General features: G+C 45.2%; 101 protein-coding genes, 3 tRNA genes and 1 pseudogene (2 of these 105 cut by a window edge). 41 read left to right on the plus strand and 64 right to left on the minus strand.

The genetic code is table 11. The features are described from left to right. Positions 1-619 carry the 3' portion of a cation:proton antiporter gene (locus AC0VXX_RS08660; protein WP_475516779.1) on the plus strand. It extends 1256 nt beyond the left edge of the window, so only the last 619 of its 1875 coding nucleotides appear in the window; the start codon falls outside the window, past its left edge; it ends in the stop codon at positions 617-619. A 221-nt stretch (positions 620-840) separates the two neighbouring features. Here the strand turns inward: AC0VXX_RS08660 and AC0VXX_RS08665 are convergent, their stop codons facing one another. The 3 genes from AC0VXX_RS08665 to bepA form a co-directional block, all read right to left on the minus strand. Beyond that, positions 841-1215, minus strand: coding sequence for a DUF2069 domain-containing protein (locus AC0VXX_RS08665; protein WP_475516780.1), 375 nt, complete (start codon positions 1213-1215; stop codon positions 841-843). Positions 1216-1229: 14 nt separating this feature from the next. Continuing rightward, positions 1230-1577, minus strand: coding sequence for an arsenate reductase (glutaredoxin) (gene arsC / locus AC0VXX_RS08670; protein WP_475516781.1), 348 nt, complete (start codon positions 1575-1577; stop codon positions 1230-1232). Between the two features lie 83 nt (positions 1578-1660). Beyond that, on the minus strand, positions 1661-3118 hold the full coding sequence (bepA, locus tag AC0VXX_RS08675) for a beta-barrel assembly-enhancing protease (protein WP_475516782.1): 1458 nt from the start codon (positions 3116-3118) through the stop codon (positions 1661-1663). A gap of 183 nt (positions 3119-3301) precedes the next feature. Here bepA and AC0VXX_RS08680 point away from each other — a divergent pair, with 183 nt between their 5' ends. Both AC0VXX_RS08680 and AC0VXX_RS08685 read left to right on the plus strand, forming a co-directional pair. Continuing rightward, entirely contained in the window at positions 3302-3529 is a 228-nt protein-coding gene (locus AC0VXX_RS08680; protein ID WP_475516783.1) for a sulfurtransferase TusA family protein, read from the plus strand. Positions 3530-3559: 30 nt separating this feature from the next. Continuing rightward, positions 3560-4684: an AI-2E family transporter gene (locus AC0VXX_RS08685; RefSeq protein WP_475516784.1), complete on the plus strand. Its 1125-nt coding sequence runs from the start codon at positions 3560-3562 to the stop codon at positions 4682-4684. A 194-nt stretch (positions 4685-4878) separates the two neighbouring features. Here the strand turns inward: AC0VXX_RS08685 and bcp are convergent, their stop codons facing one another. Next, positions 4879-5361, minus strand: coding sequence for a thioredoxin-dependent thiol peroxidase (gene bcp / locus AC0VXX_RS08690; protein ID WP_475516785.1), 483 nt, complete (start codon positions 5359-5361; stop codon positions 4879-4881). Further along, positions 5358-5912: a glycine cleavage system transcriptional repressor gene (locus AC0VXX_RS08695; protein ID WP_475516786.1), complete on the minus strand. Its 555-nt coding sequence runs from the start codon at positions 5910-5912 to the stop codon at positions 5358-5360. The genes bcp and AC0VXX_RS08695 overlap by 4 nt, the downstream gene beginning before the upstream one ends. Before the next feature lie 239 nt (positions 5913-6151). Between AC0VXX_RS08695 and dapA the strand changes: the two genes are divergently transcribed. The 5 genes from dapA (at position 6152) to AC0VXX_RS08720 (ending at position 13041) form a co-directional block, all read left to right on the plus strand. Then, positions 6152-7036, plus strand: coding sequence for a 4-hydroxy-tetrahydrodipicolinate synthase (gene dapA / locus AC0VXX_RS08700; RefSeq protein WP_475516787.1), 885 nt, complete (start codon positions 6152-6154; stop codon positions 7034-7036). A 3-nt stretch (positions 7037-7039) separates the two neighbouring features. Further along, positions 7040-8155, plus strand: a complete 1116-nt coding sequence (bamC, locus tag AC0VXX_RS08705; RefSeq protein ID WP_475516788.1) for an outer membrane protein assembly factor BamC — start codon at positions 7040-7042, stop codon at positions 8153-8155. Between the two features lie 228 nt (positions 8156-8383). Further along, entirely contained in the window at positions 8384-9469 is a 1086-nt protein-coding gene (locus AC0VXX_RS08710) for an efflux RND transporter periplasmic adaptor subunit (protein ID WP_475516789.1), read from the plus strand. Then, positions 9466-12564 carry an efflux RND transporter permease subunit gene (locus AC0VXX_RS08715; protein WP_475516790.1) on the plus strand — a complete coding sequence of 1033 codons (3099 nt, stop codon included), beginning with the start codon at positions 9466-9468 and terminating at the stop codon, positions 12562-12564. Before AC0VXX_RS08710 ends, AC0VXX_RS08715 begins: the two co-directional genes overlap by 4 nt. A gap of 150 nt (positions 12565-12714) precedes the next feature. Next, a complete protein-coding gene (locus AC0VXX_RS08720; RefSeq protein WP_475516791.1) occupies positions 12715-13041 on the plus strand; it encodes a hypothetical protein in 327 nt (108 codons plus the stop codon). A 104-nt stretch (positions 13042-13145) separates the two neighbouring features. On the opposite strand, the gene AC0VXX_RS08725 is transcribed toward AC0VXX_RS08720, so the two are convergent. The 14 genes from AC0VXX_RS08725 to AC0VXX_RS08790 form a co-directional block, all read right to left on the minus strand. Next, on the minus strand, positions 13146-13382 hold the full coding sequence (locus tag AC0VXX_RS08725; RefSeq protein ID WP_475516792.1) for a DUF2897 family protein: 237 nt from the start codon (positions 13380-13382) through the stop codon (positions 13146-13148). A gap of 19 nt (positions 13383-13401) precedes the next feature. Then, positions 13402-14139 (minus strand): 3-deoxy-manno-octulosonate cytidylyltransferase, encoded by a 738-nt coding sequence (gene kdsB / locus AC0VXX_RS08730; protein ID WP_475516793.1) that lies wholly within the window; start codon positions 14137-14139, stop codon positions 13402-13404. Between the two features lie 76 nt (positions 14140-14215). After that, on the minus strand, positions 14216-15286 hold the full coding sequence (kdnB, locus tag AC0VXX_RS08735) for a 3-deoxy-alpha-D-manno-octulosonate 8-oxidase KdnB (RefSeq protein ID WP_475516794.1): 1071 nt from the start codon (positions 15284-15286) through the stop codon (positions 14216-14218). An 87-nt stretch (positions 15287-15373) separates the two neighbouring features. After that, the gene (kdnA, locus tag AC0VXX_RS08740) at positions 15374-16558 is read right to left on the minus strand and encodes an 8-amino-3,8-dideoxy-alpha-D-manno-octulosonate transaminase KdnA (protein WP_475516795.1); all 1185 of its coding nucleotides are present in this window, start codon (positions 16556-16558) and stop codon (positions 15374-15376) included. 210 nt (positions 16559-16768) lie between these two features. Next, a complete protein-coding gene (gene can, locus AC0VXX_RS08745) occupies positions 16769-17380 on the minus strand; it encodes a carbonate dehydratase (protein WP_475516796.1) in 612 nt (203 codons plus the stop codon). Positions 17381-17494: 114 nt separating this feature from the next. After that, complete coding sequence (locus tag AC0VXX_RS08750) at positions 17495-18331, minus strand: alpha/beta fold hydrolase (protein WP_475516797.1); 837 nt, start codon at positions 18329-18331, stop codon at positions 17495-17497. A gap of 25 nt (positions 18332-18356) precedes the next feature. Next, entirely contained in the window at positions 18357-19034 is a 678-nt protein-coding gene (locus AC0VXX_RS08755; protein ID WP_475516798.1) for a M15 family metallopeptidase, read from the minus strand. Further along, positions 19028-20158 carry a succinyl-diaminopimelate desuccinylase gene (gene dapE / locus AC0VXX_RS08760; RefSeq protein ID WP_475516799.1) on the minus strand — a complete coding sequence of 377 codons (1131 nt, stop codon included), beginning with the start codon at positions 20156-20158 and terminating at the stop codon, positions 19028-19030. Before dapE ends, AC0VXX_RS08755 begins: the two co-directional genes overlap by 7 nt. Beyond that, entirely contained in the window at positions 20158-20499 is a 342-nt protein-coding gene (locus AC0VXX_RS08765; protein ID WP_475516800.1) for an ArsC family reductase, read from the minus strand. Before AC0VXX_RS08765 ends, dapE begins: the two co-directional genes overlap by 1 nt. A gap of 280 nt (positions 20500-20779) precedes the next feature. Further along, positions 20780-21289, minus strand: a complete 510-nt coding sequence (gene crr / locus AC0VXX_RS08770; RefSeq protein WP_475516801.1) for a PTS glucose transporter subunit IIA — start codon at positions 21287-21289, stop codon at positions 20780-20782. A 67-nt stretch (positions 21290-21356) separates the two neighbouring features. Next, positions 21357-23063, minus strand: coding sequence for a phosphoenolpyruvate--protein phosphotransferase (gene ptsP, locus AC0VXX_RS08775; protein WP_475516802.1), 1707 nt, complete (start codon positions 23061-23063; stop codon positions 21357-21359). A gap of 13 nt (positions 23064-23076) precedes the next feature. After that, positions 23077-23334 (minus strand): HPr family phosphocarrier protein, encoded by a 258-nt coding sequence (locus AC0VXX_RS08780; RefSeq protein ID WP_475516803.1) that lies wholly within the window; start codon positions 23332-23334, stop codon positions 23077-23079. A 36-nt stretch (positions 23335-23370) separates the two neighbouring features. After that, positions 23371-23760 carry an ACT domain-containing protein gene (locus AC0VXX_RS08785; RefSeq protein ID WP_475516804.1) on the minus strand — a complete coding sequence of 130 codons (390 nt, stop codon included), beginning with the start codon at positions 23758-23760 and terminating at the stop codon, positions 23371-23373. A 110-nt stretch (positions 23761-23870) separates the two neighbouring features. Continuing rightward, complete coding sequence (locus AC0VXX_RS08790) at positions 23871-25499, minus strand: methyl-accepting chemotaxis protein (protein ID WP_475516805.1); 1629 nt, start codon at positions 25497-25499, stop codon at positions 23871-23873. Between the two features lie 338 nt (positions 25500-25837). Here AC0VXX_RS08790 and AC0VXX_RS08795 point away from each other — a divergent pair, with 338 nt between their 5' ends. Then, positions 25838-26527: a DUF3334 family protein gene (locus AC0VXX_RS08795; protein ID WP_475516806.1), complete on the plus strand. Its 690-nt coding sequence runs from the start codon at positions 25838-25840 to the stop codon at positions 26525-26527. Between the two features lie 216 nt (positions 26528-26743). Here the strand turns inward: AC0VXX_RS08795 and AC0VXX_RS08800 are convergent, their stop codons facing one another. Together AC0VXX_RS08800 and fusA are read right to left on the minus strand one after the other, a co-directional pair. Next, positions 26744-27367, minus strand: a complete 624-nt coding sequence (locus AC0VXX_RS08800; protein WP_475516807.1) for a 3'-5' exonuclease — start codon at positions 27365-27367, stop codon at positions 26744-26746. A gap of 89 nt (positions 27368-27456) precedes the next feature. Beyond that, positions 27457-29541: an elongation factor G gene (gene fusA / locus AC0VXX_RS08805; RefSeq protein WP_475516808.1), complete on the minus strand. Its 2085-nt coding sequence runs from the start codon at positions 29539-29541 to the stop codon at positions 27457-27459. A gap of 390 nt (positions 29542-29931) precedes the next feature. Between fusA and AC0VXX_RS08810 the strand changes: the two genes are divergently transcribed. The 5 genes from AC0VXX_RS08810 (at position 29932) to AC0VXX_RS08830 (ending at position 39475) form a co-directional block, all read left to right on the plus strand. Then, the gene (locus AC0VXX_RS08810; RefSeq protein WP_475516809.1) at positions 29932-30300 is read left to right on the plus strand and encodes a hypothetical protein; all 369 of its coding nucleotides are present in this window, start codon (positions 29932-29934) and stop codon (positions 30298-30300) included. A gap of 237 nt (positions 30301-30537) precedes the next feature. Next, a complete protein-coding gene (locus tag AC0VXX_RS08815) occupies positions 30538-31971 on the plus strand; it encodes a DEAD/DEAH box helicase (protein WP_475516810.1) in 1434 nt (477 codons plus the stop codon). Between the two features lie 335 nt (positions 31972-32306). Then, on the plus strand, positions 32307-33521 hold the full coding sequence (locus tag AC0VXX_RS08820; RefSeq protein WP_475516811.1) for an RsmB/NOP family class I SAM-dependent RNA methyltransferase: 1215 nt from the start codon (positions 32307-32309) through the stop codon (positions 33519-33521). Positions 33522-33592: 71 nt separating this feature from the next. Then, positions 33593-35887, plus strand: coding sequence for a bifunctional diguanylate cyclase/phosphodiesterase (locus AC0VXX_RS08825; protein WP_475516812.1), 2295 nt, complete (start codon positions 33593-33595; stop codon positions 35885-35887). Between the two features lie 354 nt (positions 35888-36241). After that, the gene (locus AC0VXX_RS08830; RefSeq protein WP_475516813.1) at positions 36242-39475 is read left to right on the plus strand and encodes a DEAD/DEAH box helicase; all 3234 of its coding nucleotides are present in this window, start codon (positions 36242-36244) and stop codon (positions 39473-39475) included. A 73-nt stretch (positions 39476-39548) separates the two neighbouring features. On the opposite strand, the gene AC0VXX_RS08835 is transcribed toward AC0VXX_RS08830, so the two are convergent. Together AC0VXX_RS08835 and asnS are read right to left on the minus strand one after the other, a co-directional pair. After that, positions 39549-39977, minus strand: a complete 429-nt coding sequence (locus tag AC0VXX_RS08835; protein ID WP_475516814.1) for a secondary thiamine-phosphate synthase enzyme YjbQ — start codon at positions 39975-39977, stop codon at positions 39549-39551. Between the two features lie 274 nt (positions 39978-40251). Beyond that, positions 40252-41652 carry an asparagine--tRNA ligase gene (gene asnS, locus AC0VXX_RS08840; protein WP_475516815.1) on the minus strand — a complete coding sequence of 467 codons (1401 nt, stop codon included), beginning with the start codon at positions 41650-41652 and terminating at the stop codon, positions 40252-40254. Between the two features lie 465 nt (positions 41653-42117). On the opposite strand from asnS, the gene AC0VXX_RS08845 reads away from it, so the two are divergent. Beyond that, complete coding sequence (locus AC0VXX_RS08845; protein WP_475516816.1) at positions 42118-42453, plus strand: hypothetical protein; 336 nt, start codon at positions 42118-42120, stop codon at positions 42451-42453. A gap of 153 nt (positions 42454-42606) precedes the next feature. Here the strand turns inward: AC0VXX_RS08845 and AC0VXX_RS08850 are convergent, their stop codons facing one another. Beyond that, on the minus strand, positions 42607-43191 hold the full coding sequence (locus AC0VXX_RS08850) for a CoA pyrophosphatase (protein ID WP_475516817.1): 585 nt from the start codon (positions 43189-43191) through the stop codon (positions 42607-42609). Then, positions 43172-44614 (minus strand): aminodeoxychorismate synthase component I, encoded by a 1443-nt coding sequence (pabB, locus tag AC0VXX_RS08855; protein WP_475516818.1) that lies wholly within the window; start codon positions 44612-44614, stop codon positions 43172-43174. The genes AC0VXX_RS08850 and pabB overlap by 20 nt, the downstream gene beginning before the upstream one ends. 130 nt (positions 44615-44744) lie before the next feature. Here pabB and AC0VXX_RS08860 point away from each other — a divergent pair, with 130 nt between their 5' ends. The 9 genes from AC0VXX_RS08860 to AC0VXX_RS08900 all read left to right on the plus strand — a co-directional run bounded on the left by AC0VXX_RS08860 (position 44745) and on the right by AC0VXX_RS08900 (position 53888). Beyond that, positions 44745-46262 (plus strand): fumarate hydratase, encoded by a 1518-nt coding sequence (locus AC0VXX_RS08860; RefSeq protein WP_475516819.1) that lies wholly within the window; start codon positions 44745-44747, stop codon positions 46260-46262. Between the two features lie 272 nt (positions 46263-46534). After that, positions 46535-48583, plus strand: coding sequence for a dipeptidyl-peptidase 5 (locus AC0VXX_RS08865; protein WP_475516820.1), 2049 nt, complete (start codon positions 46535-46537; stop codon positions 48581-48583). Between the two features lie 224 nt (positions 48584-48807). Continuing rightward, complete coding sequence (locus AC0VXX_RS08870) at positions 48808-49074, plus strand: DUF2157 domain-containing protein (RefSeq protein WP_475516821.1); 267 nt, start codon at positions 48808-48810, stop codon at positions 49072-49074. Between the two features lie 81 nt (positions 49075-49155). Next, complete coding sequence (locus AC0VXX_RS08875; RefSeq protein ID WP_475516612.1) at positions 49156-50043, plus strand: IS982 family transposase; 888 nt, start codon at positions 49156-49158, stop codon at positions 50041-50043. Next, positions 50016-50435 carry a DUF2157 domain-containing protein gene (locus AC0VXX_RS08880; protein WP_475516979.1) on the plus strand — a complete coding sequence of 140 codons (420 nt, stop codon included), beginning with the start codon at positions 50016-50018 and terminating at the stop codon, positions 50433-50435. The genes AC0VXX_RS08875 and AC0VXX_RS08880 overlap by 28 nt, the downstream gene beginning before the upstream one ends. Before the next feature lie 142 nt (positions 50436-50577). Then, positions 50578-50829, plus strand: a complete 252-nt coding sequence (locus AC0VXX_RS08885; protein WP_475516822.1) for a hypothetical protein — start codon at positions 50578-50580, stop codon at positions 50827-50829. Next, a complete protein-coding gene (locus AC0VXX_RS08890; RefSeq protein ID WP_475516823.1) occupies positions 50826-51923 on the plus strand; it encodes a DUF4401 domain-containing protein in 1098 nt (365 codons plus the stop codon). Before AC0VXX_RS08885 ends, AC0VXX_RS08890 begins: the two co-directional genes overlap by 4 nt. After that, complete coding sequence (locus AC0VXX_RS08895; protein WP_475516824.1) at positions 51920-52432, plus strand: GDYXXLXY domain-containing protein; 513 nt, start codon at positions 51920-51922, stop codon at positions 52430-52432. The genes AC0VXX_RS08890 and AC0VXX_RS08895 overlap by 4 nt, the downstream gene beginning before the upstream one ends. 505 nt (positions 52433-52937) lie before the next feature. After that, entirely contained in the window at positions 52938-53888 is a 951-nt protein-coding gene (locus AC0VXX_RS08900) for an IS30 family transposase (protein ID WP_475516124.1), read from the plus strand. A gap of 144 nt (positions 53889-54032) precedes the next feature. On the opposite strand, the gene AC0VXX_RS08905 is transcribed toward AC0VXX_RS08900, so the two are convergent. From AC0VXX_RS08905 to adhE, 5 genes are all read right to left on the minus strand, one after another. Beyond that, positions 54033-54920 (minus strand): IS982 family transposase, encoded by an 888-nt coding sequence (locus AC0VXX_RS08905; RefSeq protein ID WP_475514308.1) that lies wholly within the window; start codon positions 54918-54920, stop codon positions 54033-54035. A 176-nt stretch (positions 54921-55096) separates the two neighbouring features. Continuing rightward, entirely contained in the window at positions 55097-55615 is a 519-nt protein-coding gene (locus tag AC0VXX_RS08910; RefSeq protein WP_475516825.1) for a hypothetical protein, read from the minus strand. 62 nt (positions 55616-55677) lie between these two features. Beyond that, positions 55678-56151 carry a hypothetical protein gene (locus tag AC0VXX_RS08915; protein WP_475516826.1) on the minus strand — a complete coding sequence of 158 codons (474 nt, stop codon included), beginning with the start codon at positions 56149-56151 and terminating at the stop codon, positions 55678-55680. A 662-nt stretch (positions 56152-56813) separates the two neighbouring features. Further along, complete coding sequence (locus tag AC0VXX_RS08920; protein ID WP_475516827.1) at positions 56814-57467, minus strand: 2OG-Fe(II) oxygenase; 654 nt, start codon at positions 57465-57467, stop codon at positions 56814-56816. A 185-nt stretch (positions 57468-57652) separates the two neighbouring features. Continuing rightward, a complete protein-coding gene (adhE, locus tag AC0VXX_RS08925; protein ID WP_475516828.1) occupies positions 57653-60253 on the minus strand; it encodes a bifunctional acetaldehyde-CoA/alcohol dehydrogenase in 2601 nt (866 codons plus the stop codon). A gap of 565 nt (positions 60254-60818) precedes the next feature. On the opposite strand from adhE, the gene AC0VXX_RS08930 reads away from it, so the two are divergent. After that, a complete protein-coding gene (locus AC0VXX_RS08930) occupies positions 60819-61451 on the plus strand; it encodes a YchE family NAAT transporter (RefSeq protein WP_475516829.1) in 633 nt (210 codons plus the stop codon). 200 nt (positions 61452-61651) lie between these two features. Here AC0VXX_RS08930 and AC0VXX_RS08935 read toward each other — a convergent pair whose 3' ends face one another. From AC0VXX_RS08935 to AC0VXX_RS08975, 9 genes are all read right to left on the minus strand, one after another. Further along, positions 61652-62977 (minus strand): anti-phage deoxyguanosine triphosphatase, encoded by a 1326-nt coding sequence (locus AC0VXX_RS08935; protein ID WP_475516830.1) that lies wholly within the window; start codon positions 62975-62977, stop codon positions 61652-61654. 46 nt (positions 62978-63023) lie between these two features. Next, the gene (yfbR, locus tag AC0VXX_RS08940; protein ID WP_110457910.1) at positions 63024-63611 is read right to left on the minus strand and encodes a 5'-deoxynucleotidase; all 588 of its coding nucleotides are present in this window, start codon (positions 63609-63611) and stop codon (positions 63024-63026) included. A 203-nt stretch (positions 63612-63814) separates the two neighbouring features. Further along, positions 63815-65029 carry a pyridoxal phosphate-dependent aminotransferase gene (locus AC0VXX_RS08945; RefSeq protein ID WP_475516831.1) on the minus strand — a complete coding sequence of 405 codons (1215 nt, stop codon included), beginning with the start codon at positions 65027-65029 and terminating at the stop codon, positions 63815-63817. 273 nt (positions 65030-65302) lie between these two features. After that, a complete protein-coding gene (efp, locus tag AC0VXX_RS08950) occupies positions 65303-65863 on the minus strand; it encodes an elongation factor P (protein ID WP_110457908.1) in 561 nt (186 codons plus the stop codon). Between the two features lie 44 nt (positions 65864-65907). Next, positions 65908-67083 (minus strand): elongation factor P maturation arginine rhamnosyltransferase EarP, encoded by a 1176-nt coding sequence (earP, locus tag AC0VXX_RS08955; RefSeq protein ID WP_475516832.1) that lies wholly within the window; start codon positions 67081-67083, stop codon positions 65908-65910. Between the two features lie 162 nt (positions 67084-67245). Then, positions 67246-67773 (minus strand): flavodoxin FldA, encoded by a 528-nt coding sequence (gene fldA, locus AC0VXX_RS08960; RefSeq protein WP_475516833.1) that lies wholly within the window; start codon positions 67771-67773, stop codon positions 67246-67248. 52 nt (positions 67774-67825) lie between these two features. Further along, positions 67826-68098, minus strand: coding sequence for a LexA regulated protein (gene ybfE / locus AC0VXX_RS08965; protein WP_110457905.1), 273 nt, complete (start codon positions 68096-68098; stop codon positions 67826-67828). A gap of 12 nt (positions 68099-68110) precedes the next feature. Further along, positions 68111-68332 (minus strand): DUF2788 domain-containing protein, encoded by a 222-nt coding sequence (locus AC0VXX_RS08970; protein ID WP_475516834.1) that lies wholly within the window; start codon positions 68330-68332, stop codon positions 68111-68113. A 147-nt stretch (positions 68333-68479) separates the two neighbouring features. Beyond that, the gene (locus tag AC0VXX_RS08975; RefSeq protein WP_475516835.1) at positions 68480-69262 is read right to left on the minus strand and encodes an alpha/beta fold hydrolase; all 783 of its coding nucleotides are present in this window, start codon (positions 69260-69262) and stop codon (positions 68480-68482) included. 277 nt (positions 69263-69539) lie between these two features. On the opposite strand from AC0VXX_RS08975, the gene seqA reads away from it, so the two are divergent. Together seqA and pgm are read left to right on the plus strand one after the other, a co-directional pair. After that, a complete protein-coding gene (gene seqA / locus AC0VXX_RS08980; protein ID WP_475516836.1) occupies positions 69540-70124 on the plus strand; it encodes a replication initiation negative regulator SeqA in 585 nt (194 codons plus the stop codon). Positions 70125-70333: 209 nt separating this feature from the next. Then, the gene (gene pgm / locus AC0VXX_RS08985) at positions 70334-72001 is read left to right on the plus strand and encodes a phosphoglucomutase (alpha-D-glucose-1,6-bisphosphate-dependent) (RefSeq protein WP_475516837.1); all 1668 of its coding nucleotides are present in this window, start codon (positions 70334-70336) and stop codon (positions 71999-72001) included. Positions 72002-72110: 109 nt separating this feature from the next. Here pgm and AC0VXX_RS08990 read toward each other — a convergent pair whose 3' ends face one another. The 3 genes from AC0VXX_RS08990 to AC0VXX_RS09000 all read right to left on the minus strand — a co-directional run bounded on the left by AC0VXX_RS08990 (position 72111) and on the right by AC0VXX_RS09000 (position 77864). Then, on the minus strand, positions 72111-75296 hold the full coding sequence (locus tag AC0VXX_RS08990; protein WP_475516838.1) for an efflux RND transporter permease subunit: 3186 nt from the start codon (positions 75294-75296) through the stop codon (positions 72111-72113). A 5-nt stretch (positions 75297-75301) separates the two neighbouring features. Then, positions 75302-76489, minus strand: a complete 1188-nt coding sequence (locus AC0VXX_RS08995) for an efflux RND transporter periplasmic adaptor subunit (RefSeq protein WP_475516839.1) — start codon at positions 76487-76489, stop codon at positions 75302-75304. Between the two features lie 319 nt (positions 76490-76808). After that, positions 76809-77864 (minus strand): phosphotransferase, encoded by a 1056-nt coding sequence (locus AC0VXX_RS09000; RefSeq protein ID WP_475516840.1) that lies wholly within the window; start codon positions 77862-77864, stop codon positions 76809-76811. A gap of 132 nt (positions 77865-77996) precedes the next feature. Here AC0VXX_RS09000 and AC0VXX_RS09005 point away from each other — a divergent pair, with 132 nt between their 5' ends. Then, positions 77997-78692, plus strand: coding sequence for an SDR family oxidoreductase (locus AC0VXX_RS09005; RefSeq protein ID WP_475516841.1), 696 nt, complete (start codon positions 77997-77999; stop codon positions 78690-78692). A 248-nt stretch (positions 78693-78940) separates the two neighbouring features. Then, on the plus strand, positions 78941-79216 hold the full coding sequence (locus AC0VXX_RS09010) for a hypothetical protein (protein ID WP_110457898.1): 276 nt from the start codon (positions 78941-78943) through the stop codon (positions 79214-79216). Positions 79217-79717: 501 nt separating this feature from the next. Here AC0VXX_RS09010 and gap read toward each other — a convergent pair. After that, positions 79718-80728, minus strand: a complete 1011-nt coding sequence (gap, locus tag AC0VXX_RS09015) for a type I glyceraldehyde-3-phosphate dehydrogenase (protein ID WP_475516842.1) — start codon at positions 80726-80728, stop codon at positions 79718-79720. A gap of 230 nt (positions 80729-80958) precedes the next feature. Continuing rightward, positions 80959-81801, minus strand: coding sequence for a DUF2989 domain-containing protein (locus AC0VXX_RS09020; protein WP_475516843.1), 843 nt, complete (start codon positions 81799-81801; stop codon positions 80959-80961). Between the two features lie 204 nt (positions 81802-82005). Here AC0VXX_RS09020 and AC0VXX_RS09025 point away from each other — a divergent pair, with 204 nt between their 5' ends. From AC0VXX_RS09025 to AC0VXX_RS09045, 5 genes are all read left to right on the plus strand, one after another. After that, positions 82006-83442 carry a glyceraldehyde-3-phosphate dehydrogenase gene (locus tag AC0VXX_RS09025; RefSeq protein ID WP_475516844.1) on the plus strand — a complete coding sequence of 479 codons (1437 nt, stop codon included), beginning with the start codon at positions 82006-82008 and terminating at the stop codon, positions 83440-83442. A gap of 242 nt (positions 83443-83684) precedes the next feature. Then, positions 83685-83760, plus strand: a tRNA-Gly gene (locus AC0VXX_RS09030). Between the two features lie 34 nt (positions 83761-83794). Next, positions 83795-83868, plus strand: a tRNA-Cys gene (locus AC0VXX_RS09035). A 39-nt stretch (positions 83869-83907) separates the two neighbouring features. Beyond that, positions 83908-83993: transfer RNA gene (locus AC0VXX_RS09040), tRNA-Leu, on the plus strand. Between the two features lie 295 nt (positions 83994-84288). Then, the gene (locus AC0VXX_RS09045) at positions 84289-85482 is read left to right on the plus strand and encodes an amino acid aminotransferase (protein WP_475516845.1); all 1194 of its coding nucleotides are present in this window, start codon (positions 84289-84291) and stop codon (positions 85480-85482) included. A gap of 150 nt (positions 85483-85632) precedes the next feature. On the opposite strand, the gene yvcK is transcribed toward AC0VXX_RS09045, so the two are convergent. After that, positions 85633-86538, minus strand: a complete 906-nt coding sequence (yvcK, locus tag AC0VXX_RS09050) for a uridine diphosphate-N-acetylglucosamine-binding protein YvcK (protein WP_475516846.1) — start codon at positions 86536-86538, stop codon at positions 85633-85635. A gap of 133 nt (positions 86539-86671) precedes the next feature. Here yvcK and AC0VXX_RS09055 point away from each other — a divergent pair, with 133 nt between their 5' ends. Beyond that, positions 86672-87499 carry a glucosaminidase domain-containing protein gene (locus AC0VXX_RS09055; protein WP_475516847.1) on the plus strand — a complete coding sequence of 276 codons (828 nt, stop codon included), beginning with the start codon at positions 86672-86674 and terminating at the stop codon, positions 87497-87499. After that, a complete protein-coding gene (locus AC0VXX_RS09060; RefSeq protein ID WP_475516848.1) occupies positions 87477-88106 on the plus strand; it encodes a DUF2987 domain-containing protein in 630 nt (209 codons plus the stop codon). The genes AC0VXX_RS09055 and AC0VXX_RS09060 overlap by 23 nt, the downstream gene beginning before the upstream one ends. Before the next feature lie 114 nt (positions 88107-88220). On the opposite strand, the gene ttcA is transcribed toward AC0VXX_RS09060, so the two are convergent. The 11 genes and pseudogenes from ttcA to ccoN all read right to left on the minus strand — a co-directional run bounded on the left by ttcA (position 88221) and on the right by ccoN (position 98154). Beyond that, complete coding sequence (ttcA, locus tag AC0VXX_RS09065; RefSeq protein WP_475516849.1) at positions 88221-89174, minus strand: tRNA 2-thiocytidine(32) synthetase TtcA; 954 nt, start codon at positions 89172-89174, stop codon at positions 88221-88223. An 84-nt stretch (positions 89175-89258) separates the two neighbouring features. Continuing rightward, the gene (gene uspE, locus AC0VXX_RS09070; RefSeq protein WP_475516850.1) at positions 89259-90191 is read right to left on the minus strand and encodes a universal stress protein UspE; all 933 of its coding nucleotides are present in this window, start codon (positions 90189-90191) and stop codon (positions 89259-89261) included. A gap of 94 nt (positions 90192-90285) precedes the next feature. Beyond that, positions 90286-91035: an electron transport transcriptional regulator EtrA gene (etrA, locus tag AC0VXX_RS09075; RefSeq protein WP_475516851.1), complete on the minus strand. Its 750-nt coding sequence runs from the start codon at positions 91033-91035 to the stop codon at positions 90286-90288. A gap of 55 nt (positions 91036-91090) precedes the next feature. Beyond that, positions 91091-91783, minus strand: a complete 693-nt coding sequence (locus tag AC0VXX_RS09080; protein ID WP_475516852.1) for a sulfite exporter TauE/SafE family protein — start codon at positions 91781-91783, stop codon at positions 91091-91093. Then, the gene (ccoS, locus tag AC0VXX_RS09085) at positions 91780-91962 is read right to left on the minus strand and encodes a cbb3-type cytochrome oxidase assembly protein CcoS (protein WP_110457887.1); all 183 of its coding nucleotides are present in this window, start codon (positions 91960-91962) and stop codon (positions 91780-91782) included. Before ccoS ends, AC0VXX_RS09080 begins: the two co-directional genes overlap by 4 nt. Further along, positions 91959-94358, minus strand: coding sequence for a heavy metal translocating P-type ATPase (locus tag AC0VXX_RS09090; protein ID WP_475516853.1), 2400 nt, complete (start codon positions 94356-94358; stop codon positions 91959-91961). Before AC0VXX_RS09090 ends, ccoS begins: the two co-directional genes overlap by 4 nt. 7 nt (positions 94359-94365) lie before the next feature. Further along, entirely contained in the window at positions 94366-94845 is a 480-nt protein-coding gene (locus AC0VXX_RS09095) for a FixH family protein (protein WP_475516854.1), read from the minus strand. A gap of 109 nt (positions 94846-94954) precedes the next feature. Continuing rightward, complete coding sequence (gene ccoP / locus AC0VXX_RS09100) at positions 94955-95923, minus strand: cytochrome-c oxidase, cbb3-type subunit III (RefSeq protein ID WP_475516980.1); 969 nt, start codon at positions 95921-95923, stop codon at positions 94955-94957. A gap of 2 nt (positions 95924-95925) precedes the next feature. Continuing rightward, positions 95926-96093, minus strand: coding sequence for a cbb3-type cytochrome oxidase subunit 3 (locus tag AC0VXX_RS09105; protein WP_475516855.1), 168 nt, complete (start codon positions 96091-96093; stop codon positions 95926-95928). A gap of 15 nt (positions 96094-96108) precedes the next feature. After that, a complete protein-coding gene (gene ccoO, locus AC0VXX_RS09110; RefSeq protein ID WP_475516856.1) occupies positions 96109-96714 on the minus strand; it encodes a cytochrome-c oxidase, cbb3-type subunit II in 606 nt (201 codons plus the stop codon). Between the two features lie 12 nt (positions 96715-96726). After that, positions 96727-98154: pseudogene (gene ccoN / locus AC0VXX_RS09115) on the minus strand (cytochrome-c oxidase, cbb3-type subunit I). Positions 98155-98420: 266 nt separating this feature from the next. On the opposite strand from ccoN, the gene AC0VXX_RS09120 reads away from it, so the two are divergent. Next, complete coding sequence (locus tag AC0VXX_RS09120; RefSeq protein WP_475516857.1) at positions 98421-98924, plus strand: hypothetical protein; 504 nt, start codon at positions 98421-98423, stop codon at positions 98922-98924. Between the two features lie 296 nt (positions 98925-99220). Further along, positions 99221-100540 (plus strand): tyrosine-type recombinase/integrase, encoded by a 1320-nt coding sequence (locus AC0VXX_RS09125; RefSeq protein ID WP_475516858.1) that lies wholly within the window; start codon positions 99221-99223, stop codon positions 100538-100540. 1818 nt (positions 100541-102358) lie between these two features. Here AC0VXX_RS09125 and AC0VXX_RS09130 read toward each other — a convergent pair. Together AC0VXX_RS09130 and AC0VXX_RS09135 are read right to left on the minus strand one after the other, a co-directional pair. Continuing rightward, positions 102359-103630 (minus strand): Y-family DNA polymerase, encoded by a 1272-nt coding sequence (locus AC0VXX_RS09130; protein ID WP_475516859.1) that lies wholly within the window; start codon positions 103628-103630, stop codon positions 102359-102361. 12 nt (positions 103631-103642) lie between these two features. Beyond that, entirely contained in the window at positions 103643-104050 is a 408-nt protein-coding gene (locus AC0VXX_RS09135) for a LexA family protein (protein WP_475516860.1), read from the minus strand. 380 nt (positions 104051-104430) lie between these two features. Between AC0VXX_RS09135 and AC0VXX_RS09140 the strand changes: the two genes are divergently transcribed. Continuing rightward, complete coding sequence (locus AC0VXX_RS09140; protein ID WP_475516861.1) at positions 104431-106833, plus strand: Lon protease family protein; 2403 nt, start codon at positions 104431-104433, stop codon at positions 106831-106833. A 143-nt stretch (positions 106834-106976) separates the two neighbouring features. Here AC0VXX_RS09140 and AC0VXX_RS09145 read toward each other — a convergent pair whose 3' ends face one another. The 3 genes from AC0VXX_RS09145 to AC0VXX_RS09155 form a co-directional block, all read right to left on the minus strand. Beyond that, positions 106977-107897 carry a manganese-dependent inorganic pyrophosphatase gene (locus AC0VXX_RS09145; RefSeq protein WP_110457849.1) on the minus strand — a complete coding sequence of 307 codons (921 nt, stop codon included), beginning with the start codon at positions 107895-107897 and terminating at the stop codon, positions 106977-106979. Positions 107898-108122: 225 nt separating this feature from the next. Then, complete coding sequence (locus AC0VXX_RS09150) at positions 108123-110702, minus strand: M1 family metallopeptidase (RefSeq protein ID WP_475516862.1); 2580 nt, start codon at positions 110700-110702, stop codon at positions 108123-108125. Between the two features lie 370 nt (positions 110703-111072). Further along, positions 111073-111627 (minus strand): GNAT family N-acetyltransferase, encoded by a 555-nt coding sequence (locus AC0VXX_RS09155; RefSeq protein WP_475516863.1) that lies wholly within the window; start codon positions 111625-111627, stop codon positions 111073-111075. Positions 111628-111814: 187 nt separating this feature from the next. On the opposite strand from AC0VXX_RS09155, the gene AC0VXX_RS09160 reads away from it, so the two are divergent. Continuing rightward, positions 111815-112258 carry an HNH endonuclease gene (locus AC0VXX_RS09160; protein ID WP_475516864.1) on the plus strand — a complete coding sequence of 148 codons (444 nt, stop codon included), beginning with the start codon at positions 111815-111817 and terminating at the stop codon, positions 112256-112258. An 81-nt stretch (positions 112259-112339) separates the two neighbouring features. Here the strand turns inward: AC0VXX_RS09160 and AC0VXX_RS09165 are convergent, their stop codons facing one another. From AC0VXX_RS09165 to AC0VXX_RS09175, 3 genes are read right to left on the minus strand one after another with little or no spacing between them, the layout of a single operon-like run. After that, complete coding sequence (locus AC0VXX_RS09165; RefSeq protein ID WP_475516865.1) at positions 112340-113380, minus strand: porin; 1041 nt, start codon at positions 113378-113380, stop codon at positions 112340-112342. A gap of 31 nt (positions 113381-113411) precedes the next feature. After that, a complete protein-coding gene (locus tag AC0VXX_RS09170) occupies positions 113412-113801 on the minus strand; it encodes a hypothetical protein (protein WP_475516866.1) in 390 nt (129 codons plus the stop codon). A 15-nt stretch (positions 113802-113816) separates the two neighbouring features. After that, a complete protein-coding gene (locus AC0VXX_RS09175; protein WP_475516867.1) occupies positions 113817-114764 on the minus strand; it encodes an FMN-binding protein in 948 nt (315 codons plus the stop codon). 198 nt (positions 114765-114962) lie between these two features. Here AC0VXX_RS09175 and AC0VXX_RS09180 point away from each other — a divergent pair, with 198 nt between their 5' ends. Next, a protein-coding gene (locus tag AC0VXX_RS09180) for an FAD:protein FMN transferase (protein ID WP_475516868.1) crosses the window boundary here: on the plus strand, positions 114963-115343 show its 5' end (the start). Its footprint extends 816 nt past the window's final position; 381 of the gene's 1197 nt are visible here — the first part of the coding sequence; it begins with the start codon at positions 114963-114965; its stop codon lies beyond the right edge, outside the window.

Genomic DNA, 115343 nt, shown 5'->3' on the forward strand with positions numbered 1-115343 from the left:
AAATGTGCCGGTGATCCTTGCCGATAATAACTGGGATAACATTCGATTATCGCGTATGGATAATATTCCGGTGTATTTCGGTAATCCTGCTTCAGAGCATGCTGAAAACGCGATCGATATGAGCGGGGTTGGCCGCTTATTAGTGCTATCACCTTATCGACAGCTAAATCCATTAGTGACCTTTCATTACCAAGATGTATTGGGCAAAGATAAAGTGTTTGGGTTAAATAATAATGAGGGCAACAGCGCCCGCCATAAGCTGTCAGAATCTTATCAGCAACGGTTATGTTTATTTGGTGAGTCGGTTTCCTATACCCGTTTAGCCACAACCATGGCAAAAGGCGGCGTGATAAAGGTAACCAGCATTACCGATAACTTCACGTTTACCGATTTTAAACGTCGTTACGGTGAAATGGCGTTGCCGCTTATTTATCTGCAAGAGGGCAAAGTGAAGCTTATTACCGAGGCGATCACAGACTTACCAGTGGGCATTGAGTTGATAAGCTTGTTATCTGCCGAAGCCCTAAGTGATACTCAGGTGAGCGACGAGTCTAAAGCGAAAAAGGTTAAAGAGGCTAAGTCTAAGCCCGCAGATAGAGAGACTGATAGTCATAGTTAAGTGGAGTAAATCATTTAGTTGTTACTTAACACCTGACATCAGATCTATTCTTGTATCCATAATGAGTACATCAACAAAGAGGGCACCTATTTAACCTGATGGGCTTGTAATGTAATAGGGTAGTTTTAACTAATGCTTTGGCATAAAAATAGCCCTAATGCGTTAATCATAGGGCTATTTTTTGTGAACTTGGGCGCGGATAAGCAAGTAAAGGTATTAGATCACTGCTTGTTTTTCTTCTTTAATCCTAACCCTAACTCACGGCCACGAATTCGCGCATAAAATGGCAATGTGATCAGTAATATCGCCAGTAACAGCACTTCAATCGCGGCAAATACCAAGGCGGTGTCGGTCACATACAGTAAGGTTAATCCATGCAGCATATACAGGCAGATAATAAAACTGCCCCAAGCATAGGTGTAGGGATCGCCGCTTAAAATGCCTTTTAATGGTGCCAGTAAGGGCAATATCCATAACAGACTAAAAATTAGCGAATATTCGCCACTTAGCCCTTGATTACCAAACCATGCTGTCATCAATAACAACAAGGTCAGGTAGCAGGCACGGCTGATTTGAAATAGCTTATTTGAGCTCATTGACCATTGACGCCTTATAAAATGCTTAATACGTTTTCGGGAGGGCGTCCGATCGCCGCACGGTTATTGGCTAACACTATGGGGCGTTCGATAAGTTTAGGGGTGTCTACCATCGCTTGGATAAGCAGTTCATCATCTTCAATATCGGCTAGACCCTGGGCTTTATATTCATCTTCTTTCGTACGCATCAATTGGCGAGGCGTGATCGCTAATTTATCGACAATGCCGCGGATCTCAAGCTGAGTGAGAGGAGTCTTAAGGTATTCTATGATTTGAATATCACAGCCTTTTTCTTCAAGTAACGCCAAGGTTTGACGGCTTTTTGAACAGCGAGGGTTATGAATAATACTTACTTGCGTCATAGGTTGTCTGCTGGTTGTCAAAAGTTGCCGATATTCTACTGTAAAAGGTGAGCGGAGTCACAAAGAGTTCGCTCACCTCGTTGTTACAGCTGTTCGATCGCTTTCTTCGATTGTTTAAATTGGCGAATACGGGCTTCAATACGTGCCAGTTGTAGTGGATCTTGTTCTGATAAGCGATAGGCAAAATTAAGCTGGTCAATCGCACCGTCGTAATCTGCTGCTAAAGCCATTGCTTCGGCTTTAATGTAATGCTCCATCGATTTATTGCCGACCTCTTTATAGGCGTCACTGAGTAAGTACAGTGGTAACTGATTTTGTTTATCGAGGAAAATCATCTCCTCCAAAATAGGAATCGCCTTTAGTGGTTGTTTGTGTTCAATATAAGCATTAGCTAAATTGGTGTTGATCACCTGAGAGGTGGGTTTAAGTTGTCGCTGTTTCTCCAGCATAGCAATTGCTTGATCATGTTGTTTGCGTTCCAGCAGTAAGTCGGTTTTGGTATCTAAATAAAACAAATTATTGGGCGCTTGAGCCAGTAGTTCATCGATAATCTTTTCGGCTTGTTGAGGTTGCTTTGCTCGCAGTAGCGCTAAGGCTAAGCCGTACTCGGCAGCTTGTTTATATTCATATTGGCCTTTTTTCAGCTGATTTTGAAATAGGCTTAATGCGGCCTCTTCACTATAGCTTGAGAAGCGCACTTGAATACGGGCCTTAGCTAACTGAAAATCGAGGTTATCGGCGATATATCGATGCGGATATTGGGCGGCGCGATTACGTGCTTCACTGATCCGTGATTCAGGTAGTGGGTGAGTCAATAACATTTGTGGCGGTGTAGTGGTAAAGCGGTAGCGAGTCGCTAGTTTTGCAAAAAAGTCGGCGGCGCCATTAGGGTCAAAACCGGCATCAACTAATATTTGCATCCCAATTCGGTCGGCTTCCTTCTCATGGAGACGGGTGTAGTTAATTTGTGATTGCGTCGCCAAAGCTTGAGTGGTGGCCATTGCCGCCATTCCCGCCTGCGGCGCCGCAATAGTCAACAAAATGGCCCCAAGTAGACCCACCATGGTGGCCGTTGAGCTCTTATCTCTGGCTTCAATCGAGCGAGCCAAGTGACGTTGGGTCACGTGGGTGATTTCGTGGCCGATAACCGATGCTAGTTGGCTTTCATTATCAGCATTTAGGAACAGGCCTGTATGAACGCCGACATGGCCGCCAAAAAACGCAAATGCGTTGATCTCATCATTGCGCAGCAAAAAAAAGTAAAAGGGGGTTTTGACCCCGCTGGCGTGGGCTACCAGTTTATTGCCTAGCTCTGTCATATATTGATTTAAGACAGGATCGTTAAGAATAGGTGCAGAGGAGCGTATGACGCGCATATAAGCATCGCCATAGGTATTTTCTTTTTCTAAGCTGAAGGTGTTTACCGCGGCCGTGCCGAGATCCGGCAGGTCATTATTAGCAAAACCCAAAGGGGCTACAGCAAACAAGGCCAGTGACATCGCCCCCGCAAGGAGGGACTTGGCTGTGTTAATTTTACTCAAACTTATCCTTAGCGGGCTATCAGCATATCATGTTGATTATTAGAGTGAATAGAACACCATTAGTTCATTTATGTCGAGTGACACCTTGTAATAAAAGCAAAGTATACTGCAACTTAATTGATAACTTGTGGTTTAGTCAGAGACTTAGGATAATAGCCGGAGTTTGTCTTTAGCAAGTTGATTATGACTTTTATTGATTTAACCTCTTATCGATGTCCCTTAGCCTTAGTTAAGCTTAAGCTGGCGCTTAAACAGATGAGCGATGGCGAGCAACTACTGGTGAGTCTTGCTGATAAAGGCACACGTCAAGATGCGCCGCGTTTTTTAACACGACAAGGTTATCTGTACACCGAGCAGCAAAATAATGACCAAGTATTAGTACTCGCCGTTGTTAAAGCAGCGCGGTCGTAATTGTAATGCATTACTGAGTAGGAAGTGTGAATGTTATCCTTATTGAGCAATTGGTATAAAGACCGATTTAGCGATCCCCAAGCGGTAACCCTAGTGTTTATCATTGTGGGTATTGCCCTGGCACTCTATTTTGCGGGTGGGCTGCTAGCGCCACTCTTGGTTGCCTTAGTGTTAGCCTTTTTGCTGGAGTGGCCTGTCGCGCAAATGGGCCGTATTGGGATCAATCGCACCACTGGTGCCTCATTAGTCTTGGTGCTGTTTATCGGTATGATGATATTGCTGATGTTTGGTTTGGTGCCCAGCCTCTGGAAACAAGGACTCGGATTAGTCACAGATTTACCTTCTATGCTTGATAAAGGGCTTATCACCATCAAAGCGTATGTCGAACAATACCCTCAATTTTTAAGTACCGAGCAGTTAGATACCACAGTTGGTGAGCTTAAAAAGCTACTCGATACTCAGCATCTGCTGGATTTAGGTAAACAGCTTATTGGTTACTCAGCATCATTATTGGTATTAATGGTTTACACCATTTTAGTACCTTTGCTGGTGTTCTTTTTCTTGAAAGATAAGGACCAACTTATTCGTGGTAGCAAGCGCTTTATCCCGTCTAATCGTGATTTGGCGCGTAAAGTGTGGTTAGAGATGAATCAGCAAATCTTTAATTATATTCGTGGTAAAGTGATTGAGATTTTTATCATTGGCGTGGTCAGCTATCTGTTTTTTGCCATTATGGATTTACGTTATGCCGCCTTATTGGGCGTGTTAACTGGATTGTCGGTTTTGATCCCCTATGTTGGCGCTACATTGGTGACTCTGCCTATTGCCTTGGTGGCATTCTTTCAATGGGGCGTAAGCCCTGAGTTTGGTTATTTGATGTTAGGTTATGGCATTATCCAAGCACTAGATGGCAATGTGTTAGTGCCAGTGTTGTTTTCAGATGCCGTTGATCTGCACCCAGTATTTATTATTGCTGCAGTATTAGTGTTTGGCGGGCTGTGGGGTGTTTGGGGGGTATTCTTCGCTATCCCGTTGGCGTCTTTGGTGAAAGCGGTGATCAATGCTTGGCCGCAAGTGAATTCGGCTTCGTTAATGGTAGATAAACCTGATGATGAAACTGCAGAGAAGCAAACATCAGCTGCACCATCTGCCTAAGTGTATTCATTCTGCTAAGTTGCAAGGTCATCGCCGGGTTAAGGGGGGGCATTAAGACTGTGTGGATTAAGCTTTTGCTGAATTAAGTGCAGTAGAATAGGGTAGTTGAGCCCAACGTCACGCTAACAACTTATATTGCAACAATCATTTTGATAATAAAAAGCCAGCAATTAAGCTGGCTTTTTTGTTATCTATTAAGTTATTGCTAACTGGCTATCAATAACTTTCATCACAACTTCATGGTGATCTTTGGTTTTAAATTTATCGAACACATGTAGGATTTTTCCGTCTTGGCCGATAAGGAAGCTCAGTCTATGGATGCCATCATACACTTTGCCCATAAACTTCTTCTCGCCCCACACACCAAATGCATCGGCAATGGCATGGTCTTCGTCACTTAATAATGAGAAGTTAAGTTGATGTTTATCGGCAAAACGCGCCAGCTTAGCCACAGGATCTGGGCTGATACCCAATACAGTGATCTGGTTGGCGTCAAGTTGAGGTTTGCTGTCTCTTAAGCCACAAGCCTGCACTGTGCAACCTGGTGTAAGTGCTTTAGGATAAAAATAAACCAATACGGGGCCGTCTTTTAATGCAGCTTCGAGTGAAATGGCTTCATCGTTTTGATTTTTTAAGGTAAAGGTTGGGGCTACATCCCCTTGGGCTAAGGTTTTCATTCGCTTTCCTTTTGATTGCTGTCGATCCCCTGCATACGTTCAATATTGCAGCTAAGGTTCAATTCTTCGGCCAGTTCGATGATATTTTGTTCGAGTTGTTCGATATCCACTTTCTCTGGCACATTAATGGTTAAAAACACATTTTGTATTGGCTCACCGTCAGCGGTTTCTTCAGCGTGCGAGCGTACGGCTGCAAGATCAAGTGAGCGGTCGGCCAAAAATTGTGTTAAGCGTTTCATGGTGCCGCGCTGATCTTGACCATTAAAAGAGACTTGCAGGCGTGACACATAATGGCGTGGCGTGTGCTTCGAGGTGCGTTTCATCACGCTTAATAGCCCCAGTTCGACACTTAATGCTGGCAAATTAGCTTCCATCTTAGTGATGGCAGGCCAGGAACCAGAAATCATCATGATCAAGGTAAACTCATTGCCGAAAATGGCCATTCTACTGTCGACAATATCGCAGTCACATTCACTCGCAAGGCGTGCAAACTTACTGACGATACCGGGACGATCCGCCCCCAGTGCGGTGACGACCAGATGATTAGACATGAAATTCCCCCGTGTTGCTGTGAAAATAGTACAAATAAACGCCGCTAAACGATAACGTTTTTTTGAAGCACGACATGCTAACACATGTTAGTGATTTTGCGATCCCTGTCTTAACAAACGCTCAAACAAATAGTCAGGGTGCCCATAAGGTGAAATTCTAACGCTGTGGCGAGAGTTATGCTTGTTTTTAACGCTTAGCATCAGTACCATAGCCAATCCTGAATCCTTGGGGAAGTCACATGATAAACGGAAGCATTGTAGCCTTAATCACACCAATGAATAGTGATGGCTCAGTCGATTATGCAAGTCTAGAAAAACTGGTCGAATACCATATAGAACAGGGTACTGACGCTATTGTCGCGGTTGGCACCACTGGCGAGTCTGCTACTTTACCCATGGCTGAGCACATTGAAGTGGTCAAACACGTGGTTAAATTTGCTGCCGGACGCTTACCTATCATAGGTGGTAATGGCGCTAATGCAACGGCGGAAGCGATAGAGCTGACCAAGGCACAGGCAAACAGTGGCGTAGTCGCCATGCTTGGTGTCACACCTTATTATAATAAGCCGACACCTAAAGGGCTTATCGCGCATTATCGAGCGGTTGCGGCTTCGACCGACATTCCACAAATTTTATATAACGTACCAGGCCGTACTTCGGTAGATATGTTACCCGAAACGGTGGCTGAACTCGTGTCTGTGCCTAACATTATTGGCGTAAAAGAAGCGACTGGCGATCTCAGCCGCGTCACAAGGTTACGTGAACTATGTGGTGACGACTTTAAACTTTATAGTGGCGATGACCCAACGGCACGTGAGTTTCTCAGTTTAGGTGGCGACGGAGTAATTTCAGTCACCAACAACATCGTACCTAAAGCGTTTAAAGTGATGTGTGCTGCCGCGTTAAATGGTGATATGGCCACCGCGATTGCGATAGAAGAGCAAATTAAACCTCTGTTTAGTGCTCTATTTTGCGAAGCCAACCCTATTCCTGTTAAATGGGCTGCTCATCGTATGGGTTTGATAAGCCACGGTGATATTCGTTTACCTTTGACGGAACTTTCACCCCAGTTTCATGGTCTGTTGCTAGAAGCGATGAAAAATGCCCGAATAGAGGTTCAATAATAGATGCTAAAGCAAGTCACCCCAATTTTACTGATTGCAGCTGTTTCAGCCTGTAGTTCACCCATTGATAGACGTCAGGCTAATGGTAGCGATGAGTATGTGTTATTGGAGTCTCAGCCCAAGTTGGTGATACCCCAAGGGCTTAATCAACCTAAATACAGCAGTGAATATGATATTCCGTCCGTTGGTAACAAGGTCGATACTAGCCTAGTGGGTAAAAAACTGGATATTCGTCCGCCATTACAAGTATTGCCCATGGCCGAAGGTACTCACGTTGAGGAATCGAGCGACAGTATTAAGGTTGTGGTCGAATCGATTGATAATGATATCGACTTAAGAGTCGAGATGCTTGATATTCTTAAAGCTTATCTTAATAGCAAGTCTATTAAGATGGTTAAAGAAGATGATGAAGCCGGGATTATCGAAACCGATTGGATAGAGAACCAAGAGTTAATCGACTCTAATTTATGGGGCGCAGACGACGTTTATTTAGTGCGTCAACGTTATCGCTTTACCGTTAATGTGCGTCCTCATGGCCGCAGTGGTAATTTAGCTATCGAGCTTATCGATCATGAAGAGCGTTTTGATGGCCAAGATCAAGATGTGATCCTAAGTGGTGAAGATAAACGCCGTTATACGGTTGATATGCTTAATAACACTATTGCATTTATGAGCGTTAAACGTGCGCAATTAATTAAGGCTAAGCGACTGAAACAGAGCCTAGGTATCGATGTGAGTCTAGTGAAGGCGGAGCCAACCGCTGACAACGAGTCTGGTGTGAGTTATTGGTTAGCTCAAGCGCCTTACAATCGCACATGGGAGCGCTTACGCATCGTCTTACCGGAAATGGGCTTTGAAGTTGTCGACATGGACAGTAACAAAGGTCTCTATTTTATCAGTGTTAATGACGACTCTGGTTTCTGGAGTTCGTTGTGGAATGATAACAAGCTTCCGTTAGAACAAGGTAGCTATCGTTTACGTATAGAACAAGATAGGGATAATACTAATACGCGTATTTACCTTAACGATATGAATGATGAGCCTTTGAGTAATGAGATGATTGAAACTGTCTACCAGACATTAGCCGATCTCATGCAAGAAGATCGTAAAATGCGCTAAATCCACATCCTGTGATGATGTTAAAAAGAGGCTAGTATAGCCTCTTTTTTTATGCATTATGGTTAAGGTTTCCCTCATCGCCAACCGCAATTGATCGCTTTATCCATTTTGGGCGTACTGCAACAGTGTTTGCTGCGTGTTAAGTTTGTAACCAAAAGTAAAACCCCTTGATGCGCCTTAAATCCTAGGTAAACTACCGTTAACAAATTGATGCCATTCGGAAGATTGATGAAAAAAACTATAATAATCTTAATGATATTAGCGGCAATCGCTGGCGCCTATTATTACTACAACCCATCTACCAGTCAGCAGAGTGTTAAGCCAAGGCCGATACCTAATGTGGTTATTGCCAAGGTGGAAATGCAGCCGATCCGTGATGAAGTTGAAGCCCTAGGTACGGGCAAAGCCAATGAATCGATCACTGTCACACCTAAAGTGACCGACATGATCACCGAGCTGAATTTCGAAGACGGGGACATTGTCGAGAAAGGCCGGCTATTGGTGCGCTTACAAGACAGAGAGCAGATAGCCAGTGTTACGGTCGCTCGGGTTAAGATGAACGATCATAAAAGAGAGCTGGCACGTATTAGCTCACTAGTGACCAGTCAAACAGTAGCCGCACTGGAACGAGATCGACTACAAACCTTAATCGACACTGCCAAGGCGCAGTTAGAGCAAGCTGAATCAGCATTAAAAGATAGGCGCATACTGGCACCGTTCTCAGGCCGCCTTGGTTTACGTCAAGTCAGTGAAGGCAGTTTGGTGACACCAGGTACTGTTATAACCACGCTCGATGATATCTCCACCATTAAATTAGATTTCTCCGTCCCCGAGCGCTTCTTGCAGTCGCTTAAAGTGGGTAAGACGGTAGAAACCAGTGCGGTTGCCTACGATGGCGTGATGTTTAGCGGTAAGGTGGTATCCATCGATAGCCGAGTCAACCCCACCACGCGCGCGGTTGTAGTGCGTGCGGCTTTGCCCAATCAAGATTTACGTTTATTGCCTGGTATGTTGATGAAGGTCAAGCTTATCAAGCAAAACCGTGAAGCCTTAATTATTCCCGAAGCGGCGATTATTCCTATCCAGCGTGAGCAATTTGTTTATCTCGTTAACGATGACAATGTGATAGAGCAACGCCAAGTTAAACTGGGTATTCGTAAACGTGGCTGGGTGGAGATTGTTGAAGGCCTACAGGTGGGCGATCAGGTTGTGACCCGCGGTATTTTAAAGGTTCGCCCTGGTGATGAAGTGAAAGTGCAGATGAGCGAAAACTTTAGTTTTCTTCAGCAGGCTAAGGTGGAGCCTCTAGTATGATCTTGACGGATTTGTCGGTAAAACGACCGGTTTTTGCTTCCGTCATTAGCATCTTGTTGATTGTATTTGGCTTAGTGGCGTTTGATAAGTTGCCACTGCGCGAATACCCCAATATCGACCCTCCGATAGTGTCGGTTCAAACTAATTATCGCGGTGCAAGCGCAGCGGTAGTTGAAAGCCGGATAACTCAGCTGGTTGAAGACCGTATCAGTGGCGTCGAGGGGATCCGTAATATTAATTCATCGAGCCAAGATGGACGTTCGTCGGTGACATTAGAGTTTGATGTTGGCCGAGACATCGAGGCGGCCGCTAACGATGTCAGAGATCGCATCTCGGGGTTACTCAACAATTTACCTGAGGAAGCCGATCCGCCAGAAGTGCAAAAAGCCAATGGCGGCGATGAAGTGATCATGTGGCTTAATCTGGTCTCGGATCAGATGAATACCTTGCAGCTGACTGATTATACCCGTCGTTATTTAGTTGACCGTTTCTCCGTTCTCGATGGTGTGGCCAATATTCGCATCGGTGGCGGTAAAGTCTATGCCATGCGAGTATGGATAGATCGTCAAGCTTTAGCGGCGCGAAAGCTAACCGTTGCCGATATTGAGCGAGTGCTGCGCTCAGAAAACGTCGAGTTACCTGCAGGCTCTGTCGAATCTCAAGATCGTCATTTTACCGTACGCTTAGAGCGTAGCTTTAAAAATGCCAACGATTTTGCCAATTTAGTCTTGGCTGAAGGTGATGATGGATACCTGATTAAGTTAGGTGATGTGGCTAGAGTCGAAGTGGGCTCAGAAGAGGAACGCATCACCTTTAGAGGCAATAAAGAGTCGATGATAGGCCTTGGCGTCTCTAAGCAATCGACCGCTAATACCTTAGATGTGGCGCGCGCAGCCAACGCCTTAGTCGATAAAATCAATCCTACCTTACCCGCAGGGATGGAGATTAAGCGCTCATACGACAGCTCGGTATTTATCGAAGCCTCGGTCAAGGAGGTGTATCAAACTTTATTTATCGCCATGTTTTTGGTGATAGTGGTGATCTACCTATTTTTGGGCAGTGTACGCGCCATGTTAATTCCGGCGTTGACAGTGCCTGTATCGTTAATGGCGACGTTTATTGTACTTTATGCCCTAGGTTACACCATTAACTTGTTAACCCTACTGGCGATGATTTTAGCCATTGGTATGGTAGTTGACGACGCTATTGTAGTACTAGAGAACATCCACCGGCGGATAGAAGAGGGCGATTCGCCATTAAAAGCCGCTTATTTAGGTTCACGGGAGGTGGCGTTTGCGGTCGTCGCGACCACGTTAGTGTTAGTTGCCGTCTTCATGCCCATCACCTTTTTAGAGGGTGATTTAGGTAAGCTGTTTAAAGAGTTTGCCGTAGCCATGAGTTCTGCAGTGGTGTTCTCAAGCATTGTCGCTTTAACCTTAAGTCCGATGATGTGCTCTAAGTTACTCAAACCTGCTGGGCAGGAATCTTGGTTGGTGAAAAAAATCGATGCTGGAATGGACAGCTTGACGCTCTTTTATCGTGCGACGCTCACCAAGGCGATGCAGCATCCATTTGTGGTGTCCTCTCTGGTGATTATTGCGCTGGGAATGAGTGGCTGGTTAATGACTCAAGTGCCACAAGAATTTGCCCCCCGTGAAGATAGAGGCTCAATGTTCTTAATCGTCAATGGACCACAGGGTGCCAGTTTTGAATATATCACTCCCTATATGGACGAGATTGAGTCACGCCTGATGCCTTTGGTTGATAGCGGTGATATTAAACGTCTGCTTATCAGGGCGCCACGCAGTTTTGGTCGTAGTGCCAATTTCTCTAATGGGATGGCGATTATCGTATTAGAGGATTGGTCGCAGCGACGCAGCGCCTTTGAGATCATAGGTGATGTGCGGGCACGACTGGCCGATCTCGCAGGTGTGCGAGCTTTTCCTGTCATGCGACAAGCGTTTGGCCGAGGAGTGGGTAAGCCGGTACAGTTTGTCTTGGGCGGCCCAAGCTATGAAGAGATCGCTAAATGGCGTGACATCATATTGGAAAAAGCCAAAGATAATCCTAACCTTATTGGCCTAGATCACGATTATCAAGAAACCAAGCCACAACTGCGTGTGGTCATAGATAAAGATCGCGCCGCTGCCCTGGGGGTATCAATCTCGCATATAGGTCGAACATTGGAGTCGATGTTAGGCTCAAGACTCGTGACGACCTTTATGCAAGGCGGTGAAGAGTATGATGTGATCATCGAAGGTGAGCGCGATAATCAAAACACCGCCCATGATTTAACCAATATCTATGTTCGCTCCGACCGCACTCAGGCGTTGATCCCGCTAGCTAACTTAGTGTCGGTGGAGGAGTTTGCCGATGCAAGCCAGCTTAATCGCTATAACCGAATGCGGGCAATCACCATTGAGGCTAATTTGGCCGATGGCTACAGTTTAGGCGAGGCGTTAGATTACCTTAACGAGCTTGCCTATACCTATCTGCCAGCTGAGGCGGTGATTAGCTATAAAGGGCAGTCGCTGGATTATCAAGAGTCGGGTAGTTCAATGTACTTTGTATTCCTACTCGCCTTAGGGATTGTCTTTTTGGTTCTGGCTGCGCAATTTGAGAGTTATGTTCATCCTATAGTGATCATGCTGACGGTACCGCTAGCCACATTAGGCGCGCTGGTCGGTTTATGGCTTACAGGTCAAAGCCTTAATATTTACAGTCAGATAGGCATTATTATGTTGGTCGGCTTAGCGGCTAAAAATGGTATTTTGATTGTTGAATTTACCAATCAGCTACGTGATAAAGGCTTGGTATTCAAAGAAGCGATTGTACAAGCGTCAAGCCAGCGTTTACGCCCCATTTTGATGACGGGGATCACGACAGCGGCAGGGGCTATCCCCTTGGTGATGGCGCAAGGGGCTGGGGCAGAAACCCGTTTTGTGATTGGGGTTGTGGTATTGTCAGGCATTGTACTTGCAACTATCTTTACACTGCTTGTGATCCCCGTTGCCTACTCATTACTGGCGCAAAATACCAGTTCACCTGAAGCGATTAGCAGGCAGCTTGACCAAGAACTGCAACAACCTAATTAGTCTAAGCGATGAATAAAAAGCCAACCTTGTTCGGTTGGCTTTTTTTATCTATGACGTTTTGCTAATTAACAACGTCAAAAAAGGTGTTATATCTTTAATGTTATAAGGATTTTTTATCACCAATGCGATGCAATAAGGGAGTTAGTTGCGATGAAAACTGAGATTGTGAACATGACGGCAGGGAGCACGAGATCAGCGCCGGTGACGGCACAAAAAGGAGCGATTCGCTGCGATGGTCGACTCAGCAAAACCCGTTATCACTTACAGTTTGAGCCTTTTGATACGTCCGCCATCATAGGTCCCACTTCATTAGCCTTAGCTGATGTTGTTAAGGTCGATACTTGCTGGGGTAAAGGTGCCGGGATTTTACCTATTACCCCTGACGGTATCGAAGTCACCTTAAAAGATGGTAGCCAGTATCAATTTATTGTTGGTGATCCACAACAATGGACTGCACTATTATTAGGGCATAAGTGATAAAGATATTAGGGGTTAAGTGATATAAAAGAAAGGCTTACCTTAGGTAAGCCTTTCTAGTAAAGATGAGTGGGTATCACGCTTCAGTGTAAAGATGTCGGTGTTTAAGGCTTTGGGTTGGCATCTGTATCGCTGTTATCGCTAGCGCTTGGCGGTTCCGCTTGAGGCGAGTCACTTTCTTCCTGCTGGCCCTTGTCCTTAGACTTAAGTTTAGGCTTTTGGGCGTGCCCCTTGCCAAATTGATGCATCTTAAACTTAGCGCTGTACTTGAGCACAGCAAGATTACTGGCTATCACAGCGATGACTATGATGATAATTAACCAAGTTTCTAGACTCGACATGACTCACCTCTGGTTATTATTAGTCGACGGCTAAACGTGCTTCGCAGATGCGAATGTCTTCAGGAGTGTCAACTTCTGGTGAATCGAATGCACTGATCGCCACTTTGATTTTATAACCGTATTCTAGGGCGCGAAGCTGTTCTAATTTCTCTAAATCTTCCAGACGGCCAAGAGGCAGCTTAGCAAATGTCGATATGAAGGCGCGCGTGTAACCGTAAATGCCTAAATGTTTATAGACAGGATAGTCCTTGGTATCACGACCAAAAGGGATTGCGGCACGGGAGAAATACAAGGCATTATAATCGTTATCAAACACCATTTTAACGTGCATAGGATCGTTTAATTCACTCTCTTTAGTGATCTGAACGCCCAAGGTTGCCATATCAAATTCACCGGGGTGACGCTCAAACAGACTGACGATCTGTTCAATGGTGATAGGGTCGATGAGTGGTTGATCACCTTGCAGGTTAATGACTAAGTCATCGTCTTTTAACCCAAGTTGAGTGATAGCATCTTCAATACGGTCAGTGCCAGATGCCGCATTTTCATCTGTCATGATGACTTGACCGCCAAACGATTCTACCGCAGCTTTGATGCGTTCATCGTCGGTGGCCACATAAATGGCGGTGATTCCTTTTGCCAACGCGGCACGTTCATATACGTGCTGTATCATTGGCTTACCGTTAATCGGAGCTAGAGGTTTGCCGGGGAAACGGCTAGAACCATAGCGCGCAGGGATTAACAGAGTTACATTCATTATAGATACCTATTTTTACAAGTAAGTGGCCTCAAGATAAAAGGCTCATATAGAGCCTTATGCGAGAGGCCGGAGGTTAGATACGACGGAACAGCTTAGTGAGCATCTCGTCGGTGACTTTTTCTTCCCATCCGCTACCGTAAACATTATCCCAGAGTGGGCCCATGCTCTTAGTCACCGCGACCATCTTAGCGATGGTTTCATCAGGAAGATCTTTACAAATATTTTTGGGTAGTACGATATTGTGCTTTTTCATCATATGGCGAAATTCTGCTACGCCTTCAGGATAAAACTCTTCAAGTACATCAAAGGCTAAACAATTACCTATTCCATGGTGGTAGCCTAAGACATAGCCTAGACCATAAGAAACGGCATGGCACGCACCGACTTGGCTATAAGCGATACTCATACCGCCCATGTACGATGCCATCATAAGCTTGTCATCTTTTTCTGGATGATCGCCTAAAAATACTTCACGGCAAAGCTCCATCGATTTTTCGGCAAAGGCTCTAGCAAATTCATTCAGGTAAGTGCCTTGTAGTGACTCGACGCAGTGGATATAGCAATCCATGCCCGTGTAGAACCACTGATCCCTTGGTACGCCATCGATGAGCTCAGAATCCATGATGATTTGATCAAATACGGTATAATCTGAGTTCAAGCCTAGCTTACGTACAGGGCCGCATAATACTGCGGTACGGGAGGCTTCTGCACCAGTCCCTGATATCGTTGGAATCCCCACATGGTGTACCGCTGGGTTTTTAATCAGATCCCAGCCTTGGTAGATGGCCGAACCACCTGGATTAGTTAGCATCAAAGAGACCGCTTTGGCCAAATCCATGGTAGCACCACCGCCTAACCCCACCACACTGACGGGGAGTTTAGAATTAAACGCTTGTACTTGTTCAGTTAATGCATCAACTTGCGCCGTTGTTGGTTCATCATCGACATTAACGTAAATGGTTAAATCATGTGCCTTTGCCGGTACGCGGGTACCAAGGGGTTTATGTTGATGAACATCATCAACCAAAAACACTACAAAGTCAGTGGCTTGCTGGCGCTCCGCGCCAAGCACCTTATCAAGCTCAGCAAATGAGCCTCGACCAAAGATCATCTTAGGAACACACTTAAAATTTTTAAAACTCATTACCACATTCTCCTTCTGGATTAGTACTGTAAGAGCGGGCCTGCGCAGTTAGTTTAAGGTTACTGCGCGGCGGGCATTATAGGTGTTTTAAGCAAAAGCACGCTTAATGTTTTCGATACGCTGCTTAATCTCATCTTCTGTCCAAGAAAGTTTGATTAGCATAGAAATAGTACGGCTCATGATGGCATCAGACTTAGGAACGGCAACCTGAGTGTAATCGGGTTTATCTTTTATGAGAGTAATAGGCAAGGCTGCTGGAGATTTAAGCTCTTGAATGTGCTTCCAGTTACGCAGGTAATGCCAGTTATTAACATACCAGTAGAAGCAACCGTCAACGCCATTTTCTGCCAGTTTTTTACTGATCTCAACGGTACGGGCTTCGGTGGGCATCATAAAGGTTAAGAAGCCAGCAGAGTCGCCTTGTGGATCGGGAATTTCACGAAATGAGACTTCGGTGAGTTCTGCCATGGCCTCTTTTAGCCATTTTTTATGCTTACGCTGGATCTCAATAATCTTGTCGAGTTTACGTAGCTGTGCCAGCCCCATTGCTGAGTTCATTTCTGAGATACGGAAGTTAAGCCCCATTATAGGGTGGCCTTCGGCGCCGCGATCGTTACCTATATGATCGTGACCATGGTCTGAGAACATATGGGCATGATCATAGATGGTGTCGTTATTAGTGATCACCGCGCCGCCTTCACCGCAAGTGATGGTTTTAACCGAGTCAAATGAATAACAACCTACATCACCAATGGTGCCCAGTGCTTGGCCTTTATAACTGCCGCCGATGGCTTGGCAAGCATCTTCTAAAATCACTAAGTTGTGTTTCTCGCAGATGGCTTTAATTTCGTCCATCTTTGCCATAGAGCCACACATATGCACTAAATTAATCGCCTTAGTGCGTGGGGTTATCGCCGCTTCAATACCTTCTGGCGATAGGCAGAGTGTTTCATCAATTTCAGCAAAAACCGGCACGGCGCCGGCCATGAATACGGCTTCCACTGATGCCACAAAGGTAAATGGCGGTACAATCACCTCGTCACCAGCACCAATACCTGCAGCGGCCATGGCCGTTTGCAGTGCGGCGGTGCCACTAGATACTAGGTGGGCATGTTTAACATTCATTTTTTCGCACAGTAACGCTTCCATTTCACGCGTTTTCCAGCGGTCATTACGCATGTGATCGAAGTTATATCGAAAGGTAAATCCGTTTTCCATTACATCTGCAACTTCTTGCTTCTCTTCAGGACCAAATAGTTCAAAACCAGGCATTGAAAGTTTCCTTAGCGTTCGCTGCGCGCCGTGCGCGAAAAAAGATAGTCGATTATAACTGGGATGAGGGGGCAACTGCGATGTTTATTAAGCAATATTTATCTGAAATAGGGATTTTTTGCAGCACGGCTTTGGTTTGAGGCTGAATATAAAAAGCGCACGATAGGATAATCATGCGCTGTTATATTTTGCGTGACTAGAGCCGTGAGCTTAACGGCGATTAATAATATCTTTGTCGACGGTCACATCAAGATCGGTCAGCAAGCCATTTTCTACGCCATAAATCCACCCGTGTACTGCGACATTGTGGCCGCTCTCCCAAGCGTCTTGCACTATGTTGGTACTGACCACATTGCCCACTTGCTCTATCACATTAAGCTCACATAAGCGGTCGAAACGGGCCTTGTCGTCAAGCTGAGCCAGCTCAGTGTCATGCAGGCGATGAATATCTCGAATATGGCCTAACCAGTTGTCAATTAGCCCCAAGCGTTGCTTGCCCATGGAGGCCTTTATGCCACCGCAGCCATAGTGTCCCACCACCATGATGTGTTTCACTTTGAGCACTTCTACTGCGTATTGCAGCACAGATAAGCAGTTTAGATCCGTATGAATGACCATATTGGCGATATTACGATGCACAAATACTTCACCTGGCATCAGATCGATGATCTGATTGGAGGGCACTCGGCTGTCTGAGCAGCCGATCCATAAGTATTCTGGATTCTGCTGCTGTGCTAGTTGTTGAAAAAAATGAGGATTCTCTTCGAGAATTCGGCCCGCCCAGCGGCGATTGTTGTCAAACAGGGGTTTAAGTAGTTTCATTTTATAACATTATGTCTTTTGAAAGATTTTTCGCTGAGAATCTTAGCACTGAATATTACCTTGGCTGGTCTATTCAGTGCTAAATACTGTAAAACGTTTCATCTTAGGTACTTATTAGCCCTTTATGTGCTGAGTATGAAATGCTAACAGGTGTTGATTAACTAGGTCTGCTTGCTCAAGATTGGCCATGTGTCCGGCTTGTGGCAGGTGGATATATTGACTGCCATCAATGGCATCGTGCATCAGATAGCCTTCGAGTATGGGGTGCAATCTATCATCTGCGCCTGTCATGATAAGACAAGGCAAGGTTAATTGCTCAATATCTTCCATGATATCGCGTCTGCCATAGAGGATGCGGCCTAAGCGGTGTAGCGAGTCGATACGCTCAGGTGCAATGACACTCAATTGCTGCTTAAAGGCTTTTATTAGCTGCGGATTATCTTGCTCTGCTGAGGCACTAAAGTAACGCGTTGCAAGCTGGTTTATATTGTCAGCAGAGATTGATTTAGTCCGGTTTATTTCATCGAGCATGGCGTAATAGTTGGCGCGGCTCACTTCGGGTTCAAAACCGAGAAAACTGCCCAGCATGACTAAACTGTTGACCCGAGCTGGCGCGAGCAAGGTTAGCTCCGCGCCCCACATGCCGCCGATGCCTTGGCCAATAATGGCAAAGGTGTCGATATTGAGGCTATCAAGTAAAGCCAAGTATTGCTCAGCTAACTGCTTAAGTGAGCGGCAAGAGGCGGGCAGTTTATCTGACTGACCATGTCCCCACAGATCAGGCACGATACAGCGATAATGTTGACTGAGCACAGCCAGTTGTGGCTGCCAGCTGGTGCTGTTACATAGGTAGCTGTGGCCGAATAACAATACTGGGCCTTCACCTATGTCAAGATAGTGCATTGTATGACCGTCAATAAGCTGGGTGTGTTGTGTTAGTTGTTGGTTCATGGTGACTCAATATAAAGTATAAAGGTTAGCCCGCAGGAGAGGGGGCAACATGGAACACATAGTGGCTGACTAAGTGTTCGAGTCTCGCTAATATCGCGTTTTTTAATGCTATGGGTTGCTGCGACAAGATGGTGGCGAGGCTTTGAGTCTCAAACGCAGCAAGATAATCGTTAGCTTTGGGATAATAACTCAAATGCCATGGCTCAGGGCTGACGCCACTTAAGCCCGCCTGAAACGGAAAATAAAACCCAAAATCGCCACTGTAACGGGTGAGCCAAGAGTGCAGCGCATGGCAGGGGCCATGGACTTGATATTCGCTGGGCACAAGTTGTAACTGCTTACGAGAAATCTGATGCGCATCAAATACGTCAATATCTGTGCCCCAATGATGGCGCGATGTGCCAGGCAGCGCCGACCAACGTAAGATGGCATCGATTAATTGATCCTCGCTAAGGTGTCCGATATCGATAGGCTGTGAGCGTGCATCAAGTACTGCGCGTTGCCCCTTGGCTTTGGCGTTCCATATGGCTAGTTGCCGTGGAAGATCGCGATAAGCGGAGCAAATTTGTAATGAGATGTTGTCTTTGGCAGCTGCGGCTTGCATCAACATCAATTGTTGGGCGGTATCGCTTTGTAATTGATGGCCTTGATAATCAATAAGCTGATTATTTTCAAGGCCATAAAGGTAGCCAGTGTTTAGCACAATAGCTTTTCCAATATACGCTGATATACCAAGGCAAGCTGTTCAATATCGGCGACCTTAACGCATTCATTCACCTTGTGGATGGTGGCGTTCACTGGGCCGACTTCAATGACTTGGGCGCCAGTAGGCGCAATAAAACGGCCATCAGAGGTGCCACCAGAAGTTTGCGGATCGGTATCGAGATTGGTGATCTCTTTAATGGCTTCTTTGGTGGCTTGCAGTAGTGGCCCATCTTCAGTTAAAAATGGCAAGCCGTTATAGATCCAACTAATGTCATAATCTAAGCCGTGGGCATCGAGAATGTTGAGTACGCGCTGGATTAAAATCTCGGCGGTCACCTCGGTCGAGTAACGGAAATTAAACATCACCTCAAGTGCACCCGGAATAACATTCGATGCGCCGGTGCCGCCATTAATATTGGCGATTTGGAAACTGGTTGGCGGGAAAAACTCATTGCCTTTATCCCAAATCATGCGCGCCAATTCATCCAGTGCAGGTGCGGCCTTATGGATCGGGTTATCAGCTAGGTGAGGGTAGGCGACATGGCCTTGAATCCCTTTGACTGTCAAGTTTCCAGTGAGGCTCCCACGGCGGCCATTTTTGACTATGTCACCTAATTTGTGGGTAGATGAGGGTTCACCCACTAACGACCAAGTGATTTTTTCGTTACGAGCTTCGAGTGTATCAATGACACGCGGGGTGCCATTAATAAATGGACCTTCCTCATCACTGGTGATCAAAAAGGCGATTGAGCCTTTATGGTTAGGGTGTTGCTCGACAAAGCGCTCGGTGGCAACCACCATGGCGGCGAGCGACCCTTTCATATCTGCTGCGCCGCGTCCATGCAGATAACCGTCAATCACTACAGGTTCGAAAGGTGGAGTATGCCAGCGATTAAGATCGCCTACCGGTACTACATCGGTATGACCGGCAAAGCAAAACAGCGGGCCATCATTGCCTCGTCTAGCCCACATATTGGTGGTGTCTTCAAACACCATAGATTCAATGGCAAAACCTTTCGCGGCGAGGCGATCCGCCATGACCTGTTGACACCCTTCATCGAGAGGGGTAACCGATGCGCGGCTAATCAGATCTTGCGCCAGCGTTAACACATCGTCGGACATTAGCTGAAGATCTCCTGGTATTGTTCGGCCTTAAAGCCAACCCATACCTTATCTTGAATCACTAATACCGGCCGCTTAATCAAGGTAGGATGAGCAAGCATCAACTCGATAGCTTTGTGCTTGTCTATGGCGGTTTTATCGTCATCACTAAGATTTCTAAAGCTAGTACTGCGTTTGTTAAATAGCGTCTCCCAACCTAAGGTCTCGACCCAGGCTTCTAAATCGGCTCGGTTTAGACCATCGTCACGAAAATCATGAAAAACAACCGTTTTTTGATGTTGTTCTAGCCACTTACGGGCTTTTTTAACGGTATCGCAATTTTTTATGCCATAAAGGGTCAAAATGGGGTCTCCTTGCTACATGAGTTACGCTATCACTTTGCTATGGCCTGCATTGTGTCATCGAGTCTTGCCCGGCTCAAGTGTTACGATAGGCGACGATAATAATAGATCTAAAAAACGTTGATTTGAGGTCACGTTTGATATGACATTATTGCGCCATTTAGGCGCAATAATGTGTTGATTGTATAGTTGTATATAGATCATGAAGTTCAGCATTAAAAAGTAATCATTAATCGCTAAACCCTAAATCAAGACTTAAGCGTTACGCCTTCGGCGATTTCTATAGCTGCACTGAAAAGATAATGTCTTTACCCGCCTCGATAGAGCCTTGATGTTTATCAATACGCTTAATATCCTCCATATTGGCCAACACCACAGGGGTAAGTAAACTTTCCACATGGGTTTTCAGGTATTCGAGATCAAACTCCAATATGGGATCGCCCATCTTCACTTGCTGGCCTTCTTCGGCTAAGCGTTTAAAGCCGTTGCCGCGCAGTTCGACCGTGCCGACACCAAAATGCACAAACAGCTCTAAGCCATGGGGAGATTCAATGCTAAAGGCATGGTTAGTCTCAAATATTTTGCCGATAGTCCCATCGATTGGCGCCAATATTTGGTGACCCTTCGGGGCGATCGCTATGCCGTCACCAACTATCTTTTCGGCAAATACCACATCGGGTACTTTTTCGATGGCAACAATCTCACCCGACACGGGGGCGAACACATCTATACCACCACTGATAGGTGGCTGGCCTGACACTAAGCGCCGAATTCGACTTAAAAATCCCATTAATTAGTCCCTATGCTGATGCACAGCTGAACGGTTAATATATTTTTGATAGCATACTCAATAATTATCAAGAGTGACAGCATGTTAACAACTCATTTAGTGTCTCTATGCGTGAAATCACTTTAGCATGTTGCGCCAGTTCGACACACTCAATGTAGGTCCAGCGGCTGAGCTCTTGTTTTATTTCAAGTAAGGCGGCCACACTAACGCTTAATTCATCAATGCCAAGACCTACTAATAAGGCGGTAGCGCGCGGATTACTGGCCAATTCGCCACATAAAGACACGGTGACCTTGGCAGCATTGGCTTGGCTAATGGTTTGACTGATGAGCTTGATGATCGCCGGCGAGAGTACCGGATAGCGCTTGATGAGCTCAGGAACGCCTCTGTCGGCGGCCATAGTATATTGTGTTAAGTCATTGGTACCTATGCTGATAAAGTCGAGTAATGGCAACATAGACGCTAAATTTAATACCGCCGCGGGTGTCTCGACAACGATACCGATTGACAGTGAACCATAGCCCTTTTCCTGCTCAATGAGTTCAGTTTTACACTGCTCGATAAGCGCCAATATCGCCTCAAGCTCTTCGACCTGATTGACCATAGGAAACATTAATCGAATCGGTCCCTGATTGGCCGCACGCAAAATGGCCTTTAACTGTACACAAAACAGTTGCGGGTGAGCAAGGGTGTATCGTACACCGCGTAGCCCTAATGCTGGGTTTTCTTCTACGGGCATCGATAAAGCTGGTACCTCTTTATCAGCGCCGATATCGATAGTACGAATCGTCAGTGTTCTGCCGTCAAGTAGCTGCAATGCATCACAATAAAGTTGATATTGTTGCTGCTCATCGGGCAGTTGCTGGCGGTTCATCAACATAAATTCGGTGCGAAATAACCCCACACCTTCACCACCAACGGAGCTAAGGTGATTGATTTCGCTGATGCAGCCTACGTTAGCGAGTAGGGCGATGGGGTGACCATCAGAGGTTTGAGTAGGGTGATCTTTAAATTTAAGTAACTCTGTTTTACGCTGTAATGCTTGTTGCTGAGCCAGTGTCAGTTGAGCAATCTGCTCGGCATCGGGGTCGATAAACAGTAAACCATTTAGGGTATCGATGGCGACAGGCGTACCATCGGCGATATCATTAAGATTGCATTCACATCCCACTAGGGTGGGGATATCGAAGCTGCGCGCTAAAATGGCGCTATGGCTGGTGATGCCCCCCGTTTGTAATGCTAAGCCTGCGAGGTTATCTAGCGGTAACAGGGCAAATTCAGCTGGAGTGATATCTTTGGCGATCACTATGCTGTTGCGGGGTAACTCGGTTAATGCACTGCATTTTCCCGTGAGTAGGGCGGTTATGACTCTTTGGCCTAAAGCTAATATATCATCAGAGCGACTGGCTAAATAAGGCGAGTCCATCGCCTGCAGTGCTTGGGCTTGTTTAGCAAAGGTATGTTCTACCGCTAATGCCGCGGAAAACTGTTGTTCAGTTATCGCCGCGCGAAGCTCAGCTTGCAGATCTGCATCTTCTAACAGCAGTAAATCTGCCTCAATTAATTGGTAATGCTCACTATCAGGATCGAGATGCTGCGCACTGTGTTTTATTTGCTGAATTAATGAGGCGAGCGCTTTGTCGAGTCGCGCCTGTTCAATGCCCAGCTGTGCAGGCGGTAAAAGATGGTAATCGAGCTGGCTGTGATAAGGGGTGACCACTTTTGCTTGCCCAAAGGCGATTCCCCCCGCCACGGCTATCCCTTTAATGCGCATCTCGAATTCCTTGTTAACTTAAGGTGATCAGCAGTTCAGAGACATGCTCTACCGCCTGTTGTGCCTGTTCACCGTCAGCTGTGACAGTAACAGATACCCCTTTATATAAACCTAATGTTTGTAGCTTAAACAAACTCTTGGCACTGGCATGTTTGCCTTGGCACTCGACGAGAATATCACAATCGTATTGTTTCGCCGCTTTTACTAATAACGCCGCAGGACGGGTATGAATCCCGTGCTCTGCCAATATTGTGACTGTTCTTTGGTACATAAATAGACTCTTTAACCGAGGAAATAAAGCGATTGATCATTGGTAATGAATGATTTGGTAATTGTTTTTTTTAAGCGCGCCAATGGCCAGTTCAAGCTTCTCCTTTTTGACAAGCACATAATCGGTATCGAAGGTTGAAATGGCGAAAATACTGACTTGGGCTTTAGCAAGGGTGGTCGATACACTTGCCAATATACCTGTCATGGAAAAACCTAGCGGCCCTACAACTTCTAAGCAGCGCCAATCTCTTTCTTGCTCAAGGCTATCTAGGGCTAATGCGGCTGGGACCACTACAGACAATTCATCTTTGGTTTTTCCAATAAAAAACATAGGTTGAAGTAACACGTCGGGATTAAGCATTGTGTCGGGACTAAAGCTGTGGATAGTGTAAAGCTGCGGGTGAACTGCCAACGTCATGCGCGCCATAATCCTAGCTCTCGCTTTAGGGGAAATAACAATAGCGTTAAGCTTATCACAGTTTACTTAAAAAAAAGGAGCGCTAAATAGCGCTCCTTTTACAGGTATAGGCTTTAGCCCTACACTTTAAACTGCCCCAGAATTTGGGTACTCGTCTGGCTAATTTGCTTAAGTGACTCGGCCGCTAGACGGTTACTTTCGTTAGCTTTAACAGAGACCTCTGATAGTTCGGTGATGCTGCAGACGTTGCGATTTATCTCTTCTGTCACCAAAGATTGCTCCTCTGTTGCGCTAGCAAGTTGAGTATTCATATCACTGATATGGGCGATTAACTCCAAAATGGCGTTAAGTGAGTCGCCAACCGCTTGTGCTTGGGTCTGTAGCTGCTCCGATTGCCCTTGATTTTGGTTGTTACTGGCGATCACACTCGCGACACCGGTTTGAATATCGGTAACAATTTTTTGGATCTCATTGGTCGAGTCTTGTGTGCGGTTAGCTAATGCGCGCACTTCATCGGCGACCACGGCAAACCCGCGACCATGGGTACCCGCGCGAGCGGCTTCAATGGCTGCATTAAGTGCAAGTAGGTTGGTTTGATCTGCAATGCCTCTGATCACTTCTAAAATATTGCCAATTTGTTGTGAAGAGACCCCAAGGTGTTCGGTGATCACCTCGGCACTGCGCAGTTCTTCCACCAGCTTATGGGTATTACTCACAGTGCTATCCATTTGAGTTTTACTGTCAAGGGCTTGTCGTTTAACACTGTTTGCGGCATCGGCGGCTTGCTGGGTATTACTGGCCATCTCTTGGGTGGTCGACAACATTTGGTTAATGGCAGTGGCAACATTGCTGGTTTCTTGATGCAGATGATCGACACTGGCATTGGATTCACCCACGGCATTGAGTAAACGATCGGCATCTTGGTTAAGATGATGACCAACGGGCTGCAGCTCTGCGACCATATGGTTAATTTTACCGACAAAAACATTAAATGCTTTAGCCAGTTCTACCACCTCATCGTTGCCCGTTATGGGTAGGCGTTTGGTTAAGTCACCTTCACCTTGGGCGATGTCGTTCATGGCATCAATCGCTTGAGTTAACGGCGCGCTGATAGAGTGATTAAGTACCAAGAAGAAGGCAAAAATGGGCACGGAAATCAGCATCATTATGCCTAAATAGTCATACATCACGCTAATGGTTGTGTCATTGACATCACTCATGTAAGCATTAGTCACTAAGGTCCAGCCCCATGGCGTAAATGCACTGGCTGACACTAATGCCTGCTCTTGCTTACCATTGCTAGGATCATGCATATCGACAAGATGTTGTGCCAATTCTCCTTGCTGGGCTTGGCTTATCAGCTGTTTAAAAGCGGCAGGATCGCCTAGCGCGTTGACAGACTGACCGACTTTTTCTGGATTGGCTCCATGAGCAATAACGGTGTTATTTGCATCAAATAAGATGAAATAGCCATGTTGGCCATATTGGGCATGATTAATCAGCTCGGCGGCTTCACCTTGGGCAGCCACTGTGTTGATCTTACCTTGCTGAATTTGCATGTGATGAGAGTTAATGATGCTAAGCATGGTTGAGAGTTGGGCATCATTTTGTACCCATTTCTCGTTAATCAGGTTGTTACGTTGCTCATTAATCGAAAAACTAGCAAAAACGAAAGTACCAATGGCGGCGAGTATTAACATAAAAATAAGCCGTTGCAGTATCGTAAAGCGTCTAAGAATCGCGAGCATGATGTCCCTTATTATGTTGCGAACTGTTCTTTGTAGCCAATATACCTCGTCATGTATCTGAATAAAATCAATAGCCTATTTATAGGTTTATTATTAGTAAATAATTGATCTAGCTCACGCATTTTTGGCAAGGTTAGTCGCTTTTATACCAAGGTTTACTTTACTTTTTACCTGCAAACTGAATTGGCTGCAAGATAATGAAATGAGGTGATTCAGTTGCTTAAGACTCAAAAGTCTGTGGTACATGCGCTGTGGCGTTAAATTATGATTTAGCTTTGATTTTTAGGACATTAGCGCGCAGAATTAAGCATTGATTTTTTTTTGGAATAAACATAACGATGACATCTCAAGTGATCACCTCCGATGATATTTTATTAAAGCTTTGCCACTCTGTTTCTCATGTGCTGTCCAGTACCACATCCAGCCCTATATCTCATGCAGCTATGGTGCAAAGTATTAATAAGACCTGCTTAAAACCCGACCTGGGTTGTTTCTCTATCTTTGATGGGGGATTCTCTGGCTTAGTGGTGATTAACTTCTCTGCTAAGGCTGCGATTGAAATTTATCAAGCTTATATGAAGCAGATGGGGATGCCAGAATCAGAATTAGCCTTTTCGCACACGTCAGATGAGGTGGCCGATATTATGGGTGAACTGATGAATCAGATTTTAGGTGATTTTATCGTCAAGGTGAATAAAGAGCTACAAACCTCAATTAATCAAAGCCAACCCAAAATGCTCACTATTAATAAAGAGCTGACCATTTCAATTGACACTAATTTGGATGAAGCTGTCGCAAGACGTGTAGCCTTCAAAACCGCAGAAAATCATATTTTTTATCTGGAATTTGCGATGGATAAAACCGAGTTTATTAAACTGGCCGACTTTGAACATGATGAAGAGCATGATCCCGATGCGCTATTAGCACAACATAGTCCTGGTGGTTCTGCATCTTGGGCTAAATCGGTAAATCAAGCTGTGGTAGTCGACGATGATGCCGATGACTTAATGAAAGAGCTAGGTATTTAATTGATACTAGCGATGAGCTATATAAAGTAAAGCAACGGCTATTACCTTTTCGGGTAAAAGCAAAGCGGCATTGCTAAAAAAGGCATCTAGCCATTTAAGGTGAAGAGTAAGTTAGTGTGTATGCTTAAGCGTATTTAGCTTAAGCATTTAATAGAATATTGCGCTTCGTCATTATCCTTGATTTTCACTACCCAAATGCCATCGCCCGCTTTAAATCTACTGATAGTCTGCGTATTTTGCGAAGAAACGCTCAAGGTTAGCTTTGGGCTGTTTTTGCAGCGCTGTCATCATGGCAAAACTTGGTGTTACGCACCGCCAGCGTTGACATAAAGTGTCGAGAATATGCTGCCATAACAACGCGGTCATCTCTGCATCGGCTAATGCGCGGTGAAAGTCACCTTGTTGCTCAATACGATTATGGGCCACTAAGGTTGATAATTGATGATTATTTGCCTCTGGGTAAATACGCCGAGCTACCAACATTGAACAGGCAAAACGCCCTGGATAGTGGCGGTGTATCCGTGCCAATTCAGCATCAAGAAAGCGCTGGTCGAAACTGGCATTGTGTGCAATGAGGTTAGCGTCACCCATGAAGTCGGCAAAATCATGCATCACAACGTTGCTACTAGGGGCCTCGCTTAACATGGCATTGGTAATGCCTGTGTACTGCTCAATAAAATGAGTGATCTTGAATCCCGGATTAATTAACTGCTGAAAACGGTCAACAATCACACCTTGCTGCAATTTCACTGCACCAATTTCGATGGCGCGATCACCCTGAGTAGGGGAGAGACCCGTGGTTTCGAAATCTAATACCACCACGCTGTTTGCACTGTTCATATTATTGTTTATCCATAAAAAAAACAAAACCCTGACGATTCACATCGTCAGGGTTTTCAAGTTTAAGAATTAACCTAAAAAGTCAAAAATTACTTCTTAGCGTTTCTTTCTTTAACTTCAGCGATCACTTTTTCAGCTACGCTGTTTGGACATGGTGAGTAGTGTGAGAACTCCATAGAGAACTGACCACGACCTGATGTCATTGTACGTAGTGAACCGATGTAACCGAACATTTCTGATAGCGGTACGTCAGCTTTAACACGAACACCAGTTACACCAGCAACTTGGTCTTTGATCATGCCACGACGACGGTTAAGGTCACCAATTACGTCACCAACGTTGTCATCTGGGCTGAATACGTCAACTTTCATGATAGGCTCAAGAAGTTGTGCACCGGCTTTAGGCATAGATTGACGGAACGCACCTTTAGCAGCGATTTCGAACGCGATAGCTGACGAGTCAACTGCGTGGAAAGCACCATCGGTTAGTTCTAGTTCAACGTCTAACACAGGGAAACCAGCAACAGTACCGGTATTCATCATGCTAGCGAAACCTTTCTCAACTGCAGGCCAGAATTCTTTAGGTACGTTACCACCAACAACTGATGACTTAAATGTAAAGCCAGAGTTTTGCTCACCAGGACGGATAACATAATCAATTTTACCAAACTGACCAGAACCACCTGATTGCTTCTTGTGCGTGTAGCTATCAGCAACTTCTTTAGTGATAGTTTCACGGTAAGCAACTTGTGGCTCACCCACAATTAGGTCAACACCGTAAGTACGCTTAAGGATATCAACCTTAATGTCCAGGTGAAGTTCACCCATACCTTTAAGGATGGTTTCGCCTGAGTCTTCGTCAGTCTCTACGCGGAATGATGGATCTTCAGCGATCATCTTACCGATAGCGATACCCATTTTCTCACTGCCGCCTTTATCTTTTGGCGCAACAGCGATAGAGATAACTGGCTCTGGGAATACCATTGCTTCAAGAGTACAAGGGTGCTTAACATCACATAGTGTGTGACCTGTTTGTACGTTTTTCATGCCAACGATAGCGATGATGTCACCAGCTTGCGCTGATTCAAGCTCGTTACGCTCGTCTGCTTGCATTTCACACATACGACCAATACGTTCTGTCTTACCCGTTGCGCTGTTAAGGATGGTGTCACCCTTCTTAAGCTTACCAGAGTAAATACGTACGAAGGTTAGGGCACCAAAACGGTCATCCATGATTTTGAATGCAAGCGCTTTTAGTGGCTCATCAACAGAAACTACGGCTACTTCACCAGTTTCATTACCTTCTTCATCAGTCAGTGGCTGAGGATCAACTTCAGTTGGTGAAGGTAGGTAGTCAACAACTGCGTCAAGAACTAGCTGCATACCTTTGTTTTTGAATGCGCTGCCACAGTATGTTGGGAATAGATCAAGATTACGTGTACCTTTACGGATACAACGCTTGATGTCTTCAATAGATGGCTCTTCGCCTTCCATGTAAGCTTCCATCAGGTCATCGTCCTGCTCAACAGCAGTTTCGATTAGCATTTCACGGTATTCTTCAACTAGGTCAACCATGTCAGCTGGTACGTCTTCGATGGAGTAGTTTTCTGCTTCACCTGAATCGTCCCATACCCATGCTTTACGAGTCAGTAGGTCAACAACACCTTTGAACTCATCTTCGATACCGATTGGTAGAACCATAACTAGTGGCGTAGCCGCTAGTACATCTTTAGTTTGCTTAACAACGCGTAGGAAGTCAGCACCCATACGGTCTAACTTGTTTACGAAGATGATACGAGCAACACGTGATTCGTTCGCATAACGCCAGTTGGTTTCTGATTGTGGTTCAACACCACCAGAACCACAGAATACACCGATACCACCATCAAGTACTTTAAGAGAGCGATATACTTCTACTGTAAAGTCAACGTGGCCAGGGGTGTCAATAACGTTAAAACGGTGGTCTTTCCAAAAACAACTTACAGCAGCAGACTGAATGGTAATACCACGCTCAGCTTCCTGTTCCATGAAGTCAGTTGTAGATTCACCGTCATGAGTTTCACCGGATTTATGGATTTTACCAGTTAGCTTAAGGATACGCTCAGTTGTAGTAGTTTTACCCGCATCAACGTGAGCAAAGATACCAATGTTTCTGTACTTTGATAAATCAGTCATTTTTCTACTCTATTGGAGTTACGTTCTAAAATTCGGGGGGAAGTATATCAATACTTTTAGAATTGTTTTATAGATTTTTCTTAAAATCATTCAATTTTGCCCAATTAGGTCAACTTTCCCCTTTCACATAATTGTTTGTCACCAGCTACAAGCCTCGCCATGCCTTGTGTTGTCGCTTTTTTGTTCACTTAGCGCAAGGGTTTTTATCACTTATATCATTTTGTTTAAATGTAAGCCGCTTTCAGCACTGAACATTATGTGAGTGACGGCGATGATACTTAAATGGGGAGTGTCTTGTAGGAGATTGTGCCAAGCGCTGCTAACATAACGGGCAAATCTCATTGCCTAGACAATAAAAGGCAAGGGTGTCACTTATCAGGAGTATTTAGCGTGGCAATTGAACACAGTGAAATAACCGGGCTATTGAGCACGCTTAACTGCAGAACCAACTTTACCGTTAAAAAAGTGACCGAATATATGCTGCCCGAGTTAAAAGAGCCTTTTTATCTCTATGGGGCTGACAAAGATTGTCTATTGGTTATCCGCCCCGCTTACGAGGTGTTTTTAGCCGAGTTATCAGCCCTTGATGGGGTAAAATATAAAGCAGGATTTGTACACCATAGTGAGATGACCCGTTTTCCTAAGCGAGTACAAAAAAGCCTTAATGGTATCCATTATGGTTTAGGTTTTAAATTTACCGATGCAGCCGCATTAACGCGTTTTATTACCCGGTTAATTGCGATTAATCAGGGTCACTAAGTCGATTTTATGATTGGCTCAGTCACATACCGTGGAGTGACAGGCAGTAAAGGGTTTTATACACTCGCTGGAGTTCTGTTATAATCAGCGCCACGATTGTGATGCCGCTTCTTGATAGACTTGTTGATTAATTAGCTGGGCTACAATCTATTTAGCTAATTTTTGTCCCATTTTGCGTTTAATGCTGCCTTGCAAGGCGCCTTGAAGTCAGGTTTAGGACTCACACTGAGATTTTACATGTCATTTTCTACACTTGGGTTTTCTACACTTGGGCTAAACCCAGCCATCGTTACCGCGCTTAGCGAATTAGACTATTCTACCCCAACGCCTATCCAAGCCGAAGCGATTCCACTGGCCTTAAAAGGCAAAAACTTGATTGCCGCAGCCCAGACTGGCAGCGGTAAAACCGCCAGTTTTGTATTGCCTATTCTGACCCGTTTAGCAAACGGTGATACGCAACGTAAAAAACGGGCGCGGGCATTAATCTTGACTCCTACGCGCGAGCTTGCCTTGCAGGTCGATAACAGCATTGCTCAGTATGGTAAGTACCTTAATGTTAAGTCGATGGCGATTTATGGTGGTGTTGAGTTAGCGGCGCAAAAGCAGCAACTCATCGATGGCGTCGATATTGTGGTGGCCACCCCTGGTCGCTTAAGGGATCTTTACACCCAACGCGCCATTCATTTTGACGAAATCGAAGTGCTAGTACTCGATGAAGCCGACAGAATGCTCGACATGGGCTTTATCGAAGATATCACCAAAATCATCGACAGTTTGCCTCAAGATAGGCAAAACCTGTTGTTTTCAGCGACCCTATCTCGCCAAGTACGCGAATTGGCAAAAGAGACGGTTCCTAACGCAATTCACTTGTCGGTGACTAAAGATGAATCCGCTAAGCCTAATATTGAGCAGTGGATCACCACTGTGGATAAAGATAAAAAGTCGGCTTTATTGAGTCATCTTATTCAACAGCATAACTGGCCGCAGGCGTTGATCTTTATCGAGACCAAGCATGGCGCGGCTAAATTAGTTAGCCAACTTGAAAAACGTGGCATAGAAGCCGATTGCATTCACAGTGGCCGTGCTCAGGCGATCCGAGAGCAGATATTAGCGGACTTCAAGGCAGGTAAGATTAAGTATCTTATCTCCACGGGAATATCTGCCCGTGGAATCGATATTGATAACCTTCCGTTGGTGATTAATTATGACTTGCCTTTTCCTGCCGATGAATATGTACATCGAATTGGCCGTACCGGTCGTGCTGGTGCTAAAGGGCAGGCGATATCACTCGTCTCTAAAGATGATTTTAAAAATTTATGCATGATTGAGAGCCGCTTGGGTCATTTACTGGAACGTCGCGAAATTGAAGGGTTCACACCGCGTAAGGCCGTGCCAACCTCAATTTTAAATTACCGACCTAAACAGCGTATTGAAGAGGGAACATCGCCCGTTGAGGGCCAAAAAATGCCACCAAAGGGTAAGGCGCGAGCAACGCGCAGCGCTAAAGGGGATAACAATAATGCTGACTCACGCTCTGCACCTTATCAATCGAGCATCAGCAAAGCTAAGTCTACTCATGAGGCTAAGTCTACTCATAAGGCTAAGTCTACCAATAAGGTGGATAAGCCAACTTCAGTGCCAGGCTTTAACCCGTGGACCGATAAATCTTAATATAATACGCCTACTGAAGGCGTTGCTTTAACGTCACCGGCGTCAACTTGGCTCAAGGTTATGCTTGAGCCAAAGATTGCTGATACAGTTAATTGCTAGCTGCTAGCAGCTAGCACTAATACAAGTCGTGACTAACAGACAGATGCTCAATATACGGTGTGAATGGCAATGCGAAGGGCAAATGATACGGCCGCCAGCGCTAACCCCTACCACGTTAAGACGAAGCTCTGATTAAATATTATTTATCTCTACCTAACTCGAACTATGCGCGTTGTACTTGCGTAATCACGCGCTAACTCCTATGATCCTCCGGATTTTTATTAACAGGCTTTATCATGCTAAACGCGTCACTATCACCAAGTTCAACCGAATTAGTTATTAATGTACTCACTATGGTGCTCAATGAGGGGAAACCCTTAGACAGAGCTTATTCGCATCATTTCTCTGGGCTAAAGTTAGCGCCTTCAGAACAGGCAAGGATCACCACAGTGGCGGGCGATCTATTACGTCGGTTAAACCTATATTGTTATTTAGCAGATATGGCGCCAGCAGATATTGAGCGCTTAGGTTCACGCTTACTCAATGCTTGGCATATGTTCCATGGGCTCGAGCTGCCAAAATTGCCATATACCTTGACGATAGAGCAAGACGATTTTGAGCAGCGTTTAGCGCAGGCCAAGCTTGACTTACCGCTGTTTGATGGCTGTCCTGAGTGGCTTGACGAACTCGGCACAGCACAAATGGGCAGCCTTTGGCCTGCTGAGCGCGCGGCACTAGCTATGGCGCCGCAGCGCTTTTTACGTACCAACTTATTAAAGTGCCAGCCAGAAGAATTACAGCAAAAATTGGCACGCGAAGGGGTGCAAACACTACGGGTTGATGGTGTAGACACAGCGTTACAAGTGACATCCGACTCGGCACTGTTTCGTACCGATAGCTTTAAAGCAGGATTGTTTGAACAACAAGATGCCGGTTCGCAACAGGTTGCGGCAGCTGTGGATGCTAAACCTGGTATGCGCGTCATCGATGCGTGCGCCGGTGCTGGCGGAAAAACCCTGTCGATCGCCGCGCAAATGCAAGGTAAGGGACGCTTGTTAGCGATGGATGTCGAGCAGTGGAAACTTGACAGCCTTAAGCAACGCGCACGCCGCGGTGGCGCGCACAATATCGAAACCCGGCTCATTGCCAGCAGCAAAACCATTAAACGCTTAAAACTGACCGCCGACAGAGTATTACTTGATGTGCCTTGTTCAGGCCTTGGGGTACTTAAACGTAATCCCGATGCCAAATGGCGTGACACTCCAGAGCGTTTACCAGTGCTAGTGCAGCTGCAAAAAGATATTTTGCAAAGTTATAGTCGTATGGTCAAAGTCGATGGCATATTGATTTACGCCACCTGTTCGATAATGCCACAAGAAAATCGCCAGCAAGTCGATACTTTTTTGGCTGCCAATCCACACTTTAGTTTTATTGATGATGAAACCATCAGTGTGGCTGAGTCAGGGTTTGATGGTTTTTATCTTGCCAGAATGAAGCGCGATGCTGAGTAAGTTGACGGGGCAGCGCAATTCAACGATAGGATAATGAGCGTGGTGCGGCGGCACTAAAAATAGGGAAAGCTATGCAGACAGGGAATAACCTGACGGATGTCGTTATTAGCCAAAGTAGTGCTGTTGAAATAAGCATTAAACGTTATAACAAAATTCTTAATATGTTATTAGCTGGCGCCCCGCTAGCTGATATTTTGGCGGCGCTGGTTAACTTGATTGAGCAGCAACAACCCGGAACCCGAAGCTCCGTGTTATTGCTTAGCAGTGATGGACAACACTTACAGTGTTGTATTGCGCCAAGTTTACCTGCCCACTACAACCACGCCATCGAAGGGCTTAAGATTGGCGTCGGGATAGGCTCTTGTGGCGAAGCGGCCTATACGGGCAAACGTGTCATTGCTGATGATATTGCCAACCACCCTAATTGGCAGCATTATCGGCAGATTGCACTCGGTAATGATTTGTTAGCCTGTTGGTCAGAGCCCATCAAAGGCAGTAATGGCAACGTCTTAGGCACGTTTGCTATGTATTATGCACAGGTTAAGTCCCCCAAGCCCGCCGATCTGCTGTTGATCCAAGAAGCGGCGCGCCTGGCGAGCCTTGCCATTGAACGCAGTCGCAGCTTTCAGTTCCAACGTCAAGCCAGTGCTATTTTTACCCACCTTCCTATTGCCTTAGTCACCACTAATGATCAATGGCGCGTGCTTACTGGCAACCCTTGTTTTTATCAGATGATGCAAACAAGTAGTGCGAGTCAGTACTTTGTCCCAGGCGAGCATATCTTAAGCGAAGAAAAGCCAGCGATGACGGCGTTATTCAATCAACTCGAGCATCGCCTACATTGGCAAGGTGAGGTGCAGATCAGGCGCGATAACGGCACCGCATTCTACGCTGATATAACCGTTATGGCAGTTGATGATATTGGCGGTGATGAACGCGTGTATGCGTGGCTTTTTTTCGATATTAGCGCGCGAAAGCAAGATTTAGCGTTAATTGACTTCCAAGCAAATTTTGATGCGTTAACGTCTTTGCCTAATCGCAGCCAACTGTTTCAGCGGATAGAGTCGCAGATTGAGCAAAGCCAGTCGGGTAAGGGTTTTACCCTAATGCTGATGGATTTAGATAATTTTAAGCAGGTTAACGATAACCTCGGGCACCATTATGGCGATCAATTATTAATGCAGGTCGCACAGCGGCTCAACCAGGTCATTGACTCTCAAACCATTAGCCATCAAGGTGTTGTTGCCAGACTGAGTGGGGATGAATTTGCAATACTTTTGCCCAACGTACTCGATAAACAGAAAATCAGCGAATTGGCACAGGCATTAAATCAGGCGTGTGCCCAGCCGTATTTACTCAGTGATGCTCAGCGGGTTTACACTAGTTCAAGTATTGGTATTGCGCTTTATCCTCAAGACGCCGAGAGCTTAGAATCTTTACTTAATTGTGCAGACCAAGCCATGTACGCGGCTAAAGATGCGGGACGAAATCAGTTTACCTTTTTTAATTTAACCATGCGCGACAACGCCCAGCGGCTCGCGTTACTGTACTCTTGGTTGAAAACGGCGTTACTCAATAATGAATTTGAGGTGTATTATCAGCCGGTTATTAACCTAGTTAACGGTAAGATCATCCACGCCGAAGCGTTATTAAGGTGGCGCCATGGTGGGGATTTTATCGGCCCAGATGAATTTATTCCAGTTGCTGAATCCAGTGGTTTAATTATCGATATTGGTCATTGGGTGCGCGAGCAGGCAATGCATTTGATTGTGGAGTATGGCGAGGATTACGATTTTTCGGTCGCGGTCAATGTGTCAAGCCAAGAGCTATTGACCCACTCGCAACAGCAGGGATTATTGGCTTCTATTGAGTCGATTGTTACCACTTTAGATAAACCATTTGATTATAACCGCCTAACCATAGAGATCACCGAGTCGGTGTTAATCGATCAAGCGAGTAGTTTAATTGACCAATTAACCCAGTTACGACAGTTGGGCTGCAGTATTGCGGTGGATGATTTTGGTACAGGTTATTCATCGCTGTCTTATTTATATCACTTTCCAAGCGATCAACTCAAAATCGATAAAAGCTTTATCCATAACTGTGAACATTCGACTAAGCAACAAGCATTAGTGAATGCCATCGCTAAAATGAGCCAAGCATTAGAACTCAACGTTGTGGCAGAAGGTGTTGAAAATAAAGCACAGTTAGATTTAGTGCAGTCGATGGGCATTCAATTAGTGCAGGGATATTATTTTTCGCGCCCTTTACCTAAAGCCGATTTCATCGCGCTATTGGGTGAGGTTAATGGTACAAGCCACACATTAGCAGCATGGCTAACCTGTGAGCTGGATAGTCGCCTCTGATAACCGTGGCTAACCAGTGACCGATGACAAGCAGTTGTTAGTGATGTTGCCCAACTAAACTGTGGGATATGTCTCAATAGCGGTATGGCCCATGTTGCATCAACTTACTTTTGTTTTAATGAATTCTTTTATATTTATGTGCATTAAAACAAAGCACTCGGCATGATGACGCGGCGCTGTATTATTTATCTTCAACCATAGCCGCTATTTATCTGCGCTTAGCGATATTGCGCAATATCTGTTCCTCAGTGGAAAATGGGGTGTTTATCGACTAGGGAAAGCGGGCAAATAATGCTATGATTTGGCCTTTGTCGAAAGATTAATGGCCTGATTATTGGGCTATGGAAGATGTCATTGTTTGCACTAACCCAGGTTTTTGCCCATCAACAAGTTTTCGCGGGATTACAGCTGCTATTAGCGGGACAACTTAACGACGTTAAGCTGTCCGCCACTGAGATAGCAGGGCACTTTACAACCGAGCAAGGACACTACGCCGCTCATCTCTCACTTGTGCCCAGTGATCGCTTTAGCGGCCATTGCAGCTGCCACGCTGCCAACTGTGCACATATCGCCGCTTTGGCCATAGAACACCTTGCACAGCAAAGCAATAATACCAATGAACGCAGCCGGCGCATCGATACGGCAATTCGTTTATTTAAGAGTGAAGCCAATCAACAGTTTGACCCGTTCCCAGCGATGGCTCGCCACAGGGTACTGTATGTGATTTATGGCGATGAAGGTGCGCTGCGTTTAAGTGTTCATAAAGGCTATTTGAATAAAAATGGCACCTATCAGCTAAGGGGCAAGTTAGGTTTTGACATCATTGGTAGTGCGCCATTGCCTAAGTATGTCAGTCAAACTGACCAACAGTTATTGTCACTGTTAACAGCCCAGCTCAGTGGCGATGAGATCCTCACGCAGTTCGAGCAGATAGACTTAGCGTTACCGCCCAGATTGACGAGCGATTTTTATCGCTTACTCTGTGCCAGTGGCCGCAGTTTCTACCAAACGTTAGATAAGACGCCACTGCGTTGTGATGTCCACTACGATGAAGATTATGTCGATACTCACTTTCTTGTCGCTGTCAGTGACCAGGTGTATGTCGAGCCAGTAAGCTGCACAATCGTTATTGATGAGCGCCAAAACAGTGAATTAAACCAGCAACTGCTTGAACACATTGATCGTGACGGAGAATGGCAGCCCTGTATCGAAGTGGTGCGCCACAGTATCGATTTCCCCTGGCAAGTGCAGGCGATGCAGCCGTTAGATGTGGCGGTATTTACTATGGTGCATCGCGGCGTAGCATACTCCTTAGCGCAACTGCTTTATATCGCTTGTGATCATCAACCCTTATTAGGCCAAATCGCTCAGTATCAACTGCAACTTAATGCGTTAGCGCTAGTTAGCCATTGTTTTGAGCCACCCATCGCCATGAGTGTGCCAGCGGGCACGCGGGTGATCCCTGATGATATTAGCGAACATGCTGTCTTCTTTCGCCAGTTATCATTGGCGGGGTGGCATGTCCATTTTGCCGCTAAAAATCGTTTTGTAAAATTAGCGGCCAATACTTGGTACGCCGAAATTAATACCCCAAATGCCGATTGGTTTGAACTGAGCTTAGGCGTTGAGGTAGATGGCGAGCGCGTCAATATTCTTCCCTTACTCATTAATCTTATTCGCCAAGGCAAGTTAACCGATAAAGCGGGGCGCGAGCCAGTATCACTGGAGCTCGAGTCGGGTGAGATTTTGATCTTGCCTGCAACCCGAGTCGCGCGGATCTTAAGCGTACTGGGTGAGTTATTTGACCAGCAACCGCTTAATGAAGCACAACATTTAGCCTTACCGCGTCACCAGTTAGCGCGATTACCTCAGTTAGATGATGCCATGCGCCAAGATTTAACTGACAAGCGCACTAAAGCCCTTAAATGGCTCGGTGCCACTTGGCTGAAGAAACAAGCGCAGGCCTTGACCGCCTATTTACGGGCTAACCCCAAAGCGGCAGCCTTCAGTGCACCGGCAGGGCTCAAGGCTGAACTGCGGCCTTATCAGGCCCAAGGCGTCAGTTGGTTACAGTTTTTAAAACAGCACCATTTTGCCGGGATCTTGGCCGATGATATGGGGCTAGGCAAAACCATTCAGACCTTGTGCAGTTTACTGCTAGATAAACAACAGGGGCTATTAACCGCGCCAGTGCTGGTTATCGCGCCCACCAGCTTACTGAGTAACTGGCAACGTGAAGCGGCGACCTTCGCGCCGTCATTAACGACCTTAGTCTGGAGTGGACGAGCTAGGCATGAGCAGCTATCTCAGCTTAATAAGGTGGATATGGTGATCACCAGTTACGGGATCTTGGCTCAAGATGCACAGCTGTTATTAGCCCAGCAATGGTATCAAGTGATTTTAGATGAAGCGCAAACCATCAAAAATAGCCGCAGCCAAGTGACTAAATTGGTTAATAGGTTAAAGACCCAACACCGGCTGTGCCTCACGGGGACACCGATGGAAAATCACCTGGGTGAGCTGTGGTCTTTATTTAACTTTTTGATGCCGGGCTTTCTGGGCACTGCCGCCCAATATCAACGTCAATTTAAACTGCCGATAGAAAAAGATCAGTGCGATACCGCGCGGCGTAAGTTAGCCCAGCGGATCGCGCCCTTTATGCTACGCCGCACCAAAGCGGAAGTGGCGACCGAACTGCCAAAGAAAACCGTCATAAATACCCTGATTGAACTTAGCGAAACACAGGCCGATCTGTATGAAACGATTCGGTTAACGGTCGCCGAGCAGCTGCAACTGGCCTTACTGCAAACCGGGGCCAAGGCCAACCGGTTGGCAATAAGCAATGCACTGTTAAAGCTGCGGCAAGTGTGTTGTCATCCGGCTATGCTCAAACTCGGCAATGTGTCTGACACAAGCCAAGCAACGGATGCCCAATACCTTGGGCTCGAATATCTTGATAATGGTAAAGGCAATGACAGCGACGCTAGCGAGGCCGCCAAGGGCAAACTTATCGGCGCAGATATTCAGTTAGCTGAGCTGACAGATGACGGGCCACAAGTGTCATCCAAGCTGGCATGGCTTGCCAATAAATTACCTAACATGATTGAAGATGGGCGTAATATCCTTATTTTTTCATCGTTTACCACCATGCTCGATCTCATCGCCGCCCAGCTAAACCAGCAAGGGATCGATTATGAGATGTTAACGGGTAAGAGTCGCCATCGAGATAAAAGCATCGACAGGTTTCGCAGCGGCGAGGTCAATGTGTTTCTTATTAGCCTTAAAGCGGGGGGCTCAGGCCTCAATTTGACCGAGGCGGATGTGGTTATTCATGTCGACCCTTGGTGGAATCCTGCGGCCGAAGAGCAAGCCAGCGATCGCGCATACCGTATTGGTCAGCAAAAGCCGGTGTTTGTGTATAAGTTGATTTGCCAAAATACTGTCGAAGAACGTATTCAACAGCTGCAGCAATCCAAACAAGCATTAGCGCAAAGCATGTATCAGACAGAAAGCCTGTCGGTAGCCGAGATGGACAGTGATGATTGGCTCGCGCTATTGCAACCTATTGATGATGTGCCACCTGGTTAATATTGGCAATAGTGGTTTGTCAGTTGGCTAGTTATTATTGGTTTTAGTCACTTGGCTTGTTACTTTACCTAAGTCACAGTGACTCTTCACCTTGTATGGTGATCAGTAACGTGCGCTCGCTGGCATGGTTTCTCGCCTCACACAGGTATATCCCTTGCCAAGTGCCTAAATTAAACTGGCCGCGGGTGATGGGGACACTCAACTGAGCCCCCAGCAAGGATGACTTAAGGTGCGCAGGCATATCATCGCTTCCTTCATAGGTGTGGGTATAGTAAGGCGCATTTTCTGGGGCGAGGCGATTAAAATATTGCTCAAAATCCTCGCGCACGCTGGGATCGGCATTTTCGTTCAGGGTCAGTCCGGCCGAGGTATGCTGTAATAGCAGGTGGGCCAGACCAATATTAAGTTTGCGCAGTTCTGGCACGGTAGCCATTACCTCATCGGTTATCAGATGAAATCCGCGTGGCTTACGCGTTAAGATTATCTGTTTTTGTATCCACATGGGGCATTATCTCCTCATCGTATTCAGATGTTTGCTTGTAATCACCATTGCAGACTCTAACTCATTGCAATCGTAAATGACGATTCTCAACCACTGTCTCAATAACTGTTTCAATGACTATTTCAACTGTTATCGTAATCACTGTCTGATGGCTATCGTAAATGTTTTCTCAATTGCTATTACAACTTATCGCACAATAAAGACCATAAAAAAACGCCCCTAAAATTAACTCTTAGGGGCGTTTGTCTTGATCAGTAAGCTAATCGCTTGTCGCTTAAAAGTTGGCTGATTTAGGTGCGCGTGGGAAAGGGATCACATCGCGAATGTTAGACACACCCGTCACATAAGATACCAAACGCTCAAAACCTAGGCCAAAACCTGCGTGTGGCACAGTGCCATAACGACGCAGATCACGGTACCACCAGTAATCTTCTTTGCTCAGGTTCATTTCAGCAAGACGCATATCGAGCACATCTAAACGCTCTTCACGCTGGGCACCACCGATGATTTCACCGATGCCTGGCGCCAATACGTCCATCGCGGCAACGGTTTTGCCGTCTTCGTTAAGGCGCATATAGAAGGCTTTAATATCTTTTGGATAGTTCTTCACAACCACTGGGGCTTTGAAGTGTTCTTCAGCCAGATAGCGCTCATGCTCAGATTGCAGATCAATGCCCCATTCAACATTGAAATCAAACTTTTTACCGCAGTTTTTGAGGATCTCAACTGCATCGGTATAGTCGACTTGAGCAAAGTCGCTATTAACGAAGTTTTCTAAGCGTTCAATAACGGTTTTATCGACACGTTGGGCGAAAAAGGCTAAATCATCAGGGCGTTCTTCAAGTACGGCTTTGAAACAGTATTTCAACATGCGCTCGGCTAGACCAGCCACATCATCTAAATCGGCGAAGGCCACTTCAGGCTCGACCATCCAAAATTCAGCAAGGTGACGGCTGGTGTTTGAATTCTCGGCGCGGAAAGTAGGGCCAAAGGTATAGACCTTAGACAAGGCGCTTGCGTAGGTTTCAGCGTTAAGCTGACCCGATACCGTTAAAAATGCCTCTTTACCAAAAAAGTCTTCTTTATAGTCGACTTTACCGTCGTCGGTGCGAGGTAAGTTTTCCATATCCAGGGTCGATACGCGGAACATTTCACCTGCACCTTCACAATCTGATGCGGTGATCAGTGGAGTCGAAACCCAGATGAAGCCTTCTTCGTTATAAAAACGGTGGATAGCTTGTGACAGGCAGTTACGCACGCGCGCTACAGCACCAATAATATTGGTACGTGGACGCAGGTGAGCTAATTCACGAAGGTGTTCGATAGAGTGGCGCTTTGCTGCCATAGGGTAGGTATCAGGATCATCCACCCAACCAGTGACTTCAATATTGGATACTTGCAGCTCAAATGCTTGACCTTGGCCTGGTGATTCAACGACGTCACCAGTCATTACCACAGAACAACCTGTGGTCAGTTTTAGGACCTCTTCGTCATAATTGGCTAAGCTATTTGGCACCACGCCCTGGATTGGGTCAAAACAGGAACCATCATAAACGGCAAGAAAAGAGATGCCGGCTTTGGAATCTCGGCGAGTTCTTACCCAACCGCGCACAGTAACTTGCGAACCAACCGCAAAATCACCTTTAAATACAGAAGCGACAGATGCAATGCTCATTGTTGCTTAGTTCTCCAACGAATCGTTTTATTAAAAATTTTGGAGGTTTATATTACCTTGCTGGCGGCTTTTCTCAAGGGAAAAACCACATATAAACACAGTTGACGCCAAATAATCCGTCCTTTAACGCTTAGCTTGGGTTAAGTCTGTGCAATTATCATCACGCCCCATAACCGGCTAAGCCATCTTAATGGCACTCAATGGTGTAAAAGGGCAAAACTTGTTAGGCTTAAAATATCGCCACCTAAAGAAATGATGTCATAAAGTGCATCGTCATCTTTCATTGGTGATTGAATGAGTTAGACTCAAGATTAGCCGATTGCTCACGTGATGGAATAAATGGATATCCATAAGCATGGTTGATAGCTCTGTTAATGGCTCTGGGCTTATTGTGCACTCTAATGACGGCTTAGCGGAGCTAAGCAACAGTTGATCTACTGTTAATGGAAGATAAAAGGCGACTCAATGACAAAAATTAAGGTTTTCCAAATATTATTAGGTTCACTGTCGATTCTGGGCTGGTCGCTAGCCGTTTATGCGCTGCTGTTGTTTGATGCAGCAAGGCCTGATCGCGCGGTTGGTTACTTTATCAGTAAAGGGGCTAGTGTGCGTTTGAGTTGGGACCCTGAAATCACCTTACGACTCGAATATGTGATTTGGACCTGCGCCGCCATAAGTCTACTTAATTTAGGGTTTAATTTTTATGTGGCGAATCGTAGTCGCCTGGGTTACTGGTTTAATATCCCGCTATTGCTGCTAACTTCAACTGCGGCAGGGCTTTACTTGAGCTTTATGATTTAAGCTAAAGTGAATTTTAAATTGCTGAGGTGGGCACCATAACGCTGCAGATGCGCAGGCTTTATCTTTGATGGTGGCGACTATACTGTTAAGTAAGAGGCTATCAATCAGAGCGGATTTTAGTTCAGCGGTGAGTGAATTCAGTAGTCGGTCAATCTAGCATCCCATTTCATCGTTACTAAGCTGACGACACATTTTGTCAATCATCGCCGCAGTGGCTCCCCAAATCATATGCTGATTAAAGGGAATAAAATACACTGGGTAACTTATCCCTCGGCGAGTAAATCGCTTCATGACGCGGTTATCTGGGTTTAATAAGAATGACAGCGGCACAGTAAAGAGCTCATCCACCTCGCCCGGATCTAAAATAATCTCAAACTCTTGCTTAATAATGCCGACAATGGGGGCGATGGTAAAACCCGTTAAGGTATTAAACATGGGGTATTGCCCCAACACTTGCACATTACCTTGTGGCAGGGCGATCTCCTCAAAGGCTTCGCGCAGCGCCGTCGCAGTATAATCCACATCTTGCGCTTCTACTTTACCGCCGGGGAAACTGATCTGTCCTGGGTGGGCACGAAGGTGAGTCGGGCGCCTAGTTAAGATAAGGTGCAGTTCGTGCTCTTTTTCGATTAGCCCCACCAATACCGCCGCTTCACGCAGCGAGCGAGTGATTTGAGGGGCGTTATCTTCGGGCAACAGCTGCAGGGCGTAGCGCTGCTTAAACTCGTCCAGTGTCATGACTCTTCGCTAAAATAGGGAGGATCTTACTTACCTTATCATAGCTCTCTTGATATTCGGCATCCACTTGCGAGTCAGCCACAATACCGCCACCCGCCCAGCAATATAAACGCTGCTTTTCAGCCACTAAGGTGCGAATGGTGATGCTGGTGTCCATTTGCCCATCTTGACTCAGATAGCCGATGGAGCCGCAGTAGAGGCTGCGTCTTGAGGGTTCAAGCTCTTCAATGATCGCCATTGCCCGAATTTTGGGCGCGCCAGTGATCGAGCCGCCCGGAAATGCGGCGCGCAGCAGATCGCTAGCATGATAACCCACGTCGAGTGTTGCTGTGACTGTGCTGACTAAGTGATGCACCGCCGGAAAGCTTTCGATGGCAAACAGGCTTGGCACGCTAACACTACCAGGTTTGGCCACTTTACCTATGTCATTGCGCAGCAGGTCTACAATCATTAGGTTTTCAGCGCGATCTTTCTCTGAGCTGGCAAGCTGCGCCGCAGCATTACGGTCAGCAACGGGATCGGCTGCTCGGGGTAAGGTGCCCTTAATGGGTTTAGTTTGAATTTGATCTTCGCGTAGTTGAATAAAACGCTCAGGCGATATAGACAATAAGGCATGGTGTTCTAGGCGTATAAACGCTGAAAAGGGCGCACCATTGCTTTGGCGCAGGGTTTGGTAGGCTAGCCACTCATCCCCCTGATAATTGGCCATAAAGCGCTGGGTAAGATTAATTTGATAGCAATCGCCACTGTGCAGATAAGCTTGCACCGCATTAAATTTAGCGTGGTAGTCCGTTACATCGATTTGTGCTTGCCAGTCGCTCGTCAGCGCAAAAGTGGCGTGGCTTGGCATGCTGGCTAATGCTTGCTCAATCTGTGTCAGTTGCCATTGTAACTGCGCCTCACCGTGATAATGCACCATTGACCATTGTTGGGTGTGATAGTCAAAAATCAGCGCCCAAGGATAAATGCCGACATTCATATCAGGTAGGTCTATATCTTTTTCTGCAATGCTGGGCAAGGATTCTAAGCGCCGGCCCAAATCATAACTAAAGGCGCCGACGGCGCCGCCACTGAATGGCAAGTGGCAGGCTTTAGACTCGGGAAAATACCGCTTAATTAGTTGCTTAAGCAAGGTAAAGGGATCGGCATTGCTGTGCTCTACACCATGTTCACTCTTAAACTGTGGCTGCTGCATAGCGCTGGTTTGCGGTAAATGAGTGATAAGCGTGGTGTCGCCTTGGGTGACTAAGGTGGCGATAGGATCGATACAAATGATGTCGTAACGGGCATCGACATGCTCGGCATTGGCCGAGTCGAGGAGTATGGCCCAAGGACGCTGTGAAAAATGGCTAAATACCTCGGCGGTAGAGTATTTCCACGGTAAGGTTTTTACTGCAACACCTTGAGTAGACGAATAAACCATCAATTAACCTTTGTAAAATGTGATGTTCCCCTAAAAGTCGCGAAAGAGTATCATATTGTGACTGGATTCAAAAAAATAGCCGACCCTGTCACAGGGCATGAATAACTAAACTGCAACCAAGGAAACGTCTGTGAGTATAGAACAGCCCATCATTAAGCAAGCGGATCTTATCGAAAGCATCGCCGATGCATTGCAATATATCTCTTATTACCACCCAAAAGACTTTGTCGATGCCATGGCCGAGGCTTATGAGAAAGAAGAGAGCGCGGCGGCTAAAGATGCGATCGCTCAGATTTTGATTAACTCTCGTATGTCGGCCGAAGGCAAGCGTCCACTATGTCAAGATACCGGTATTGTCACCTGTTTTGTTAAAGTGGGCATGGGCGTTCAGTGGGACAAGACCGACATGACGGTGCAGCAGATGGTTGATGAGGGCGTTCGCCGTGCTTACACCAATCCTGACAATCCACTGCGTGCCTCGATAGTGGCCGATCCTGCTGGCAGCCGTAAAAATACCCGTGATAACACACCGTCGGTTGTGCATATCGATATGGTACCTGGCAATCATGTTGAAGTGGCCATTGCCGCTAAAGGCGGTGGATCGGAAAACAAATCTAAGATGGTGATGTTAAACCCATCGGATGATATTGCCGCATGGGTCGAAAAAACCTTACCGACCATGGGCGCTGGCTGGTGTCCACCGGGCATGCTTGGCATAGGCATTGGCGGCACCGCCGAGAAAGCCGCTGTGATGGCCAAAGAATCATTAATGGATCCCGTTGATATTCACGAGTTGCAAGCGCGCGGCGCAGAAACCACTGAAGAAAAGCTGCGTCTGGAGATCTTCGAGCGTGCTAACAAGTTAGGCATCGGCGCGCAGGGGCTCGGCGGGTTAACCACAGTGCTCGACATTAAAATTAAATCGGCGCCAACCCATGCGGCATCAAAACCTGTGGTGATGATCCCAAACTGCGCCGCCACGCGCCACGTGCACTTTCATCTTGATGGTACAGGCCCTGCAGAGCTCACGCCGCCATCACTTGCCGATTGGCCAGAGATCACCCGTGAAGCGGGCGAAGATGTGCGCCGTGTCAACCTTGATACCGTCACCCAAGCCGATATTGAGCAGTGGAAGAGCGGTGATGTGCTATTACTCAACGGTAAAATGCTTACCGGTCGCGATGCGGCACATAAGCGCATTCAAACATTGATAGAAAGTGGCGAAGGCTTGCCAGAAGGCGTCGACTTTACCGGTAAATTTATCTACTACGTTGGCCCAGTCGATCCTGTTGGCAACGAAGTGGTTGGCCCTGCAGGACCCACAACCGCAACCCGTATGGATAAATTCACCGATCTTATGCTCGAAAAAACCGGGCTTATGGGCATGATAGGTAAAGCTGAGCGTGAACCTGCAACCGTTGAGTCGATTAAGAAGCATAAAGCCGTTTATTTAATGGCGGTTGGCGGCGCAGCATATTTAGTATCTAAAGCGATTAAGAAGTCACGGGTCGTGGCATTTGAAGATTTAGGTATGGAAGCTATCTATGAATTTGATGTGCAAGATATGCCTGTCACTGTTGCCGTGGACAGTGACGGTGTGAATGCCCATGAAACAGGTCCAGCAATGTGGAAAGTCAAGTTAAGCTAATAGGAGAGTCGAACGCCAGCTTATGTCACAGCATCAATGTGTCATCGAGCCAGTGTTAGTTTTTCGCGGCACTTATTGATCATCGTTAGGCACAAAAGTACACATTCGCTATAGGCGAGAGTCACTTGTGTTAGCCACTTGTGTTAACCAAGTAAATAAAAATGGGGGGTAGGCAACTTGCCTAATCCCCCATTTTTGTTTAGTGTGCTTGCGCATACACATTCTCGGGTCGGGCTTATTCCGGCGTTCATTTGAAAAAGATGATAATAACAATGAAAAAAACTGCACTCATATTAGCCTTGGCAACTGCCGGCATGACATTTGGCGCTAATGCCGCGTCACCAGAGCCTTTTAAGGTTCAACATCTGGTCAAAATGAATAAACTGCATTCGACTGCCTTGTCTAATGATGGTACTAAAATCGTTTATGCTGTTAAAAAAGTTGATGACAAGGGTGAGGCGCAATCAGATCTCTACATTCAATCGTTAGATGGTTCACAGCCTGTAAAACAGCTGACCTCGGCTCCAGGTACAGAGCACAGCGTTGCTTTTAGTCACGATGATAAAAAAATCTATTTCCTAGCCGCCCGTGATGGCAGTTCACAGTTATATGAGCTTGCGCTTGATGGTGGTGAAGCCAAACAGATTTCTACGTTACCGCTCGATATTGAAGGCTTTAAGCTGTCACAAGATGGCGCGCAAGTGGTACTCAATATGCGCGTATTTCCACAATGTGAACAGCTAAGCTGCACGGCGGATAAGTTGGCCGCCGAGGCTGAACGCAGCTCAACAGGGCGCGAGTATAAACAGTTAATGGTGCGTCATTGGGATACATGGGGCGATCATACACGCAGCCACCTATTTGTAGCCAAACTTGATGGCAAGCCCATTACGGCGCCTATCGATGTGACCCAAGGTTTAGACACAGAAACGCCACCTAAACCTTTTTCAGGTATGGAAGAGGTGACCTTTACCCCAGACGGTAAATATGTGGTTTATAGTGCTAAAGCCCCCAGCTCATCTCAAGCATGGCAAACCAACTACGATTTATGGCAAGTGCCAGTGACTGGCGGCGAGGCGAAAAACCTGACCGAGGCTAATAAAGCTTGGGATGCGCAGCCGACTTTCTCGGCCGATGGCCGTTATATGGCTTACTTAGCCATGAGCAAACCGGGTTTTGAAGCCGACCGCTACCGCATCATGTTACGCGATACGGTGACCAATCAAGAGAAAGAGGTCGCGCCGCTGTGGGATCGAAGCCCCAGCTCATTAATGTTTGCACCAGACAATCGCACCCTGTATGTGACGGCACAGGATGTGGGGCAGGTGAGTATTTTTGAGGTCAACACTCAGTTTGGCGACGTTAAGACTATCTACAACGAAGGCAGCAATAGTGTGGTTGGCGTGACTCCAGAGCGCATCGTCTTTAATCATAAAAGCTTAGTTGAGCCGGGCGATCTTTATACCGTGGCACTAGACGGTCAGCAACTTAACCGACTCACGCAGGTTAACGAGGCTAAGCTCTCGCAAATTAAATTTGGTGAATATGAGCAGTTCAGCTTTAAAGGCTGGAACAATGAAGATGTTTTTGGTTACTGGATAAAACCGGCTAATTACAAAGCGGGAACACAATATCCTATCGCTTTCTTAGTGCATGGCGGTCCACAAGGCTCATTTGGTAACTCTTTTAGTAGCCGTTGGAATGCACAGCTTTGGGCGGGAGCAGGTTATGGCGTGGTGATGATCGATTTCCACGGCTCTACCGGTTATGGGCAAGCCTTTACCGACTCAATCACACAGGATTGGGGCGGCAAACCGTTAGAAGATCTGCAAAAAGGGCTCGCGGCGGTCACCCAGCAGCAACCTTGGTTAGATGCTGATAAGGCTTGTGCACTTGGCGGCTCCTACGGTGGCTACATGATGAACTGGATCCAAGGCAACTGGAATGACGGTTTCAAGTGTCTCGTTAACCACGCAGGCTTATTTGATATGCGCTCTATGTACTATGTGACAGAAGAGTTGTGGTTCCCTGAATATGAATTCGGTGGCCCTTACCAAGATAATAAAGAGCTGTATGAGAAGTTTAATCCGGTGAACTATGTCGATAACTGGCAGACACCTATGTTAGTTATTCATGGTGAAAAAGATTTCCGTGTCCCTTATGGACAGGGCTTAGCAGCATTTAGCTTTATGCAGCGTAAAGGGATCCCGTCAGAGCTACTGATTTACCCAGATGAAAATCACTGGATCTTAAACCCTGATAACTTAGAGCAATGGTACGCTAATGTCCTAGGTTGGATGGATCGCTGGACACAAAAGTAACCTTTTGAGTTCCGATCACAAAAAAGCCAGAACATTTGTTCTGGCTTTTTTATGCTTTATATTCCTATATCAATTGGTTACAGATAGCTTGTGAGCATTGTAGCCTATTGAAAAATGTCGTCTTGATTAACCTCAATTCAAAGGTTTTACTGTTACATCCCGTAGCAATAAGGGGTAATATCGACTCAGTTGACTGGCGAACTCTGCCAGATAAGGAGATATAAATGAGTAATTTGCGCGATCAAGTGTGGATTTGGTACCAGCAAGGAGAGATCGCGGCAGAACAAATGTCTAAAGCAATAACGCTGGCGGGTCGATCTCAAGCGCAAGTGCCATGGCGTGAGGTAATAGGGCAATTATTACTTTGGTTTGGTGTCCTCTTTTTTGCCGCTGGAGTGATCATCTTTTTTGCCTTTAATTGGCAAGAATTAAGCAAATTCGGCAAGTTTGCACTGGTGCAAAGTCTGCTACTTTTATCTACCTTAACCTGAACTCGGGATAAGAAATTGAACTAATAGCCCTCTTTGTGATCAGATCTCTCGACCAAGATTAATCAATCACGCAGAGGGCATATGAATAATTTAGTGGATGTATTTTGTGATGTCGATGATTTTTGTAATGCTTTTATTCCTCAATGGGAACAACAGTGCCTAACCGATGGAACTCGCAAGCGTAAGCGCGCAGGCAGAATGACGATGAGTGAAATTATGACAATTATCATCGCCTTCCATATGTCTAATCATCGTGACTTCAAGAATTTTTACACAGGATATCTGGCTCGTTTCTACAAATCTGATTTTCCAAACTTACTCAGCTACACTCGATTTCTTGAAGTCATGCCGCGTGCAGTCATTCCAATGTGCAGTTATTTTTCCTCTTTAAAAAGCGAACCGACAGGCATCGAGTTCGTTGACTCAACGAGCATTAAGGTTTGTCATAATTTACGAATTCCAAGGCATAAAACGCTAGCAGGTCTCGCCAGCCGAGGAAAAGGCACGATGGGCTGGTTCTATGGTTTTAAACTTCATCTTATTGTGAACCATCGAGGTGGCATCGTTGCAGCCAAAATAACACCTGCGAATGTTCATGACACGAAACCCGTAAAAGATATGGTCGTTGAATCAATGGATAAACTCTATGCTGATAAGGGGTATATCGGCAAAGCGTTAGCAGGCGACCTATTAGAACGTGGGGTAACTATCGTTAATAACGTGCGTAAAAATATGAAAGCAAAGGCTTTATCATTATGGGATAGAGCCATGCTTTCTAGACGATTTATTATCGAAACAATCAATGACCAGCTAAAAAACATCTCACAAATAGAGCATACACGGCACCGCAGCGTACATGGTTTCATGCTTAATGTGATAGGTGGTTTAGTGGCTTATCAACTCAAAGAGAATAAGCCACAACTCAATATTACATCAGCAGAATTCAACGTGATTTCAGTGTTACGTTAAACCGATCTGAGGTTACCTTAGGCTACGCTTGGTTTCGCTGGCAGGAACGCGAGACCAATCCCTATGGCTTAGGGGCGACCAAAGCCAATGCAGCCTTGCTGGCGTTAAGTTTTATGATTGGTGCCTTGCTCGCACTCGTTGGACAAACCTATCAAACTGGCGCAGATCCTTGGCAGTTATTTGCTATTTGGTCACTGTGCTTGTTGCCACTGGCATGGTTGGCGGGCTTTGATTTACTTTGGGTAATGTTTTTGGCCTTGGGTAATCTGAGTTTGGCTTTGTATTTGACGACCTGGCCCCTAGCTTGGTGGTGGCTCGATTATGATACTTTTCCATTAGCGGCGATAAGTGTATGTAATGGCTTAGTCTATATAGTGTTATGGCGCAAATAAGTTAGCCATAACACGATGTAATGCCCCAATCTGCCAGTCGCTCTGTATTGTCATCGCATTAAGTTCGCTCACTTGGTATGGCTGTTGGCAAGCCATCGATATAAAAAATAACGCCTCTTTTATTTTTTATGGGTTATATGCCGTGACAGTATTTGTGTTATCTCGTTTTGTATTGCACCAATTACTCCCCTTAGCCCTAGTCTGTTTTAGCGTTATAGCCGTCAGTACGGTATGGCTAACGATGCAGATATTTGTTAATGCCGTTGATGAGATGGGCGTGTTTTTGTTTTTAACCTTGTATCTTGTTGGCACTGCGGCGGGAGCATCGATGTGGTTAACTAAGGTACGGGCTTTATTCGACGCCGCGCAATCTAGCGAAGAGGTACAAAGATGACAACGGCAAATGGACAATTGTGGCAAACATTGCAACAGGCCAAATGTGTCAACTTAGACGCACCATTGCCTGACAAGCCTTTAATGCCGCCTTGGTACCTCACCATTCTCGAGGGGATTGCTGGCTGGATCGCCGCTCTATTTTTGTTAGGGTTTATAGGCAGTTTTTTGGCCATAGGCTTTGATGAAAAAATGGTTCAAGGTAGCTTATTTATTGGAGCTGTATTTGTGTTGCTGGGGGCTGTGTTAGATCGCAAATCCCGGGCGCAACAGGTGTTTATGTCGCAGTTGGCATTCGTGTTTGGTTTAAGTGGTTTGCTCTGTGTCGGTTGGGGATTATCTGAAACCTTGGGTCATCGCAATGAGTTGGCTTGGTTTATCTGTTTTGGTGCTCTGCTCATTATTCATAGTGCTTTTATCAATAATCGCTTGAGTGTGTTTCTTGACGGTATAGGCATGGCAGGGTGTATTACGGGTATCTTGTATCAATGGCAATGGATGAGTCTGATGCCTTTGGGGATGCTGGTGCTTGCAATAGTACTATGCCTGAGTTTAGACCGCTTGGGTACGCATTATGGCCGCTTATGTATTTTGGCCTACGCGTGTGTCAGTTGGACTTTGTTGGCCCAAGGCTTGTTGATTTTAAGGGTGTCGGGGTTAGATTTTTTTAATGACGCCATTGCTCACTTATCGATTTGGGCAGGGTTGCTGCCTTGGTCGGTCAGCTTGTTAGCGAGCTTGATTGTGGTGGGTTATATTTTCAATCAAAGGCACATTACACTGATGTCCAAAGCCGGTTACAGCACTATTATTGGCCTTATTTTGATTGGCTTTTTAGCGATACCGTTAACGGGGTTAAGTAGTGCGCTTCTGTTTTTGTTGCTGGGCTTACAGTTGCATAACAAGGTATTGACGACCTTAGCAATAATTAGTATCCCATTGTTTATTAGTGCTTATTATTATTCGCTTAATGTGTCCTTATTAGAAAAATCCCTGTTGCTGACCGCATTAGGAGCAGTGCTCTTATTGGCTCGCTGGGGGCTAAACCGATACCTCAGTGAACCGACTATGAGATCCGCGCAGGAGGCGCTATGACGCCAATTAATCATGTGAAATTCAGTATTGCGTTGGTCACCACGTTGACCGTCAGCCTGCTTATCTTGGTTAATTGGGATATCTTCACGCGCGAAGCGTGGCTCGCCGAAGGGGAAGTGGTGCGCCTTGAGCTTGCTCCTGTTGATCCTCGCTCGTTAATGCAGGGCGATTACATGACATTAAATTATAAAATCATGGGGCAGATCCTCAGTGTAGCTGGGCAACAAAACCTAAACGGTTACGTGCGAGTTAAGCGTGATCCTGATTTAGTCGCACAATTTATTGGCGTTGAAACAGCAAATATAAAGGGCACCGCTTTATCCGAAAATGAGCTGCTATTGCAAGTAAGGATTCGCGGCGGCCAAGTTAAATTGGCCACTAATGCGTATTATTTTGAAGAGGGCAAAGGTAAGCATTTTGCTGCGGCGACATACGGAGAGTTTCGAGTGGACCACAAAGGAGAACTGTTGCTCGATAGCTTACTCGATAAAGATTTACATAAGCTATAAGCACTGTCACAGGTAGGTTAGGTAAATCATATTTATCTAACCTACTGGATAAAAACAATAAATTCATCAAAAACCTTGTTTTACTATACTATTGCATGCAAAATTACCCGCCGATAGATAGTAGCGCTATACATCATCAAACTCAGATCTGCTAAGCAAATACCATTAGTCTGAAAGTGAAGGATCACCATGCAATTATTGCTGTTTACTGTTGTGTTAATCGTGTTGTGTACCACCCTAAAGCCAACCGATGCAGTACATAATGTGCAAGCCGTGACGAATAGCACTCTATGAGCGGTTTTTTTGATTAGCTCACGCAAAAATAAAACCAGTATTAGCCCAATTAACAAACCAAAAATAGCAAACTTTGCAGCATTAATGCTGCCCAAAATTAATATCCCCCGAATTCAGATAATAAGTGCACCACTCATGGTTAAACGGTGAGGAGAGATCAACTGCCTGTTGGTGATACTCTGTAGTCGCCAAACAAACATGAGTAGTTACCATGAATTACAAGCAGTTGATCGAGGGACAACGATACCAGATTGAGGCCTATTTACGCGAGGGTTTCAGTTATCGGGAGATAGGAAAACGTCTGAAAGTAAGTCACAGTACAATAAGCCGGGAAGTAAATCGCAATCGAATTCGGGATAACCATTACTTGCCGGAAGTCGCTCAGGCGAAGGCATTAAAACGCCGTTGTCAGTCCGCGAAGTCTAGAGTATCTGGACTGACCATCACCTTTGTTGAGTTCGGTCTCAATGAGAAGTGGAGTCCAGAACAAATAGCCGGTGTCGGTAAAATCATCGGATATAACGTCAGTCACGAGTGGATTTATGGCTATGTCCAGCGAGATAAATTATGCGGCGGCAAGTTGTACAAACAGCTACGCCAGAGTCACCGAAGATACCGTAAAGGTAACCGCGCGAATCGTGTGATTATCCCGAATCGCGTTGGCATAGAGCATCGTCCCGCTATCGTGAACAAGAAAAAGCGGTTCGGAGACTGGGAAGCTGACACGGTTCTGGGCAAGCAAGGTACGGGCGCGATTGTCAGCCTGGTTGAGCGGAAAAGTAAGCTGTACCTGATACGCAAAGTGCCAGCGAAAAGCGCAGCCGATGTGGCCCGGGCAATGGTTGGCATGTTGTGGAAATATCGAGGTTATGTTCGAACTATCACTGCAGACAACGGCAGCGAATTCTGTGACCACGAACAGGTCGCAGAAAAGCTTAAAACGGATGTCTACTTCGCTAACCCTTATTCGTCCTGGGAACGCGGACTGAATGAAAACTTCAACGGTTTGCTGCGGCAATACATACGGAAAGGCACCGATTTGCGGACGGTAACAGATAGGCAAATTAGTGAGATTGAACGGGCATTAAATGCCAGACCGAGAAAGTGCCTCGGCTTCAGGCAACCTGTTGCGGTATTCAATGAATTACGCAAGGCAGCCTAATTTAGCGAGTGGTGCACTTCGGAGTTGAATTCGCGCCCAATCGCCACTATTATGTTCTCCTTTACATCTATATTTTGTGGTTGCCATCTCTTGATCCATAATGTGAATCCGGCGGGCCGTAAATCTACTTAACCTCAGATCGGTTTAACGTAACACTGAAATCACGTTGAATTCTGCTGATGTAATATTGAGTTGTGGCTTATTCTCTTTGAGTTGATAAGCCACTAAACCACCTATCACATTAAGCATGAAACCATGTACGCTGCGGTGCCGTGTATGCTCTATTTGTGAGATGTTTTTTAGCTGGTCATTGATTGTTTCGATAATAAATCGTCTAGAAAGCATGGCTCTATCCCATAATGATAAAGCCTTTGCTTTCATATTTTTACGCACGTTATTAACGATAGTTACCCCACGTTCTAATAGGTCGCCTGCTAACGCTTTGCCGATATACCCCTTATCAGCATAGAGTTTATCCATTGATTCAACGACCATATCTTTTACGGGTTTCGTGTCATGAACATTCGCAGGTGTTATTTTGGCTGCAACGATGCCACCTCGATGGTTCACAATAAGATGAAGTTTAAAACCATAGAACCAGCCCATCGTGCCTTTTCCTCGGCTGGCGAGACCTGCTAGCGTTTTATGCCTTGGAATTCGTAAATTATGACAAACCTTAATGCTCGTTGAGTCAACGAACTCGATGCCTGTCGGTTCGCTTTTTAAAGAGGAAAAATAACTGCACATTGGAATGACTGCACTCGGCATGACTTCAAGAAATCGAGTGTAGCTGAGTAAGTTTGGAAAATCAGATTTGTAGAAACGAGCCAGATATCCTGTGTAAAAATTCTTGAAGTCACGATGATTAGACATATGGAAGGCAATGATAATTGTCATAATTTCACTCATCGTCATTCTGCCTGCGCGCTTACGCTTGCGAGTTCCATCGGTTAGGCACTGTTGTTCCCATTGAGGAATAAAAGCATTACAAAAATCATCGACATCACAAAATACATCCACTAAATTATTCATATGCCCTCTGCGTGATTGATTAATCTTGGTCGAGAGATCTGATCACAAAGAGGGCTATTAGTTCAATTTCTTATCCCGAGTTCAGGTTACTTAGCAAAATCATCATTAACAGGGTCTTTTAAATAAATTTAAAAGCCCATTAATTGTTTATTATTCTGATGGTATGTTGGTTTCTTCTATTGGTGGCTCGTTTTTATGTTTACATAGTATGTTGATGCTTGCGGCAGGTATTGCATTGTCCAATCAGTTAAAAACTGCTCCAACTCCTTTTTAGCGATAAGATCATGATAGAAAATATTTAAACACCCATTTTCATTATATTCGACAGTACCAGATTGGGTAGGGCACATAAATCCAATTGTACCAAATAATGCTAGATCGCCGCGTACAAGGTAAGCAACTTTCTCCGGGCATGAATGTGCCCTACAAGCGGTAGCTAAATAGGTATTGTTGTCTATTTCAACAATATTTTCCGGTGGGCCACCTAAACCGGCAATAATCTGCTCACTTAATAGTCCATTCCAAAAGTAGTAACCCTGTTTTTCGCCAAAAAAATGTGTAATGTGGTCTCGGAATTTTTGATCCCAAATCAGCTGGTTGGTATTTTTGAAGTCTGAGATCATGAAAGCTTCAGCAGTAACAAGGCGCGGATACCAGAGTAACAAAAATGTAATGGTCAAGATTAATATATTCACTTTATCTTATTATAAATTAATGGCTAATTAAGATTTTATACCTGCTATTGAATCGGTAGGGATTAGTTAATATCGGGGCATTGTTGCCCAAATTTAGGTAATTCAATACCATTTAATCCGACCCGCGCGCCGCAATAAAAGATATAATTGCTACAATCATGGTTGGTATCACTTATGTGTATTGTGTTCTCTGAAAAAGAGACCTCAAGCTGACAATTGATATTGAATTCAGAGTTTACCTCTGTATAAGTAAGCTTATTATGGATCATTTTCATCGGCAGGGGATCATCGGTTCCCTCGATAGGTGAACCTATGTGACAAACATGAAAATTTGCACCCCAAACGATACCTTCTACATAGTAATCGTCAGACACCTTTGAAATTTTTATATAGCTTGATACTGGCTTAGATTCTTCTGAGGTGAAACTAGTGATAATCTCGCTGGTTAAGTAACAGCCTTCTAAAGGTTCAGTATGAGATTCAGCATGAGCTGATATTATAAGTAGAATCCCAGTTAACAATAATAACTTCTGCATTTTTGCTCCTTAATGCCTAATACAAGCTTCCGATGCTTAATTGTCTCTGATTTGTGCTGAGTTAATCCCGATATCCCTAAAAGTGACTATCCTCCTCAGCGTTTGCAAGATGGATATTATTAAGATAGAAGGGGCAAAATGGCCTAATCTGGGATGAGTAACACAGTAAAGATGACATTAATGCCATTAGTCATTTCAATCCAATTAATTATAGTGCTACAAGCAAGCGAATCATTTTACCAAGCTTGTAAGCTGAATCATATAGGTTGGTGACTCGTGACATTATGCCAATATTTAGGCATATGTTCACTGTCTTTAAAACTTAATTTAGCCAACACCAAGCAGCATTGAATATTGGGTTAAGCAAGTATTTGCTATCTTGCGATAGTGAGCTTGCGGTAAGAGTATTGTGCTTGTGCATATCGGAAAATGCTGAGTCCCCTTGTTTAAAAGCCTGTTCGGCATCCTTGCCTCTTGCTTTCAAGTACACTGCAAAGTGTAGCTAAACGCGAGCATGAATTTTACCTTCGATAGGCAATCGATAATAGTGCAGGCTATCTTGATAACACCTTGAAGCAAAATAACACCCAGCACCAGGAATCCTTTAGTTAACGCTTTAAAATCATATGGTTAATCTTTACAGGTTAACCTATGTGAGATGCTTAATCTAACGGTATGCCTTCATTAATTCGATACCAACCGGTTAGGCTGTAACGGTCTTTATGGGATTGCAGCACTTCATGAGGAAAACGTTCACTTAAAAAAATCACCATGGTGCCAAAGCGTGGTTCTACAGTTTCAAAAGGTGTGGTTTCATCGGCTTGGTACATTAGCAACTCTCCGCCATCCCCTGGTTGCCAGTTGGGGTTCAAATAGAGAATTGACGTCAGTTTTCGGTTTGATTGGCCTTTAAAGGCATCCACGTGACGCTTATAAAATGCGCCCGGTTCATAATAGGCAAACATGGTTTCGTAATCGAACAAGCCTAAGAAAAAATAGCGATTAACCGCTTGGCGAAGTTGTTCTGACCAATCGAAATAGGTCGAAGCGAAGCTCATGGATTTATTTAACCAGCAGATTTTATCGCCGCGGATGGTGTCTATCACCTGTTGTGTTTTATGGCGACCAATTGCCGCGGGCTTAAACGCACTGGTGTCTAGTTGCGTTAAATTGTCCAGCAAGGGGTTGAGTACCGTCAAGGGGAACAGGTTTGGCAACACTACGTAGCCTTTAGCGGCGATGTTATCGCAGATGTCGTCAAAAATATTTGGGGGCAGTTGCATGTTGGCTTGTGAGTTCAATGATTCAAGTTTCATATGACGCGGTAAGGCGTTATAGACCAGTTACGCTTATTTACCTATTGAATAATTTCTATAGTGTAGACAAAAAATTTTAATCAGTAGTTGTCACATGAAAAAGGCGCCTAAGTAAGGGCGCCTAATGGCTAAATAAAAATCGTGTGCCGTGCATTAAATGAAGTTAACGCGATCGGCTTGTTACGTTAGCTATCTTGATAGTCTTTGCCGTAAAAGCTAGCAATAAACAATTGCTTGATTTCACTAATTAATGGGTATCTTGGGTTCGCTCCCGTGCATTGGTCGTCAAATGCGGCTTCGGCGAGTTCGTCAAGTTTAGCTAAGAAGTCGGCTTCGTTGACGCCCGCTGCTTGGATAGAATCAGGAATGCCAATCGTCTTCTTGAGTTGACTGATTTTCTCGAGCAAAGCTTCCACTTTTTGCGCATCGCTATCACCGGTTAATTTGAGATGTTCAGCCACCTTGGCATAGCGGCAAAGGGCCTTAGGACGATCGTACTGACTAAAGGCGGCTTGCTTGGTGGGCAAGTCGGTAGCGTTAAACCGAATCACGTTGCTTATCAGCAGTGCATTGGCTAATCCATGGGCTAAGTGAAATTCAGCGCCTAATTTGTGGGCCATCGAGTGACACACCCCTAAGAAAGCATTAGCAAAGGCGATACCTGCAATGGTCGCGCCGTTATGCACTTTTTCACGTGCGATTGGTGCGCTCGCGCCTAAAGTATAGGCGTCGGGAAGATGTTCAAACAGCAGCTCTAACGCTTGAAGCGCTTGTCCGTCGCTATACTCATTCGCCATCACGCTGACATAGGCTTCCAATGCATGGGTGATTGCATCGATACCACCAAAGGCGGTTAACGATTTTGGCATATCCATTACTAAATTGGGATCCACTATGGCCATGTTTGGAGTGAGTTGATAATCGGCTATAGGGTATTTCATGCCGGTTTTCTCATCGGTCACGACCGCAAATGGGGTCACTTCCGAACCTGTTCCTGAGGTCGTGGGGACTGCGACCATCATGGCTTTTTTGCCTAATTTCGGGAATTTATAGATACGCTTACGAATATCCATAAAGCGCAGCGCAAGATCGGCAAAATCCACATCAGGATGCTCATACATGACCCAGATAATTTTAGCGGCGTCCATAGGCGAGCCACCGCCCAGAGCGATAATGACATCGGGCTGAAAACTCTGCGCCATCTTGGCGCCTTGCTTCACAATCGCCAAAGTCGGATCAGCTTCGACATCATAAAATACATCGGTTTCAAGGCCTTGAGCTTTAAGGATCTTAATGGTTTCATCGCAGTAGCCATGATTAAATAGATACTTATCTGTGATGATTAAGGCGCGTTTCTTATCGCTGAGTTCTTCAAGGGCAATCGGTAAACTGCCACGACGGAAATAGATAGAAGAGGGGAGTTTATGCCACAACATATTTTCAGCTCGCTTAGCCACGGTTTTTTTATTGATTAGGTGACTTGGGCCGACGTTCTCTGAAATGGAATTGCCTCCCCATGAGCCACAACCTAAGGTCAATGATGGCGCTAATTTGAAGTTATACAGGTCGCCAATTCCGCCTTGTGATGCCGGGGTGTTGATTAAGATCCGCGCCGTTTTCATTCTAAAACCAAAGGCTTTGACTCGCTCATCTTGAGTATCTTGATCTGTATATAGTCCAGAAGTATGGCCGATGCCGCCCAACGTCACTAAGGCTTCAGCCTTATCCATCGCTTGATTAAAATCATCGGCGCGATACATGGCCAGTAAAGGAGAGAGCTTTTCGTGCGCAAAGGCTTCTAATGCCGAGATATCGCTGACTTCGCCAATCAACACCTTAGTCGATGCTGGCACCTTAATGTTGGCCATGGCTGCGATAGTTGCCGCACTTTGGCCGACGATATCGGCATTGAGCGCGCCATTGTTAAGGATAACCTTTTGCATCGCTTTAGTTTCTTTGGCAGACAAGATATATCCGCCATGGCTAGCAAAGCGCTGTTTGACACTGTCATAAATGGCATCGACGACAATGACAGCTTGCTCGGATGCACATACCACACCGTTATCAAAGGTTTTTGACATTAATATTGAGCTAACGGCGCGTTTTATATCGGCGGTTTCGTCGATAACAATGGGGGTATTACCTGCACCGACACCGATAGCGGGTTTACCCGAAGAGTAGGCGGCTTTCACCATACCAGGGCCACCCGTGGCGAGAATAAGGTTGATCTTATCGTGAGTCATTAGCTGATTTGACAAGGCGACACTGGGCTCATCAACCCAGCCAATAATATCGGCAGGGGCACCTGCAGCAATGGCGGCATCCAATACAATTTTTGCAGCCTTTATGGTGGAGGCCTTAGCGCGTGGATGGGGCGAAAATATGATGCCGTTACGGGTTTTAAGGCTAATTAAGGCTTTAAAAATCGCGGTAGACGTTGGGTTTGTGGTGGGCACCACAGCGCAAATTAAGCCCACGGGCTCGGCTATAGTGATGGTACCAAAGGTTGGGTCTTCAGCTAGGATGCCGCAAGTTTTATCATCTTTATATTTATTGTAAATATATTCAGAAGCAAAGTGATTTTTGATCACCTTATCTTCTAGCACTCCCATCGCCGTTTCTGTCACGGCCATTTTGGCTAAGCTGATCCGCGCATCGGCAGCAGCAAGTGCCGCAGCGCGAAAGATATGATCGACCTGTTGCTGACTATAGTTGGCATATTGGGCTTGGGCCTTAGCGACCCTTGCCACCAGTAAGTTAAGTTCCTGTTGATTGTTGACCGTCATAGTGGGTTCCTTAAGAAAATTTAGCAAAAATGTATTTTTGCTAAAGCCTCTTTGTGAATAAAAATTACAGTAATAAGCTTATAAACACAGTGATCATCGCCACAATTAAGCTATTTTCGTAATAAAATAACAACATTAGCACCTGCTTGAGCAATGGACGTTAAATCGGCATCATAAAAATCATCGACTCAAGCCCTGACTAATCAGGTATGCATAAGGTGAAGAGCTTAAGTGTGTAAAGATAAGCATCCCAGTTAAAGTGGACGTTAAGCGCCAAGCATAGCATTAGGTAAAATGATGAGCTTGCAATAATATCAAGGATATAGCTTCACTATCTTGGCTAGCGATATGTACTATTTACGACTACATTAGAGTGACGCTTGCTTATCGATATGTGCCGACAGCTCATATAAGGGGTTATCAAAGCCAAAAAATCGCGTTATTTTGATAAAGATGTGAAACACGTTAGAAAATCTCATTTGGCAAATCTGACGGATCATGTACAGTAGCGCCTTTTCTACCAGCAACCTTTTTAACCTAGTTAAAAGTCACTGAGGACATGGCATTGGATTTAACACTTTATGTTAAATTTTTTCTTGGTTTAGTCGCGATTATCAATCCGATTGGCCTGTTACCGGTTTTCGTTAGCTTAACCAGTCATCAGACTGAAGCTGAGCGCAATCATACGGGCAAAGTGGCTAATTTTGCCGTGGTGGTGATTTTATTAGTCACTATCGTTGCCGGGCAACATATCTTAAATATGTTCAGTATTTCACTGTCTGCCTTTAGGATAGCCGGCGGATCACTGATCGCCTTAATTGCCATGTCGATGTTACAAGGTAAATTGGGTGAAGTTAAACGCAACCAAGAAGAAGATCGCGAGGCTTCGGGCATGGAGTCGGTTGCGGTTGTGCCGCTAGCCTTGCCTTTGATGGCAGGTCCTGGTGCGATTAGCTCGGTGATTGTCACTTCGGCGCGATACGATAGCATCATGGTGCACATCGGCATGGGGATCACTGTGATTATCTTTGGTCTGGTCAGTTTTGCTTTATTTAGAATGGCGCCAGTTATTTTTAAAGTCTTAGGTAAAACAGGGATTAACGTTATCACCCGTTTGATGGGTCTATTAATGCTGTCTATCGGTATTGAAGTGATTGCCGCGGGTTTTAAAGGCTTATTTCCCTCTTTAATGGGCTAATGGCGACGGATTGGAATAGGCTTTAGCCATGACTCTAGTCTTGTTTGTACTGCTCACTCATTAAAATATCTTATGCAGTGACGTCATCGTTGAGTGACTATCCCTCGCTAATGGTTCTATTCAATAATAAAAAACGCGCATCGGCGCGTTTTTTTATTGAGTAGAGAATGCATAGTGAGTAGATAAATGACACTAAGCCGTTACTGTAAATCGATAAGCGAGCCTGCACGAGCACTAAACAGATGCTGATGCAGCCTTGCGGCAAATTCATCTGTCATACCAGAGATATAATCGGCGATGACGCGATGTGCATTGCCGTTATTATCATAGGTGGTTTGCCAACGCTCTTGGGTATTGAGCGGCAGCAGGCGTTGGGGATCCGAGGCGAAGGCTTCAAATAACTCCATCACAATTTGCTGACCCTTGTATTCTAACATCTGAATTTCTGGTTTACGGATCACCCGTCGGTAGACAAACTGCTTGAGTATATCCAGCGCGTGCTGAAATGCAGGCTCTAATACTGCGTTATAACGCAGCAAAGGCTCACTAAAGTGTGAGTTGTCATTAATCTCAATGGCAGTGACAAAGCCGTTGACCAGGGTACCGATAGCATCTTTACGTAGATGGTGTTCACTGGCAAACAACTTAGTGCCAATATTAACAAACTCTTGCCTTATCCAGCTGTCATCACTTGCAGCGAGTTTATCGGCCACATCCTCTTGCCACATGGCTTGAGTCACAATGCCCATCACGATGGCATCTTCAAGATCATGGATAGCATAAGCGGTATCATCGGCCAGCTCCATGATGGAGCAGTCGAGTGACTTGTATAAGGTGCGTTTGTGCTGATTAGGATCTAAGGTGGTATTAGAGACAAACAGCGCGGCATCATTATTTGATAATGGCGCGAGCACCCAATCTAAAATGGGCTTATCTTCGTCGAAAATACCCTTAACAGGCTGCCATTGTGACGGTTTGAGTTGCCGATAACTGCTCACAGTCGGTTTGGGCAGTGACTGATACAGTTGGCCATGACAGGCAGGGTACTTCAATACTCCCAGTAATGTGCGCCGACATAGGTTCATGCCGTAGTGCTCAGTGTAAGGCTCTAATGCGGTTAAAATGCGAAAAGTTTGGCCGTTACCCTCAAAGCCGCCGTCGCTGCGCATCATATAGTTCAGCGCGACTTCACCACCGTGGCCAAATGGCGGATGGCCCAAATCATGCGCCAAGCACAAAGATTCTATCAGGCTCATAGAGTCGAGTAGCGAGAGTAGCTCAGGGTATTTTTGTTTTAGCTGGGCGCAGATCCCGGTGCCGATTTGCGACACTTCTAAAGAGTGCGTGAGTCGGGTTCGATAAAAATCATTCATGCCAACCCCCAATACCTGAGTCTTGGCTTGCAGACGCCTAAATGCCGCCGAATGCAATATACGGGCTCTATCGCGTTGATATGGGCTGCGGTGATCGTTACGGCGCTGTTTATCCTCGCCTAAACGTCGCTCATGCCAAAGGCCTGACATCATACTGGTTCCTTATTAAGCCGGTGTTATTCACGCTTTAGCGCAATCACTACAATAGGCGATTGATATCGTCTAGGTTCAGTTCAAAACTGGGTATATAAGTATCGATAAAATATTTCACAGCAGGGTCGTTATTTTGCGCAAGTGACTCAGATAAACGCCGTTTGGCTGTGTTAAACTCGTGATTACCCGCTCGTTGCTCTTCTAAACACTTGAGGTAAGCACATAAGGTGTCTGCCGACTTAACTATCTGTTTATATTGCTGGTCTATGTTGTCGCTTGTGAGTAGATCACGATAATCATCTTTAAAATCATCGGGCACCATCTCTAACAGTCGATGTTCAGCAATGGCTTCAATTTTTTTGTATTCAGCTTCAATTTCTTTATTGAAATACTTAACAGGTGTTGGTAAGTCACCGGTTAATATTTCGCTGGCATCATGAAATATCGCCACGGTGGCGGCGCGATCTGGGCTTAAGTCTGTGGCAAATTTATTATTGCTGATAACGACCAAGGCATGTGCCACCATGGCAACCTGCAACGAGTGCTCCTGCACGTTCTCTGAACGGACGTTATACATCAGCGGCCAACGCTGTATTAATTTCATTCTGGCTAAATGGGCAAATAAATGGCTCATACTTCAATCTATTTTCTACGACTTGGATGATTACATTAACACACCCAATGGATTAAAACGTAGAGGGAAGGTGATAAAAAAAGCGATCACATTGATCGCTTTTTAAGTGATGGACTCAGCCAAGTAAGGTATTGTTTAGCATAGTCTATACGCTTAGGCACCTCACTTAGGCTTGTTAGAGTTATTAGCTGAGTATTGAGTGATTATTGGCGGTAGTTCGCTAAAAAATCACCCAGTTCAGTAATGGCTTTACTTAAATCTTCTTTGTGGGGCAAGAACACCACTCTGAGGTGATCGGGCTCGGGCCAATTGAAGGCGCTACCTTGTACCAGCAGAATTTTTTTCTCTCTCAGTAAATCTAATACCAAGCGTTCATCGTCGCGTAGATTAAACTTTTTCGCATCTAATTTTGCAAAGGCATACAGGGCACCGCGGGGCTTTTTACAGCTCACACCAGGGATCTGATTTAGCATTTCGTAACAGATGTCACGTTGCACAGCCAGTCGCCCTTGAGGCGCCACTAATTCGTTTATGCTTTGATAGCCCCCTAGCGCGGTCTGAATCGCATGCTGATTGGGTACGTTAGAGCATAAGCGCATCGAAGCGAGCATATCTAAGCCTTCAATATAGCTTTTCGCCGCTTTAAGGTTTCCCGATAACATCATCCAACCCACTCGAAAACCGGCAGCGCGATACGATTTTGACAAGCCATTGAAGGTCACTGTGAGGATATCATCAGAGAGAGTGGATGCTGGAATATGCACCGCGCCATCATATAAAATTTTGTCGTATATCTCATCGGCAAATAAAATGATGTCGTGCTGACGACACAACTCAATCACCTCGAGTAGCAAGGCTTTTGAATACACAGCGCCCGTTGGGTTGTTGGGATTAATTAACACTATGCCGCGGGTGCGATTAGTGATCTTAGCTTTGATATCATCAAGATCGGGAAACCAATCGGACTCTTCATCACAGCGATAATGCTGCGCCTTGCCGCCAGACAGATGCACCGCGGCGGTCCATAATGGGTAATCGGGTGAGGGCACTAACACTTCATCGTCGCTATTAAGCAAGCCTTGCATGGCCATAACAATCAGTTCCGACACGCCATTGCCTATGTAGATATCTTCGATGTCGACGCCGAATAAGCCTTGGCTTTGGTAATGTTGGACGATCGCTTTACGGGCTGAAAATAACCCTTTAGATTCGCTATAGCCTTGAGCACTGGGTAAATTGAGGATCACGTCGCGGACGATCTCTTCTGGGGCGTCGAAACCAAATGAGGCTGGGTTGCCGATATTAAGTTTTAAGATCCTATGACCTTCATCTTCAAGGCGACGAGCCTCTTTGTGTACCGGTCCTCTAATGTCATAACAGACGGTATCGAGTTTGTTGGACTTAATGATTGGGCGCATCTAAACCTCGTCAATGCTAACAGCGTATTAAAAATGTGGTACTAGCTTAAGTCTGCGAACAATAACGAAAAAATCACTGATTTGAAAGGGGCTAAAAGCAAAAAGACACGCAAAAGTCAGCACACACTGCTGTTTATGCGATTTTTGAATAGATCATTTAGATGATTGTACTGGTTAGTGGTAAATTGCGGAGTTTTTATCTAGTTTGTGGCGAGCATATAATAAAAAAGCCAGCATATTATGCTGGCTTAATTGATACACGTTTAAATAAGATTAAGCGCGTTTTTTGAATTCGTTAGTACGAGTATCGATTTCAATTAAATCGCCAGTCTTAACGAAGTCAGCTACGCTCAGTGTCGCGCCGCCAGCGATAGTTGCAGGCTTCATCACTTTACCTGATGTGTCACCACGAGCAGAAGGCTCAGTGTAAGTCACTTCACGTACGATAGTCGTTGGTAGTTCAACAGAGATCGCTTTACCTTCGTAGAAGGTCACTTGGCAAATATCTTCCATGCCGTCGACGATATAAGCTGCTGCGTCACCTAGGTTATCCGCTTCAACATCGTACTGGTTGTATTCAGAGTCCATGAATACATACATAGGATCAGCATAGTAAGAGTAGGTGCAATCTAGACGATCTAGAATGATATCGTCCATCTTGTCTTCACCTTTGAAGGTGGTTTCGGTTGTAGAATCTTGCAACACGTTCTTCAACTTCATCTTAACGATAGCCGCGTTACGGCCAGAACGAGTTGTTTCAGTTTTCTGCACAACCCATGGGCTGCCATCTAACATGATCACGTTACCAGGACGGATTTCATGAGCAGTTTTCATTTTACTTTTCCTATTTTAGGTTTTTCTATTTTCAACGCAGTATCTTAGCTATTTTTAACGAACTGAACTAGTCGCGAAGCAAGATCTGTGTCATTTAATGCGTCAATAGGCCATTGTTTTGCGTGTCGCATCATCGGCTTACTGGCTAAATTAAGTGTTTGCCACTGTTCAATCAATGTGGTGGTGTCGTCTTGATTGAAGGCCAAATTCAATGCTGTATAGCCCTTGGCTATTTCAGGGGGCAGATTATGACAATAAAGTTGCAAAAAGGCTCGTAATTTTATTAGGTGATAATCATCTTCTTGAGGATAGATGTGCCATATAAAGGGTTTTGCTGCCCATTGAGCCCGCAAAAACGAGTCTTCGCCGCGAACGATGTTGATGTCGCAGCTCCATAACAAGCGATCGAAGCCCGTTTGATCTGTCATCGGTAAGATATGCAGGGTTAAATTACCTAATTCAAATTGCTGGCCAGCACGGGCGTTAGCTAATGTCGGTAGCGATTGACTAAGGCTATTTAAACTGCGACCTAGGGGGATAAGCGCATGGGTCTTTCGCGCCGATGTTTGCCATAACTCGCATAAGGCATTGAGGCAGGGAGTCTCGTAGCTAAAGATACTCACCACAGTGTCTTGCGCTGCAATGCCGTTGAGCCCCAGTTGGTTAAACAAATCCAGTTTATTTTGTGGATCTGCCTGCCACTCATCTCTTTGTGTGAATAAGCTGCGTTCACATATGAGTCCACCAGTTTTAGCGGTGAAGCCTGGGAAGTAGAAATACTTTTTTAAACCACTATGTTGCAGAGATGGCAGCCCATGACAGCCTTCGACCCAATCTTCTGCGCTTAAGTATTCAAGGTTAAGCCAAACTGGCGGTCTTTGTTCGCTACTGCGATGGCAAGCTGTGATCGTATCAATCACTGCTTCGGGCAGCTCGCAGGCAAAGGCTTCAATCAGTACTGCGCCGCAGCGATACTCAAGATCCAAGGGTTGATGCCATTGCTTGATGGTGACACCATTAAAAGATTGTATCGCCAGAGTTGGGTTTAGACTGGGTAAAATATGCGAAAAACTGTGCAGATCATCGACCCACAAATTAATTTCAAGTTGATATTCTGCCGCCAATTGCTTAGCAAGGCGCCAAGTGACGCCTATGTCACCATAGTTATCGACTACAGCGCAAAAGATATCCCAATGTTGAGGTGTGCTATTGTTATCCATCTTACTGTTATCTTTGCTATCTTTGGTTATCTACTAGACTAGAAAAGTTGTCGGCTAGAATTGCAGCGGTTTCTATCTGTTTGTATCTATAGTGATGCGCTAAAAAAAGCGGCTAAATAAGCCGCTTTTTACATATCTATCATTCATCCCGCTAGAGCAAGATTAATCTTCTAATTCAGCTAGGCACATCTCTTCGTAAATCTGCTTAACCCAAGCATCAACACGCTCTTCGGTTAATTCAGGTTGACGGTCTTCATCGATGCCAAGACCCACAAAATGTTTGTCATCGGCTAAGCCTTTAGAGGCTTCAAAGTTATAGCTGTCGGTTGGCCAATGACCAATCACCACTGCGCCACGCGCTTCAACAATGTCGTTAACCATGCCCATCGCATCAAGGAAATATTCGGCGTAGTCTTCTTGATCGCCACAACCAAAAATGGCCACCAGCTTACCGTCAAAGTCAATTTGCTCTAATTCAGGGAAAAAATCATCCCAATCACATTGTGCTTCGCCGTAATACCAGGTGGGAATACCAAAAATGAGGAGATCGTAATCGGCGATCTGCTCTTTAGTACTCTTGGCGATATCTTTAACATCGACCATTTTTTTACCCAGTTTCTTCTGGATCATTTTGGCGACGGCTTCGGTGTTACCTGTGTCACTGCCGAAAAAAAGACCTACAGTTGCCATTGTCTTTCCTTTATCTAGTTCATTAATTTATTGATGCAAATTTGCAATGTGTTCAGCGATCAACCTGCTGCTGCAAAATTGACTCGATTAACTGGCTGCGGCTGATGTTACTGGCCAATGCCTTTTCATTCAAGGCGTCATACAAATCTTGTGACACCTTTAACTCTATACGTTTTAAACCATTAGCCCTGTCGCGCTGAATTTGATTGCGCTTATTGACCTTTAACTGTTGCTCTCTGGATAACGGATTACTGCGAGGACGACCTCGACGTTTTTCAGTAGCAAACAGGTCTATCGTTGTTCTGTCAGATGATTCTTTTGCCATTGAAACTACATGTTAACCAATGCCTGAGCCTTCCCAGGACATCTGTATTAATCCTTTTGCTATAAATCCGGCGCAGCCGAGAAACAAAACCAGCCATACAATATAACGGCCAAACTTGGGGACTTCTCCCTGTTTTAGCACATCATGTATCGCCATACCTATAAAGAAAAATATCGCTGCAAAGAACAGGTTTAAGCCTAAAGCCTCTATCTGTTCCATATACTGAGATAACATCGCTGCGTTCCCTCAGGTTAAAAAAAGAGGCGCGAATATACCATAGTTAATGACGCTCTGCTATACGATTTACGCTACGCCATTTGAAAATTATTACCATCATCTTAACCCTCTATCATCGCAGTTATGTGGTTAACCCTCTTATGATTACTGCTCATTTTGAGCAATAAACTCACTGACAATACGGTTAAAAATGGCCGGTTTTTGTGCATGTAACCAATGCCCAGTCCCCGCGATGGTTTTGGCTTGAATTGCAGGAAACTGGTCGAGAAAGGCTTGCCGATGTTCGGCTAAGACATAATCTGAATCTGCGCCGCGAATGCACAGGCTTGGGCCGCTATAAGGGGTGTACTGGGAGGCATCATTAAATGGCCAACCGATAAGATTGGCATAACATGCTTGCAGTCCTGCAAGGTTCATCTTCCAACTAAATCCAATGTCAGACTTTTGTAAGTTTTTCAGTAAAAACAGTGCGGTCACTTCGTCAATGCCAGCCTCTGTCAATTGCACCAGCGCCTGGGCCCGATTGGTTAATTGGCTTACATCTAGGCTTGTTAAGCCGGCAAACACGCTCTGATGTCGAGGTTGGTAAGCCACTGGGGCAATGTCAGCCGCGGTCATACTGATAACGCGTTCGGGATAACGCAGTGCGGTTGCCATGGCAATTTTACCGCCCATCGAGTGGCCAACAAAATGAGCCGCTTCAATGGATAGTTCATCTAATAGGTCAACCATCGCCTTCGCGAGGCTGAGGTAATCCATCTGCTGCCAATGGGGGCTGAGGCCATGATTAGGTACATCAATGCGGATCACTTGATGATTAGCCAAAGCAGCGCCTAATGCTTTGAGGTTATCGAGATTACCAAACAGACCATGGATCAGGACGACTGGCGACCCTTGTCCTGTGACGACGAAATTGACAGTAGACATAAGTGTGCAGTGTTGAAAATTTGCGCCAAATTGTGCCTGTAAATGGGGTTAAATAACAGCACTATCCCGTGATGCTTGGCGTAGCTGCATGGTTTTTCACCGATTGTGCGACAATTTGCGGTGTAACTGGCTATATAGATCAAATTTAGCCACACAGGCCTTTATTCCCTAAGGGCAGATAGCATACACTTGAGAGGATCTGACAAATGGGTGTATGGATCGATAAAGCAAACAATAATAATGGGTTAATTTTCACTGTTTAAGGAAGATTTTGGTCATGAAATATATTGAGATTGATGAAGAGTTGTATCGCCATATCGCAAGCAAAACTGAGCGCATAGGGGAGAGTGCTTCTGAGATCCTCCGTCGACTACTGGGCTTAGATATTGACGGTGTTAATGTTGAAGCCGTTGCTGCGCTGCCACCTGAAAAGATCAGCCAACCTGGCATGGACAGACACCCAGAAATGGCCAGCTCTGCTACCGCACGTGTTGATGAAGCCTCGGCACCGGCTATCCCATTATCGACCTTGGTTAACCAACTAACGGATACAGAGGCGTTAGCGCAACAAAAAGGCGCGGTGGGTCGTTTCTTATTTAGTTTAGAAACCATTTATAAAGCAATGCCACAGCAATTTGATCAAGTGTTGCAAATTCAAGGCCGCGACCGTCTCTATTTTGCCACTTCTAAGGCATCATTGCTTAAAGCCAGTAAGTCAGCCAACCCGAAAGAGATCGGCCAAAGCGGTTTTTGGGTAACCACCAATAATAATACTGCTAAAAAACGCACTATTTTAAGTGAAGTATTAACTCAGTTTGGTGTTGACCCAGAGCAAGTTGAGCTGATTGTGAACCAAATTTAAGCGCACACTATACACGTTTGACTGTTTACCTCAGATAGCTTAATAAAGCTTTTAAAATCATCGGATTATAATTAGGCGACTTAAGTTTGTATATTACCTGGTGTAAACTAATATCTAACTTATTCAGTAGGTTGTCATCGCAAGCCAGGTAGTGGGCTTGGACCTTGACATCGTATTTTACCCTCAGAGATCAGAAACAGGATTCAATTTTGGCGATAGATAAACGGGCAGGACTTGCTGCAACACAAATGGATTTGGTTAATATCCCTAAATTGATGAGCCATTATTATCGATTGTCTCCCGACGTCAACATTGACTCACAACGGGTTAGTTTTGGTACGTCAGGTCATCGTGGCTGCGCTTTTGCTAAGAGTTTTAATGAAAAGCATATTTTAGCCATAGTACAAGCTGTGGTCGATTATCGTCAGCAAGCCGGGATCACTGGCCCCATGTTAGTTGGCATCGATACCCATGCCTTATCACAAGCGGCGTTTGTGACCACCTTAGAAGTGTTAAGCGGCAACGCGGTAACCGCACGAGTGGCAGCCCATGATGAATTTACGCCAACGCCGGTGATCTCTCACGGGATTGTTCGGGCGAACTGCGCTAAATCAAAACCGGGCGCGGCATTAACCGATGGCTTAATCATCACCCCATCACATAATCCGCCACAAGATGGTGGTATTAAATATAACCCTCCCCATGGTGGTCCAGCAGAAGGTGAGATAACCGCCTGGATTGAAGCGCGCGCCAACCAGTATTTGGCTAAGCAGCTGGAGGGCGTTAAACGGCTTACCTATTCATTGGCGACCCACACCAGTTTAATTCAGCCTGTCGACTTTATGTCGGCCTATGTGGATACCCTTGACGATGTTATCGATATGCAGGCCATCAGCCGTGCAGGAGTGCGGATTGGCGTCGATCCACTTGGGGGGGCTGGTATTCATTATTGGGACAAAATTGCTAAGCGCTATCAACTTGATATTACCTTAGTCAATGACAAGGTCGACCCAAGCTTTAGCTTTATGCCGTTAGATAAAGATGGCAAGATCCGTATGGACTGCTCATCGCCCTATGCTATGGCAGGGTTGCTGGCGCATCAACATGAGTTTGATATCTGTGTAGGCAATGATCCCGATTATGATCGTCACGGTATTGTGTGCCCGAGCACCGGCTTAATGAATCCCAATCACTTCCTCGCGGTGGCAATCGAATATTTACTCACCCATCGTCCGCAGTGGGCTGACAGCTTAGCCATCGGCAAAACCTTGGTCTCCAGCGCGATGATCGATAAGGTATGCCTTGAGCTAGGTCGGCCATTGTGTGAAGTACCGGTGGGCTTTAAGTGGTTTGTTGATGGCCTGAGTGAGGCCACATTGGCCTTTGGCGGTGAAGAGAGTGCTGGTGCGGCATTTTTGCAACGTGATGGCCGCACTTGGTGTAGCGATAAAGATGGTTTTATTATGGCCTTGCTGGCGGCAGAGATCTTAGCGGTAACGGGCCAGACGCCTGCGCAGCGTTATCAGCAGATGGTTGAGCGTCACGGTGAGAGTTTTTATCAGCGCATCGATTCGCCAGTAACTCCCAAACGTAAAGCTAAATTTAATCAATTAATCACCCAAAGTGTCACTTGTGAGTTATTGGGAAGTGATACTTTGGCGGGCGATGCCATCACCGCTATCTTAACCCATGCACCGGGCAATCAGGCGCCAATTGGGGGGGTAAAGGTGGTGACGGCGAATGGCTGGTTTGCCGCGCGCCCCTCGGGTACCGAAGCCTTGTTTAAGCTCTATGGTGAGAGCTTTGTATCGGCCGAGCATCTTGAGCTGCTATTGGCGCAAGCGCAGCAGATGATAGAAGCGATGCTGTCGGCATAACGGCCATTGCTTAAGACGGTCACATAAAAGGCGGTCAACATAAAAAAAGCCAGCATCTCGCTGGCTTTTTTGTTGCGTCGTTAAACCGTCATCGACTTGCCTAAACCATTTAAGATTGTGGCTCAGGGTGTAGATCTGTGGGTGACATTGGAGTATCTCCTGTCGATTTTGGCTGAAATAACGCCTTAAGATCTTCAATCATCAGATAGAGGCAGGGGATCAATACCAAGGTGACAACAGTCGCAAATAACACGCCAAAGGCCAAGGATACCGCCATAGGGATCACCATCTGCGCCTGCATGCTGGTTTCAGTCATGATAGGCACTAAGCCGATAAAGGTGGTCAGCGAGGTCAGTAAAATGGCCCTAAAGCGGCGACAGCCAGCATTGATCACCGCGACTTTCATCGCCACGCCGTTTTGGCGTGAGCGATTGATGTAATCCACCATCACCAAAGAGTCGTTAACCACCACCCCAGCGGCGGCAATAATCCCAAACAGTGACAAGGCACTTAAATCTATGCCTAAGATCATATGCCCCAGAACTGAGCCGATCACCCCAAACGGGATCACCGACATGATCATAAAGGGTTGCAAGTACGACTTTAACGGCACGGCAAGCAAGCTGTAGATCACCAAGAGCGAAATGACAAAGTCGCGTAGCTGAGTACTGGCGCTTTCCATCTGTTCTTGAATATTACCCGACACTTCACTCTTCACTCTTGGGTATTGCTTCAATAGGTCAGGAATAAAGTTATCACGAATATCTTGCGCTAATTTAAAGGGTTCAGCCTGCGCAGCATCGACGGTAGCCCACACATTGATGGTGCGATTACCGTTTTCGCGGCGAATGCCATTCACCCCTTGAGTGACTTCGATTTCAGCCAGCTCTGACAATGGGATCTCAGCGCCTTGGGGCGTCTGGATCATGACCTCTGTCACATGGGTTATCGCATTACGCTGCGCCTCAGGATAGCGCAGCATCACCTTTATCTCCTCGCCGTTACGTAAAATCCGCTGCGCCTCCATACCATAGAAACTGGCACTCACTTGGGCGGCAATATCAGCTAACGTTAAGCCGACACTGTTAGCGAGGGGTTTAAGCTTAAACTGCACCTCTTTAGCACTGGATTGGCGGCTATCATTCACATCGCCGACCCCTTTTAAGGTGTTCAGTTTCGCTTTTAACGCCAAGGCCGCGGCGACTAGCTGCGCGTCATCTTTCCCCTCTAAACGAAAGCTAATGTCACCGTCATCACGGCCGCCACCAAATAAATTATCTTGTATGGTAAAGGACTTGACCCCGGCAATGGTGGGCATGGCTTGTCGCCAACGCTCGGCAAGGGCAAAGGTATCCATTGGCCTCAGTTCAGGGTCGACCAACTTGGTCATGATATTGGCACTGGTACGGCCTTCAAGATCAACCTGCATATCGGCTATCATTTTTTGCCCATATTCGGCTTCTATGGCTTTATCCACATCATATAAGGCTTGTTCGATAGCGAGCGCGGCCGCCAGAGTTGCTTTCTCCGAGGCATCAACATTCATCTCAACATTCACCCGCGGGAAATCATGGGGGATCTTAGGCTGACCCACATAGCGGATAATGCCACCAGAGTAGAGCCCAGCGCAGATTAAGATAAAACTGATAAACAGCATGATGACGGCGTAGCGATACTTTACCGCTAAGGTTAATGATGGATGATACCAATGGCGTATCACATATTGTAAGCCGTTATCGACTCGAGATTGCAGCGCGTTTACTGCCAATCTAAGTAAGTCGAGCGGCTTTTTAGAGCCGGGTTTAACAATGGTTTTAGGTTTCATACGGGCTAAGTGTGCGGGTAAAATGAGCTTAGACTCCACCAGAGAGAATAGCAGACACAAGATCACCACATAGCCAATAGATTGGCCAAATGCCGAGGAGGGGCCATTATCGAGCGTAATAGGCAAAAACGCCGCAATGGTGGTCAATACCCCAAAGGTTGCAGGCATGGCGACCCGTTTCACCCCGCGGATCACATTATCGATATTTTGCCCATGCTTTTCACATTCGGTGTGGGCGCTTTCTCCCATCACAATGGCATCATCGACCACAATCCCCAGCACTAAGATAAAGGCAAAGAGGCTAATGACATTAATGGTGACATCGATCATCGCCATGGGCATAAATAATAAGGTGCCAAGGAAACACACCGGCAGCCCCATCATGACCCAAAATGCTAAACGTACCCGTAAAAACAGTGCCAGCATGATAAACACCAATACGGCGCCACTTTTCATGCTGTCGAGCATCAGGTTGAGTCTGCCCTCAAGGTAGTAGGTCATATCGACCCAGGTTTCTAACTTGAGCCCTGCTGGCAAGGTTTGCTGTTTATCGTTAACGTATTGCTTAACGACTTTGGCCACATCTGTCATGCTCTGATCGTTCGACGCGCCAATAAAGAAAGTGACCGAGTTTTTGCCGTTAAATTTTGAGTATTGGATCCCTTCTTCAAAACCGTCGATAACGGTGGCCACATCCCCAAGCAACACATTAGTGCCATCTTCTAAGGTGATCAGCGGCAGGTTTTCAAATTCATAGCCAACATACGCCTGATTTTGTACCCGGAGATTGATATAACCGTTTTCCGCTTTAATTTGCCCAGCGGACATATTGCGCGAATAACCGCGCACTGCGCTTGCGACATCGCTAAACGTCAGGTTATATTCACGCAGCCTATCTTTGCTGACCTCGATGGCAACTTCATAGCCTAAACCGCCATAAAACTCAGTGATATTAACCAGCGGCAGTTGCATCAGCTCATCGTGAATTTTTTCGCCGAGTTCTTTTAACTGTTTAGGTGGAACGTCACCATACAAGCTGATGTAAAACACCTCTTGCCTTAACTTGATGCGCTCAACACGTGGACGCTCCATGCCATCGGGAAAGCTGGAGATGGAGTCAATTTCAGATTTGATTTCATCGAGCACCACTTGCGGATCATAGGAGTCTTCGATACGAAAGTAGCCCGAGGCTGAATTACGGTTTGAATAGGTGATCACCCGTTTCAATCCTTGAACCCGCTCAAGTGCCTCTTCTACTTTTATGGTGATCCCTTCTTCAACCTCCTGTGGCGCCGCCCCAGGATAGAAAGCACTGAATTGAACCCAGTTAATCTCCACTTGCGGGAAGAACTGTTTTCGAATGGTGTTGGCTGTCATTAAGCCACCTAGAATGATAATGATCATCAACAGGTTGGCTGCAACGCTATTACGTGCAAACCAGGCAATGATGCCTTTATTAGTATCAGGCATCCAAATTATTCCTTATCATCCATTGCCAGTTGAGTTGATGGGGTCTGGGTGTCTTCAGGTATCGGTTGTGGTGTTTCTAATGCCAGTGCCATGCCCGCTATGGGGTAGTCAAGGGCAGAGGTGATCACTCTCATACCTGACTCAAGCCCCTCGCTTATGACAACTTGAGCCCCTTGTTCACGTAGTATCTGCACCTTTTGATATTTAAGTTGGTTGTTATCATCGAGCAACGCAATTTTGTTATCGACAATAAGATGGCGCGCAACTGTCGTGACGCTTTGAGCTTGGCGGCCTTTGATATTGGCTGTGATATAACTGCCAAAACGCAGGGGCTGTTTAGGCGATACCAAACCGTAAGGGTCAACCACTTCGGCCACCAGATAGGTCATGCGACTACGGTCATCGATGACGCCCTCGCTGCGAACTATGGTGGCTTGCCATTGTTGTGGTAAACCAGCAACATCGCCTTGTAGGGTGACGCTAGCACCTATGCCACGATCGTTAAGGTAGCGGACTTCTTTATCGGGTAGCGGCAAGCGGATCTCGGCTTTTTGGGTACTGAGCACATTGCCAAGTGCGGTGCCCGTACTGACATAAGAGCCAAGGCCAACGTGACGGTTTTCAATTAGGGCATCGTAGGGCGCTTTGATAATGGTGCGCTCAAGGTTTCGCTTGGCGCGCAAAACACCGGCTTCAGATGAATGCAGACGAGCTAACTCTTGTGCAAGCTGGGGCTTACGCAGACTTAGGGGGGTAGGGGCGCCATTTTCGATACGTTTCCACTCCTCTTCGGCGACTTTGCCAAAGGCTTTTTCTTGTACTAAGGTCGCCTTGGCCGATGCCAGTGTGGCTTCTGCATCAATTAACGCCGCCTCATAATCACTTGGGTCAATCTTTGCCAGCACTTGCCCCTGTTTGACAAAGCCACCTCGGACAAAGGCATCAGCTAAATAAACAATTTCACCACTGACCTGTGATACCAACTCGGTTTCATATTTAGCCGCGACTATGCCATAAGAGTTAACAGCAAAGATCATTGGCTGCTTCTCAATAATATCGACCGCAACCACTGGGGTATTATCGACAACGGGCTTCTCTTGCGGAGGCTGTTTCATGGATGCCATGATGGCGTATCCGCCAATCCCGGCGGCGAGAACGACAATAGGTAATATTATTTGTTTTTTACTTGCCACAAACGGCTTCCTCTTGTTGAAGCTAAGTTATGCTTATTGGACGTCTAACGGTCTCGATAAGAAGACCATGATACGGACGTATTAACTTTAAGGTTGGAATGTTAGCCTAACGGCGCAATTGTTAAAGCCTAATAATGTAAACAGGTATGTAACAAGTTAGTTACCAGGGCTTAGGGTTAGGCTGCTAGGCTTGTTAAGCCTGCTCAACAAGGCCGACTTAACGATGGAGAGTAAGACCTAGGCTATTGTGCTAAGTTCGGTAATGAGGTCGATGATGAGCATAATGAGTGTCGATATAGCCTCAGCTATGCAAGAGTCGTTACAACAGAGCCAGTGCTTGGCGGGTCATCATGTCACTAAAACGATGTCGCTTATGGTGTGATGGTGCCCAGCCTGCTAAAAATCGTTCAAAATCAGCCCAAGCAAAGGGCAATAGTTGTTGCCATTCACAGATCGCTGCATCGATCACAGCCCCCGTTAAGGTAGCGCTAGCTGACTTGCGAAATTGACTAAAGTAATGTTCCATGAGCTCGTCATAATGTGTAAAGAGAATGGCTTCGTCCAAGCAGCTGCCTAAGAGGTAGATAACATCTTTAACCCCGCAACCTTTACCGACATATTGAAAGTCTAAGGCGGCAACACTCACGCTTTCACCATGTTCAGCGGCATCATTGCGAAAGCAAAAATTAGCCACTTTGGCATCGCCATGCACTAAAGTGTGAAATTGAGCTTGGTTTAGCCGAGCATCAATGGCCTGCGCTGCTTGTTTAAGCGCGCCGTCATCCATAGCGGAATATTCTTGCATTCGTGTGGCCAGATACCAGTAGGTGCCTTGAGGCCATAACTCCTCTGGCCACTCTTTTGCGGGATGCTGGATAATAAATTGGCCATGAAACGCCGCGAGCCAACTTAACACTGCCTTGGTTTGCGTAACCGTTAATGACTGATAACGCAGTGGGTAACCGCCAGTCTTTATGTTACTGCTATCCAAATCACTGAGTACCATAACCGACTCGTTAGTATTGTCATTTTGGCCGTGGGCGATATAAGTTGGCATTGGCGTGGCTGGCCCACACAAGTGCGCCCAGTGTTGATACCAATGTGCTTCAACTTGATAGGAGCGCATCTTACGTTGGTGAGCGATCGCATTATGCCACTCATAGGGATGGTCAACGTCAAGTGGGGGACTAATATGCTTTACAATGACACTGCGTGGTTTGGCGTTGATCTGCAGTTGATAACGGGCGATTTCACCATAACCGCTCCATAAGGTTTGTAGACTCGCCACTTTAACCACTTGAGTGGCATCCAATGTCGATGCTAAATATTGGCAAATATCCAAAACAGATGACCATCTAAAAAATAAGATGGTCATTGTGGCAAAAACATCCTCAGGTTAACAGAGACGTTAAATTTAAATAAGATAGCTTTTTAACTAGTATTAAATGTCATAAGGCGTTTCTTTGAAGCCCACAATGTAAAAAGTAGACAACATAAGGAAGGACATATGAGTCCACATATAGTGATCACCGGTGCCAATCGTGGCATAGGATTAGGATTTGTTAACCATTACCTAACACAAGGCATGCGCGTCACTGCGTGTTGCCGCGCGCCGCAACACGCCGATGCATTACAGCGGTTAAGCCAAAAGTATCCACAATTGACCTTGGCTAAATTGGATATTACCGTTAAAGCCGAGATGAATGCGTTTATTGATAGCCTTGCTGGTGAGCCAATCGATCTGCTCATTAATAATGCCGGTGACTATGGCCCCAAAGGGGTTACATTTGGCCATTGTGATGAGCAGGAGTGGCTTAAGGTAATGCAAGTCAATGCCATTGCCCCAATCATGCTGACACAAGCCTGTTATCCGTTATTAAAGCAAAGCAGGCAGAGTAAAGTGATTTTTATCTCATCTAAAATGGGCAGTATTGCCGATAATAATAGTGGCGGGGCATACCTGTATCGATCATCTAAGGCGGCGCTTAATGCCGCTGTAAAAAGTCTCGCCATTGATTTGCATGCTGATGGTATCGCCTGTGCTGTATATCATCCTGGCTGGGTACAAACCGCTATGGGAGGCCCTAATGCGCTTATCAGTGTAGAAGACTCAGTCGCGGGCTTAAGTCATTGTATCGACAAGTTAGTATTAACAGGCAGTGGTGGCTTTTATAATTACGATGGTAACCCGCTGCCTTGGTAAGTAACCAGTACCCACGATTTGAGATGGCGATGCTGCAAAGTTCGGGCGGCCATCAGCCCGTACATTCAATATGCCGCTCAGTGTAGGACATTGATACCTTCGATTGCTAAGTAACGGGCGGTAGAGGTATTGTTAACGCTCAAGATTTGGTACAATTTAGGGCCGCATGCAAATTCGATGAGATGTTATATAATTTTTTATTGTCATTTTCGTAGGTTTAAATTTGCTCATCGTAAAAAGGTCTGGTTATGAAACATGTTGTAGATAAAATGCTCGATAAACATGACGGTTTAGTGCATTCAGAAGGAGTGAAAATTCTTTCTCATACTCAAAGAGAAACCGACGAGTGGGTACAACATACAGTAATGATTGAAGGCTGCGATGCACCGTTTAAATTTAAGCGCACTAAAAAATACCGTAGTTTACAAGGACAGAAGGTGAATATGACCTACTACCCTGAGGTTGAAACGGTCGCTGGGCTGGAATTTGAGGTGATGAAAGTCGTGCGGATAAAACGCTTTTAAATACATTTAAACGTTATCGACGACTTAGAACATGACTTTTAAATTATTATTGGTTAGTCGCTACCGATAAGATTGTGAGGCGCAGGTTAATCAACGAGGGTTATCCGCACCAATTACACCCCTCGGCCGGTTTATTTTCGAGTTCAGTTTTTCACTAAATTCAACGTATGCTCAATCGTTACAGCAACTCTATATATTGCCTCACGTATACAGGCAGCATAACGTTTACAGAAGCCATATTCGTTAAGGTTATAACACCGACCACAAGCTGAACACTCATCAGCCTCTTCGCTCACTAAAGCAATTATCTGCTCGGTAACTGATATTGAGTGGCTTCACCAAATGAATATAAGTCACTCTGTGCGAAAAACGGCTGGCTGGTGGATCTGCTGTCAGAATGCATTAAATCAAAAAGGAGCCTAATGGCTCCTTTTATATGTTTATTAACTTATCTAACCGCTAACTTATCTAATCTCAATAGCGGTTAGTGAGTCTTACTTATCACTTGGCATTCATCAGGGCAACGGCGTTATCTAACATACGGTTGCTAAAGCCCCACTCGTTATCGTACCAAGCCATTACCTTGACTAGGCGACCATTAACGCGAGTCTGCGTCGCATCAAAGTTTGATGAGTAAGGATTGTGGTTAAAGTCGATAGAAACCAATGGCTCATGATTAACCGCTAATACTTCACTCATTGGCGCAACACTTGCTGCTTTTTCGATGATGGCGTTGATCTCTTCAACCGTGGTGTCACGGGCTGCGATGAAAGACAGATCGACCAATGACACGTTTACCGTAGGTACGCGCACTGCGAGTCCATCAAATTTGCCTGCTAATTCAGGTACCACAAGGCCAACAGCGGCCGCAGCGCCGGTTTTTGTTGGGATCATTGACATAGCCGCAGCACGAGCACGTCGTAAGTCAGTGTGATACACATCTGATAAACGTTGATCATTGGTATAAGCGTGGATTGTGGTCATCAGACCCGACTCGATACCAATTTCATCATTTAACGGCTTAGCAAAAGGCGCTAGGCAGTTTGTGGTGCAAGACGCATTGGAAATTACCGTCATATCTGGAGTAATAATGTCATTATTGACGCCGTATACAACGGTCGCATCGACATTTTTACCTGGGGCAGAAATAATCACTTTCTTGGCGCCTGCAGTAAGATGCGGTTGTACCGCTTCTTTAGACGTAAAGATACCCGTACATTCAAATACTACATCGATATTTAGCTCAGCCCATGGCAACTTGCTAGGGTCACGTTCAGAGAAGGTGAGGATTTTATCTTGGTTTACATAAATAGCCTCATCATCATGCTCGACCTTGGCATTAAAGCGGCCATGTACAGAATCGTACTTGGTGAGGTGAGCATTAATAGAAGCATCGCCTAAATCGTTAATGGCAACGATCTGGATTGGATAGTCTTTTTCGCTTTCATAAAGCGCGCGAAGTATGTTTCTACCGATACGGCCATAGCCGTTAATTGCAACGCGGATAGTCATCTCATATCCCTCAAGTAAATGTATAAAAGTAATCTGGTAGTAAAATTACCAAAATGACAGCTATCGTCAAGCTATATCGGCTGATATCGGTTAAATAGCGTAACAATTTCGCTGTTTCCTTTACAAAGATCAGGTTTTTTACAAAAAAACGGGCTTAATCTGTAAAAAAAATACTATTCGTTACCGATAAATTGCCATCCAAACGGTTCGACAAGTTACTTTATCACCTTTCATTGCGCACTTGGGTGTAATTGTTGTCGAATATCACTAGAAGCGTAGTCGCCCTGATTAAGATGCACAACTAAGGTTTGTGCTTGCTCTGTTAAGACGGCCTCAATCTGTTTATTCCCATTAACTAAGGCACTCATTTTCTGCGCCGAGGCGGTATTGTCGGTCATTAAGACGTTGGCCTTAGAAAACAGATAGGTTTTTTCTAAATCGCCTTGCTGCTGATAAAGGCTAGCGAGTCCCAATAGCCAGTCAGGATTAAACTGCTCTGGGCTGGTGGTCTCTAACAAATTAAAATACAGCGTCATTGCCTTTTGGTTATCTGATTTTTGATAGTAGGCGGCCAATTGTGCCAATATCAGTGGGTCGCTTACTTTGCCTGCGCGCTCAGCCTGGATCACTCGTGCCTGTGCCTTAGCATCGCTTAAACGGGTCCAGTGGTAAAAGGACAAATAGATGTCGGGATTATTTTTGGTTGTGGCTTGCAGCTGCGAGAGATTTTGCGCGCTGACACCAAAGGCTTTGGCGCGATCATTTGTGCGCTCTGGATGCAAAATATGCTCAACACCTGCAGCCAGCTCGATGCATTTGTTGTAATTTTCTAGGTTGATCAGCTGTTGATAAACTTGCTCACCAGAGGGCGACGGGCTGTTTTTTAGCACATAGCGTTGTTTGATCAGGTCTGCTTTTTCATATTTACACCAGCTATCGCGATGTAAATCGTCACAAAGCTCAGGATTATTTTTACAAATGGTGGTGGTATTAACACCATTATCACAGCCGAAAAGGGTGAAAACGCTTAAAACCGACAATAATGGTGTAATGATTACAAATTTTGTACGCAAGTCGAGTTCCTTTGGTGATTTTATCTAATATTATTACATATTTACGGAAAATATCTTACTAGATCGAAAGCCGTGTTTTCATTACAATAGCGCCGACCAACAAGGGGGATTTTGTACCGATAAGACTAGATTATTGGGCTTTTCTCTTTGTTACTCAAATATTTCTACAAATAAAGTAGTTAAAGTGAGATAAAGGATCTGTAAATGACCGCTGATAAACACCTACAAAGTTGGCAAGAACGTTTTGAAATGGCAGAGGCGATGCAGCCTCTGTTGGGTAAGCTGTACCGTAATCAAGGTGTAGAAGTCGTTCTATACGGTAAACCCCTTCTTAATGCTTCGACTATCGAAATCATTAAATCCCATCGTTTAGTACGCCGTCATGTTGGCGAAAAACTCAGATTGCGTGAAAGCTTCCCGTTTGTAGAAGCACTTAGCAAGCTTGCTGTAAAGCAATGCAAAGTTGATATCGGTAAATTAGCGGTCAACTACTGGCGTGAGCATCAAGATGCGAGCCAGATTGAAGCCTATATGAGCCAAGAATTGGCAAGTGCCATCGATCATGAAGATACACAGCAAGCGCGTGATGTGGTGTTGTATGGTTTTGGTCGTATAGGACGCCTATTAGCGCGTTTATTGATTGAAAGAACGGGCGTGAGCAACAAATTATGTTTACGTGCTATCGTGCTTCGCGGTGGTCGTAAGGGCGATTTAGAAAAGCGTGCCAGCTTGTTACGCCGTGACTCAGTCCATGGACCTTTTAATGGTTCAGTAGAAGTCGATGAAGACAACAACGCCATTATTGCCAACGGTACTTATATTCAAGTCATCTACGCCAACTCTCCTGATGAAATTGATTACACTCAATATGGTATCGATAATGCCTTAGTTGTCGACAACACGGGTATTTGGAAAGATGAAGACGGTTTAGGTCTTCATCTTAAATCGAAAGGTGCGGCAAAAGTATTGCTGACCGCTCCTGCGAAGGGGGCCATTAAGAATATCGTTTATGGCGTGAATGAGAATGATATTTTAGATGAAGACACTATCGTATCGGCGGCAAGTTGCACGACTAATGCGATAACGCCAGTACTCAAAGCCGTCAATGATAAGTACGGCATTATCAATGGTCACGTTGAAACGATCCATTCGTATACTAACGACCAAAACTTAATTGATAACTATCATAAAGCAGACCGCCGTGGTCGCAGCGCACCATTGAACATGGTGATCACCGAAACGGGGGCCGCCAAAGCGGTGGCTAAAGCGCTACCGATTTTAGCTGGTAAGTTAACGGGTAACGCTATTCGTGTGCCTACGCCTAATGTCTCTATGGCGATTATCAGCCTAAACCTTAATGGCGAAACCAACAAAGAAGATATGAACGAGTATCTGCGTAAAGTTGCCTTGTCATCTGAATTACAAAACCAAGTTGATTTTACCGAGTCAACTGAGATTGTTTCGTCAGACTTGGTTGGTTCACGTTACGCGGGCGTGGTTGATTCACAAGCCACTATTGCCGAAGGTAACCGTACTATCTTATATGTATGGTACGACAATGAATTTGGCTACAGCTGCCAAGTTGTTGGCGTGATGCAAAAGATGTTAGGACTGCAATATCAGTCATTGCCTAACCTTTAACTTATTAGTTAAACATCATAAAAACGCCTGAGTCTTTGATTCGGGCGTTTTTTTATACGGTTATTAACCTAGCTTGGTTAACAAAAAATCACAACGACCAATATTGCAGCAACCAGTTAATTAATCTCGATTATTGCATAATTTAGCGTTGACTCTTGAGCGTAAATCGGTAGAATGCCATTCCGCAGTCAGGGGAAAGCTTCTTAACTGGAACTTGATTGAGATTGAAAGCATTAAGATCTGCGACATTAGCTCAGTTGGTAGAGCGATACCTTGCCAAGGTATAGGTCATCGGTTCGAACCCGATATGTCGCTCCAATCTTCACGATTGGCCTTAACGCCTTCGATATAAGGCGCGATGGCAGAATGGCTATGCTGCGGATTGCAAATCCGTCGATCTCGGTTCGACTCCGGGTCGCGCCTCCACTTTTAGTTTTAGCGCAATTGCGATAAAACGCACACATTGCCCGTGTGGTGGAATCGGTAGACACAAGGGATTTAAAATCCCTCGCTGAATAAGCGTGCCAGTTCAAGTCTGGCCACGGGTACCATCTTAAGATGACAAAAAGGCCTCAACAAAGTTGAGGCCTTTTTGTTTGCGTCAATCTGCTTAGCCATAAAACGCCATGGAAAACCGATAGAGTGTCATCGCTACGCAATTAACCGATCGTGAAAATCTTGCCTATATATTGAAATATCGATAGTTATTAAGCAGAAAAATGAGATAACCCTTATCGCAACGCAAAAAAACGGATGCTGATGAAAATCCGCTATGAAGCCGTCGTCGACAATGGTATAAATGGCGGCGAACTCCCTACATTTACTCTAATTTTTAGGAATGCTGTCATGATATTTAACCAGGTTGAACTGGCTCCAGCCGATCCCATTCTTGGCCTTACCGATGCTTTTAAAGCCGACCCACGTTCAGATAAAGTTAATTTGGGAGTAGGGATCTATAAGGATGAGTCAGGTCAAACTCCTATTCTTAAGTCGGTTAAATTAGCAGAGCAAAAACTGCTTGATAATGAAACAAGTAAAAGTTACCTAGGTATCGATGGCGTACAGGCTTATAACAGCGCGGTACAAACATTGCTTTTTGGTGAGCAACATCAAGTATTGCAACAACAACGTACCGTGACCGCTCAGGCGCCAGGCGGTACAGGTTCTCTGCGAGTGGCTGCTGAATTTGTGGCACGTAATACTGACTCAAATACCATTTGGGTCAGTAATCCTACATGGGCGAACCACAACAATATTTTTCAATCTGCGCAGCTGCAAGTGAAACAGTATCGCTATTATGATGCGCCAACTCATAGCATGGATTTTGACGCTATGCTGGCTGATTTGGCCACCGCAAAAGCAGGGGACTTAGTGCTGCTGCATGGCTGTTGTCATAACCCAACGGGTATCGATCTTAATCAGAGCCAATGGCAAGCCGTTGCTGAGTTATGTTTACAAAAAGAATTAGTGCCCTTATTTGATTTCGCCTACCAAGGGTTTGGTGATGGTGTTGAAGAAGATGCCCAAGGGTTACGTTTGGTGGCCGATATCGTTCCTGAACTGATCGTGGCTAACTCATTTTCTAAAAACTTCGGTCTCTACAACGAGCGTATTGGCGCTGTTACTTTAGTGGCGAAAGATCAAGACACAGCTAAAACTGCATTTAGCCAGGTGAAGAGCACTATTCGAGGTAATTATTCCAATCCTCCGGCTCATGGCGCGCTGATTGTGGCCACCATTTTGGGTGATAATAAATTAAGAGCAATGTGGGAAGCAGAGCTACAACAGATGCGTGAACGTATCGCCCAGATGCGTGTTTTGTTTGTTGATACCCTTAAAAGCGTGGGCGTTAGCCAAGATTTCAGTTTTATATCGACGCAAAATGGGATGTTTAGCTTCTCAGGGCTGAACAAAGCGCAAGTCGAACGTTTACGTGACGAGTTTGGTATTTATATTGTTGGCTCTGGCCGTATCAGTGTGGCGGGGATGACCCGTGACAATATGCCAGCAATCTGCAAGGCTATCGCGCAAGTGGTGTAAATTACTACGACGCTAATGTACTGATCGCATGTGTTCTTTATAAAACGGTTATCGCCTTGTGCGCTAACCGTTTTTTTTTATGGTTTTGTATAGTTTTTATGTGGTTTTTATGTGGTTTTTTTTTGCAGATATGGGAGTGGTGCTAAGCCATTAAGATTCGAGCGCAGGAATCTGAGTGATAAAGGAGATAGCTTCTGCTAAGGCGCTGCGATCATGCAGGCCTACATGATGTTTACTGCGCAGCGGAAAATAGGTGATATTGCCGTCGGTGTGGCACTGCTCACCATGGCATAACACATGATTGACCACTTTATTCCCCAGCACTTGCTCACACCAATGTAAGCGCTTTTCGAGGCTAAAATCCACCGCCGATGACGGCTCGGCAGTTAAGTTGTCGATAAAAATCACCTTGGCGTTACTGCTCGCCAAAGCTTCGCTTAAGATAGGCAACAATAATGGCGGCATGATACTGGTGAGAAAACTACCAGGGCCCAAAATAATCAAATCGGCAGATTTTATCGCATTGCAAGCTTCTGCGGTGGCTTGAACCATTGGCTCAAGTGATAAAGCAATAGGCGATTCTTTCATGCCATCGACTTCAACTTCGCCCAGAATCTTAGTACCACAAGATTGTATGGCGACTAAATGAGTCGGTTCTTCCGACATTGGGATCACTTGGGTTTCGATATTGAGCAGCTTACGGATCAAGTTAACCGCATCAAGAGGGCGGACACAAAGTTCATCGAGCGCCAATAAAATAAGGTTGCCGAGATTATGATTATTCAACTCATGCTGGCCACTGAAGCGATATTCAAATAATAGTGAGCCTACAGATGGCCGCGATGCCAGTTGTGATAAACAATTGCGTAAATCTCCCCATGCAATGCAATCTTGCTGCTGTCTTAATCGCCCCGTTGAGCCACCATTATCAGTGGTGGCCACAATGCCTGTCAGCCTAGGGCCTAAAAATGATAATGCAGAAAGCACTCGTCCCAGCCCATGACCGCCACCAATGGCAACCACATTTGTAAATTGATTAAGTGCATAGTTGTGCATGCGGGTTTTTCCTTCCTGAATCCCCAATATATCGCGAGATATTATAGCGAATAATGTCTTGAGGCATAGTGGTTTTGTTTCGTGGCGTAGATCGCATATAATCACCTCCTAAGCCCTTAAAAGAGTTAGCAATTTGAAAACAGGTAGTGTGAATAAAGTTATCATAGCGTTGGCTGTTGTGGTGGCGTCCCTATTGGCGGTTAAGCTCTTGCTGGTTGACCAGCAGCCAAACGAAGAGAGCAGCCAAGGCCAGCTATTAAAAAATAAGCGTCAATACAGCCAGATCCCAGATTTTGAAGCGATTGCCGATGTGGCAGAAAAGAAAAAAGCTTTCTTTGATTTCTTACGCCCTGCAGTGCAGCATCACAACAGTATTATTGCAGAAGAGCGCAAGTTTCTGCTCGCATCACAACAACATCTCGCAGATGGTGAAATACTGTCTGAAGCGGAGCAGTTTCGTATTCAGCAATTAGCCAGTAAATACCAATACAGTATGCGCAGCGTGACCGTTAAGAATCTTAATCAGCTACTTAGACGCGTCGACATTATTCCAGAAGACTTGGTATTAATTCAGGCGGCAAATGAAACAGGTTGGGGCAGTAGCCGCTTTGCCAAAGAGGGACTCAACTTTTTTGGTCAATGGTGCTTTAGAAAAGGTTGTGGTCTTGTGCCTCAATCACGCAGTGAAGGGATGAGCCATGAAGTCGCCGTGTTTAACAGTGTCGATGATTCTGTAGGGTCTTACATGCGTAATTTAAATTCAAATGCTGCCTATTCGCTATTACGCTCTATCCGAGCCGATTTGCGCGCACAAGGGGAACCCGTTAGAGCTGATAAATTAGTGTATGGCTTACTCAATTATTCTGAGCGACAAGAAGCTTATATCGAAGAATTGCTCGATATGTTACGTCACAATAATCAATTTTTGGTGGAAAATTATGAACAAGGCTCTGCTGTTTAGTTGCCTACTACTTGGTAGTATTACTGCCCAAGCAACGCCGATATCACTGGAATACCAAGGTTTTTATCAACGCCTTAAACAGGTGAATAAAGGCCATTATCCGCTGATTGAGTTAACTTTTTCAGTACCTAAAGCACAAGGCTGTGTGGTAAAAAGTGGCTATATTGCAACCGAAAAAGAGCAGTTCCCATTAACCATTACTGACTCGCAGCGCATCTTTATTCCTTATGATGACAGGCTTAAGTCGGACAGGGCATTAGTGCATTTAGAGATGCAAAATGATGCTAGCCAATGTGGTATTGCCATGCAAATACGCGCCAAGCAAACGCAGCCGCAATATCAACAAGCTGACTTAATCATGTTGCAAGCACAAATGGATGATCTACTGCATACCATGCAAGGCTTCCCTATGCGTTATTTTACTGATGATATTCGTGGCCTTAACTTTGAGTTTAATCAAGCCGCGACGGTAAAGATTGATGGTGAAACCATTGGCTTTAATGGTGTTTTTCGATTGTCTCGAGAGCGTATCAATCAGCTAGATAGTATTAGCTTTGATCGTAGCCCTGATGTCGTCAGCCCTTGGGTCAATTCTAGCGATAAATAACAGATAGGTTTTATTCAGCCCTTTACTGGCTGTTGTCGATAACGGATAAACCATCACAGACATAAAAAAACCTCCGATGGAGGTTTTTTTATGTCACGCTCTGACCATTAAATGCTAAGGCGTATATGTACTGACAACCTCAATTTTTAAGGCATCGGTATTGCGCTTAGCCGCATCTAAGTCGATATGACCGTTATTGGCAATATCGAGAAAATCAAAGGCGGGCAGATCTGACTCAGCCACATCACCTTTCATCGGAGCGTCGGGATCGCGCGTAAGCGAGGCAAAGTCAAATTGCGCTCTGTCGACCCCTTGCGATGGGCTGGTATTTTGCATGGCGGTAAAAATAGTTTCGATACGGCCAGGAAACTGTTTGTCCCAGGTGCTGAGCATCTCTTTTACCGCTGCGCGTTTAAGATTTTCTTGTGAACCACACAGGTTACAAGGGATGATTGGAAAATCTTTTAAGGCGGCGTACTCGGCAATGTCTTTCTCTCGGCTGTACGCCAAGGGACGAATAACCACATTAGCGCCATCATCTGAGAGTAATTTAGGTGGCATGGCTTTTAGTTTGCCCGCATAGAACATGTTTAAAAACAGGGTTTCGATAATGTCGTCGCGGTGGTGGCCAAGGGCAATTTTGTTGGCACCTATCTGCTGCGCAAAGCCATATAAGGTGCCCCGGCGTAAACGACTGCACAAAGAGCAAGTGGTTTTACCTTCAGGGATCTTATCTTTAACGATAGAGTAGGTGTCTTTTTCAAGAATATGATACGGCACATTTAACGTATCGAGATACGCTGGCAAAATATCTTCAGGGAAACCCGGTTGCTTTTGATCAAGATTGACCGCGACCAGTTTAAAAGAGATCGGCGCACGCTGCTGTAGATTAAGTAAAATGTCGAGCATGGCGTAACTGTCTTTGCCACCCGAAAGGCAGCACATGACAGTATCACCGTCTTCAATCATATTGTAATCAGCGATAGCGCTACCCACTTCACGTCTAAGACGCTTCTGTAGCTTATTTAACCGTGTGGTCTGTTTTTTTAAGAGAGTATCATCAGACATAATAAAAAACGCGCCTAGTATCATCAAATTCTGGGCGCGTAGTATAGCTTAAATCAATTGTCTAAAGAAGCGGTGCGTTAGCTGTTACTCATCTTCAAGCGGCGACTTGTAACCATCAGGTTTGACAGCTAATAGATCACAATTAATGCTGTCGATTACATGCTCCGCGGTATTACCAATTAATGCGGCCGAAAATCCAGTACGGCCAACGGTGCCAAGGATCACCAGTTCGGCATCGAGTTGCTCAGCCAGCTCGGGGATCACATCTTCAGGTAACCCTTCTTTAATATGACAAAAATCGGTTGAGATGCCATATTGGCTGGCCAAATGCCAAACTCGTTGTTCATGCTGCATACGAATGGTTTCGCTATAGGTATGTGCATCAAAGTCGGGCAGTTCAATTGCTAAGTTTACCGGTGTGCCTGGATAACCATTCACGAGATGCACTTTAGCGTCAAACTTCTTGGCTAAGTCTTGGGCGTGTTCGATTATCTTGCCGTTAAGAGTCTGATGATCGTCATCTTCTGATGCAACGTTGATGGCACACAGTATTTTGCCGGCCACTGGCCAGTCATGCTCTTTAACGAGCAGTACGGGTACGGGCGCTTTGCGCATTAAGTGCCAATCGGTTGGGGTAAAGATCACCGATTTTAGCTTATCGTGCTGATGGGTACCTTTAACAATGAGGTCAAATTCACCTTCGATTGCATGCCGGATAATGCTTTCAAACGGGCGGTTATGCCACACAACTTCGCTTTGAATGTCGATACCACTGTCTTTGTATTGCAGCAAAATATCGGCTAACCATGCTTGTCGCTGAGCTATCACGCCTTGGCGCATGGCTTCACGTTCTTGGCCCGATAAGATGGAGGTCATTTCGTAGGAAAAATCGAAAATAGACAAGAATACCCTAATGGCGGCCTTGTTTTTTATGGCAAGTTTAACCGCTCTTGCGAGTGCCGGTTGTTCATCGTTTGTAGGGTCCACTACAACAAGGATTTTATGATAGTCCTTCATAGATCATTCCTTTATCTGACGTTGTAATTTAATAATGGGCGATAACGGGTAAATTGCCTTGTCTTAGATCAAGTTTACCCATTAAAACGCTTGTTTAGCGACCGATTCTATTGTTACCGGCTAGCTTATTAAGGGACTCAAAATCGATGATAGTAATGTACTTTCCTTTTACTTCAATCAATTCTGATTTTTGAAAACGACCCAGTAGTCGACTAATAGTTTCGACAGTCAAGCCGAGATAGTTGCCGATATCACCGCGGGTCATGGTTAAGCGAAACTCTTTAGGAGAGAAACCACGGTTACCAAAACGGTTAGCGAGATTACTGATAAAAGCGGCGAGACGCTCTTCGGCATTTTTCTTACTCAATAGTAAGATCATCTCTTGGTCGCTTTGAATTTCGTTACTCATTAAGCGCATGATCTGCTGACGTAATTTAGGCATGGTGCCAGATAAATCGTCAAGGGTTTCGTAGGGGATTTCACACACCATTGAGGTTTCTAATGCTTGGGCGAAGCTCTGATGAATTTGCGAGTGAATACCGTCAAAACCAATCACGTCGCCAGCTAAATGAAAGCCAGTGATCTGCTCATCGCCTTGCTCGGTAATGGTGAAACTTTTAATGGTACCTGAGCGAATGGCATAGAGAGATTTTAGTGCGTCGCCAGATTTAAAAATCTGCTCACCTTTTTGGATAGGCTTTTTACGCTCAATGATCTCGTCGAGCTGATCTAATTCATTGTTATTTAATGTGAAAGGTATGCAAAGGCTACCCATACTACAGTCATGACAATGTATAGCGCATCCCGGGGCTGCCGAACGACGATTTTTAATGGTATCCGTCATAATGTCTCTCGAATTTCACAGTTATGCCCATGTTAAACTAATTTAATAGTGTGAGCTAGTTTAGCTGCGCAATTGCAATATACAAAGTGTGTATACCAAAGCCAACTAACAAAAGGCCGCTGATCATACGCACCGAGCTTTGTAACACGAACTGGGCAAAAACTTGCGCCGCGACACCAGCACTGAATAGCGCTGGCAGGGTGCCTAGTCCAAACGCCGCCATGATAAGGGCCCCTTGTTGCGCCGAATTCGCCGCGACTGCCCAGGTTAAGGTGCTGTAAACCAAGCCGCAAGGTAACCATCCCCAAATTAAGCCGGCCACAAAAGCTTGTTTTAAACTTTTAATGGGCAGTAACCGATTGGCTATGGGGCCTAATACTTGCCAAACCCGTTTTCCGAGCCGCTCGATTTGCACAACGCCAGACCAGATTTTGGCGATATATAATCCGGTAGCAATCATCATGACTCCGGCTAAAATACGCATACTCAGCAAATAGATATCTAAACTAAACAGGGTACTGAGTAAGCTGGCCGAGCCACCAATTAAGGCGCCAGCTAGGGTATAACTGAGGATTCGTCCGGCATTATAACTGACAATAAATTGCAGTTTACCAACCAGTACATTGCCTTTAGTTTGCGTTGGCATCTGCTGTGATATCGCCCCCACGAGCCCACCGCACATACCGATACAATGACCTGCGCCCATTAACCCCACCAAAAAGGCACCGGTAACCGTAAAATCGATCACTGCGGTTTGCTCTCATCGTCTTTTGGCGTTGACGGCTTGACGTCATCATCAAACAAAATTGATACGCTTTGGCGATCAAGATCATCAAACTGCTCAGATTTTACTGCCCAGAAAAAAATCCCCACGGCGATAAGCACAAACAACATCGCAATGGGAATTAATACATAGATAATACTCATACTCGTACCTTCAATAGTCTAAGGCTGTTCGCCACGACAATAAGTGAACTGGCCGACATTCCGATGGCTGCAATATAGGGCACAACGTGACCTGTGACCGCTAACGGAATAATAAATAAGTTGTAGCCCAACGCCCAGAGGAGATTTTGTTTAATGATTTTGCCTGTTAACTTGGCAATCGCCATCGCATCGGTAAAGCGGGCCAGTTGATCGCTCAATAAAATGAGGTCGGCACTATTTTTGGTTATGGCAGCGCCGCTGCCCATGGCAACGGATAAGTTGGCGCCGGCTAATACAGGTGCATCGTTAATGCCATCGCCAAACATGGCCACTTGTTGTGTTTGTTGCAAGTGTTCAATTAGGCGTAGTTTATCCTGCGGCTTAAGCGCTTTATGCACATCGGTTATGCCCATGGCTTGAGCCACTTCATCAACATGAGCCGAGCTATCGCCACTGGCAATGCTCACCTTGCAGCCCGATCCGCGTAGCTTGTTAACGGTTGCTAAGGCATCGGGGCGAATGTTATCAATCAATTCGAAACTGGCAATGAGCTGTTTATCGCGGCTGAGGTATACGCATTGCTGCGCGCTATGAGGACAGTCAATACCAAGACGCTGGTGTATAAAATCGGCACTGCCAATAATATAGTGCTGCTGATTTATCATTCCTTCGATGCCACAACCTGCAAGATTACGCCCATTATCGACCCGAATATCATCGGCGCGATAACGTTCAAAGGCACGAGCAATAGGGTGCAGTGAGGTGGACTCTAAGGCCGCCGCTAAAGCTAATGCTTGCGTTTGGCTAATGTCACTGTGTAACCGAGTGTTAGCCACCGTCAGGCTGCCACAGGTGAGGGTACCGGTTTTATCAAATACCACATGATTAATTAGCGGCAGTTTTTCAAACACTCCAGGTTTACGTGCCACGACTCCCATTCGGGTAAATAATCCGGTAGCGCAAGTGACCGCAGTGGGGGTTGCAAGCGCTAGCGCGCAGGGACAGGTTGCCACCAGTACCGATAAGGTGACCCAAAAAGCATCTTCAGGCCAATAGGCCTTCCACACTAAGTAAGTTAACAAGGCAATAATTAAAATCGTCCAAGTAAAGTAATTAGAGATGGTATCAACGTGAAGCGCGACTGTGGGTTTATTGTTGGATGCGGCTTCTTGCAGACGAATGATCTCAGCGACTAACTGATCTTGCCCGATGGCAGTGACGCGCACCTTAATTGGGTGGTCAACATTGATAGTGCCAGCAAATACTTGGCTAGACACTCGTTTAGTCACGGGCATCTGCTCGCCAGTTAACATCGCTTCGTTAACACTGCTGCAGCCTTCAATAATATCGCCATCGGCGCTAATGGCTTCACCCGGTTTAATGAGGATAATGTCGCCAATGCGCAAACGTTTCGCCGGAATTTCACTGTGCTGGCCGTCAGCATCAACTAAATGCGCGGTTAAGGGGATCAGTTTATGTAAATTATTGGAGCTGATTGACGCTTTTTGGCGCGCGTTCTGTTCAAGGTAGCGTCCCAGCAGCAAGAAGAAGGTAAACATGCTGACCGATTCAAAATAAACTTCACCTTGACCGCTGACAGTAGCAATACAACTGGCAATATAGGCACCGCAGATGGCAATGGACACTGACACGTCCATATTTAACCGCCCCGATAGCATGGAGCGAATGGCACTAAAATAGAAAGGCTGCGCCGAGTAAAACACCACTGGCGCGGCAAACATCATGCTTACCCAGCGGAAATAGTCGCGATATTCGACATCAAGAACGGTAAAATATTCTGAATAGAGGGCGAGAGCGAACATCATCACCTGCATGGTGGCAAAGCCGGCTAACCCGAGTCTTAATAAAAATTTACGGCTATTTTTTTTGGTTTGGATCTCTTCATCATCGACTTGATAAGGCGCTGCCTGGTAGCCGATATTACTGATTAAATTGAGGATCTCACTGAGTTTAATACGGCTTTGGTCCCAAGTAACCAAGGCTCGTTCTGTAGTGGTGTTGACTGCGATATTCACTATTCCATCGACCGGCTTTAACTTATGTTCTATCAACCATGCACATGCTGCGCAGGTAATGCCATCTATGGTCAATGAAACCTGACTGATATTGTCCTGATGATGGACAAAATCTTGTTGTACCTCTTTAAGGTCAAAAGCTGAGTTGGCGCTGAGTGCTTCAGGCACCAGTGCCGTTTGTTTGTTGCCAGGCTCAGTACGGTAGCGGTAATAATTACTCAAGCCAGCGTCTATGATTGCCTTTGATACCGCTTGGCAACCCGGACAGCACATGGGTTGCGGGGTATTATCAATAACGGTGACAAACTGCGAGCCAGTTAATACTGGCTCACTGCAATGAAAACACTCAAGGATATTCATGTGAAAACTAATTTAGCCAGTACTGAGCATCGTCTTTAAGATCAAGACGTTGTTGAATGCGCCAGGTTTGATCGAATCCTTCGAGGCGTACTTCCCAGGCACCAGAGATAGGTTCGGCTAACTTGATACGGTAAACCTGATTGCCATCGGCTGTTGTAATTTGGCTAAAGTCGCGCTGCTTTAGGGTGGGGTGAAAAAACGATACACTCAATGCCGCTAAATACACTTCACCGCCGTGCTGCACAATGCGGACTTCATCATCATTAACTAACATCTCAAACTGTAAACCTAACTGTTTGGCATGCTTAATTTTACGCAGATCCATATTGATGGCTTTACCATCTTTATAGTAATCCTCAGACACGAGCGAGTCCTGGGTATCGATGGCCACCATCAGCAAATTAACGCTGGCGATGACGGCGCACAAGGGCAAAATAATAAGAAACCAAGGCCAAAATTGTTTATACCAAGCTTGCGGTGTATTCATGAAAACTACCTGTTGAATTTGTTGGGCTCATTTTACCGATAATTGAGTAAAAGCACAGCTAAAAAAAAGGCCCCGATCATCTCGAGGCCTTAATGTTACTTATATGTAACTACTTGTTTGACAAGCTATAAACGTAAGCAGTGATCACGTGAACTTTCTCTTCACCTAAAACGTCTTTCCATGCTGGCATGACACCAGAACGGCCGTTTTTGATGCTTTCAACGATCACGCCACGACTACCGCCGTATAACCAAGCAGAGTCAGTCAGGTTAGGGGCACCCATAAACTTGTTACCAGTACCGTCCATGCCATGACAGGCAAAACAGCCTTTCATGAATGAGCCTTGCCCCTGAGCTGCCAGTGCGGCGTCGTGTTCACGACCAGAAAGCTTAACCACATACTCAGCTAATCCTTCAAGTTCGCTATCATCGATAGGTAAACCGCCTTTAGGTGGCATCATACCGTGACGACCATTCATTAGCGTCGTTTTAATCGTCGCTAAATCACCACCGTACAACCATGCATTGTCTGTCAGGTTAGGGAAGCCAGTACTACCACGGGCGTCACTACCATGACACTGTGCACAATTTTGTAGGAAGAGACGACCACCGACTTTCAATGCTTCTTCGTCTTTAACTAATTCTTCTAACGGTGTTGCAAGGTAAGCCGCGAAGATTGGACCAAATTTTTCGTCGGCTTTCTTCACTTCTTGGTCATACTGCACCCAGCGACCTTCTTTTGCTGCTAGTTCAATAGCGGCGGCAGAATCAGCTTTAATACCATTCTCGGTACCAATGCTTTGGTTCGAGCTTGACCAGCCGAGTAAGCCTTTGTAGTTACCCAAACCTGGGTAAAGAGCGAGGTAAATCACACCGAAAACGATTGTGAGATAAAACATATAACTCCACCACTTAGGTAGTGGGTTATTGAGCTCTTCAATACCATCAAAGGCATGGCCCATTGACTTGCCTTCTTCAACACCAGTAGTGTTTTTAGAGACGAGTCTTAATAGGATAAAACATCCTGCGATTACCACGATTGTGAGTACGGTAATCCAAATACTCCAGAAGCTACTCATCATCACTTATGCTCTCCTGAGTCCTTGTTTTTCTCGTCATCCGAGAAAACAAGGTTAGCGGCTTCGTCAAATTGATTCTTACGACGACCGCTATAAGCCCACGCAAAAATACCGACAAACGTCAACATAACAACAATGGTGATAATCCCTTGTATTGTGCCGTAATCCATATTTATGCCTCCAATTTATTTCAGTGCGTGACCTAGCGACTGTAGGTATGCAATTATTGCCTGCATCTCAGTTTTACCTTCAACGGCCTTCTTGGCATTGTCGATATCTTCCTGAGTGTACGGCACACCGAAACCACGGAACACTTCCATCTTTTGAGCAGTTAACTTACCGTCAAGTACGTTTTCTGCTAACCATGGGAACCCAGGCATGTTTGACTGAGGTACCACAGCACGAGGATCGATTAAGTGCACTTCGTGCCACTTGTCACTGTAACGTCCGCCTACACGAGCAAGATCAGGACCAGTACGCTTAGAACCCCAAAGGAATGGGTGTTCCCACACTGACTCACCCGCTACAGAGTAGTGACCATAACGTTCAGTTTCTGCACGTAATGGACGGATCATTTGACTGTGACAACCAACACAACCTTCGCGGATATAAATATCACGGCCTTCAAGCTCTAGCGCTGTGTAAGGGCGTAATCCATCGACAGGTTCAGTGGTATCTTTTTGAAAAAGTAGAGGAGTGATCTGTACCAAGCCACCGAAACTAATTGCAATAACGGTAAAGATGCCTAGCAGACCGATGTTTTTCTCAACTATCTCATGATTAAATTTCATCTAATCTACCCCTTATGCTTCAGCAAGTGCTGGCAAAGATTCTTTTGGTGCTTTTACGGTCTTGAACACGTTATATGCCATTAACAGCATACCAGTCACAAAGAACACGCCACCTAAGAAACGAACAAAGTAGAATGGATACGATGCTTCCAAACCTTCAACAAAGCTGTAGGTCAAGGTACCGTCAGAGTTAACTGCACGCCACATTAGACCTTGCATCACACCCGAGATCCACATAGATACGATGTAAAGTACGGTACCGATAGTTGCCAACCAGAAATGTACGTTGATCAACTTAGTGCTGTACATACGGCCGTGACCATAAACAGAAGGAATTAAGTGATATAACGAACCAATTGACACCATTGCAACCCAACCCAGTGCACCAGAGTGAACGTGACCAATGGTTCAGTCAGTGTAGTGAGAAAGGGCGTTAACAGTCTTAATCGCCATCATTGGGCCTTCGAAGGTAGACATACCATAGAAAGACAATGAAACCACAAGGAAGCGCAGGATAGGATCGGTTCTTAACTTATGCCAAGCACCTGATAGAGTCATGATACCGTTGATCATACCACCCCAAGAAGGCGCGAATAGAATAAGCGACATCACCATACCCAGTGATTGTGTCCAATCAGGCAGAGCAGTGTAGTGAAGGTGGTGATGACCGGCCCAAATATACAATGCAATCAATGCCCAAAAGTGAACAATAGATAAACGGTATGAGTAAACCGGACGACCCGCTTGCTTAGGTACGAAGTAATACATCATCCCCAAGAAACCAGCCGTTAATAGGAAGCCTACCGCGTTGTGTCCATACCACCACTGTACCATGGCATCAACTGCGCCAGAGTAGAGTGAATATGATTTGAACATGCTCACAGGTATCGCCATAGAGTTAACTATATGCAGCACGGCTACCGTAATAATGAAGGCACCAAAGAACCAGTTCGCGACATAAATGTGCGAGGTTGTTCTTTTTACAATAGTACCGAAGAATACAATCGCATATGTTACCCAAACGACGGCAATAGCGATATCGATAGGCCATTCTAATTCAGCATACTCTTTGCTACTGGTTAGACCCAGTGGCAGAGTAATCACGGCTGATAAAATGATGGCTTGCCATCCCCAGAAGGTAAATGCAGCTAACTTAGGTGCAAATAAACGGGTTTGACAGGTGCGCTGAACGATATAGTAAGATGTTGCAAAAAGTGCTGAAGTACCGAACGCGAAAATCACAGCGTTAGTGTGCAGTGGTCGAAGACGACTGTACGTTAGCCATGGAGTATCAAAGTTCAGTTGTGGCCATATTAACTGGGCCGCGATCAATACACCGATTGACATACCAATGATTCCCCACAAAACTGTGGTTAATGCGAATTGGCGGACAACGGTGTAATTGTAATCAGCGCCTTGAGGCTGGGAATGATTCATCATATTGCTTCCACTGCTTATTACTTGTACTTATTGTTAGAGTAAAGCGACACTTTACCCGTTAGAAAATGACGTTAACAAGCCTGCTTCCTACGAAACAAACTTGATTGAGTCAACGTGTTGCTCAACATTAATGCAAATTAATGTTAAGTATCGCAATGATACTTGAGCAATATCAAAAAAGATAGGAATTATGCGGAGTACAACATTGATCCAGATCAAAGTCCACGTATAGAATGTAAACACCATGATTCAAAAGGTTAAAAATTGTGCTACACAAGCAAATAACTCGCATTAACATTACCGTCATTAGCCTACTTAGCACGCTTTTATTAAGTGCATGCTCCGAGCCTAATAATAGTGTTGTAAAGGGTGATGAAACAGGACAAATAGCTGCATTTACCGTAGACCAAACCTTATGTCAGTTTGCCCAAAAACCTTGTCAACAAACAATAAATGACATTGATGTCAGCTTAAGCATTTCACCAGGTTCGACGCCAAGTGAACAGCCCTTAGCCGTTTCATTAACCTTCTCTAAACCCGTAAAATTATTGAGCGCACGCGTTGAAGGAAGAGATATGTTTATGGGGGTTATTCCTTTAAATTTAACTGAAAACGACAAAAGCAGCTATAAAGGCACGTTAATCTATGGCTCATGTAGCAGTAATTACATGGTTTGGCGGATGTTTGTAAGCTTTAGTGTCGCTGAGCAACAACAGCATGTTATGTTCGACTTTTTAGCCGACAATCACGCTGTCGATAATCCACGCTAATCCATTTTTTGTCGATTGGCCATCATCATGAGTACGGCTAACGACGAAACATAAGATCAGGCCATCCTTGTTCGTTTTAAGCTGCGTATCGAGGCTGTTTATTAAACTAACTTGCTGTTGGGATTTAATATTGGGTAAGTAAAGCACGATAACCTTATTGTCCTGTGTAAAGCTTTGATTCAATGTTTTCCGTTTAATCTAAATACTCGAATTGATTAATTAAATTAAGCTATTAAATGCATTAATCATGATAAAATTAGCGGTATCAATCGGTATACTCTCCAAGTAATTTGCTAATGCCAAACAATCACGCTCCATCAATCACATCATTGCCTAATGTATTGCCATTATTTGAGTCAAAAGACTTTCTCGAGCAAGGCAACCCCATTATCAATCAACATATCACTGCATTGAGCATAAATGGCATTGAAGATGCGGGCTTTATTTATGAGCTCTCTTGCGACCTATTATTTTCTCTGCGCGACAATGAAAACAGCTATAAAAGTTACCGTAGTGAACTCAGCTGCTTTTTACATTGGTGTTTTGATGTGGTTAAGCAATCACCCGGGCAGATCTCACGCCGAGATATCGACAAGTTTGTAGCCTATTGCCAGCAGCCCCCTAAAGCGCTTATTGGCTATTATAATGTGGCGCAATTTAAACTTGATAAAGCAACGGGGCAGCGTCTACCTAATCCGCTTTGGCGACCCTTTGTCGGTAAAAAGCAACTTGGCGTCGAGCAGATTTATGAGCTGAGTGACAATGCCTTAAAAACCAAAATGGCGATTTTGTCATCTTACTATGGTTTTTTAATGGCCGAGGATTATTGTGAGCGCAATCCAGCGCAGGCTTGGCTGAATCACTCGCGATTTGCTAAAAAGCATAAATTTTTAGTCAATCAAGACGATATCGACAGCTTGGCTTTTACCGAACTGCAATGGTCATATGTCATTAGCAGTGTTGAAGGGCTTGCCCAAACCTCACCAGAGACTCATCAACGCAGTTTATTTTTAATTAAGCTCATCTACTCTTGCTATTTACGAGTATCAGATGTCAGCGCAAGGGCGGGATATAGCCCCATCATGGGGCAATTTACTCAAAATAAACAGACGGGTATTTGGCGCTTTAATATCCCGCAAAGCAAAGGCGGCAAGCAGCGTTCAGTGCCTTTATCCAATGCAATACTCACTGCATTAATCGAATACAGACAATATTTAGGTTTAAGCGATCTACCAAGTTCTAATGAACAAACACCACTATTTGTACGTCATCGCGCTGCTGGCCGAGGTAGAGAAAGCGGACTGATCAACGCTAATCTTGGTATTCGCCAGGTGAGGGAAGAAGTGCAAAAAATTATCGAGTATAGTGCCGACTGCGCCGAAGCTGACGGTATGATAGAAGATGCCAAAGCGATGCGATTATTGAGTGTACATAACATTCGTCATACCGGGATCACCCACGATATTAATTTACACGGCAGACCGTTATCACATGTACAAGCCGATGCCGGACATGAAAGTATTGATACCACATCGCAATATTTACACACCAGTCAATCGGATCGCCACCAAAGTGCGGCGAATAAACCAATAGATACCTTATCGGGAATAAAATAAGGTAAATGACAAGGGGAGTTGTGTTGGTGGTTTAGGCGGCAAAGTCAGGCAGTCAGCCGTTTCATCTATGGTTCTAAGTCATTTGTACCTGACTGCATGGTTGATATCGCACAGATATTCTGAGTCGTAATTAGAGTATATTGCGAGAGCTTTTTTGAGGGCTAGGGCAGTCTAATTATACGCTTGTATGCCTTATTAGTCAGAGGTTACAACGAAGGTTATTCAAACTTATAAAATAAACATGACCTTACTTTTTCGATTCAGTTTGAGGATCTTATTGTTCCACACAGAGTAATGAATAACTATTTGAGCGGGCAGGGTATTACCCACTTAAATGACATCCACGCAAATATTCTTGTAGAGTTACATATTGTTTATACGTAAACCTTCTCATTACGGCTAAAAATGTTGATTCAATAAAAATTAATAAAACAAATCTGCTTAAACTCATAGCGGTAAACATTTTCTGTACTGTTCATCACCTTTAATTCATTTACTTGAATCTGCTATGCATCTGAACTTGATGCTTATTATAAGAAAAGTTTACACCATATTTAACCAATATTTTAATGCCGATAATGATACTTATCGGCATTAAAGGTCAATGTGAAAAGGGGTTGTGTTCACAACTATTATTCCGTTATTCCGTGACTTTCTCAACCTATTTTGTAGGCTTTAATTATTAACATTAGTGTCATCATTAATAAAATACATTACCGATCATCTTTAATGTTAGCTTGTAAGGCATCAACCTGAAAAGTATGAAATAGTGGTTATCACTACATCAGTGAAACCTTGTAATTGATTCAACGGTCACACTTTAAATCGTAAGGTAAGCTTATTTATGGCTTATTTTAATGCTTTCTAAACTCAGCTTATTTGCGTGTCATAGTCAAACGATAACTCTCATTAATCGCTCAACACTGTGAGTGTTAACGTCATTGACTAGCTATATCGGTATAAAAAGGTTTAATAGCTTAAAATTCAGGCGGCGCTACGCGCATAAAACAAATCAATGCGGGTCTACCTAGGCTAGATTTCACGTAGCGACGCGTTGAAAATGTGTCCTGGCACTCAGTTGAGTGCCAACCGATTAACGTTCACTACAGTGTTGAGGGCAACAAATGCTGTTAAACGAAATTGATTAGAGGTGCTTTAGGCATTGCATACGTTCATAACTAGTCTGCGGTATTCAACAAATGTGACCTCAGCGGATAACTACCGAGCAGTGATTCAGTTAATGATTCATGGTACCAGACGATTATCAGTAGCATTGATCTATCTAAATGGGTCTATCTAAACGCTCAATACTCAATGTTACGTTGCTTGACAGTCTAAAGCGATAAAAAGCAGTTTCATTCTAGGACGTTATAGGACGCTACGATAATTATGTCTGGACGATGTTGATGTACATAAAAGCGCTAGCTATCGACCCATGATTCAAGGCATTGGTAATTAATCACCTTAATTGGAATGAGAGGAGTCTGAAATTGAGTGAAGCTTTCCACATCCGCACACCTCATTTAACATAATATACATTGTGCGCAGCTATGTGTGTGAGGATATAGAAGTGCCACTAATGATACTTATCGGCATTGGCGCGTCATTTCTCCTGCGCTCGTCGGCATTGCTTGTCATGCCTTAACGATGTCTAGATGGTTCGTCTGCTGTGACAATTTTCTGATAATTAGTCCAAAACATTTAAACTCAAGGCTGCCAAAGTTATTGACGGGGAAATTTAAACTATCGACTGGATACTCAATGGTTGGATATATATTTCGACACTACGGATGTCCGTAGTCATATTGCTAGAATATATCAACATTTTATCTGCGGTACTGAGTGCCATTTGGTGGTGTATTGTGGTGTGAGTAAGTCACGGCGCATTATCCATTTGGGTTGAATACCTTGAGCGGCAAGAAATACTGCATCGGTTCCATAACGTTGATTAATACCATCTAAGGTTTGCATGAGGGGTAAATTGGCTTTTGAGACAGTAAATAAATCGAGCTGACAGTATTTGTCACTGGTTAAATCAAGTAACCCTATGCCAATTTTGTAATACCGCACCCCTTCCCTAAATAACTTATGTGCCGCTTGGGTCATGGCTTTGGTTAGCTCAACGCTGCAATTGGTGGCACAAGGCAACTCGACTAAGGCTTTAAAGCCAGTGGTTTTAAATCCTGTGGGTTGGTCGTCATAGGGAGAGTTATTGGCAAATAGCAGCATGGTTTGACAACATAAGCCTTGCTTACGCGCTTTTGCTGCAGCAATGGCAACATGTTTACTTAAGGCTTGTAATAACGATGACTTATCGCAAATGCGTTGCCCCATACTTCTGGTGGAGAAGATCTGCTGCTTATCAGCTCGCGCTTCATCCCACACTTTACATACCTGGCCGTTGAGTTCTCGCACAGTGCGCTCAACCTCGATACCAAATTGTTTACGAGCGGCGCCTGGTGGCATAGTGGCAAGTTCATATGCGGTGGTTATTTGCATTAATTGCAGCCGTTTACTTAGCCGCCGTCCAATTCCCCATACATCACTCACTGCCAATTGCGTTAAAATGGCCACACGTTCCTGCTCGCTATCGATAACACAAACTCCTTGATAGCATTCAATTTTCTTTGCGGCATGATTAGCGATTTTCGCCAATGTCATGGTTTCGCCCATACCAACACAAACCGGTAAACGGGTTTCTTTCCAAACGGTACGGCGGATGAGTTGGCCTTGGGTTCGTAGGCATGGAATTGCCGGATAACTCTTTTTAAAGGAAAGAAATGATTCATCAATCGAATACACATGCTGCTCAGGAGCAAAACGGCCAATGATATTCATCATTTTATTGGATAAATCAGCATACAACTCATAGTTGGACGAGCAGGCAATGACCCCGCGCTGCTCACACAATGATTTCACTTTAAAATAAGGTACAAATTTTTGGATGCCGGCTTCTTTTGCCTGTCGATTTGCGGCAACAATACACCCATCGTTATTACTTAATACTACGATAGGTTTACCGCGCCAATCGGGACGAAAAACCTGCTCGGCACTGCAATAAAACGCGTTGGCATCGATTAAGGCAAACATAAAAACACCACCTTAATGATCCACCAGTTGTGGGCTTTGACGGTGACAACGAATCGATCGAGTGACAACGCCTTCGATATTAAAAATATCGTGCTCGTGAATGCTAATAGGTTGATAGTGTTGGTTACATGACAGCAACAAACGTCGCTGGATGTCGATGATTTTACAGACAAACTCACCATTAAAGTTGGCCACTATGACATCGCCACTGCGGGCGCATTCATGGCGGTCAACAATAATCACATCACCATCAAAAATGCCGACGCCTTGCATTGAATCCCCCTGTGCCAACCCGATGAAAGTCGCGTTGGGATGTACGATCAGTAGTTCATCTAAACTTAAGCCTAATTGGCAATACTCAGCCGCAGGGCTTTCGAATCCAGTAATGCCAGCACTGGCTGGAAAAGGAATAACGCGCATAGATAAGACCCAATAAAATATACTGTATATAAACACAGTTATTTTAGCAGCCAGGTACAAAGGCGCAAGTTTATTTATCAGCGGGGTTAAGTTTGACAACGAGTAATGTCATTCAGCAGGCTAATAAGTTATGCATGAGTTGTGTGTGGCGTGAAGATGACGCTATTTTTATCTGGATCATTCACTTAAGTATCACCTACTGGCATATTCTCTTTAAAGGATCCGCTATAAATCATAGGGAATAGATTATTTTTAGTATGAAAAATAATCAAACAAACCAATTTGTTAATAATATGGCCTTAATTGAGTAAATGACTGCTGTCATTTGTGTGACCGCTGTTTACACTGAAGTTAATATTTTCATATGAGATAGTTAGCGTATGCCAATCTCCCCTCTTACCAGTGCCGAACTTTACCTACCATCCCTGCTAAGCAGTTTAGATGCCAAAGTAAAATCGACTAAAAGCCTTAACCCGTTAGATAAAATCGTTGGCCAAGAGCGGGCCCAAAGTGCCGTTGAGTTTGCCATGTCGATGCAGGACAAAGGCTACAATATTTACGCCATCGGCCGTAATGGTTTGGGTAAGCGGACGATGGTAATGCGCTATTTAGACCGCTATGATCCTGGTCTGCATCATCCGCTTTATGACTGGTGTTATGTGGTTAATTTTGCTGACGCTCGCACACCCAAGGTGCTGCAACTGCCTCAGGGTAAAGGCGCCCAATTTAAAAAAGATATTGAAGAGTTGATGAAACGGCTTGTCAAAGCCCTACCCTTGGCATTCGATAACGAGATTTACTATACCCGGGCAGACAAATTAAAAGCACAGCTTGCCAGTAAACAAGAAGCGGCATTAAATAAGATCACTAAAGAGGCCGCGGCTAAACACATCAGCCTAAGTATTACCGCTCAGGGCGGCTATGAATTACTCGCCATGAATGGTGATGAGCCCCACTCTGAAGCCACATTTGCGGCATTAAGTCATAAACAGCAACAGACGCTTGAAAATAACATCAGTGAAATAGAATCAAAACTGCGTGAAGTGGTGCGTAAATTTACTGCTTGGGAAGAGCGTTATAGCGATCAACAACAAAAGCATGACGAACAAGTGGCCCAAGATGTCTTAGTGCATTTAATGGACCCGTTAAAGCTAAGCTATGCTGACTATCCCGTGATTAAAACCCACCTGCATGATATGCATAAGGATATTATCGATAATCTGGATATTTTCTTAGAGCAAAATGAAGAACAGGTTGCGCTTGCTTATGCGTCGATGCAGAAAAAAATGCCCCGCCGATATCAAGTGAATGTATTGGTTAATCAAGCCGATAAAACCATGCCTATCGTGGTGGAAGAGAGCCCTAATTATCATAATATTTTTGGTTACATCGAAAATGCGACCTTTAAAGGCACTATTTTTTCTGATTTCTCTTTGATCCGCCCAGGCAGCCTACATCGCGCCAATGGCGGGGTGTTGATGATCGATGCCATCAAGGTATTAGAGCAGCCCTATGTGTGGGATGGATTAAAGCGCGCACTGCGGTCACGCCAGTTAAGTTTAAGCTCGCTCGAGCGAGAGGTAACCTTGTCGGGGACCATTTCGCTTGATCCCGAGCCAGTGCCGCTTAATGTCAAAATTATCCTCTTTGGCGATTATCAAACCTACCAGTTATTACAACATTACGATCCTGAGTTTAAAGAGCTATTTAGAGTGACCGCCGATTTTGAAGACGAGATGCCTCGCACCGCACAATCTGAGGCGCTTTACGCCCAATTTATCTCCAGTATTGTCAGTGGTAATAAGATGCTGCATTGCGATCGAGGGGCTATAAAACGGGTTATTGAGTTTAGTGCGCGTCAGGCCGACTCAAAGTATAAATTATCCCTACATTCAGCCGACATTGCTAACCTATTACGTGAAGCTAATTACGTGGCAAAATCCAGCAACGCTAATATGATAAGGGTGAGCCATGTAGAGCAAGCTCTTTATAATCATGAGCTTAGAGTGTGCCGTTTAAAAGATAATGTGATGCAAAGTTTTATCGATGGCACCACTCTAATCGACACGGCCAATAAGGTTGTCGGTCAGATAAATGCGTTATCGGTTATTGCCACCTCGGATCATCAATTTGGGGTGCCTAATCGTATAACGGCCACCACAGCTTATGGTGAAGGTGCGGTATTTGATATTGAACGCAAGGTGGATCTTGGCGGCAGTATTCACTCAAAAGGGGTGATGATCTTAACCGCATACTTGGCAACCTTGTTTGGCCAAACCGATAAAATCCCCCTGTCGACTCACCTCACCTTCGAGCAAAATTACGGTGGCGTCGATGGCGACAGCGCATCGATGGCCGAGTTATGTGCTATTTTATCGGCGTTTTCGGCACTGCCATTAAGACAAGATATTGCGATAACAGGCTCGATGAATCAATTTGGCCATGCTCAGCCTATCGGTGGCGTCAATGAAAAAATCGAAGGCTTCTTTGATGTTTGTACCATAAAAGGACGCAGCGATAGCCAAGGGGTGATTATTCCACAGGCCAACGTGCAAAATTTAATGTTACGCGATGACATCGTCGCTGCGGTTAAGCAAGGCCGTTTCTCCATTTGGGCGATTAATCATGTTTCAGAAGCCATTGAATTACTCACAGGCATAGCTTGCGGCGAGCGGGACTTTGAGTTTGAAGATTATCCGCCGCAGACAGTGTTAGGTATAGCGGATAAACGCCTGCAAAAATTACGACAGCATGCGAAGCAACAAGCCAAAAAAGCCGACTAAGCCATAGGCCTTAACACGCGCCACAAAAAAAGCCGGCAACTGCCGGCTTTTTTACAACTTACTATCAATACAAGTTATCAATACAAGTTATCAATACAAGTTATCAATATAAGCAATACAAGTTATCAATATAAGGGAGTAGCTTATGCCAACGCATCTTGTAATGGCGGAACTACCTGCTTTTTACGGCTCAACACACCATCAAGCCAAACGCGGCCATTTTCGGTCGCTTTGCCATAGGCGCGGGTGGTGAGTTCGCTGTCATCAGACACCACCAACATTTCAGACCCTTCTTTCATGATATCGGTGAGCAACAACAGCACACTGTGACGGTTACCTTCCGCTTTTAAGGCGGCGATATCGGCTTCAAGATCGGCTTTGATGTCGTCAAATACTGACAAATCGATCACTTCAAGCTGACCAATACCGATGAGTTTGCCATTCATGTTGAAGTCTTTAAAGTCGCGCATCACCAGATCGCGTACTGGCGTGCCTTCGACCGCAGACTTCACCTTAAACATCTCCATGCCTAAGGCTTTGTAATCTTCAACACCGGCAATTTCAGCTAGCGCTTCAACACATTTTATGTCGGCAGTGGTGCACGTCGGAGATTTAAAGATCACAGTGTCACTTAAAATGGCACATAGCATGATGCCAGCGATATCTTTAGGAATTTCAACACCATAGAAATCGTACATCATCTTGATCACTGTGTTGCTGCAACCCACTGGGCGGATCCAGCACTCAAGCGGAGTCGATGTGGTTAAGTCACCCAGCTTGTGATGGTCGACAATACCCACAATAGTGGCTTGGTCAATATCGTCAGGCGCTTGGGTTAATTCAGAGTGGTCAACAATATACACTTCTTCGCCAGCATAACTTTCTTTAAACTCTGGCGCGTCAAAACCAAAACGCTCTAAAATAAAGGCTGTTTCTGGTGAAAGTTCACCAAGACGAGCTGCAATGGCCGCTTCGCCTATCTGATTTTTGAGGTAAGCCAGCGCAATTGCGCCGCAAATAGAATCTGAATCCGGGATCTTATGTCCCACAACGTACATTGGCATAATTAACTCTCGATGAAAATTTTTCGGCATTTTATCAAAGTCGACATCAATTTACAGTAGCTTAACGCGATAAAATAGTGGAATTGGCATTAACATTATTGGTCATTCAAATAGTGTACTCAGCCGCTGAGCCTAGCTTAGCCGATAAACGCTTATTTAAACGTCACCTAACACATAAAAGCCCGCCAATGCGGGCTTTATTATGATGTTTAATCAACTGAGAGGCTATTGCTGCTGAAGAAAACTCACCACACTGGCCTGCTCGCGCTGTTTTAACATCACACAGTTAGTAACCTGCTCATTGAGTTTAGCTAAACTGCGGCCATAACCGGCGACGTGTTCAACTTTTGGGGTGAAAAACACCTCAGCCCGCTCAAGTGGCGCCAGCTCACAACCGCTGGCAAGGTAGCCTGGTAAACGAGGTAGTGCAAACGGCGGTAATTTACTGGCAATCGCATCATAATGCGCATAAGCCCAATCACGAAAAGCTTGTTTGCGATCATCACGATACAGCTGCCCCGCATAAAGATAACTCAGATCCGGCGCGGTTATCGCCTCGCTCAGACTGTAAGCTAATATCTGTTGCTGCAACTTACCCGCAGGCGCATAACCTAAGGCATACAACAGATGGGTGCGTTGTTGAGCATCTTTAGTGGTTTCAAACTGACGCTGCATCTGCTCAAGCAAGGTGTCGTCGCCATTAAACGCGGCTATCTGCAGATAAGTACCAATCAAGTAGGGATCAGCCGCATCGCTTTGCGCTAAATACGCCTGTGTCTGTTTGGTTGCTGTTGCAATGACATTGGGATCTTGTCCCTCAAACCCTAGCAGCGCGATCAGTGTTGGGCGCAGTTTACTGATCTGCGGATCTTCGCCATCGACGGTCGATAAACCGTAACGCTTGACCGCTAACTGAGCTCTGGCGGTCACAAACTTGGCCCATAACTCACGATTACTGGCATCTATAAAGGTCTGTTTTTGTGCCTGCAACAGCCCTAATGCACTGGCGACCACCTGTGGATGCTGATCATCGACAAATTCACCGATAATATTGAGCAGTGCGCCGCCATCAATAAAGCCTGCATCAAGCAGTGCATCGGCGCCCGACAGCAACGCGAGTCGCTCACGTGGATTGAGTGTCGTTTTGGCTGTGGCTAATAATGCACTCAGTTGTGGTTCTGGCAGTAACCAACGGTAATAGCCCATGCCATCGGCATCGGGGAAAACCCAAGTGGGGGCAAAGGGCAATGTAAAGGTTTGACTTGGCTTATCAAGCAGTAAGGTTTGTTGCTGACTCTGTTTCGCATCGCCAAATTTAAGCGACACTGGCACTGTCCAGGTTTGCGCTGGAGCTTGCGTCCCTGCGCTCACAAAGCGCTGCTGAGATAAGGTTAATTGATCACCATTAAGACTGACTTTCACTAGCGGGTAAGATGATTGCTCGATAAAAGTGCGCAGCACTTGGGGCACATCTTTACCAGAGGCTTTCGCCAGCGCGTTCCACAGATCATCGGCGGTGGTATTTTTATAAGCATGATCTTGAATATATTGACGAATACCCGCCTTAAAGGCACTTTCCCCAATCCAGTTTTCAACCATGGCAAGCACAGCTTCCCCTTTGCTATAGGCTAAACCTAGGCCATCCATAATATCGGCTTCATTATTAATCGGCTTACGGATCGGCTTAGTCGATAAACGCGCATCTAGGCTCATGACGCGGTTTTTGGGCAAACGTAAGTTTGACTCAAACTCTGGGTGAGTCTGATGGGTAATTTTAGCGGCCATCCAGCTGGCAAAGGCTTCGTTTAACCATAAATCATTCCACCACGCCATGGTCACTAAGTTGCCATACCATTGATGGGCTAGCTCATGAGCAACAATGGATACCGTACGTTGACGGGCACTTTGGGTGGCGCTGGCATCATCGAGCAATAAAATATCTTCACGGTAAGTGACTAACCCGGCATTTTCCATGGCGCCAAAAGGAAACTCAGGTACGGCGACAGAGTCCAGCTTTGCAAAAGGATAATCAACACCAAAGTAGTCCTCCAATGCCCCTAATACGATAGGCATCTGCTCGGCGGCATATTTGGCTGAGGCAATTTTACCTTTAGTGGTGATCACCCGGCCAGGGACACTCATGCCCTTCACTTCTATCTCTTCAAATTGCCCCACCGCAAACGCCACCAGATAAGAGGAGATGGTCTGCGTTGGCGCAAAGGTATGTATGGTCATGCCATCTTGCTGCTGCGTGTCGACCTCGGGTGTATTGCTATACACCTTTTCGCGACTAGGAGCGCTAATGGTGAGCTGAAATGGGATTTTATACTCAGGCTCATCGAATAGCGGAAATGCACGGCGTGCATCACTCATCTCAAATTGGGTAAACAGATAAGGTAAGTCGCCATCGATAGTCTTATATAAGCCGACCGATTGCCGATTATAGGGGGCGGTAAAATCGAGCGACAAGGTGTATTCACCAGGGGTAATAGTATGCGGGCAGCTGAGTTTCACTATGCCAGTGTCGAGCATGGTGGCCGACATTTCACAGGGCTTATCGCCACTCAAGGTCACATTACTGGTAGTGTAGGCCAGCCCATTGATGTCGAGCACCTTGGTGGCGTTGAGCACGTTAAGGGAGATTTGGGTCGAACCTGAAAAATCATCGCGGGCCGGATCCAGTGACAACTGCACCGCTTGAGAGATAGGTTTAGCGACTTTACTTAATACAAATTCATTGGCACTTAGGCTAGTGCAACTGAGCAACGCTACGGTCACGAGTCCGCCGTTAACGATACGGTACATGAAATCTCCTTTTTAGAAATAGAGTGATGATTAGGTGGTATCGTCGTTCACTGCACAGGCTGATATTTATGTTATACGGTTAAATATCAGTAGGTTATAAAATTACGACTGACCATTTACATTGATAATTGTTAATTAATCTCTGCTGCTGGCTATGCTGCTTTAAACCGCGAGGCAATATAGGCTGTGGCAAATTTGTAGCGAATGTTAACAAATGTGCGCTTAGCATAGCTAGCAGACGACACATCTACTTACTAAAAGGGTAATGTCACATGCTGTGGATGTACGCCGCTGAACCACGCTTTACTCAGTGTGCGACTAGGCATGCGACAATCATATCGGCTAATGTCGTTACGTTGACAATGCCAGCCTAACGAACTGGTTTTTGGTAATACACAACGGGCACCTCACCGGTAGGCGTTGGGTAAGGGGCGACTTTTTGATAGGTCATGCCCAGTTTTTGCATGATGTTAATCGAGGCTATGTTGTCTTTATCGGCCACGGCAGAGATGTGGCTAACCCGGGGTTGCAAGATTATGGCATCACTCACAGCGCAGGCCGCTTCAGTGGCGTAACCCTTGCCCCAAGTACACTTTTTAAAGCGCCAACCGAGTTCAATATCATGGTACTTGGGCTTATCGCTAAAAAAATCCATAGGACGCACTAAAATCCAGCCAATAAAGGTCGATGGTAAGGTCGCATTGTCACTTAATGTCGTGACCTTCCATATGCCCCAACCTTGTTCTGGATTGGTATAAGCATTAAGCCGTGGCAGTATGATATTAGTTATCTCGTCCATGGTGCTAGGCTTACCGCCGTTAATGTAACGCATCACCTCTGGGTCTTGATCCAGCTCAAACAGCAACTGGGCATCATCTTGGGTCAGCATCTCAAAACGTAATCTGGGGCTATTGGCGATGTTCATATGTGGCTCCTTATCCATATTTTATTGAATCGACTGCCATTTCATGGCTACACATAATAGCCTTAAACTTAGCCAACACCCAAAGGTAAGTTAATGAAAAATAGTTAAAACTGATTTATGCTGGGTCCGTTAAGCGATACGTTAAGTGCCAGCTAAGTGCCAATCAATGAAAAGTAGGAGTCAATAAATGGAGCGATATTTTAGCGTCACGTTTAGGATTGCCAATAGGATTCGCACTAAACACTACAAAACGGAGCAAAGCGCGATGCGCGGCATTGGCAAGTGGTTGGTTAAACATCAAGATGAACGCGATATCAACGCCTCATTTTTCAGTGACACCCAAGGTCACTTAAGTTTTGACGCTCCTTTTGAAGCATCACCATTAAGCGACAGCGTCGATTTTTATAAAAGCAAAGCCTGGCTAAAGCTGCGTTTAGAGGCCTTAGAACGCTATGGCCGCCGCTGCGTATCTTGTGGAGCATCGGTGCAAACGGGCGCGGTACTGCATGTTGACCACATCAAACCCAGATCGCGTTATCCGGAACTGGCGCTGGATATCAACAATCTACAGATTTTGTGCGAAGCATGTAACCTAGGCAAGATGGCATCGATGGAGCAAGATTGGCGGTAAGTGATATTGATGTTAGATAATAAGGGGGCGCACATCCATGTGCAGCTCTGTTGGGAGATAACAGAAAGAGTGATTTATCCGTTAGAAGTCGTAACGCAGACCTAAACTCACAATGGTGTCGTCAAAGTCTGAGTATTGTTTAACATCAAACTGGCCGATTTCGGTGTGAATACGTGTCGATTTAGCTAAGCGGTACTCAGCGCCAACAGCCCACTGGCTGACTTCAGGCACAGCTACTGCCGCGTTACCAAGTGCATCATAAACGCGATGCGCAATCTTACCCGTACCCGAATCATCATTACCGTATTGCGCTTTTAGCAATAGTTGGTCAATTTGATACGTGGCGCTGACGATAAAGCCGAAGCCATCACGATCTTCATAATGCGGTTTGTTCGGATTCATCAACTCAGTTTGTTGCATTATGGTGCCAAGCTTTAATTTATCGAGCTTGATATGGCCAACAACGCGCGTTGCTTTAATATCTTCGATACCGTCAGAGTAACCCGCGTTCAGGTAGACGTTACCGCTCTTAAAGAACTTATCACCATAGGTCACTGCCACTTGATAGTTAGGGTTGTCTTTGCGAACATCGGATTCGGCAAAGTAGTTGTCTTCCATCAAATAGCTAGCGCCTAGCTGTAACTTGTTCCATTTAGGGCTCTTATACTCGAATGAATCGCCATGGCGTTTGTCACCCGGCATAAGACGATCGTGCTTTAGGCTGTAATTATCAAATGCATCGGCAAAGCCTTTGCCCATCTTAAATACAGAGTCGATACGACCTACCGCAAGTGCGCCTAAACTGTCGTGCTTAATACCGATAAACGTCGGACGTGCAGAGAACGGATTGTTTGACTTGCTTTGTGATGCGCCGTTAACGCCCACTTCAACCTTATAAAAGATTGACCAGTCTGGATTAAGCGCCGTTTCGCCTTTAACCCCAAGACGGCTGAAGTTGTTTTCTAAAATAGTGCCACTTTTACCGTCGTGAGTTGCGCTACCCGAATCTGAGTTAGTCACTGAATAGTCTAAACGACCATAAAAATTAACCGTATCATCAGCAAACAGCTGTGGTGACATAAGTAGACTGGTGGCTAATAAAGAAAGCGTAAATGTTTTCATAATCATCATCTCTTATATTTGTATAAAGGGGTTATTTAGTCGCAGGACGTTTGTGTTCCACAATCACACCATCGGCGCGCATCTGCTTATACAGAATATCGGCATGCTTTAGGTACAGATCCCATGAACTTGAACGCTTAGTGAAACCGGTTGCCGCGTAGCTACCGCTGTCACCTGTTGCAGGTAAATCATTGATGTCAAATAGTGATCCACCAGCCTTAAGATGTTCGTTAAGTGCATCAAACATCACGTTAAAGCCGATGCGTGCAGGCTCAACATAATTGATAGAGTCATACTTTGATTGACGATAATATTTTTTCATTGAGGCATCTGCTATCTGCGCTTTTTCATCAGCGAAGATCTCATCAAACTGCGCCTTAGCGATCTGTTTGGTGTCGGTATCAACCACGACACGCAACATGCCAGTGATCCCGGTTCATTTACCTTTGCTGTCTAGCACTTTTTCGGCGTGTTGATAGAACTTGTAATGGGTACCTTGAGTTTGGATTTGATCATAAATTTTGGCTGTTAATGGGATCATCGATTGCTGAATACTGTTTGATGCACCCGCAACAATATCGATACCTAGGTAGCGTAAACGGTTTGGCTCTTTTAGCTTGTTAGCCAATTTAGGATCGTGATTTGGGTTAGGTTCGAAGATGAGTTGGTCTTTCTCCATCATCAACTTTTCCATGGTCAGTGCTGATTGCACCCACGCCGTGCCTTTTTTCTTACCCATAGTGAAGTTGTATTCAGACATACGCTTAGGTACATCTTGGTATAAACGGGTGTAGTAGTTAGGGCGGCCGCTCTCGTTAAACTCGGCTAAAATAACGTCATCTTTGTTGGCGCTGTTAGTGACGACGGTCATGCTGCCTTTATGGCCCTGACGGAAACGTGCTTCCTCATAGTAATAGTCACCAGAGATCAAGCCCAATTGTGGTTGAATCGACCATTTCAATTTAAAGTCATCGTCACCTGAGGCTTCTTTTGAACCAACAGCCACATATTCAGGTTGAATACCGTTAGCACGTGGTAGTTTATTAACTGCTTTTAAAATACCGTTTGATGAATAAGTGGCACCTGAAACTGCATCGATACCTTCATGACCGTTGTTTTTAAGGACTTTTGCCAATAAACGCTCGGCATTAAGAAATAATGATTCTGTTTCATTATGAGACTGGGTTTTAATATCGACAATATTGCCCTGCTCCACTTTGACTTCGAGTACGATTTGACTTTTTTTACCTTTGGCTTGTACTTGATGCACGCCATCAACATATTTACCTGGCGCAACTTGAGTGGCACAACCGACAGTCGTTAAGCTAGCAAGCGTAATAGCGGTGAAAATAAGGCTTTGTTTAAAACGTTTATGAGTGGTCATCTTTTGATTGCCCTTTTTATTTAATCATTGGCTATCAGCATAAACCGACCAGATATTTCGACAATTGCGGAAAACCGCAGGTTTGCAACTTAACGTTAATAACTTTGAACAAGGTAACATTTCTCGCGAATATAATAGGTAGCACCACTAATTTAGTGCTACTTCTTATAGCAGGCAATTAATCAATAAAGATGCATTATGAAATATTCACTCCCCACATTATTCGCTTCGGCGGTTATTTTATGTAGCAGTGCTGCTGCGTTAGCAAATGATGTTAACGCGGCAAAACTGTTACCTAGCGATAAATATTCGCCCGAGACACTAACGCAATTTTATCAATGTGAAGCTAACGGTTTAATCAGTTTTGATGACAAGGTCGCGACACTCAACACGGTTAAGTATTTTGGCACCTCGGTCACTATCAATCTGTACAATATAGATAGTGTGCAAGCAAAAACAGCGCTGTGTAACGCATTGGCCGTGATCCAGGAGTACCACTATCTGGCATCCAATTACAGCACCTATCCCCATGTAACCAATATCAAAACCATTAATGAGTCTCCCAGTAAAACCCATAGT

The sequence above is a fragment of the Shewanella sp. QJM3NY_23 genome (assembly GCF_056173105.1).

Bases quoted from the DNA above. Each gene is read 5' to 3' on its own strand.
- AC0VXX_RS09095 (WP_475516854.1), bottom strand. From the start codon at position 94,845: ATGAATACACCGCAAGCTTGGTATAAACAATTTTGGCCTTGGTTTCTT.
- AC0VXX_RS08845 (WP_475516816.1), top strand. From the start codon at position 42,118: ATGACAAAAATTAAGGTTTTCCAAATATTATTAGGTTCACTGTCGATT.
- fldA (WP_475516833.1), bottom strand. From the start codon at position 67,773: ATGGCAACTGTAGGTCTTTTTTTCGGCAGTGACACAGGTAACACCGAA.
- AC0VXX_RS08820 (WP_475516811.1), top strand. From the start codon at position 32,307: ATGCTAAACGCGTCACTATCACCAAGTTCAACCGAATTAGTTATTAAT.
- AC0VXX_RS09045 (WP_475516845.1), top strand. From the start codon at position 84,289: ATGATATTTAACCAGGTTGAACTGGCTCCAGCCGATCCCATTCTTGGC.
- yfbR (WP_110457910.1), bottom strand. From the start codon at position 63,611: ATGAGCCATTTATTTGCCCATTTAGCCAGAATGAAATTAATACAGCGT.
- AC0VXX_RS09175 (WP_475516867.1), bottom strand. From the start codon at position 114,764: ATGACCACTCATAAACGTTTTAAACAAAGCCTTATTTTCACCGCTATT.
- AC0VXX_RS09130 (WP_475516859.1), bottom strand. From the start codon at position 103,630: ATGTTTGCCTTAATCGATGCCAACGCGTTTTATTGCAGTGCCGAGCAG.
- AC0VXX_RS08725 (WP_475516792.1), bottom strand. From the start codon at position 13,382: ATGTCGAGTCTAGAAACTTGGTTAATTATCATCATAGTCATCGCTGTG.
- AC0VXX_RS09060 (WP_475516848.1), top strand. From the start codon at position 87,477: ATGAACAAGGCTCTGCTGTTTAGTTGCCTACTACTTGGTAGTATTACT.
- ccoP (WP_475516980.1), bottom strand. From the start codon at position 95,923: ATGAGTAGCTTCTGGAGTATTTGGATTACCGTACTCACAATCGTGGTA.
- ccoO (WP_475516856.1), bottom strand. From the start codon at position 96,714: ATGAAATTTAATCATGAGATAGTTGAGAAAAACATCGGTCTGCTAGGC.
- AC0VXX_RS09160 (WP_475516864.1), top strand. From the start codon at position 111,815: ATGGAGCGATATTTTAGCGTCACGTTTAGGATTGCCAATAGGATTCGC.
- AC0VXX_RS08935 (WP_475516830.1), bottom strand. From the start codon at position 62,977: ATGATGTCAGGCCTTTGGCATGAGCGACGTTTAGGCGAGGATAAACAG.
- AC0VXX_RS08695 (WP_475516786.1), bottom strand. From the start codon at position 5,912: ATGTCTAATCATCTGGTCGTCACCGCACTGGGGGCGGATCGTCCCGGT.
- AC0VXX_RS08685 (WP_475516784.1), top strand. From the start codon at position 3,560: ATGTTATCCTTATTGAGCAATTGGTATAAAGACCGATTTAGCGATCCC.
- AC0VXX_RS08970 (WP_475516834.1), bottom strand. From the start codon at position 68,332: ATGTTATCTCAGTATATGGAACAGATAGAGGCTTTAGGCTTAAACCTG.
- AC0VXX_RS08835 (WP_475516814.1), bottom strand. From the start codon at position 39,977: ATGTGGATACAAAAACAGATAATCTTAACGCGTAAGCCACGCGGATTT.
- AC0VXX_RS09140 (WP_475516861.1), top strand. From the start codon at position 104,431: ATGCCAATCTCCCCTCTTACCAGTGCCGAACTTTACCTACCATCCCTG.
- kdsB (WP_475516793.1), bottom strand. From the start codon at position 14,139: ATGAATGTAACTCTGTTAATCCCTGCGCGCTATGGTTCTAGCCGTTTC.
- AC0VXX_RS08825 (WP_475516812.1), top strand. From the start codon at position 33,593: ATGCAGACAGGGAATAACCTGACGGATGTCGTTATTAGCCAAAGTAGT.
- AC0VXX_RS08800 (WP_475516807.1), bottom strand. From the start codon at position 27,367: ATGAACAGTGCAAACAGCGTGGTGGTATTAGATTTCGAAACCACGGGT.
- AC0VXX_RS09150 (WP_475516862.1), bottom strand. From the start codon at position 110,702: ATGTACCGTATCGTTAACGGCGGACTCGTGACCGTAGCGTTGCTCAGT.
- fusA (WP_475516808.1), bottom strand. From the start codon at position 29,541: ATGACTGATTTATCAAAGTACAGAAACATTGGTATCTTTGCTCACGTT.
- AC0VXX_RS09170 (WP_475516866.1), bottom strand. From the start codon at position 113,801: ATGTTGCGTGTCGTGGTTGATACCGACACCAAACAGATCGCTAAGGCG.
- asnS (WP_475516815.1), bottom strand. From the start codon at position 41,652: ATGAGCATTGCATCTGTCGCTTCTGTATTTAAAGGTGATTTTGCGGTT.
- dapE (WP_475516799.1), bottom strand. From the start codon at position 20,158: ATGTCCGACGATGTGTTAACGCTGGCGCAAGATCTGATTAGCCGCGCA.
- AC0VXX_RS08905 (WP_475514308.1), bottom strand. From the start codon at position 54,920: ATGAATAATTTAGTGGATGTATTTTGTGATGTCGATGATTTTTGTAAT.
- AC0VXX_RS08720 (WP_475516791.1), top strand. From the start codon at position 12,715: ATGAAAACTGAGATTGTGAACATGACGGCAGGGAGCACGAGATCAGCG.
- kdnB (WP_475516794.1), bottom strand. From the start codon at position 15,286: ATGAGTTTTAAAAATTTTAAGTGTGTTCCTAAGATGATCTTTGGTCGA.
- AC0VXX_RS08990 (WP_475516838.1), bottom strand. From the start codon at position 75,296: ATGCCTGATACTAATAAAGGCATCATTGCCTGGTTTGCACGTAATAGC.
- AC0VXX_RS08750 (WP_475516797.1), bottom strand. From the start codon at position 18,331: ATGAACCAACAACTAACACAACACACCCAGCTTATTGACGGTCATACA.
- AC0VXX_RS09010 (WP_110457898.1), top strand. From the start codon at position 78,941: ATGAAACATGTTGTAGATAAAATGCTCGATAAACATGACGGTTTAGTG.
- crr (WP_475516801.1), bottom strand. From the start codon at position 21,289: ATGGGATTTTTAAGTCGAATTCGGCGCTTAGTGTCAGGCCAGCCACCT.
- AC0VXX_RS08665 (WP_475516780.1), bottom strand. From the start codon at position 1,215: ATGAGCTCAAATAAGCTATTTCAAATCAGCCGTGCCTGCTACCTGACC.
- adhE (WP_475516828.1), bottom strand. From the start codon at position 60,253: ATGACGGTCAACAATCAACAGGAACTTAACTTACTGGTGGCAAGGGTC.
- AC0VXX_RS08890 (WP_475516823.1), top strand. From the start codon at position 50,826: ATGACAACGGCAAATGGACAATTGTGGCAAACATTGCAACAGGCCAAA.
- AC0VXX_RS08795 (WP_475516806.1), top strand. From the start codon at position 25,838: ATGACATCTCAAGTGATCACCTCCGATGATATTTTATTAAAGCTTTGC.
- AC0VXX_RS08920 (WP_475516827.1), bottom strand. From the start codon at position 57,467: ATGAAACTTGAATCATTGAACTCACAAGCCAACATGCAACTGCCCCCA.
- gap (WP_475516842.1), bottom strand. From the start codon at position 80,728: ATGACTATCCGCGTTGCAATTAACGGCTATGGCCGTATCGGTAGAAAC.
- dapA (WP_475516787.1), top strand. From the start codon at position 6,152: ATGATAAACGGAAGCATTGTAGCCTTAATCACACCAATGAATAGTGAT.
- AC0VXX_RS08895 (WP_475516824.1), top strand. From the start codon at position 51,920: ATGACGCCAATTAATCATGTGAAATTCAGTATTGCGTTGGTCACCACG.
- kdnA (WP_475516795.1), bottom strand. From the start codon at position 16,558: ATGCCTGGTTTTGAACTATTTGGTCCTGAAGAGAAGCAAGAAGTTGCA.
- AC0VXX_RS08865 (WP_475516820.1), top strand. From the start codon at position 46,535: ATGAAAAAAACTGCACTCATATTAGCCTTGGCAACTGCCGGCATGACA.
- bamC (WP_475516788.1), top strand. From the start codon at position 7,040: ATGCTAAAGCAAGTCACCCCAATTTTACTGATTGCAGCTGTTTCAGCC.
- AC0VXX_RS09105 (WP_475516855.1), bottom strand. From the start codon at position 96,093: ATGGATTACGGCACAATACAAGGGATTATCACCATTGTTGTTATGTTG.
- AC0VXX_RS09165 (WP_475516865.1), bottom strand. From the start codon at position 113,380: ATGAAAACATTTACGCTTTCTTTATTAGCCACCAGTCTACTTATGTCA.
- AC0VXX_RS08870 (WP_475516821.1), top strand. From the start codon at position 48,808: ATGAGTAATTTGCGCGATCAAGTGTGGATTTGGTACCAGCAAGGAGAG.
- AC0VXX_RS09000 (WP_475516840.1), bottom strand. From the start codon at position 77,864: ATGACCATCTTATTTTTTAGATGGTCATCTGTTTTGGATATTTGCCAA.
- ptsP (WP_475516802.1), bottom strand. From the start codon at position 23,063: ATGCGCATTAAAGGGATAGCCGTGGCGGGGGGAATCGCCTTTGGGCAA.
- AC0VXX_RS08850 (WP_475516817.1), bottom strand. From the start codon at position 43,191: ATGACACTGGACGAGTTTAAGCAGCGCTACGCCCTGCAGCTGTTGCCC.
- AC0VXX_RS08915 (WP_475516826.1), bottom strand. From the start codon at position 56,151: ATGCAGAAGTTATTATTGTTAACTGGGATTCTACTTATAATATCAGCT.
- uspE (WP_475516850.1), bottom strand. From the start codon at position 90,191: ATGAAGGACTATCATAAAATCCTTGTTGTAGTGGACCCTACAAACGAT.
- pabB (WP_475516818.1), bottom strand. From the start codon at position 44,614: ATGGTTTATTCGTCTACTCAAGGTGTTGCAGTAAAAACCTTACCGTGG.
- bcp (WP_475516785.1), bottom strand. From the start codon at position 5,361: ATGAAAACCTTAGCCCAAGGGGATGTAGCCCCAACCTTTACCTTAAAA.
- AC0VXX_RS08785 (WP_475516804.1), bottom strand. From the start codon at position 23,760: ATGGCGCGCATGACGTTGGCAGTTCACCCGCAGCTTTACACTATCCAC.
- AC0VXX_RS09090 (WP_475516853.1), bottom strand. From the start codon at position 94,358: ATGAATATCCTTGAGTGTTTTCATTGCAGTGAGCCAGTATTAACTGGC.
- AC0VXX_RS08710 (WP_475516789.1), top strand. From the start codon at position 8,384: ATGAAAAAAACTATAATAATCTTAATGATATTAGCGGCAATCGCTGGC.
- AC0VXX_RS08900 (WP_475516124.1), top strand. From the start codon at position 52,938: ATGAATTACAAGCAGTTGATCGAGGGACAACGATACCAGATTGAGGCC.
- AC0VXX_RS09155 (WP_475516863.1), bottom strand. From the start codon at position 111,627: ATGAACATCGCCAATAGCCCCAGATTACGTTTTGAGATGCTGACCCAA.
- AC0VXX_RS09025 (WP_475516844.1), top strand. From the start codon at position 82,006: ATGACCGCTGATAAACACCTACAAAGTTGGCAAGAACGTTTTGAAATG.
- yvcK (WP_475516846.1), bottom strand. From the start codon at position 86,538: ATGCACAACTATGCACTTAATCAATTTACAAATGTGGTTGCCATTGGT.
- AC0VXX_RS09145 (WP_110457849.1), bottom strand. From the start codon at position 107,897: ATGCCAATGTACGTTGTGGGACATAAGATCCCGGATTCAGATTCTATT.
- AC0VXX_RS08680 (WP_475516783.1), top strand. From the start codon at position 3,302: ATGACTTTTATTGATTTAACCTCTTATCGATGTCCCTTAGCCTTAGTT.
- seqA (WP_475516836.1), top strand. From the start codon at position 69,540: ATGAAATATATTGAGATTGATGAAGAGTTGTATCGCCATATCGCAAGC.
- AC0VXX_RS08815 (WP_475516810.1), top strand. From the start codon at position 30,538: ATGTCATTTTCTACACTTGGGTTTTCTACACTTGGGCTAAACCCAGCC.
- AC0VXX_RS08875 (WP_475516612.1), top strand. From the start codon at position 49,156: ATGAATAATTTAGTGGATGTATTTTGTGATGTCGATGATTTTTGTAAT.
- AC0VXX_RS09005 (WP_475516841.1), top strand. From the start codon at position 77,997: ATGAGTCCACATATAGTGATCACCGGTGCCAATCGTGGCATAGGATTA.
- AC0VXX_RS08975 (WP_475516835.1), bottom strand. From the start codon at position 69,262: ATGTCTACTGTCAATTTCGTCGTCACAGGACAAGGGTCGCCAGTCGTC.
- AC0VXX_RS09135 (WP_475516860.1), bottom strand. From the start codon at position 104,050: ATGCGCGTTATTCCTTTTCCAGCCAGTGCTGGCATTACTGGATTCGAA.
- AC0VXX_RS08715 (WP_475516790.1), top strand. From the start codon at position 9,466: ATGATCTTGACGGATTTGTCGGTAAAACGACCGGTTTTTGCTTCCGTC.
- earP (WP_475516832.1), bottom strand. From the start codon at position 67,083: ATGGATAACAATAGCACACCTCAACATTGGGATATCTTTTGCGCTGTA.
- efp (WP_110457908.1), bottom strand. From the start codon at position 65,863: ATGAAAACTGCTCATGAAATCCGTCCTGGTAACGTGATCATGTTAGAT.
- arsC (WP_475516781.1), bottom strand. From the start codon at position 1,577: ATGACGCAAGTAAGTATTATTCATAACCCTCGCTGTTCAAAAAGCCGT.
- AC0VXX_RS08780 (WP_475516803.1), bottom strand. From the start codon at position 23,334: ATGTACCAAAGAACAGTCACAATATTGGCAGAGCACGGGATTCATACC.
- etrA (WP_475516851.1), bottom strand. From the start codon at position 91,035: ATGACGGATACCATTAAAAATCGTCGTTCGGCAGCCCCGGGATGCGCT.
- can (WP_475516796.1), bottom strand. From the start codon at position 17,380: ATGAAACTACTTAAACCCCTGTTTGACAACAATCGCCGCTGGGCGGGC.
- ccoS (WP_110457887.1), bottom strand. From the start codon at position 91,962: ATGAGTATTATCTATGTATTAATTCCCATTGCGATGTTGTTTGTGCTT.
- ybfE (WP_110457905.1), bottom strand. From the start codon at position 68,098: ATGGCAAAAGAATCATCTGACAGAACAACGATAGACCTGTTTGCTACT.
- AC0VXX_RS08945 (WP_475516831.1), bottom strand. From the start codon at position 65,029: ATGCGCCCAATCATTAAGTCCAACAAACTCGATACCGTCTGTTATGAC.
- AC0VXX_RS09125 (WP_475516858.1), top strand. From the start codon at position 99,221: ATGCCAAACAATCACGCTCCATCAATCACATCATTGCCTAATGTATTG.
- AC0VXX_RS08790 (WP_475516805.1), bottom strand. From the start codon at position 25,499: ATGCTCGCGATTCTTAGACGCTTTACGATACTGCAACGGCTTATTTTT.
- ttcA (WP_475516849.1), bottom strand. From the start codon at position 89,174: ATGTCTGATGATACTCTCTTAAAAAAACAGACCACACGGTTAAATAAG.